The organism is Streptomyces sp. JL2001 (assembly GCF_050917515.1).
Taxonomy (GTDB): Bacteria; Actinomycetota; Actinomycetes; order Streptomycetales; family Streptomycetaceae; genus Streptomyces.
In genome coordinates, this window is record NZ_CP169421.1 from 5,925,064 (window position 1) to 6,035,956 (window position 110,893).

Annotated in this window: 105 protein-coding genes and 1 riboswitch (2 of these 106 running past the window's edge); of the genes, 61 read left to right on the forward strand and 44 right to left on the reverse strand. The window is 73.3% G+C overall.

Going from position 1 to position 110,893, the window contains the following annotated elements:
* Positions 1-1,475: the final stretch of an excinuclease ABC subunit UvrA gene (uvrA, locus tag ACE1OA_RS26425; RefSeq protein WP_356608013.1), read on the forward strand. The gene continues 1,534 nt to the left of window position 1, outside the view; only the last 1,475 of its 3,009 coding nucleotides appear in the window; its start codon lies off the left edge, out of view; the stop codon is at positions 1,473-1,475.
* Between the two features lie 83 nt (positions 1,476-1,558).
* Here the strand turns inward: uvrA and ACE1OA_RS26430 are convergent, their stop codons facing one another.
* Complete coding sequence (locus ACE1OA_RS26430) at positions 1,559-2,452, reverse strand: carbohydrate kinase family protein (protein WP_386545872.1); 894 nt, start codon at positions 2,450-2,452, stop codon at positions 1,559-1,561.
* A 115-nt stretch (positions 2,453-2,567) separates the two neighbouring features.
* Between ACE1OA_RS26430 and ACE1OA_RS26435 the strand changes: the two genes are divergently transcribed.
* Positions 2,568-2,993 carry a Rieske (2Fe-2S) protein gene (locus ACE1OA_RS26435; protein WP_356608009.1) on the forward strand — a complete coding sequence of 142 codons (426 nt, stop codon included), beginning with the start codon at positions 2,568-2,570 and terminating at the stop codon, positions 2,991-2,993.
* Positions 2,994-3,005: 12 nt separating this feature from the next.
* Here ACE1OA_RS26435 and ACE1OA_RS26440 read toward each other — a convergent pair whose 3' ends face one another.
* Complete coding sequence (locus tag ACE1OA_RS26440) at positions 3,006-3,935, reverse strand: hypothetical protein (RefSeq protein ID WP_356778788.1); 930 nt, start codon at positions 3,933-3,935, stop codon at positions 3,006-3,008.
* 244 nt (positions 3,936-4,179) lie between these two features.
* On the opposite strand from ACE1OA_RS26440, the gene ACE1OA_RS26445 reads away from it, so the two are divergent.
* Together ACE1OA_RS26445 and ACE1OA_RS26450 are read left to right on the forward strand one after the other, a co-directional pair.
* Positions 4,180-4,767, forward strand: coding sequence for a papain-like cysteine protease family protein (locus tag ACE1OA_RS26445; protein WP_356608005.1), 588 nt, complete (start codon positions 4,180-4,182; stop codon positions 4,765-4,767).
* Between the two features lie 5 nt (positions 4,768-4,772).
* On the forward strand, positions 4,773-5,552 hold the full coding sequence (locus tag ACE1OA_RS26450; protein ID WP_384874633.1) for a hypothetical protein: 780 nt from the start codon (positions 4,773-4,775) through the stop codon (positions 5,550-5,552).
* Positions 5,553-5,851: 299 nt separating this feature from the next.
* Here the strand turns inward: ACE1OA_RS26450 and ACE1OA_RS26455 are convergent, their stop codons facing one another.
* On the reverse strand, positions 5,852-6,640 hold the full coding sequence (locus tag ACE1OA_RS26455; RefSeq protein ID WP_356608002.1) for an SDR family NAD(P)-dependent oxidoreductase: 789 nt from the start codon (positions 6,638-6,640) through the stop codon (positions 5,852-5,854).
* A 58-nt stretch (positions 6,641-6,698) separates the two neighbouring features.
* On the opposite strand from ACE1OA_RS26455, the gene uvrC reads away from it, so the two are divergent.
* The 10 genes from uvrC (at position 6,699) to ACE1OA_RS26505 (ending at position 19,022) form a co-directional block, all read left to right on the forward strand.
* Positions 6,699-8,792, forward strand: a complete 2,094-nt coding sequence (gene uvrC, locus ACE1OA_RS26460; protein ID WP_356608000.1) for an excinuclease ABC subunit UvrC — start codon at positions 6,699-6,701, stop codon at positions 8,790-8,792.
* Positions 8,789-9,772, forward strand: coding sequence for an RNase adapter RapZ (gene rapZ / locus ACE1OA_RS26465; RefSeq protein WP_356607998.1), 984 nt, complete (start codon positions 8,789-8,791; stop codon positions 9,770-9,772). Before uvrC ends, rapZ begins: the two co-directional genes overlap by 4 nt.
* A complete protein-coding gene (locus ACE1OA_RS26470; RefSeq protein WP_147977488.1) occupies positions 9,769-10,791 on the forward strand; it encodes a gluconeogenesis factor YvcK family protein in 1,023 nt (340 codons plus the stop codon). The genes rapZ and ACE1OA_RS26470 overlap by 4 nt, the downstream gene beginning before the upstream one ends.
* Complete coding sequence (gene whiA, locus ACE1OA_RS26475) at positions 10,782-11,771, forward strand: DNA-binding protein WhiA (RefSeq protein ID WP_147977487.1); 990 nt, start codon at positions 10,782-10,784, stop codon at positions 11,769-11,771. The genes ACE1OA_RS26470 and whiA overlap by 10 nt, the downstream gene beginning before the upstream one ends.
* A gap of 195 nt (positions 11,772-11,966) precedes the next feature.
* The gene (locus ACE1OA_RS26480; RefSeq protein WP_432753494.1) at positions 11,967-14,927 is read left to right on the forward strand and encodes a M14 family zinc carboxypeptidase; all 2,961 of its coding nucleotides are present in this window, start codon (positions 11,967-11,969) and stop codon (positions 14,925-14,927) included.
* 199 nt (positions 14,928-15,126) lie between these two features.
* The gene (gene gap, locus ACE1OA_RS26485) at positions 15,127-16,137 is read left to right on the forward strand and encodes a type I glyceraldehyde-3-phosphate dehydrogenase (RefSeq protein WP_147977485.1); all 1,011 of its coding nucleotides are present in this window, start codon (positions 15,127-15,129) and stop codon (positions 16,135-16,137) included.
* Positions 16,138-16,247: 110 nt separating this feature from the next.
* The gene (locus ACE1OA_RS26490) at positions 16,248-17,459 is read left to right on the forward strand and encodes a phosphoglycerate kinase (RefSeq protein WP_356778793.1); all 1,212 of its coding nucleotides are present in this window, start codon (positions 16,248-16,250) and stop codon (positions 17,457-17,459) included.
* A gap of 6 nt (positions 17,460-17,465) precedes the next feature.
* A complete protein-coding gene (gene tpiA, locus ACE1OA_RS26495) occupies positions 17,466-18,242 on the forward strand; it encodes a triose-phosphate isomerase (protein ID WP_356607989.1) in 777 nt (258 codons plus the stop codon).
* A 120-nt stretch (positions 18,243-18,362) separates the two neighbouring features.
* Positions 18,363-18,593, forward strand: a complete 231-nt coding sequence (gene secG, locus ACE1OA_RS26500; RefSeq protein WP_187282733.1) for a preprotein translocase subunit SecG — start codon at positions 18,363-18,365, stop codon at positions 18,591-18,593.
* Between the two features lie 93 nt (positions 18,594-18,686).
* A complete protein-coding gene (locus tag ACE1OA_RS26505; protein ID WP_003957010.1) occupies positions 18,687-19,022 on the forward strand; it encodes an RNA polymerase-binding protein RbpA in 336 nt (111 codons plus the stop codon).
* 82 nt (positions 19,023-19,104) lie between these two features.
* On the opposite strand, the gene ACE1OA_RS26510 is transcribed toward ACE1OA_RS26505, so the two are convergent.
* Positions 19,105-19,953 carry a MurR/RpiR family transcriptional regulator gene (locus ACE1OA_RS26510; RefSeq protein WP_356607987.1) on the reverse strand — a complete coding sequence of 283 codons (849 nt, stop codon included), beginning with the start codon at positions 19,951-19,953 and terminating at the stop codon, positions 19,105-19,107.
* A 73-nt stretch (positions 19,954-20,026) separates the two neighbouring features.
* On the opposite strand from ACE1OA_RS26510, the gene ACE1OA_RS26515 reads away from it, so the two are divergent.
* From ACE1OA_RS26515 to ACE1OA_RS26535, 5 genes are all read left to right on the forward strand, one after another.
* The gene (locus ACE1OA_RS26515) at positions 20,027-20,959 is read left to right on the forward strand and encodes an N-acetylglucosamine kinase (RefSeq protein ID WP_356607985.1); all 933 of its coding nucleotides are present in this window, start codon (positions 20,027-20,029) and stop codon (positions 20,957-20,959) included.
* A 194-nt stretch (positions 20,960-21,153) separates the two neighbouring features.
* Positions 21,154-21,918, forward strand: coding sequence for a sugar isomerase domain-containing protein (locus ACE1OA_RS26520; protein WP_432753495.1), 765 nt, complete (start codon positions 21,154-21,156; stop codon positions 21,916-21,918).
* A 164-nt stretch (positions 21,919-22,082) separates the two neighbouring features.
* Positions 22,083-23,744 carry a glucose-6-phosphate isomerase gene (gene pgi, locus ACE1OA_RS26525; RefSeq protein WP_384875028.1) on the forward strand — a complete coding sequence of 554 codons (1,662 nt, stop codon included), beginning with the start codon at positions 22,083-22,085 and terminating at the stop codon, positions 23,742-23,744.
* Between the two features lie 4 nt (positions 23,745-23,748).
* The gene (locus tag ACE1OA_RS26530) at positions 23,749-24,264 is read left to right on the forward strand and encodes a PH domain-containing protein (protein WP_356607981.1); all 516 of its coding nucleotides are present in this window, start codon (positions 23,749-23,751) and stop codon (positions 24,262-24,264) included.
* Positions 24,261-25,850, forward strand: a complete 1,590-nt coding sequence (locus tag ACE1OA_RS26535; protein ID WP_384875025.1) for a PH domain-containing protein — start codon at positions 24,261-24,263, stop codon at positions 25,848-25,850. The genes ACE1OA_RS26530 and ACE1OA_RS26535 overlap by 4 nt, the downstream gene beginning before the upstream one ends.
* 7 nt (positions 25,851-25,857) lie before the next feature.
* Here the strand turns inward: ACE1OA_RS26535 and pgl are convergent, their stop codons facing one another.
* Genes pgl through tkt form a run of 5 tightly spaced genes read right to left on the reverse strand, consistent with a single transcriptional unit; the run spans position 25,858 to position 32,465 of the window.
* The gene (pgl, locus tag ACE1OA_RS26540) at positions 25,858-26,664 is read right to left on the reverse strand and encodes a 6-phosphogluconolactonase (protein WP_384875022.1); all 807 of its coding nucleotides are present in this window, start codon (positions 26,662-26,664) and stop codon (positions 25,858-25,860) included.
* Positions 26,661-27,689, reverse strand: coding sequence for a glucose-6-phosphate dehydrogenase assembly protein OpcA (gene opcA, locus ACE1OA_RS26545; protein ID WP_356607975.1), 1,029 nt, complete (start codon positions 27,687-27,689; stop codon positions 26,661-26,663). The genes pgl and opcA overlap by 4 nt, the downstream gene beginning before the upstream one ends.
* The gene (gene zwf, locus ACE1OA_RS26550; protein WP_356607973.1) at positions 27,686-29,218 is read right to left on the reverse strand and encodes a glucose-6-phosphate dehydrogenase; all 1,533 of its coding nucleotides are present in this window, start codon (positions 29,216-29,218) and stop codon (positions 27,686-27,688) included. The genes opcA and zwf overlap by 4 nt, the downstream gene beginning before the upstream one ends.
* A gap of 4 nt (positions 29,219-29,222) precedes the next feature.
* Positions 29,223-30,341: a transaldolase gene (gene tal, locus ACE1OA_RS26555; protein WP_386545747.1), complete on the reverse strand. Its 1,119-nt coding sequence runs from the start codon at positions 30,339-30,341 to the stop codon at positions 29,223-29,225.
* 36 nt (positions 30,342-30,377) lie between these two features.
* On the reverse strand, positions 30,378-32,465 hold the full coding sequence (gene tkt, locus ACE1OA_RS26560) for a transketolase (RefSeq protein ID WP_356607969.1): 2,088 nt from the start codon (positions 32,463-32,465) through the stop codon (positions 30,378-30,380).
* A gap of 316 nt (positions 32,466-32,781) precedes the next feature.
* Between tkt and ACE1OA_RS26565 the strand changes: the two genes are divergently transcribed.
* The 3 genes from ACE1OA_RS26565 to ACE1OA_RS26575 all read left to right on the forward strand — a co-directional run bounded on the left by ACE1OA_RS26565 (position 32,782) and on the right by ACE1OA_RS26575 (position 36,659).
* Entirely contained in the window at positions 32,782-33,729 is a 948-nt protein-coding gene (locus ACE1OA_RS26565; protein ID WP_147977471.1) for a heme o synthase, read from the forward strand.
* A gap of 1,447 nt (positions 33,730-35,176) precedes the next feature.
* The gene (locus tag ACE1OA_RS26570; protein ID WP_147977470.1) at positions 35,177-35,497 is read left to right on the forward strand and encodes a hypothetical protein; all 321 of its coding nucleotides are present in this window, start codon (positions 35,177-35,179) and stop codon (positions 35,495-35,497) included.
* Positions 35,498-35,576: 79 nt separating this feature from the next.
* Entirely contained in the window at positions 35,577-36,659 is a 1,083-nt protein-coding gene (locus ACE1OA_RS26575; protein WP_356605698.1) for an amidohydrolase family protein, read from the forward strand.
* Between the two features lie 120 nt (positions 36,660-36,779).
* Here the strand turns inward: ACE1OA_RS26575 and ACE1OA_RS26580 are convergent, their stop codons facing one another.
* The 3 genes from ACE1OA_RS26580 to ACE1OA_RS26590 form a co-directional block, all read right to left on the reverse strand.
* A complete protein-coding gene (locus ACE1OA_RS26580; RefSeq protein ID WP_356605696.1) occupies positions 36,780-37,739 on the reverse strand; it encodes a COX15/CtaA family protein in 960 nt (319 codons plus the stop codon).
* Positions 37,740-37,823: 84 nt separating this feature from the next.
* The gene (locus ACE1OA_RS26585; protein ID WP_432753496.1) at positions 37,824-38,591 is read right to left on the reverse strand and encodes an ABC transporter permease; all 768 of its coding nucleotides are present in this window, start codon (positions 38,589-38,591) and stop codon (positions 37,824-37,826) included.
* A complete protein-coding gene (locus tag ACE1OA_RS26590) occupies positions 38,588-39,514 on the reverse strand; it encodes an ABC transporter ATP-binding protein (protein ID WP_356605692.1) in 927 nt (308 codons plus the stop codon). Before ACE1OA_RS26590 ends, ACE1OA_RS26585 begins: the two co-directional genes overlap by 4 nt.
* A gap of 169 nt (positions 39,515-39,683) precedes the next feature.
* Here ACE1OA_RS26590 and ACE1OA_RS26595 point away from each other — a divergent pair, with 169 nt between their 5' ends.
* The 9 genes from ACE1OA_RS26595 (at position 39,684) to ACE1OA_RS26635 (ending at position 46,768) form a co-directional block, all read left to right on the forward strand.
* On the forward strand, positions 39,684-40,406 hold the full coding sequence (locus ACE1OA_RS26595; protein ID WP_356605690.1) for a helix-turn-helix transcriptional regulator: 723 nt from the start codon (positions 39,684-39,686) through the stop codon (positions 40,404-40,406).
* Positions 40,403-41,818: a Fe-S cluster assembly protein SufB gene (gene sufB / locus ACE1OA_RS26600; protein WP_356605688.1), complete on the forward strand. Its 1,416-nt coding sequence runs from the start codon at positions 40,403-40,405 to the stop codon at positions 41,816-41,818. The genes ACE1OA_RS26595 and sufB overlap by 4 nt, the downstream gene beginning before the upstream one ends.
* A gap of 165 nt (positions 41,819-41,983) precedes the next feature.
* Complete coding sequence (gene sufD / locus ACE1OA_RS26605; protein WP_356605686.1) at positions 41,984-43,165, forward strand: Fe-S cluster assembly protein SufD; 1,182 nt, start codon at positions 41,984-41,986, stop codon at positions 43,163-43,165.
* The gene (locus tag ACE1OA_RS26610; protein WP_356605684.1) at positions 43,165-43,482 is read left to right on the forward strand and encodes a bifunctional 3-phenylpropionate/cinnamic acid dioxygenase ferredoxin subunit; all 318 of its coding nucleotides are present in this window, start codon (positions 43,165-43,167) and stop codon (positions 43,480-43,482) included. Before sufD ends, ACE1OA_RS26610 begins: the two co-directional genes overlap by 1 nt.
* 7 nt (positions 43,483-43,489) lie before the next feature.
* Positions 43,490-44,254 (forward strand): Fe-S cluster assembly ATPase SufC, encoded by a 765-nt coding sequence (gene sufC, locus ACE1OA_RS26615; protein WP_356605682.1) that lies wholly within the window; start codon positions 43,490-43,492, stop codon positions 44,252-44,254.
* A complete protein-coding gene (locus ACE1OA_RS26620; RefSeq protein ID WP_356605680.1) occupies positions 44,251-45,519 on the forward strand; it encodes a cysteine desulfurase in 1,269 nt (422 codons plus the stop codon). The genes sufC and ACE1OA_RS26620 overlap by 4 nt, the downstream gene beginning before the upstream one ends.
* A 9-nt stretch (positions 45,520-45,528) precedes the next feature.
* Positions 45,529-46,002 (forward strand): Fe-S cluster assembly sulfur transfer protein SufU, encoded by a 474-nt coding sequence (sufU, locus tag ACE1OA_RS26625; protein ID WP_356605678.1) that lies wholly within the window; start codon positions 45,529-45,531, stop codon positions 46,000-46,002.
* Positions 45,999-46,337, forward strand: coding sequence for a metal-sulfur cluster assembly factor (locus tag ACE1OA_RS26630; protein WP_356605676.1), 339 nt, complete (start codon positions 45,999-46,001; stop codon positions 46,335-46,337). Before sufU ends, ACE1OA_RS26630 begins: the two co-directional genes overlap by 4 nt.
* Positions 46,338-46,402: 65 nt before the next feature.
* A complete protein-coding gene (locus ACE1OA_RS26635) occupies positions 46,403-46,768 on the forward strand; it encodes a VOC family protein (RefSeq protein WP_356605675.1) in 366 nt (121 codons plus the stop codon).
* On the opposite strand, the gene ACE1OA_RS26640 is transcribed toward ACE1OA_RS26635, so the two are convergent.
* Entirely contained in the window at positions 46,758-47,828 is a 1,071-nt protein-coding gene (locus tag ACE1OA_RS26640) for an oxidoreductase (protein ID WP_356605673.1), read from the reverse strand. The genes ACE1OA_RS26635 and ACE1OA_RS26640 overlap by 11 nt on opposite strands.
* 62 nt (positions 47,829-47,890) lie before the next feature.
* On the opposite strand from ACE1OA_RS26640, the gene ACE1OA_RS26645 reads away from it, so the two are divergent.
* The 3 genes from ACE1OA_RS26645 (at position 47,891) to ACE1OA_RS26655 (ending at position 49,669) form a co-directional block, all read left to right on the forward strand.
* On the forward strand, positions 47,891-48,211 hold the full coding sequence (locus ACE1OA_RS26645) for a DMT family transporter (RefSeq protein ID WP_356605671.1): 321 nt from the start codon (positions 47,891-47,893) through the stop codon (positions 48,209-48,211).
* A 171-nt stretch (positions 48,212-48,382) separates the two neighbouring features.
* Positions 48,383-49,366 carry a 2,3,4,5-tetrahydropyridine-2,6-dicarboxylate N-succinyltransferase gene (dapD, locus tag ACE1OA_RS26650; protein ID WP_147977458.1) on the forward strand — a complete coding sequence of 328 codons (984 nt, stop codon included), beginning with the start codon at positions 48,383-48,385 and terminating at the stop codon, positions 49,364-49,366.
* Positions 49,367-49,450: 84 nt separating this feature from the next.
* On the forward strand, positions 49,451-49,669 hold the full coding sequence (locus ACE1OA_RS26655) for a hypothetical protein (protein WP_386542013.1): 219 nt from the start codon (positions 49,451-49,453) through the stop codon (positions 49,667-49,669).
* 42 nt (positions 49,670-49,711) lie between these two features.
* Here ACE1OA_RS26655 and dapA read toward each other — a convergent pair whose 3' ends face one another.
* The 3 genes from dapA to ACE1OA_RS26670 form a co-directional block, all read right to left on the reverse strand.
* On the reverse strand, positions 49,712-50,590 hold the full coding sequence (gene dapA / locus ACE1OA_RS26660; protein ID WP_386542011.1) for a 4-hydroxy-tetrahydrodipicolinate synthase: 879 nt from the start codon (positions 50,588-50,590) through the stop codon (positions 49,712-49,714).
* Between the two features lie 107 nt (positions 50,591-50,697).
* Positions 50,698-51,144: a GNAT family N-acetyltransferase gene (locus ACE1OA_RS26665; protein ID WP_356605665.1), complete on the reverse strand. Its 447-nt coding sequence runs from the start codon at positions 51,142-51,144 to the stop codon at positions 50,698-50,700.
* 115 nt (positions 51,145-51,259) lie between these two features.
* The gene (locus ACE1OA_RS26670; protein WP_356605663.1) at positions 51,260-53,107 is read right to left on the reverse strand and encodes an endonuclease/exonuclease/phosphatase family protein; all 1,848 of its coding nucleotides are present in this window, start codon (positions 53,105-53,107) and stop codon (positions 51,260-51,262) included.
* Positions 53,108-53,304: 197 nt separating this feature from the next.
* Here ACE1OA_RS26670 and ACE1OA_RS26675 point away from each other — a divergent pair, with 197 nt between their 5' ends.
* Positions 53,305-54,759 (forward strand): hypothetical protein, encoded by a 1,455-nt coding sequence (locus tag ACE1OA_RS26675; RefSeq protein WP_432753497.1) that lies wholly within the window; start codon positions 53,305-53,307, stop codon positions 54,757-54,759.
* A 146-nt stretch (positions 54,760-54,905) separates the two neighbouring features.
* Here the strand turns inward: ACE1OA_RS26675 and ACE1OA_RS26680 are convergent, their stop codons facing one another.
* Entirely contained in the window at positions 54,906-55,673 is a 768-nt protein-coding gene (locus tag ACE1OA_RS26680; protein WP_356605710.1) for an SDR family NAD(P)-dependent oxidoreductase, read from the reverse strand.
* Positions 55,674-55,761: 88 nt separating this feature from the next.
* Here ACE1OA_RS26680 and ACE1OA_RS26685 point away from each other — a divergent pair, with 88 nt between their 5' ends.
* A complete protein-coding gene (locus ACE1OA_RS26685; protein ID WP_386542004.1) occupies positions 55,762-57,186 on the forward strand; it encodes an alkaline phosphatase PhoX in 1,425 nt (474 codons plus the stop codon).
* Between the two features lie 99 nt (positions 57,187-57,285).
* Here the strand turns inward: ACE1OA_RS26685 and ACE1OA_RS26690 are convergent, their stop codons facing one another.
* Both ACE1OA_RS26690 and ACE1OA_RS26695 read right to left on the reverse strand, forming a co-directional pair.
* Positions 57,286-58,491 (reverse strand): TerD family protein, encoded by a 1,206-nt coding sequence (locus ACE1OA_RS26690; protein ID WP_432753498.1) that lies wholly within the window; start codon positions 58,489-58,491, stop codon positions 57,286-57,288.
* A 36-nt stretch (positions 58,492-58,527) separates the two neighbouring features.
* Entirely contained in the window at positions 58,528-58,758 is a 231-nt protein-coding gene (locus tag ACE1OA_RS26695; RefSeq protein ID WP_356605655.1) for a hypothetical protein, read from the reverse strand.
* Positions 58,759-58,810: 52 nt separating this feature from the next.
* Between ACE1OA_RS26695 and ACE1OA_RS26700 the strand changes: the two genes are divergently transcribed.
* Positions 58,811-59,779 (forward strand): AraC family transcriptional regulator, encoded by a 969-nt coding sequence (locus ACE1OA_RS26700; protein WP_432753499.1) that lies wholly within the window; start codon positions 58,811-58,813, stop codon positions 59,777-59,779.
* Between the two features lie 215 nt (positions 59,780-59,994).
* Here the strand turns inward: ACE1OA_RS26700 and ACE1OA_RS26705 are convergent, their stop codons facing one another.
* Complete coding sequence (locus tag ACE1OA_RS26705) at positions 59,995-60,813, reverse strand: NAD-dependent epimerase/dehydratase family protein (protein ID WP_432753500.1); 819 nt, start codon at positions 60,811-60,813, stop codon at positions 59,995-59,997.
* A gap of 257 nt (positions 60,814-61,070) precedes the next feature.
* On the opposite strand from ACE1OA_RS26705, the gene ACE1OA_RS26710 reads away from it, so the two are divergent.
* Both ACE1OA_RS26710 and ACE1OA_RS26715 read left to right on the forward strand, forming a co-directional pair.
* Positions 61,071-62,000, forward strand: coding sequence for a 5-dehydro-4-deoxyglucarate dehydratase (locus ACE1OA_RS26710; protein ID WP_432753501.1), 930 nt, complete (start codon positions 61,071-61,073; stop codon positions 61,998-62,000).
* A complete protein-coding gene (locus ACE1OA_RS26715) occupies positions 61,997-63,130 on the forward strand; it encodes a hypothetical protein (protein ID WP_432753502.1) in 1,134 nt (377 codons plus the stop codon). The genes ACE1OA_RS26710 and ACE1OA_RS26715 overlap by 4 nt, the downstream gene beginning before the upstream one ends.
* 15 nt (positions 63,131-63,145) lie before the next feature.
* On the opposite strand, the gene ACE1OA_RS26720 is transcribed toward ACE1OA_RS26715, so the two are convergent.
* The gene (locus ACE1OA_RS26720) at positions 63,146-64,360 is read right to left on the reverse strand and encodes an MFS transporter (protein ID WP_386541997.1); all 1,215 of its coding nucleotides are present in this window, start codon (positions 64,358-64,360) and stop codon (positions 63,146-63,148) included.
* Between the two features lie 73 nt (positions 64,361-64,433).
* On the reverse strand, positions 64,434-64,826 hold the full coding sequence (locus ACE1OA_RS26725; RefSeq protein WP_356605708.1) for a hypothetical protein: 393 nt from the start codon (positions 64,824-64,826) through the stop codon (positions 64,434-64,436).
* A 69-nt stretch (positions 64,827-64,895) separates the two neighbouring features.
* Between ACE1OA_RS26725 and ACE1OA_RS26730 the strand changes: the two genes are divergently transcribed.
* A complete protein-coding gene (locus ACE1OA_RS26730) occupies positions 64,896-65,447 on the forward strand; it encodes a GNAT family N-acetyltransferase (RefSeq protein WP_356605643.1) in 552 nt (183 codons plus the stop codon).
* 52 nt (positions 65,448-65,499) lie between these two features.
* Here the strand turns inward: ACE1OA_RS26730 and ACE1OA_RS26735 are convergent, their stop codons facing one another.
* From ACE1OA_RS26735 to ACE1OA_RS26750, 4 genes are all read right to left on the reverse strand, one after another.
* Complete coding sequence (locus ACE1OA_RS26735; RefSeq protein ID WP_361310065.1) at positions 65,500-66,948, reverse strand: peptidoglycan D,D-transpeptidase FtsI family protein; 1,449 nt, start codon at positions 66,946-66,948, stop codon at positions 65,500-65,502.
* Between the two features lie 128 nt (positions 66,949-67,076).
* The gene (locus ACE1OA_RS26740) at positions 67,077-67,724 is read right to left on the reverse strand and encodes a response regulator transcription factor (RefSeq protein WP_356605706.1); all 648 of its coding nucleotides are present in this window, start codon (positions 67,722-67,724) and stop codon (positions 67,077-67,079) included.
* Positions 67,724-68,998: a sensor histidine kinase gene (locus tag ACE1OA_RS26745; protein ID WP_384875682.1), complete on the reverse strand. Its 1,275-nt coding sequence runs from the start codon at positions 68,996-68,998 to the stop codon at positions 67,724-67,726. The genes ACE1OA_RS26740 and ACE1OA_RS26745 overlap by 1 nt, the downstream gene beginning before the upstream one ends.
* Positions 68,995-69,981: a hypothetical protein gene (locus ACE1OA_RS26750; RefSeq protein ID WP_386541992.1), complete on the reverse strand. Its 987-nt coding sequence runs from the start codon at positions 69,979-69,981 to the stop codon at positions 68,995-68,997. Before ACE1OA_RS26750 ends, ACE1OA_RS26745 begins: the two co-directional genes overlap by 4 nt.
* A gap of 164 nt (positions 69,982-70,145) precedes the next feature.
* Here ACE1OA_RS26750 and ACE1OA_RS26755 point away from each other — a divergent pair, with 164 nt between their 5' ends.
* A complete protein-coding gene (locus ACE1OA_RS26755; protein WP_356605635.1) occupies positions 70,146-70,652 on the forward strand; it encodes a cupin domain-containing protein in 507 nt (168 codons plus the stop codon).
* 100 nt (positions 70,653-70,752) lie between these two features.
* Here the strand turns inward: ACE1OA_RS26755 and ACE1OA_RS26760 are convergent, their stop codons facing one another.
* Positions 70,753-71,523, reverse strand: a complete 771-nt coding sequence (locus ACE1OA_RS26760) for an IclR family transcriptional regulator (RefSeq protein WP_432753503.1) — start codon at positions 71,521-71,523, stop codon at positions 70,753-70,755.
* 133 nt (positions 71,524-71,656) lie between these two features.
* Between ACE1OA_RS26760 and ACE1OA_RS26765 the strand changes: the two genes are divergently transcribed.
* The 4 genes from ACE1OA_RS26765 (at position 71,657) to ACE1OA_RS26780 (ending at position 75,969) form a co-directional block, all read left to right on the forward strand.
* Entirely contained in the window at positions 71,657-73,135 is a 1,479-nt protein-coding gene (locus tag ACE1OA_RS26765) for an aldehyde dehydrogenase family protein (protein ID WP_356778997.1), read from the forward strand.
* A gap of 451 nt (positions 73,136-73,586) precedes the next feature.
* Positions 73,587-74,063 (forward strand): GNAT family N-acetyltransferase, encoded by a 477-nt coding sequence (locus ACE1OA_RS26770; protein ID WP_356605627.1) that lies wholly within the window; start codon positions 73,587-73,589, stop codon positions 74,061-74,063.
* A 64-nt stretch (positions 74,064-74,127) separates the two neighbouring features.
* Complete coding sequence (locus ACE1OA_RS26775; RefSeq protein ID WP_384875691.1) at positions 74,128-74,844, forward strand: DsbA family oxidoreductase; 717 nt, start codon at positions 74,128-74,130, stop codon at positions 74,842-74,844.
* Between the two features lie 78 nt (positions 74,845-74,922).
* Positions 74,923-75,969 (forward strand): aminotransferase class V-fold PLP-dependent enzyme, encoded by a 1,047-nt coding sequence (locus ACE1OA_RS26780; protein ID WP_432754099.1) that lies wholly within the window; start codon positions 74,923-74,925, stop codon positions 75,967-75,969.
* A 95-nt stretch (positions 75,970-76,064) separates the two neighbouring features.
* Here the strand turns inward: ACE1OA_RS26780 and ACE1OA_RS26785 are convergent, their stop codons facing one another.
* Positions 76,065-76,616 (reverse strand): MarR family winged helix-turn-helix transcriptional regulator, encoded by a 552-nt coding sequence (locus ACE1OA_RS26785; protein WP_384875694.1) that lies wholly within the window; start codon positions 76,614-76,616, stop codon positions 76,065-76,067.
* A gap of 114 nt (positions 76,617-76,730) precedes the next feature.
* Between ACE1OA_RS26785 and ACE1OA_RS26790 the strand changes: the two genes are divergently transcribed.
* Positions 76,731-77,798, forward strand: a complete 1,068-nt coding sequence (locus ACE1OA_RS26790) for an alkene reductase (RefSeq protein ID WP_356605619.1) — start codon at positions 76,731-76,733, stop codon at positions 77,796-77,798.
* Between the two features lie 215 nt (positions 77,799-78,013).
* Here the strand turns inward: ACE1OA_RS26790 and ACE1OA_RS26795 are convergent, their stop codons facing one another.
* Positions 78,014-79,117 carry a pyridoxal-phosphate-dependent aminotransferase family protein gene (locus ACE1OA_RS26795; RefSeq protein WP_356605702.1) on the reverse strand — a complete coding sequence of 368 codons (1,104 nt, stop codon included), beginning with the start codon at positions 79,115-79,117 and terminating at the stop codon, positions 78,014-78,016.
* A 275-nt stretch (positions 79,118-79,392) separates the two neighbouring features.
* Here ACE1OA_RS26795 and ACE1OA_RS26800 point away from each other — a divergent pair, with 275 nt between their 5' ends.
* Complete coding sequence (locus ACE1OA_RS26800; protein WP_432753504.1) at positions 79,393-80,904, forward strand: esterase; 1,512 nt, start codon at positions 79,393-79,395, stop codon at positions 80,902-80,904.
* Between the two features lie 80 nt (positions 80,905-80,984).
* Positions 80,985-82,070, forward strand: a complete 1,086-nt coding sequence (locus ACE1OA_RS26805; protein WP_386541985.1) for an amidohydrolase family protein — start codon at positions 80,985-80,987, stop codon at positions 82,068-82,070.
* 55 nt (positions 82,071-82,125) lie between these two features.
* Here ACE1OA_RS26805 and ACE1OA_RS26810 read toward each other — a convergent pair whose 3' ends face one another.
* Complete coding sequence (locus ACE1OA_RS26810; RefSeq protein ID WP_356778967.1) at positions 82,126-82,692, reverse strand: GNAT family N-acetyltransferase; 567 nt, start codon at positions 82,690-82,692, stop codon at positions 82,126-82,128.
* Positions 82,679-84,835 (reverse strand): penicillin acylase family protein, encoded by a 2,157-nt coding sequence (locus ACE1OA_RS26815; RefSeq protein ID WP_386541983.1) that lies wholly within the window; start codon positions 84,833-84,835, stop codon positions 82,679-82,681. Before ACE1OA_RS26815 ends, ACE1OA_RS26810 begins: the two co-directional genes overlap by 14 nt.
* Positions 84,836-84,925: 90 nt before the next feature.
* Between ACE1OA_RS26815 and ACE1OA_RS26820 the strand changes: the two genes are divergently transcribed.
* Positions 84,926-85,645, forward strand: a complete 720-nt coding sequence (locus ACE1OA_RS26820) for a siderophore-interacting protein (protein ID WP_356605609.1) — start codon at positions 84,926-84,928, stop codon at positions 85,643-85,645.
* Positions 85,646-85,972: 327 nt separating this feature from the next.
* Positions 85,973-86,944 carry an SCO1860 family LAETG-anchored protein gene (locus ACE1OA_RS26825; RefSeq protein WP_356605607.1) on the forward strand — a complete coding sequence of 324 codons (972 nt, stop codon included), beginning with the start codon at positions 85,973-85,975 and terminating at the stop codon, positions 86,942-86,944.
* Positions 86,945-87,210: 266 nt separating this feature from the next.
* On the opposite strand, the gene cobC is transcribed toward ACE1OA_RS26825, so the two are convergent.
* Positions 87,211-88,839 (reverse strand): Rv2231c family pyridoxal phosphate-dependent protein CobC, encoded by a 1,629-nt coding sequence (gene cobC, locus ACE1OA_RS26830; RefSeq protein WP_432753505.1) that lies wholly within the window; start codon positions 88,837-88,839, stop codon positions 87,211-87,213.
* Positions 88,836-90,086 carry a bifunctional cobalt-precorrin-7 (C(5))-methyltransferase/cobalt-precorrin-6B (C(15))-methyltransferase gene (locus ACE1OA_RS26835; RefSeq protein WP_356605603.1) on the reverse strand — a complete coding sequence of 417 codons (1,251 nt, stop codon included), beginning with the start codon at positions 90,084-90,086 and terminating at the stop codon, positions 88,836-88,838. Before ACE1OA_RS26835 ends, cobC begins: the two co-directional genes overlap by 4 nt.
* A 68-nt stretch (positions 90,087-90,154) precedes the next feature.
* Here ACE1OA_RS26835 and ACE1OA_RS26840 point away from each other — a divergent pair, with 68 nt between their 5' ends.
* Entirely contained in the window at positions 90,155-90,880 is a 726-nt protein-coding gene (locus tag ACE1OA_RS26840; protein ID WP_356778962.1) for a ZIP family metal transporter, read from the forward strand.
* A 2-nt stretch (positions 90,881-90,882) separates the two neighbouring features.
* Here ACE1OA_RS26840 and ACE1OA_RS26845 read toward each other — a convergent pair whose 3' ends face one another.
* From ACE1OA_RS26845 to ACE1OA_RS26875, 7 genes are all read right to left on the reverse strand, one after another.
* Positions 90,883-92,271 carry a cobyrinate a,c-diamide synthase gene (locus ACE1OA_RS26845; RefSeq protein WP_356605599.1) on the reverse strand — a complete coding sequence of 463 codons (1,389 nt, stop codon included), beginning with the start codon at positions 92,269-92,271 and terminating at the stop codon, positions 90,883-90,885.
* Positions 92,265-92,873, reverse strand: coding sequence for a cob(I)yrinic acid a,c-diamide adenosyltransferase (cobO, locus tag ACE1OA_RS26850; RefSeq protein WP_356605597.1), 609 nt, complete (start codon positions 92,871-92,873; stop codon positions 92,265-92,267). Before cobO ends, ACE1OA_RS26845 begins: the two co-directional genes overlap by 7 nt.
* Positions 92,873-94,906: a putative cobaltochelatase gene (locus ACE1OA_RS26855; RefSeq protein ID WP_432753506.1), complete on the reverse strand. Its 2,034-nt coding sequence runs from the start codon at positions 94,904-94,906 to the stop codon at positions 92,873-92,875. The genes cobO and ACE1OA_RS26855 overlap by 1 nt, the downstream gene beginning before the upstream one ends.
* Before the next feature lie 142 nt (positions 94,907-95,048).
* A complete protein-coding gene (locus tag ACE1OA_RS26860; protein WP_356778959.1) occupies positions 95,049-96,554 on the reverse strand; it encodes a cobyric acid synthase in 1,506 nt (501 codons plus the stop codon).
* Positions 96,551-97,513, reverse strand: coding sequence for a cobalamin biosynthesis protein (locus tag ACE1OA_RS26865; protein WP_356605591.1), 963 nt, complete (start codon positions 97,511-97,513; stop codon positions 96,551-96,553). The genes ACE1OA_RS26860 and ACE1OA_RS26865 overlap by 4 nt, the downstream gene beginning before the upstream one ends.
* Positions 97,514-97,546: 33 nt before the next feature.
* Positions 97,547-97,680: riboswitch (cobalamin riboswitch) on the reverse strand.
* Between the two features lie 121 nt (positions 97,681-97,801).
* A complete protein-coding gene (locus ACE1OA_RS26870) occupies positions 97,802-98,023 on the reverse strand; it encodes a hypothetical protein (RefSeq protein ID WP_260228563.1) in 222 nt (73 codons plus the stop codon).
* 21 nt (positions 98,024-98,044) lie between these two features.
* Positions 98,045-99,310, reverse strand: a complete 1,266-nt coding sequence (locus ACE1OA_RS26875) for an inorganic phosphate transporter (protein WP_356605588.1) — start codon at positions 99,308-99,310, stop codon at positions 98,045-98,047.
* 405 nt (positions 99,311-99,715) lie between these two features.
* On the opposite strand from ACE1OA_RS26875, the gene ACE1OA_RS26880 reads away from it, so the two are divergent.
* Positions 99,716-100,843, forward strand: a complete 1,128-nt coding sequence (locus ACE1OA_RS26880) for an alpha/beta hydrolase (protein WP_356605586.1) — start codon at positions 99,716-99,718, stop codon at positions 100,841-100,843.
* 180 nt (positions 100,844-101,023) lie between these two features.
* Positions 101,024-102,433 carry a hypothetical protein gene (locus ACE1OA_RS26885; protein WP_384871674.1) on the forward strand — a complete coding sequence of 470 codons (1,410 nt, stop codon included), beginning with the start codon at positions 101,024-101,026 and terminating at the stop codon, positions 102,431-102,433.
* Positions 102,434-102,481: 48 nt separating this feature from the next.
* On the opposite strand, the gene ACE1OA_RS26890 is transcribed toward ACE1OA_RS26885, so the two are convergent.
* On the reverse strand, positions 102,482-102,886 hold the full coding sequence (locus ACE1OA_RS26890) for a VOC family protein (protein WP_432753507.1): 405 nt from the start codon (positions 102,884-102,886) through the stop codon (positions 102,482-102,484).
* A 66-nt stretch (positions 102,887-102,952) separates the two neighbouring features.
* Positions 102,953-103,843 (reverse strand): KPN_02809 family neutral zinc metallopeptidase, encoded by an 891-nt coding sequence (gene ypfJ / locus ACE1OA_RS26895; protein WP_432753508.1) that lies wholly within the window; start codon positions 103,841-103,843, stop codon positions 102,953-102,955.
* A gap of 254 nt (positions 103,844-104,097) precedes the next feature.
* Between ypfJ and ACE1OA_RS26900 the strand changes: the two genes are divergently transcribed.
* The 3 genes from ACE1OA_RS26900 to ACE1OA_RS26910 all read left to right on the forward strand — a co-directional run bounded on the left by ACE1OA_RS26900 (position 104,098) and on the right by ACE1OA_RS26910 (position 107,267).
* On the forward strand, positions 104,098-105,696 hold the full coding sequence (locus ACE1OA_RS26900; RefSeq protein ID WP_356605578.1) for an ABC-F family ATP-binding cassette domain-containing protein: 1,599 nt from the start codon (positions 104,098-104,100) through the stop codon (positions 105,694-105,696).
* 401 nt (positions 105,697-106,097) lie between these two features.
* Positions 106,098-106,319 carry a helix-turn-helix domain-containing protein gene (locus ACE1OA_RS26905; RefSeq protein ID WP_005477683.1) on the forward strand — a complete coding sequence of 74 codons (222 nt, stop codon included), beginning with the start codon at positions 106,098-106,100 and terminating at the stop codon, positions 106,317-106,319.
* 150 nt (positions 106,320-106,469) lie between these two features.
* Positions 106,470-107,267, forward strand: a complete 798-nt coding sequence (locus ACE1OA_RS26910; protein WP_356605575.1) for an enoyl-CoA hydratase/isomerase family protein — start codon at positions 106,470-106,472, stop codon at positions 107,265-107,267.
* Positions 107,268-107,282: 15 nt separating this feature from the next.
* On the opposite strand, the gene ACE1OA_RS26915 is transcribed toward ACE1OA_RS26910, so the two are convergent.
* The gene (locus tag ACE1OA_RS26915; RefSeq protein ID WP_356605573.1) at positions 107,283-107,990 is read right to left on the reverse strand and encodes a hypothetical protein; all 708 of its coding nucleotides are present in this window, start codon (positions 107,988-107,990) and stop codon (positions 107,283-107,285) included.
* Between the two features lie 112 nt (positions 107,991-108,102).
* Here ACE1OA_RS26915 and ACE1OA_RS26920 point away from each other — a divergent pair, with 112 nt between their 5' ends.
* Genes ACE1OA_RS26920 through amaP form a run of 5 tightly spaced genes read left to right on the forward strand, consistent with a single transcriptional unit; the run spans position 108,103 to position 110,326 of the window.
* Positions 108,103-108,552, forward strand: a complete 450-nt coding sequence (locus tag ACE1OA_RS26920; RefSeq protein ID WP_356778953.1) for an Asp23/Gls24 family envelope stress response protein — start codon at positions 108,103-108,105, stop codon at positions 108,550-108,552.
* A gap of 29 nt (positions 108,553-108,581) precedes the next feature.
* On the forward strand, positions 108,582-108,773 hold the full coding sequence (locus ACE1OA_RS26925; RefSeq protein WP_147977412.1) for a hypothetical protein: 192 nt from the start codon (positions 108,582-108,584) through the stop codon (positions 108,771-108,773).
* 6 nt (positions 108,774-108,779) lie between these two features.
* Positions 108,780-109,130: an Asp23/Gls24 family envelope stress response protein gene (locus ACE1OA_RS26930; protein WP_356605569.1), complete on the forward strand. Its 351-nt coding sequence runs from the start codon at positions 108,780-108,782 to the stop codon at positions 109,128-109,130.
* Positions 109,127-109,735 (forward strand): DUF6286 domain-containing protein, encoded by a 609-nt coding sequence (locus tag ACE1OA_RS26935; protein ID WP_432753509.1) that lies wholly within the window; start codon positions 109,127-109,129, stop codon positions 109,733-109,735. Before ACE1OA_RS26930 ends, ACE1OA_RS26935 begins: the two co-directional genes overlap by 4 nt.
* A gap of 3 nt (positions 109,736-109,738) precedes the next feature.
* Positions 109,739-110,326, forward strand: a complete 588-nt coding sequence (gene amaP, locus ACE1OA_RS26940) for an alkaline shock response membrane anchor protein AmaP (RefSeq protein ID WP_432753510.1) — start codon at positions 109,739-109,741, stop codon at positions 110,324-110,326.
* A gap of 64 nt (positions 110,327-110,390) precedes the next feature.
* Here the strand turns inward: amaP and ACE1OA_RS26945 are convergent, their stop codons facing one another.
* Positions 110,391-110,893, reverse strand: partial view of an SDR family oxidoreductase gene (locus tag ACE1OA_RS26945; RefSeq protein WP_356605563.1) — the 3' portion only. The gene runs 253 nt beyond the window's last position; 503 of the gene's 756 nt are visible here — the last part of the coding sequence; the start codon falls outside the window, past its right edge; the stop codon is at positions 110,391-110,393.

Here is a 110,893-nt window from a genome sequence, read left to right on the forward strand (position 1 = left end):
TCGGCGTGCTCTACGTGCTCGACGAGCCGTCCATCGGCCTGCACCAGCGGGACAACCACCGGCTCATCGAGACGCTGGTCCGGCTGCGCGACATGGGCAACACGCTCATCGTCGTCGAGCACGACGAGGACACCATCAAGGTCGCCGACTGGGTCGTCGACATCGGCCCCGGCGCCGGCGAGCACGGCGGCAAGGTCGTCCACTCCGGGCCCCTGGCCGAACTCCTCGCCAACGACGAGTCGATGACCGGGCAGTACCTCTCCGGCCGCCGGGCCATCGGGACGCCGGACATCCGCCGCCCCGTGGACCCCTCGCGCCGGCTCACCGTGCACGGCGCCCGCGAGAACAACCTGCAGGACATCGACGTCTCCTTCCCGCTGGGCGTGCTGACCGCCGTCACCGGAGTCTCCGGCTCCGGCAAGTCGACCCTGGTCAACGACATCCTCTACACCCATCTGGCGCGCGAGCTGAACGGCGCCAAGTCGGTGCCCGGACGGCACACCCGCGTGGACGGCGACGACCTCGTCGACAAGGTCGTCCACGTCGACCAGTCGCCCATCGGCCGCACCCCGCGGTCCAACCCGGCGACGTACACCGGCGTCTTCGACCACGTGCGCAAGCTCTTCGCCGAGACGATGGAGGCCAAGGTCCGCGGCTACCTGCCGGGCCGGTTCTCCTTCAACGTCAAGGGCGGCCGCTGCGAGAACTGCTCCGGCGACGGCACGATCAAGATCGAGATGAACTTCCTGCCGGACGTCTACGTCCCGTGCGAGGTCTGCCACGGCGACCGGTACAACCGGGAGACCCTGGAGGTCCACTACAAGGGCAAGTCCATCGCCGAGGTCCTCGACATGCCGATCGAGGAGGCCCTGGACTTCTTCGAGGCCGTCCCGACCATCGCCCGCCACCTGCGCACGCTCAACGAGGTGGGGCTCGGATACGTCCGTCTCGGGCAGTCCGCGCCGACGCTCTCCGGCGGCGAGGCGCAGCGCGTGAAGCTCGCCTCCGAGCTCCAGAAGCGGTCGACGGGCCGCACGGTCTACGTCCTGGACGAGCCGACCACCGGTCTGCACTTCGAGGACATCTCCAAGCTGATCAAGGTCCTGTCCGGGCTGGTCGACAAGGGCAACTCGGTGATCGTCATCGAGCACAACCTCGATGTCATCAAGACCGCCGACTGGGTCGTCGACATGGGTCCCGAGGGCGGCAGCGGCGGCGGTCTGGTGATCGCCGAGGGCACCCCGGAGGAGGTCGCGTCCGTGCCGGCGAGCCACACCGGCAAGTTCCTCCGCGAGATCCTCGGCGCGGACCGCGTCAGCGACGCCACGGTCCCGGCCGCGCGCGGCGCGTCCAGGACAGCGAAGAAGGCACCCGCCAAGAAGGCGACCGCACGCAAGACGGCGGCCGGGGCCGCCGCGCCGGCGAAGAAGGCCGCCGCCAAGAAGACGGCCACGAGCCGGGCACGCAAGGCCTGACCGAAGGCCCGGTGGACCGGGTGACCGCACGGACGGCGGCTTCCCTCGTACGGGGGAGGCCGCCGTCCGTGCGCCGGTGGTCGTCAGAGCGGGGCCAGCTCGTCCGGGTACGGGGGTTCCGCGCCCGCCCGCGAGCAGGTCACGGCCGCCGCCCCCGCCGCGTACGTCAGGAGCTCGCGCCAGTCCTCGACGCCCAGGGACTCCACGGAACGGTCCGCCAGGCCGTGCAGCAGCGCCGCGTTCACCGTGTCGCCCGCGCCGATGGTGTCGACGACCTCCACGGCGACGGCCGGGACGGAGACCTCGCCGGCCGCCGTGAACGCCGTCAGACCCGCCGCGCCCCGGGTCAGGACCACGGCGGCGGGCCCGCGCCCCCGCCACCCGGCCGGTGAGCCGCCCAGCCAGGCGGCGTCCTCCTCGGAGAGCTTCAGCAGCGTGACGTACGGCAGCCAGGCCGCGAACCGCTCGCGGTAGGCGTCCGGGTCGGCGATGAGCCCCGGCCGGATGTTCGGATCGAGCAGCACCGTCGCACCGCCCTCCGACTCGCGCCGCAGCAGCGCCTCGTACGCGCTCGCCCCCGGCTCCAGGACCAGCGAGCAGGTGCCGAAGGCCAGGGCGCGCACGCCGTCCGGAAGACGATCCGGCAGGGCGAAGAGGCGGTCCGCCGTCCCCTCGACGTAGAAGCCGTAACGCGCCGAACCGTCCGGCGCGACGGAGGCCACGGCCAGCGTCGTCGGCTCCGGTCCCCGCTGGACCAGCCCCTCGGCGACTCCCGCCGCCCGCAGGCCGCCGAGCAGCGCGTCCCCGAAGGCGTCCGTGGAGACCCGGGAGCAGAAGGCGACGTCCGAGCCGAGCCGCCCCAGCGCCACGGCCGTGTTGTACGGGCCGCCCCCGGGTCTCGGCACCAAGGGGGACAAGGGGCCGGGCGCCCCGTCCGGAACCAGGTCGATCAGGGACTCACCGGCGACGACGATCACGCCGTGAACGTAACCCATGTCCCACCGGCCACGACAGCCCCGTGGAGGGCCAGCCGAACCGCGCCGGTATCGTCGGTTCCGTCACCCCCTGCCCCGATCCCACCGTGGAGCGCTCATGTCCGGCCAGTCCAGCCGCCGCACCGTACTGAAGGGCGCCGCGCTCGCCGGTGCCGCCGGGCTGGGAGTCGCCGCCTGCTCCACCGAGTCGAAGCTGGGCCACGCCCAGGTCCCGACCCCGACCGCACCGGTCACCCTCGGCGCGCCCGACGAGGTGCCGGTCGGCGGCGCCAAGCTCTACCGCGAGCAGCGGGTCCTGGTGAGCTGCCCGGCGAAGGGGCAGTACAAGGCGTTCAGCGCCCAGTGCACCCACGCGGGCTGCGTCCTCGACAAGATCGAGGACAACGAGGGCAACTGCCCCTGCCACGGCAGCCGCTTCGACGTCACCACCGGCAAGGCGATCCAGGGCCCGGCGACCGTCCCGCTGCCCGCGGTCCCGGTCCGCGTCGAGGACGGCAAGCTGGTCGCCGGCCCGGAGGCGTAGCTCCGGGCAGGCTCAGACCCAGTCCCAGTCGATCCCCAGGATCCCCGGCCGTACCCCCTGCTCCACGAGATGCACCGTGCGGTGCCGCCCGCTCAGCGTCAGCTCGGCGCGGCCGGTGCGCGGCGCCCCGGCAGACGCCTGGGAGAAGCGCCGGCACCGCACCGGCAGCGCCGCCTCGTCGAAGCGGACCTGGAGCGCGTACTGCCCGCCCGCGTAGCGGAAGCCGCGCACGTACTCCCCGCTCGGGCCGGCCGTGCCGTCCTCGAAGCCGTAGCCGAAGAGATACGTCTCCCCGGCCCGCAGCCGCGCGTCGAAGAGCAGCTCCGCGATCAGCACGCCGGTGTCCGCGTGCCAGCGCACCCGCCCGGGCCGGCAGTTCTCCGCCGCCCGCACCTCCACCCGGGACGGGTCGCACCCCGGATCCCCGTGGTGGATGGCCAGATAGCGGTCGACCCCGTCCCGGTGCGCCCGCACCACGTGCTGCGAGTCGCGCCCGACCAGCTCCCGCCCCGCCCCGATCCGTACGCGTTCGTGGTGCCCCACCGTGTGCAGGCCGCCGTCCACCGGCGACTCCAGCTCCGCGAACAGCTCCTCGACCACGCCCGAGGCCTCCACCAGGGAGCGGTACGGGCGACTCGCGGGCCGGTCCACCTCGCCGCGTCCGCCGGCGTCCTCGTTCAGCAGCCGGATCAGCGAGTTCACCGGCAGCTGGAGCACCTCCTCCAGGGCGCGGACGGCCTTCATCGACTCCGGCCGCTGGGGCCGCCGGGCACCCTGCTGCCAGTAACTGAGGCTGGTCACCCCGACCTTGACGCCCCGGTGCGCGAGGTGGTGCTGCACCCGCTGGAGCGGCAGGCCGCGCACCGCGAAGGCCGTGCGCAGCGCCAGGTGGAACGGTCCGGTGTGCAGCAGCTGCACCAGATCGGCCTCGGTGTGCCCCACGGGGACTCCTCAGTGAACGTTCACGCGCCAAGGGCGGGCCACCGCACCGCCGGTGACGGGGCCGCTGGTGGCATGCGGGCACGCGTTCACACACGAGTCACACCGTTCACAGGCCGCCGTCACCCCGCATTGAAGCGTGTTGACCCGTTTCCGACAACGCTCGATGCTCCTCAGCAGCGTCCGGACGCGCTCCTCCACCCCCCACACCCCCACATCCCCACCCCCCCGCCTCGGGAGGAACGCGATGCGCAGCAGAAATCCGTCCCTCGCGGCACTCGCCGCCGCCCTCTTCTTCCTCGTCCCCACCACCCCGGCCGCCGCCGCCCCGGCGAACGGCGACGCCTCCGCCCTCGCCTCCAAGCGCCTGAACATCACCATGCAGGCCCAGCAGAAGACGAACTGGTGCTGGGCCGCCGCCGGCAACACCATCGCCACCTGGTTCGGCCGCACCTACACCCAGAACCAGTTCTGCAACGCCGCCTTCAACCGTCAGCAGGGATACGACTGCCCCAACAACCAGGCCACGCTCGGGAACGTGCAGACCGGTCTGAGCTGGGCCGGCATCAACCCGGGCTCGTACGTCAACGGCTGGCTGCGCTACGCGACCGTGCAGAGCGAGATCAACGCCGACCGCCCGATCGAGACCCGGATCCAGTGGTCGAGCGGCGGTGGCCACATGCACGTGGTCTACGGCTACGACGACGCCTCCGGCTGGGTCTACTGGGGCGATCCCTGGCCCTCCAGCGACCGCTACAACTGGGCCTCGCACGCCTGGTACGTGAACAACGGCTCCTTCTCCTGGACCCACTCGCTCTACCGGATAGGGGCGTGACGACGATGACGTACGGACGTGCCGCGGCGGCCGGGCTGCTGTCCGCCGCCTGCCTCGTCGCCCTGGGAGCGGTGCCGGCCGCCGCCGAGCCCGGCGTCCCGGTCCCGCCGGCCGCCGGCCCCGACCAGGCCGCCTCGGCCCCGGCGACCCTGGACACGCTCTCCCGGTTCTTCGCCCGGGACGGCGCCCGGGCCCGCTCGGCCGCCCGGCCGCGGATCGAGGGCGCGGCGGTGCCGGTGCGCGTGCTCTCCCCGGACTTCGTCGCGGGGAAGGCGGGCGCCCCGGTGGCCCGGGTCGAGTTCCACGCCAGCAAGGCGGTGGCCCCGGACGGCCGGACGGCCTCGCTGTGGACCGTGCGGGGGCCGGACGGCGCCTGGCAGGTGGTGAACATCGCCACCGGGGACGACGAGACCCGCTACACCGCCCAGGGGGCGCGGGCCATGCCCGGCGGGATCGTCTTCCGGGAACCGCAGATCGACGCCTGGTACGTCCAGAGGGGAGCGAAGGTGCTGCCCCTCGACGAGGACGCCCTGCGGGCGGTCGGCCGGAACGGCACGAGCCTGGCCGCCTACCGGGCCCGGGTCGCGGCGGCCTACGGCGACAAGCTGCCCGGCTCGGCCTACGCGGGGAAGGGCGCGGCCGGCGGCTACGGCACCCCCTCCCCTGCCCCCGCCGAGGAGCCGCTGCTCACGACGGCCTCCGCGACGGCGGGCGCGGGCGCGGTCCTGGCGCTGTCCCTGCTGGCGGCGGCCGCCCGCCGTCGCCGCCGGGAGACCGCCGGCTGACCGCGCCGGCCCCGCGCGGCGGTCCCGAAGCCGCCGGGACCGCCGCGCGGAGCCCCACCCCCGGGACGACCCCGGTCGTCCCGGGGCCCGGTTCCCCGGTCCCCGTCCCGGCGGTCCCGGCCGGGACGGGGACCGGGAACACGGCTCCGCCGGACGCGCCGGCTCCGGCGGAGCCGTGTCATCCGCGTGCGCCCGTGCACCGGGCCGGACGGGTCTCCGCGCCGTCCCGCGCACTCCTCTCGGGGGCCGCGCGTCGCTGCGTGCCCGCATCCGCCCCTGTCACCGGCCCCGCGGGGCCGTCACCGGGCCAGGTAGCCGCCGTCCACCGGCAGGACCGCGCCCGTGACGAACGAGGCCTCGGGCGAGGCGAGGAAGAGGATCGCCGCCGCCACCTCCGCCGGCTCGCCGAGCCGGGCCATCGGGTGCATGCGCAGGACCTCCTCCAGATACGCGGCGCCGCCCGGCTCGTCCCGTACCGCCGCGACCCGCTCCGTCGCGATCGTGCCCGGCGCCACCGCGTTCACCCGGATCCCCCGCGACGCCCATTCCACCGCCAGGTGCTTGGTCAGACCGCTGGCCACGAACTTCGCCGGGCCGTAGACAGCCTGCCGCGCCTGCCCCGCCTCGCCCGAGACCGACGACGTGCACACGATCGCCCCGCCCCCCTGCGCGGCCATCGCTTCGACCGCGTACTTGCAGGTGAGGAACATGCCCCTGCCGTCGACCGCCATCACCCGGTCCCAGTCGTCCGCGGTCGCCTCCGTGACGTCCATCAGCGGGATCACCCCCGCGTTCGCCACCAGGACGTCGATCCGCCCGAAGCGCTCCACGGCCGTGGAGATCATCCGCCGCGCGTCCTCGTCCCGCGAGACGTCCCCGGTCACCGTCACCAGACCGTCCGGCCCGCCCGCCCCGGTCGCCGCGGCCTCCTCGCCGAGGTCCGCGAGCCGGCCCGCGTCCACGTCCGCGGCGACGACCCGCGCCCCCTCCCGGAGGAACCGCAGCGCCGTCGCGCGCCCGATCCCGCTCGCCGCGCCCGTGATCACACACACCTGGTCCGTCAGCCGTCCCGGCATCCTGTCCGTCATGCTCCGCCAACGAGCGTGCCCGCCCTGAGTGTCGGTTCCCGCCAGTAGGGTGGGGAGCATGGCCGACCCCTCCAGCTACCGCCCCAAGCCGGGACAGATCCCCGACTCGCCCGGGGTCTACAAATTCCGCGACGAGCACCGCCGGGTGATCTACGTCGGGAAGGCGAAGTCCCTGCGGCAGCGGCTGGCCAACTACTTCCAGCCGCTCGCGAGCCTGCACCCGCGCACGGCCACCATGGTGACCACCGCCGCCTCGGTGGAGTGGACGGTCGTCTCGACCGAGGTCGAGGCGCTGCAGCTGGAGTACTCCTGGATCAAGGAGTTCGACCCCCGGTTCAACGTCAAGTACCGGGACGACAAGAGCTACCCGTACCTCGCGGTGACCCTGAACGAGGAGTTCCCGCGGGTCCAGGTCATGCGGGGCCACAAGAAGAAGGGCGTGCGCTACTTCGGGCCGTACGCGCACGCCTGGGCGATCCGCGAGACCGTCGACCTGATGCTCCGCGTCTTCCCCGTCCGCACCTGCTCCGCCGGTGTCTTCCGCAACGCCGCCTCCGCCGGCCGGCCCTGCCTCCTCGGCTACATCGGCAAGTGCTCCGCCCCCTGCGTCGGCCGCACGACGCCCGAGGAGCACCGCGAACTGGCCGAGGAGTTCTGCGACTTCATGGCCGGCCGCACCGGCACCTACATCCGCCGTCTGGAGAAGCAGATGATGGCGGCGGCCGAGGAGATGGAGTACGAGCGGGCGGGGCGCCTGCGGGACGACATAGGGGCCCTGCGCCGGGCGATGGAGAAGAACGCCGTCGTCCTCGCCGACGCCACCGACGCCGACCTGATCGCGCTCGCCGAGGACGAGCTGGAGGCCGCCGTCCAGATCTTCCACGTACGCGGCGGACGCGTGCGCGGACAGCGCGGCTGGGTCACCGACAAGGTCGAGGCCGTGTCCACGGCCGGGCTCGTCGAGCACGCCCTCCAGCAGCTGTACGGGGAGGAGAGCGGCGACGCGGTCCCCAAGGAGGTTCTCGTCCCGACCCTGCCCGAGGACGCGGAGGCCGTCACCCTGTGGCTCGCCGGCCGCAGGGGGTCCGGGGTCTCGCTGCGCGTCCCGCAGCGCGGCGACAAGAAGGACCTCATGGAGACCGTCGCGCGCAACGCCCAGCAGGCCCTCGTGCTGCACAAGACCAAGCGGGCCAGCGACCTCACCACCCGCTCGCGGGCCCTGGAGGAGATCGCCGAGGCGCTGGACCTGGACTCCGCGCCGCTGCGGATCGAGTGCTTCGACATCTCGCACCTCCAGGGCGACGACGTCGTGGCCTCCATGGTCGTCTTCGAGGACGGCCTGCCCCGCAAGAGCGAGTACCGCCGCTTCCAGATCAAGGGCTTCGAGGGGCAGGACGACGTCCGCTCGATGCACGAGGTGATCAGCCGCCGCTTCAAGCGCTACCTCGCCGAGAAGGAGAGGACGGGGGAGTGGGGACCCGAGGGGGTCACCGAGGACGAGAGCGCCGCTCCCGGCGGTGCGGACGCCACGGTCCCGGCCGGGGCCGGCGAGGCCACGGCCGCCGGCGGACCGCACCGGACGAACGGCACCGACCTCGGCGCCACGGGCGAGGTCCCCGCCGACGACGGCCGCCCCAAGCGCTTCGCCTACCCGCCCCAGCTCGTCGTCGTCGACGGCGGGCAGCCCCAGGTCGCGGCGGCCCGGCGCGCCCTCGACGAGCTCGGCATCGACGACATCGCCGTCTGCGGGCTCGCCAAGCGCCTGGAGGAGGTCTGGCTGCCGGGCGACGACGACCCGGTGGTCCTGCCCCGCTCCAGCGAGGGCCTGTACCTCCTTCAGCGGGTACGTGACACGGCTCACGACTTCGCCATCCGCTACCAGCGCTCGAAGCGGAACAAGCGCGTCAGGACCAGCCCCCTGGACGCCGTCCCCGGCCTCGGAGACACCCGCAAACAGGCGTTGATCAAGCATTTCGGCTCGGTGAAGCGGCTGCGACAGGCGACAATCGAGCAGATCTGCGAGGTCCCCGGCATGGGCCGCAAGACGGCCGAGGCCGTGGCGGTGGCCCTCGCGCAGGCGGCCCCGGCCGCACCTGCCGTGAATACGGCAACAGGAGAGATCATTGAAGACGACGGGGGCACGACCGCATGACCACGCACGACCGGCACGATGAACACGACGCGCACGACGAGCACGACACGCACGACCGAGAAGACGGAGCAGGACACGTGAGTACGAGCACGAAGGAGGCCGGCGAGACCGCCGACGCGGCCATCCCCGAGCTGGTCATCATCTCCGGCATGTCCGGCGCCGGCCGGTCCACCGCGGCCAAGTGCCTGGAGGACCTCGGCTGGTTCGTCGTCGACAACCTGCCGCCCGCGCTGATCCCCACCATGGTGGAGCTCGGCGCACGCTCCCAGGGCAACGTCGCCCGGATCGCCGTCGTCGTGGACGTCCGCGGCCGGCAGTTCTTCGACGCCCTGCGGGAATCCCTCGCCGCCCTCGACGCCCAGCAGGTCACCCGCCGGATCGTCTTCCTGGAGTCCTCCGACGAGGCCCTGGTCCGGCGCTTCGAGTCGGTCCGCAGGCCCCACCCCCTCCAGGGCGACGGCCGGATCACCGACGGCATCGCCGCCGAGCGGGACCTGCTGCGCGAGCTGCGCGGCGACGCCGACCTGGTCATCGACACCTCCAGCCTCAACGTCCACGAACTGCGCGCCAAGATGGACGCCCAGTTCGCCGGCGACGAGGAGCCGGAGCTGCGGGCCACGGTCATGTCGTTCGGATTCAAGTACGGGCTGCCCGTCGACGCCGACCTCGTCGTCGACATGCGCTTCCTCCCCAACCCGCACTGGGTCCCCGAGCTGCGGCCGTTCACCGGCCTCAACGAGGAGGTGTCGGCCTACGTCTTCAACCAGCCGGGCGCCAAGGAGTTCCTCGACCGCTACACCGAGCTCCTCCAGCTGATCGCCGCCGGCTACCGCCGCGAGGGCAAGCGGTACGTGACGATCGCCGTCGGCTGCACGGGCGGCAAGCACCGCTCCGTCGCCACGTCCGAGAAGCTCGCCGCCCGCCTCGCCGCGGAAGGGGTCGAGACCGTCGTCGTCCACCGGGACATGGGGCGCGAGTGAAGCCCTACCGCCGGCGTACGTCCACCCTTTCGGTGCGTACGCTCCGCAGGCGCGGCGCCCAGCCCAAGGTCGTCGCCCTCGGCGGGGGCATGGGCCTGTCGGCCTCCCTCGCCGCCCTGCGCCGGATCACCGGTGACCTCACCGCCGTGGTCACCGTCGCCGACGACGGCGGCTCCAGCGGCCGGCTCCGCGAGGAGCTGGGCGTGCTGCCGCCCGGCGACCTGCGCAAGGCGCTCGCGGCGCTGTGCGGCGACGACGACTGGGGCCAGACCTGGGCCCGGGTCATCCAGCACCGCTTCCAGTCCAAGGGCGACCTGCACGAGCACGCGGTCGGCAACCTGCTGATCGTCGCCCTGTGGGAGCAGCTGGGCGACCACGTCCAGGCCCTGGACCTGGTCGGCAAGCTGCTCGGCGCGCACGGCCGGGTGCTGCCCATGTCCGCCGTCCCGCTGGAGCTCCAGGCCCTGGTCAGGGGGCACGATCCGGCGCGCCCGGACGACGTGGACACGGTGCGCGGCCAGGCGACCGTGGCGCTCACGCCCGGCGAGGTGCAGTCGGTCCACCTCGTCCCGAACGACCCGCCCGCCGTGCCCGAGGCGGTCGCCGCGGTCCTCGACGCGGACTGGGTGGTCCTGGGGCCGGGCTCCTGGTTCTCGTCGGTGATTCCGCACCTGCTCGTCCCCGAACTGCTCGACGCCCTGACGGAGACCAAGGCCCGCCGGGTGCTCTCGCTCAACCTCGCGCCGCAGCCGGGAGAAACCGAGGGGTTCTCTCCGCAGCGTCATTTGGAGGTTTTGGGACGACACGCCCCTAAACTCGCGTTGGACGTGGTGCTGGCCGACGAGGCCGCCGTGCCCGACCGCGAATCCCTCGCCGACGCCGCCAAGCGGTTCGGTGCCGCGGTCGAGCTGGCGCCGGTCGCCCGCGCCGACGGGCTCCCGAAGCACGATCCGGAGCTGTTGGCCGCCGCGTACGACCGTATTTTTCGGATGCATGGAAGGATCGGCCCATGGCGATGACGGCAGCGGTGAAGGACGAGATCTCCCGGCTTCCCGTCACCCGGACCTGCTGCAGGAAGGCAGAGGTCTCGTCGATCCTGCGGTTCGCGGGCGGGCTGCACCTGGTGAGCGGCCGGATCGTGATCGAGGCGGAGCTGGACACCGCGATGGCGGCCCGCCGCCTCAAGCGCGACATCCTGGAGATCTTCGGGCACAGCTCGGAGCTGATCGTGATGGCCCCCGGCGGGCTGCGGCGCGGCTCCCGGTTCGTCGTCCGCGTGGTGGCGGGCGGCGACCAGCTGGCCCGGCAGACCGGTCTCGTCGACGGCCGCGGCCGGCCGATCCGGGGGCTGCCCCCGCAGGTCGTCTCCGGTGCCACCTGCGACGCCGAGGCGGCGTGGCGCGGTGCCTTCCTCGCCCACGGCTCGCTGACGGAGCCGGGACGCTCGTCCTCCCTGGAGGTCACCTGCCCCGGTCCGGAGGCCGCGCTGGCCCTGGTCGGTGCCGCGCGCCGGCTGAGCATCGCCGCGAAGGCCCGTGAGGTGCGCGGTGTGGACCGGGTCGTCGTCCGGGACGGGGACGCGATCGGCGCCCTGCTGACCCGGCTCGGCGCCCACGAGTCGGTGCTGGCCTGGGAGGAGCGGCGGATGCGCCGCGAGGTCCGCGCCACCGCCAACCGCCTGGCCAACTTCGACGACGCCAACCTGCGCCGCTCGGCCCGCGCGGCCGTCGCCGCCGGAGCGCGGGTACAGCGCGCGCTTGAGATCCTGGCGGACGAGGTGCCCGAGCACCTCGCCGCCGCGGGCCGGCTGCGGATGGAGCACAAGCAGGCCTCCCTGGAGGAGCTGGGCGCGCTCGCCGACCCGCCGCTGACCAAGGACGCGGTCGCGGGCCGGATCCGCCGCCTGCTCGCCATGGCCGACAAGCGGGCCCAGGACCTGGGCATCCCCGGGACCGAGTCCAACCTCAGCGAGGAGCTCGACGACAGCCTCGTCGGCTAGGTCTTTCCGCCCGCCCGCCCGCCCCTTCCGGCCGGGACATCGGACAACTCGCCCCTGCCGGTGCCTTTCTGAGGCACCGGCAGCGGCTTTTCGCCGCCTTCGCGCGACGCGCCGTACGCGCTCTTGACATGGCCATGGGCTCCCAAGAGCCTGTCGTCTGTTCATTTTCGTGGCAGACGACAGCAAGGGGGGCTTATGAGACGCAGAGCGGGATCGATCCTCGCCGCGGCTTCACTGCTGATGGCCGGACTGGCGATGGCACCCGTCGCCGGGGCGGAACCGAACGACCTCTCCCACGGCGCCGACGGCGAAGCCCTCTCCGTGTGGCGGGCCGAGATCCGCAAGGAGCAGGTGCCGCTGCTCCTCGAAGCGGGCACCGACGCCCACGAGCTGACCGAGCAGGTGCCGGAGAAGGGCTCCGCCACGCTGGAGCTGCAGCTCACCGAACGCCAGGCCGGACAGCTGCGGGCCAAGGGTGTCGAACTCGCCGAGCACACCCTCTCCGCCCGGGCCGAGCGGCGGGTGGCCGCCGCGGGCGACGGCGTCTTCCGCCCGTACGGAGGCGAGAACGGCCTCAAGCGGGAGATCCTGGCCACCGCCCAGGACCATCCGGACCTCACCAAGGTCGTCTCCATCGGCAAGACGGTCAAGGGCCAGGACATCCTCGCCCTCAAGGTCAGCCGGGGCGCCAGGAAGACCAAGGACGGATCCCGTCCCGCCACGCTCTACATGTCCAACCAGCACGCCCGTGAGTGGATCACCCCCGAGATGACCCGGCGGCTGATGCACCACTACCTCGACGGCTACGGCAAGGACGCCCGGGTCACCAGGATCGTCGACACCACCGAGCTGTGGTTCGTCCTCTCCGCCAACCCGGACGGCTACGACTACACCCACGCCGACCCCGCGAACCGCCAGTGGCGCAAGAACCTGCGCGACAACGACGGCGACGGCCGCTTCGGGTCCGGCGACGGCGTCGACCTCAACCGCAACTTCGCCTACAAGTGGGGCTACGACAACGAGGGTTCGTCGCCCGATCCGGCCGACGAGACCTTCCGCGGTACCGGCCCGATGTCCGAGCCCGAGACGAAGGCGCTCGACGCGTTCCAGAAGCGCATCGGCTTCCGGTACGGGATCAACTACCACTCGGCCGCCCAGCTCCTGCTCTACGGCGTGGGCTGGCAGGTCGCCACCGACACCCCCGACGACATCGCCCTCAAGGCGCTCGCCGGCACCCCGCAGAAGTCGGCCGTCCCCGGCTACCGGCCGCAGGTCTCCTCCGAGCTCTACACCACCAACGGCGAGGCCGACGGACACGCGGCCAACGTCAACGGGATGCAGATGTTCACCCCGGAGATGTCGACCTGCGCCACCGCGGCGCGCGTCGACCCGAACGACGCCTGGGAGGCGGCCGACTGCGCCTCCGTCTTCACCTTCCCGGACGACGAGAAGCTGATCCAGGCGGAGTTCGCCAAGAACGTGCCCTTCGCGCTGGCCGTCGCCGAGACCGCCGCCCGTCCGGACCGGCCCGTCTCCGTCACCGGCCTCGACGCCCCCGACTTCACCCCGAACACCTTCGCCACCTCCTACGCCCGCGGCGGCGACCAGGAGGTCTCCGTCACCGCCCGCCGGTCCCTGAAGGGCAAGCAGCTCAGGTACCGCGTCAACGGCGGCCGCACGCACACCGAGGGACTGCGGGCGTGGAAGGGCGGCGAGACCTACGGCGGCGAGGACAACCTCTACTTCGACCAGTACCGGGCCGAGGTCGAGGGCGCCGCACCCGGCGACACCGTCGAGGTCTGGTTCACGGCCCGCACCCAGGACGGGAAGGCGACCACGTCCACCCCGTTCACGTACAAGGTGGCCGAGCGCCCCCGCGGGGACGTCCTCGTCCTCGCCGAGGAGGGCGGCACGGCCGCCGCGCGGCACACCGCCGCCTACGTGAAGGCGCTCGCCGACAACGGCCACCGCGCCGCCGTCTGGGACGTCGCCACCCAGGGCGCGCCCCACCCGCTCGGCGTGCTGAGCCACTTCCGCACGGTCGTCTGGTACACCGGCGCCGAGCAGCCGTCCGGACCGAGCATGCTCGCCGTGCGCGACTACCTCAACGAGGGCGGCAAGCTGATCGACGCGGGCGAGAAGTCCGGCGGGTTCGTCGACATCGGCCGCGCCGAGTCCAACGACTTCGCCCAGTACTACCTCGGCGCCTACCACCGCGCCGGGCTGCAGAGCCCGCCCGCCTTCGCCGGATCCGGCGGATTCGGGGGGACCCGGGCGACGCTCGGCGCCGCCGCGGACAACCCGCTGGACGACGCCGGGGCGTACACCGTCACCTCGGACACGCTGAAGCCGGCGCAGTTCCCGCAGTTCCGCAGCTCCTCCGCGGGCGACTACCCGGGCATCCGCACCCCCTTCGAGCCCTACGAGGGCGGATACTTCGCCGCCGCGCGCCACTCCGACGACACCTGGACCCGGCTCAGCCGGACCGTCGACCTCGCCGGCGTCACGGCCGCCGCCGCGCCGACCATGCGGTTCCAGGTCAGCTACGACACCGAGAGGGGCTACGACAACCTCGTCGTCGAGGCGCACACCGTGGGCCAGGACGACTGGACGACGCTGCCCGACGCCAACGGCGGCACGTCCGACGCCGCCCCGGCCGACTGCGGCGAGGGCTACTACGTGGCCGGCCACCCCTTCCTCGGGCACTACCTGACCGTGGGCGAGGACGGCTGCACCACCACCGGCACCACCGGTTCCTGGCACGCCTTCACCGGCCCGTCCAACGGCTGGCGGCAGGCGTCGGTCGACCTGAGCGCCTACGCGGGCAAGCAGGTCGAGCTCTCGATCTCCTACATCTCCGACCCGGGAACGGGCGAGATGGGCGCCTTCGTCGACGACACCGCGCTCTTCGTCGGCGGCACGCCGAGCGGCGGCGAGGGGTTCGAGACGGCGCTGGGCGCCTGGTCCGTGGCGGGCCCGCCGGCCGGCAGCCCCGGGAACGGCAGCGACTGGGCGCGCTCGGCAGGGCTCTTCCACTCCCAGGCGGCCGTCACCACGCGTGACACCGTGCTCCTCGGCTTCGGTCTGGAGCACGTGGGGAGCGCGGCGGAGCGCAAAAAGATCATCGGAAAGGCGCTCGGGTCCCTGCGCCGCTGACCGGGATACATCGGGTCATACGACCCCGGGCAGCCCGTACCCGTGAGTAGGTGCGGGCCGCCGCCGTTCCCTTATGAGCGGCGGTGCGCTCAATGTCACCCCCCGCCTTTCGGGGGGGTAGGGTCGTAAGCGGTCGGGGACATCCCAAATAGAACTCGCCGGCGTCGAAAACCGGCGTACCAACGAGGAGATCGGTTTCGTGACGATCCGCGTAGGCATCAACGGCTTTGGCCGCATCGGTCGTAACTACTTCCGCGCGCTGCTGGAGCAGGGTGCTGACATCGAGATCGTGGCTGTCAACGATCTGGGTGACACCGCGACCACCGCGCATCTGCTGAAGTACGACACCATCCTGGGCCGCCTCAAGGCAGAGGTCACCCACACCGCCGACACCATCACGGTCGACGGCCACACCATCAAGGTGCTCTCCGAGCGCAACCCGGCCGACATCCCCTGGGGTGAGCTGGGCGTCGACATCGTCATCGAGTCGACCGGCATCTTCACCAAGAAGGCCGACGCCGAGAAGCACATCGCCGGCGGCGCGAAGAAGGTCCTCATCTCGGCTCCGGCCAAGGACGAGGACATCACGATCGTCATGGGCGTCAACCAGGACAAGTACGACCCGGCGCAGCACCACGTCATCTCCAACGCCTCCTGCACCACCAACTGCGTGGCGCCGATGGCCAAGGTCCTGGACGAGAACTTCGGCATCGTCAAGGGCCTGATGACGACGGTCCACGCGTACACCAACGACCAGCGCATCCTGGACTTCCCGCACTCCGACCTGCGCCGCGCCCGCGCCGCCGCGGAGAACATCATCCCGACCACGACCGGTGCCGCGAAGGCCACCGCCCTGGTCCTCCCGCAGCTCAAGGGCAAGCTGGACGGCATCGCCATGCGCGTCCCGGTCCCCACCGGCTCCGCCACCGACCTGGTCGTGACCCTCCAGCGCGAGGTCACCAAGGACGAGGTCAACGCCGCATTCAAGAAGGCCGCCGACGACGGCGACCTCAAGGGCATCCTGTACTACACCGAGGACCAGATCGTGTCCTCGGACATCGTCAGCGACCCGGCCTCCTGCACCTTCGACTCCTCCCTGACCATGGTCCAGGAGGGCAACACGGTGAAGATCCTCGGCTGGTACGACAACGAGTGGGGCTACTCCAACCGCCTCGTCGACCTCACCGTCTTTGTCGGCGGCCAGCTCTGATCCCCAGGGCAGCCACCCCTTGATGTGAGCGCAGGGCTCGGACAGCGTAACGTCGCGCTGTGCGAGCCCTGTGTCGTGTGCTCCACCGCGTTCCAAGGAGTCAGTACAAGATGAAGACGATCGACGAGCTTCTCGCCGAAGGCGTCGCCGGCAAGCGGGTATTCGTCCGCGCCGACCTCAACGTGCCGCTCGACGGCACCACCATCACCGACGACGGCCGCATCCGCGCCGTCCTCCCCACGATCAAGGCGCTCGCCGGTGCCGGCGCCCGCGTCGTGGTGGCCTCGCACCTCGGCCGGCCCAAGGGCGCCCCGGACCCGGCGTTCTCGCTCGCCCCGGCCGCCGCCCGTCTGGGTGAACTCCTCGGTGCCGACGTCGCGTTCGCGACCGACACGGTCGGCGAGTCCGCCACCGCCACCGTCGGGGGCCTCGCCGACGGCGGGGTCGCCGTGCTGGAGAACCTCCGGTTCAACGCCGGCGAGACCTCCAAGGACGACGCCGAGCGCGGCGCGTTCGCCGACCGGCTGGCCGCCCTCGCCGACGTCTACGTCGGTGACGGCTTCGGCGCCGTCCACCGCAAGCACGCCTCGGTCTTCGACCTCCCGGCCCGCCTGCCGCACGCCGCGGGCTACCTGATCGCCACCGAGGTCGGTGTCCTGAAGAAGCTCACCTCCGAGGTCCAGCGGCCGTACGTGGTCGTCCTCGGCGGCGCCAAGGTCTCCGACAAGCTCGCCGTCATCGACGAGCTGCTCGGCAAGGCCGACCGCCTGCTGATCGGCGGCGGCATGGCGTACACCTTCCTCTACGCCAAGGGCTACGAGGTGGGCATCTCGCTGCTCCAGAAGGACCAGGTCGAGGTCGTCAAGGAGTACATGAAGCGGGCCGAGGACAGCGGCGTCGAGCTCGTGCTCCCGGTCGACGTGCTGGTCTCCACGGAGTTCCCCGACCTGAAGACCAAGGCCCCGGCCGACTTCGAGGTCGTCGACGCCGACAAGATCCCGTCCACGAAGGAGGGCCTCGACATCGGCCCGAGGACGCGTGAGCTCTACGCGTCCAAGATCGCCGACGCCGAGACCGTCTTCTGGAACGGTCCGCTCGGTGTCTTCGAGCACCCCGACTACGCCGGTGGCACCGCCGCCGTCGCCCAGGCCCTCGTCGACAGCAGCGCCTACACCGTCGTCGGCGGTGGCGACAGCGCCGCCGCGGTCCGGATCCTGGGCTTCGACGAGAACGCCTTCGGCCACATTTCGACCGGCGGCGGCGCCTCCCTCGAATACCTCGAGGGCAAGACGCTCCCCGGCCTCGCCGCACTGGAGGACTGAGAAAAAGTGAGTTCGCGTACCCCGCTGATGGCGGGCAACTGGAAGATGAACCTCAACCACCTCGAGGCCATCGCACACGTCCAGAAGCTCGCCTTCGCCCTCACCGAGAAGGACTACGACGCCGTCGAGGTCGCGGTCCTGCCGCCCTTCACCGACCTGCGGTCCGTCCAGACCCTGGTCGACGGCGACAAGCTCAAGATCAAGTACGGCGCCCAGGACATCTCGGCGCAGGACTCCGGCGCCTACACCGGTGAGATCTCGGGCCTGATGCTGGCCAAGCTGAAGTGCACCTACGTCGCCGTGGGCCACTCCGAGCGCCGGCAGTACCACGCCGAGTCCGACGAGGTCTGCAACGCCAAGGTCAAGGCCGCGTTCAAGCACGGCCTGACCCCGATCCTGTGTGTCGGCGAGGGCCTGGACGTCCGCAAGGCGGGCGAGCAGGTCCCCCACACGCTGCGCCAGCTCGACGGCGGCCTCAAGGACGTCCCGGCCGAGCAGGCCGAGTCCATCGTGATCGCCTACGAGCCGGTGTGGGCCATCGGCACCGGCGAGGTGGCCACCCCCGAGGACGCGCAGGAGGTCTGCGGCGCGATCCGCGGCCGTCTCGCGGAGCTGTACTCCCAGGAGCTGGCCGACAAGGTCCGCATCCAGTACGGCGGCTCGGTGAAGGCGGGCAACGTCGCCGCGATCATGGCGCAGCCGGACGTCGACGGCGCCCTGGTCGGCGGCGCCGCGCTGGACGCCGAGGAGTTCGTCAAGATCGTCCGCTTCCGCGACCAGTGAGTATGCCGTAGCGACGATCCGTCGTACCCTTGCGGGGGCCGAGCAGGCGTGCAGCGCCTGTCGGCCCCCGTAGTTCGTCTCCGTCCGGGAATTGCCAGGAAGTAGGGTCCAGCCGTGGTTATGGGGTTCTCGATCGCCCTGATCGTCTTCAGCGCGCTGCTGATGCTGCTCGTGCTGATGCACAAGGGGAAGGGCGGCGGCCTCTCCGACATGTTCGGCGGCGGAATGCAGTCGTCCGTCGGTGGTTCCTCGGTCGCCGAGCGCAACCTGGACCGGATCACCGTGGTGGTCGGTCTGCTGTGGTTCGCGTGCATTGTCGTACTCGCCCTGCTGATGAAGGCGAATGCCTGAGGGGCGGACTTTGTAACTCCAATCACTGGACGCGCGTTGGGCCTTACGTAGACTGGGGCATCTTCGAGCACCATCACGCAGGGAGTTACGACCGTGGCAAGTGGCAACGCGATCCGGGGAAGCCGGGTCGGAGCGGGGCCGATGGGGGAGGCCGAGCGGGGCGAGTCGGCACCGCGCCTCCGCATCTCCTTCTGGTGCTCGAACGGGCACGAGACGCAGCCGAGCTTCGCCAGTGACGCGCAGGTCCCGGACACGTGGGACTGCCCGCGCTGCGGCTTCCCGGCAGGTCAGGACCGGGACAACCCGCCGGACCCGCCGCGCACCGAGCCGTACAAGACGCACCTCGCGTACGTGCGTGAGCGGCGCAGCGACGCCGACGGCGAGGCGATCCTCGCCGAGGCGCTCGCCAAACTGCGCGGCGAGATCTGAGCGTGGTGTGACGGTGTGACGAACGGGCCCTGCCCGCGAACTCGGTTCGCGGGCAGGGCCCGTTCGTCTGTTTTCGGCCGAATCAGCGGTGCTTTCCGGCGATATGCGCGGTCAGTGCCAGCGCGGCCGTCGCCCGCGGATAGGTCAGCTGCGCCACGCGCGCATAGAGGCAGTCCAGGATCAGCAGCACCGAGTGGCGCGTCCCGAAGCCGCCGTGCCGGAAGCCCGTCTCGGCCGAGGTCGAGGTGAGGTGGACGTCCGCGGCCCGGGCGACGGGGGAGCGGGGGTCGCCGGTCACCGCGATCGTGGCGGCGCCCCGCTCGGCGGCCAGCCGCAGCGGCCCGAGGACCTCGCGGGTGGCCCCCGAGTGGGAGAGCGCGACGACCGCGTCCGCGGAGGTCAGGAGCGCGGCCGAGGTCTCCGCCGCGTGGACCTCCGTCCAGCTCCGGGCGTCGAGGCCGATGCCGAAGAGCCGGGCCTCGGTCTCCAGGGCCACCACGCCGGAGGCGCCCACGCCGTAGACGTCCGTCCGGCGGGCCTCGGCGACAGTCCGGGCGGCCCGCTCCAGGGCGTCGGGATCCAGCGACTCCGCGGTCCGGCGGAGCGCCAGGAGGTCGGCCCGCACGACGGCGGCGACCACCTGGTCGAGCGGATCGTCCGGCCCGATGTCCGGGCCGAGGGGGCGCTCCTCCCCGCTCCGGTCGTGCTCGCCCTGCTCCTGGGCCAGGGCGAGCAGCAGCCCCTGGTACGAGTCCAGGCCGAGGGTCTGGCAGAAGCGGGTCACGGTGGCCTGCGAGGTCCCCGTGCGCCGGCCCAGCTCGGCCGCGGAGACGCCGGCCACGCGGCGCGGGTCGTCGAGCACCCAGGCGCCGACCTTCCGCAGCGACTCCGACATCCGGGGCAGCTCGGAGCGGATCAGTGCGGTGATCATGGCGGCCTCACTCCGGTCCGGCGCTGTGCGGGGTCTTGTCGCGGCGTGAATCTATCAACCACCATGCGGGCTGATGAACGAATCCGGGATTCAGGCGGAGGCGGGGCTCGTCGTCGGCATCGACGCGGGCGGGACGCGGATCAGGGCCCGGCTCGCCGACGCGGCGACCGGGACGGTGCTCTCGGAGGGTGCGGCGGGCCCCGGCAACGCGCTCAGCGTCGCGCCGGACGCCCTCGTCCGGAACCTGGCCCTGGCCCTGGCCGGCGCCGTCCCCGCGGGGCGGGGCGGCGAGGTCGCGGCCGTGGTGGCCGGATTCGCGGGCGGCGGTCCCGGTGGAGGCCACGAGAACGCGCGGTCGGCCCTGGCCGGCGCGCTGGCCGCGGCCGGGGTGACGCCGTCGCGGATCGCGGTCCAGGGGGACGCGGAGGTCGCCTTCGCCGCGGGGCCCGGAACCCCGTCCGACGGGCTCGTCCTCATCGCCGGGACGGGAGCCGCGGGCGCGCGTGTGGAGCGGCGGCGGGCCGTGCGGGTGGCGGACGGCGACGGCTGGCTGCTCGGTGACGGGGGCAGCGGCTTCTGGCTGGGGCGGGAGGCGCTGGGAGCCGTGCTGCGGTCGCTCGACGGCCGGGGTCCGGACACGGCGCTGGCCGGACCGGTGGGGGAGGTGTGCGGCGGCGCGAGCCGGGAGGCCCTCGTCGGGTACGCGTACGCGGGCCATCCCGTCCGGCTCGCGGCGCTGAGCCCGCTCGTGGTCGAGGCCGCGGACGGCGGGGACGAGGTGGCCCGGACGCTCCTCGACCGCGCCGCGGACGAACTGGCCGCCACCGTGGCGGCGTTGGCGCCCCGTCCGGCCGAGCCCCTGGTGGTCACGGGCGGACTGATCGGTCCGGGCGGACCCCTGCTGGGCCGGCTGACCGCGCGTGTGGCCGTCCGGGGACTCGTCCCCTCCCCGGTGTCCGACGGGGTCGCGGGCGCGGTGTCCCTGGCGCGACTGCTGCTGCGCTGAGCGCCGGGCGCGGTGCGGGCGGGGCCGCGGGTGACCCGCGGCCCACGGCCTTCCCCCCGGTCGCCGCGGATCCGGCTCCGTCCCCGGCCGCGCGGGCTTTTTTGTGGCCCCCTTGACGCGCCACCCGGGCGCTGGTTCATTGATTCAGCCCGCTCGACGCTACTCGGTTCACTGAACCATCGGAGGCTCGTGCCATGACCCAACCCTCCCTCGGCGCCGCCCTGTTCGCCGACCACGCGCGCACCGCCGTCGAGCGGGCCGTCGCCGCCAACAAGGACTCCGTCCTCGCCGTCGCACGCCTCTTCGCGGACTGCGTCGCCGCCGACGGGGTGATCCACGCCTTCGGCACCGGGCACTCCCAGGCCGCCGCCCTGGAGATCGCGGGCCGCGCCGGAGGACTCGTCCCCACCAGCCGGATCGCCCTCGCCGACCTCGTCCTGCGCGGCGGCGAGGACCCGTCCGTCCTGGCAGACCCCCTCCTGGAGCGCTCCCCGGGCCTCGCCGACCGGCTCTACGCCCTGGCCACCCCGCGCCCGCAGGACCTGTTCGTGATCATCTCCAACTCGGGCGTCAACAACTCGGTCGTCGACCTGGCCCTGAAGGTCACCGGCGCCGGCCACCCGCTGGTCGCCCTCACCTCCCTGGAGCACACCCACGCGGTCCCCGCCCTCCACCCGAGCGGCCGGCGGCTCGCCGACCTGGCCGACGCCGTCCTCGACAACTGCGCCCCCACCGGCGACGCCCTGCTGCCGCTCCCCGACGGCGGCGCGCTCTGCGGCATCTCCACCCTCACCTCCTCCCTCCTGGTGCAGGCCGTCGTCGCCGAGGCGGTCGCCCTGCTCCTCGCCGAGGGCCACGAGCCGCCGATCTACGTCTCTGCCAACCTGCCGGGCGGTCACGAGCGCAACGCCGTCCTGGAGGCCCGCTACGCGGGACGGCTGCACCGCGGCGGCCACTGACCCGGCACCACGGCGTCGGTGTCCCGGCGGTGGCACGCGGCGGACTTCGGCCGGAAGTCCGCCGTACGACGGCGTGGGCACGCCGTCGCCGTCGCCTCGTCGGCCGTCCCGATCAATTAGGTTGGACGGGCAGCGGGGCAGCAGAGCAAGAGAAGAAGTGGGCGATGTCCGAGATGAAGACCGAAGGCCGTACCAGGCTCAACCAGACGCCGGAGTGGGCCGCCCTCGGCAAGCACCGTGAGCAGCTGGGCGACACCCATCTGCGCGACCTGTTCGCGGCCGACCCCGAGCGCGGGGGCGCGTACACCCTGCGGGTCGGCGACCTGTATCTGGACTACTCGAAGAACCTGGTGACCGACGAGACGCTCGCGCTGCTGCGCGAGTTGGCCGTCGCGACGGGGGTCGCCGAGCTCCGCGACGCGATGTTCCGCGGCGAGAAGATCAACACCACCGAGGACCGTGCCGTCCTGCACACCGCGCTGCGCGCCCCGCGCGGAGCCGTGATCGAGGTCGACGGCGAGAACGTCGTCCCCGGCGTGCACGCCGTACTGGACAAGATGGCCGCGTTCGCCGACAAGGTGCGGGCCGGCGAGTGGACCGGCCACACCGGCCGGCCGATCAGGAACGTCGTCAACATCGGCATCGGCGGCTCCGACCTCGGCCCCGCCATGGCCTACGAGGTCCTGCGCTCCTTCACCCAGCGGAACCTGACCTTCCGTTTCGTCTCGAACGTCGACGGCGCCGACCTCCACGAGGCCGTCCGCGACCTCGACCCGGCCGAGACGCTCTTCATCGTCGCCTCGAAGACCTTCACCACCATCGAGACGATCACCAACGCGACCTCCGCCAGGAACTGGCTGCTCACCGGCCTGCAGGCCGGCCAGGAGGCCGTCGCACGCCACTTCGTGGCCCTGTCGACCAACGCCGAGAAGGTCGAGGACTTCGGCATCGACACGGCCAACATGTTCGAGTTCTGGGACTGGGTCGGCGGACGCTACTCGTACGACTCGGCCATCGGCCTGTCCCTGATGATCGCCATCGGCCCGGACCGCTTCCGCGAGATGCTCGACGGCTTCCACCTCGTCGACGAGCACTTCCGCACCGCCCCCGCCGAGGAGAACGTACCGCTGCTGCTCGGCCTCCTCGGGGTCTGGTACGGCGCCTTCTTCGACGCCCAGTCGCACGCCGTCCTGCCCTACTCGCACTACCTGTCGAAGTTCACCGCGTACCTCCAGCAGCTCGACATGGAGTCCAACGGCAAGTCCGTGGACCGCGACGGCCGGCCGGTCGACTGGCAGACGGGTCCGGTGGTCTGGGGCACCCCCGGCACCAACGGGCAGCACGCGTACTACCAGTTGATCCACCAGGGCACCAAGCTCATCCCGGCCGACTTCATCGGCTTCGCGGAGCCCGTCGCCGACCTGCTGCCGGGTCTCGTCGCCCAGCACGACCTGCTGATGGCCAACTTCTTCGCCCAGACCCAGGCACTGGCCTTCGGCAAGACGCCCGAGGAGGTCAGGGCCGAGGGCGTGCCCGAGGAGCTGGTGCCGCACAAGACCTTCCGGGGCAACCACCCCACGACCACCGTCCTGGCGACGGCGCTCACCCCCTCCGTCCTCGGCCAGCTCATCGCGCTGTACGAGCACAAGGTGTTCGTCCAGGGCGCGGTCTGGAACATCGACTCCTTCGACCAGTGGGGCGTCGAGCTCGGCAAGGTCCTCGCCAAGCGGATCGAGCCGGTGCTGACCGGGGGCGAGGGCGGCGAGCAGCTCGACGGCTCCACCGCCGCGCTCGTCGCCGCCTACCGGTCGCTGCGCGGCCGGTAGTCCGATGACGACGGGGGAGGACGCGGTGCCCGGCGCGATACGGCTGCGGCCGCCACGCAACACCCTGAACCGGCGTGCCGTCACCTGGTGGCGCACCCAGTGGCTCCTGACGACCGCCGCGCCCGTGGCGGTCCTGGTGGCCCTGGCCGCCCTGATCGGGCCCGCCCGGTCCTGGCTCCTGCTCGGGGCCGGGATCCTGGCGGTGCTCGGGCTGGCGGGCACCGCGTTCTTCCCCCGCTGGTGGTTCGCGGTCCACCGCTGGGAGGTCACCGACGACGCCGTCTACGTCCGTACGGGGGCCTTCCGGCAGGAATGGCGGATCGCGCCCATGTCCCGGATCCAGACCGTCGACACCGTGCGCGGGCCGCTGGAGCAGGTGTTCCGGCTCGCCACGGTGACGGTGACCACCGCCTCCGCCAAGGGCGCGCTGCGGATCGAGGGCCTCGACCACGAGCTCGCGGCCGAGCTCGGCGAACGCCTCACCCGGATCACCCGGGACACCCCCGGGGACGCCACGTGACGGCGCTCGACGAGGGCGTCGGCCAGGACACCGAACCGGACGGCGGCGAATGGCGGCGGCTGGACCGCCGCACGGTCCTGGTGACCGCCGCCGTCGTCGCCGGCGTCACCGCCGGCGGCGCGCTGCCCGCCGTACTCGGCCTGGCCGCCTCCATGCCGCTGTGGCAGGCGGTCGGCTGGGTCCTGGCCGGCGGCGCGCTGCTCGTCGCCGGCGGCTCGGCCGCCGACTACGTCCGCTGGCGCCGCACCCGCTACCGCGTCGGCGTCGAGCGCGCCGAACTCCACTCCGGGCTCCTGCTGGTCAAGCGCCGCTCGCTGGCCCGCGAACGCATCCGCAGCGTCGACCTCACCGCCCACCCGCTGCTGCGCGTCCTCGGCCTCGTCCAGGTCCGCATCGGCACCGGGGAGAGCACCACGGGCGGCGATTCCACCCTCGAACTCGACCCGGTCACCCGGGCCGAGGGCGAACGGCTCCGCCGCGAACTCCTCGCCCACACCGTCCGGGCCGCCGCCGACCACCGCCACGACGGCACGCTGGCCACCCTCGACCCGCGCTGGATCCGCTACGCGCCGGTCTCCTTCGTCGCCCCGCTCCTCGGCGTCGCCGCCGCCGGCGCCCTGATGCAGGTCAGCGAGTGGTTCGGCGCCCAGGCCGAGCTCATCGAGTGGATCGGGAGAACCTTCCGGGACACCCCGATCGCCTGGACCCTCGTCGTGCTCGTCCTGCTCGCCACCCTCGCCGGCACGATCGGCGCACTCGGCCTGTGGATCGAGATGTGGTGGAACCACCGGCTGGAGCGCGAGCCGGGAGGCACCCTGCGGGTGCGCCGCGGACTGTTCACCACCCGCTCGATCTCCATCGAGGAGCGGCGCCTGCGCGGCGTCGAACTGGTCGAGCCGCTCGGCGTACGGATGTGCCGCGCCGCACGCGTCGACGCGGTCGCCACCGGCCTCGCCCACGACGACGAGGACCGGCACGCCGAGCACAAGACCCTGCTGCCGCCCGCGCCCCGGGAGGTCGCCGACCGGGTCGCGGCGCAGGTGCTGAAGGAGCCCGACGCCCCCACCGGCCGGCCGCTCACCCCGCACCCCCGGGCCGCCCGCACCCGGCGGCTGCGCCGGGCCCTGTGGGGCGCGCTCGTCCCGGCCGCCGTCCTGGGGTCGCCCGGCGTGCTCGGCGGGCCGGCCGCCGACGTGCTGCCGTACGCCGCCGCGGCCTGGCTGCTCGTGGCGCTCCCGGTGGGCGTGCTGCTCGCGCTCGACGCCTACCGCAGTCTCGGACACGGCATCAGCGGGGCCTACCTGGTGACCCGTTCCGGCGCCCTGCGCCGCGGTACCGTCGCCCTTCAGCGCGGCGGTGTCATCGGCTGGACGGTGCGGCAGACGTACTTCCAGCGACGTGCGGGCCTCCTCACCCTGACCGCCACGACCGCGGCGGGCGACGGGGCCTACGCCGTGATCGACGCCGACGAGAGCGAGGGGCTCGCCTTCGCCGCCGAGGCGGTCCCGGGCCTCCTCGCCCCCTTCCTGGAGCCCGTGCCGACGACGAAGGCCCGGCCCACCGAGGGGTGGACCGGGCCTTCCTGAGTCTCCGTCAGGCCGAGGCCGGCGGGTACAGGTCGCGCGGAAGCTCCGAGGCCGCCGCGGCGTCGAGCAGCCAGAGGGTGCGCGAACGCCCGTAGGCGCCCGCCGCCGGGGTCTGGACCTCGCCCGCCCCGGACAGCGCCATGGCCGCCGCCTTCGCCTTGTCCTCGCCCGCCGCGAGCAGCCAGACCTCCCGCGCGGCGCGGATCGCCGGCAGGGTCAGCGAGACCCGGACCGGTGGCGGCTTCGGGGCGCCCCGCACCCCCACGACCGTCCGCTCGGTCTCGCGCACCGCCGGAAGCTCCGGGAACAGCGAGGCCACATGGGTGTCCGGACCGACGCCCAGCATCAGGACGTCGAAGGCCGGGACGGCGACGGACGCGCCGCCCTCCGCGGGCTGGTAGTGCTCCGGACCCGCCGCCGCGGCCAGTTCGGCCGCGTACGCCTCGGCGGCGGCGTCGACGTCGCCGCCGGACGGACCGTCCGAGGCCGGCATCGCGTGCACCCGGGCCGGATCCAGCGGTACGGCGTCCAGCAGGGCCTCGCGGGCCTGCGTGACGTTCCGGTCGGGATGACCGTCCGGCAGGAACCGCTCGTCGCCCCACCACAGGTCGAGCCGCGACCAGTCGACCGCGTCCCGGGCGGGCGCCGTGCCGAGGGCCGCGAGCAGCCCGTTGCCGTTGCGCCCGCCCGTCAGGACCACGGACGCCGAGCCGCGCGCGGCCTGCGCGTCCACGATCCGGGTGATCAGCCGGGCCGCCGCGGCCTGGGCCATCAGCTCCTTGTCCCGGTGGACCACCAGCTGCGGAGCGCTCACTTGGCCGCCGCCTTCTTGGCCGGCGCCTTCTTCGCCGCGGGGGCCGGAGCCGGATCCGCGGCGGCCTCCGGGTCCTGGGCGGGAGCGGTCTTGCCGGCCACCTCGTCCAGCCGGTCGACCCCGTAGCGCAGCGCCGAGGCGTACGTGTCGTCCGGGTCGAGGCGCCGCAGCTCCTCCGCGATCAGCTCGGCCGTCTCGCGGCGCTTGAGCGCCACGGCGCGGTCCGGCTGCCCCTGGATGGAGAGCGTCGCCAGCGAGCCGTCGGGCCGGTCGAGCACGATCGGCCCGCGGCTGGTCGCCAGCCGTACGGAGGTGAGACCGGGACCCGCCGACGCGGACCGGCGCACCGGGACCTTCAGCCGGTCCGCCAGCCACATGGCCAGCAGTTCGACGCTCGGGTTGTACTCCTCGCCCTCCACCTCGGCCGAGGTGACCTCGCAGGTGACCTGGTCGAGCGCGGCGGCCAGCATGGAACGCCACGGGGTGATCCGGGTCCACGCGAGGTCCGTGTCGCCCGGGGTGTACGTCTCCGCGCGCCCGGTCAGCTCGTGGATCGGCTGCTCGGCCGCGTAGGTGTCGGTGACCCGGCGCTGGGCGAGCGCGCCCAGCGGGTCGTTCGCCGGGTCGGCCGGCGCGTTGACCGCCCACCAGACGACGACGGGCGCGTCCGGCAGCAGCAGCGGCAGGACCACCGACTGGGCGTGGTCGACGACCTCGCCGTACAGCCGCAGGACAACCGTTTCGCCGGTGCTGGCGTCGGCGCCGAGGCGGACCTCGGCGTCGAGTCGTGCCTTGGCCCGGTCGCGCGGCGAGCGCGAGACCCGCTTGATGACCACCAGCGTCCGCGAGGGGTGCTCGCGGGACGCGTCGTTGGCGGCCTTCAACGCGTCGTAGGCGTTCTCCTCGTCGGTGACGATGACGAGGGTGAGCACCATGCCGACAGCCGGCGTGCCGATGGCCCGCCGCCCGAGCACCAGCGCCTTGTTGATCTTGCTGGACGTGGTGTCCGTCAGGTCGGTCTTCATGGCCGCCGCCAGCTCCGTCCGTCTCGTGCGAGCATTTCGTCCGCCTCGACCGGACCCCAGGTCCCGGACTGGTACTGCGCGGGCTTGCCGTGCTTGTCCCAGTACTGCTCGATCGGGTCGAGGATCTTCCAGGACAGCTCGACCTCCTCGAGCCGCGGGAACAGGTTCGAGTCGCCGAGCAGGACGTCGAGGATGAGCCGCTCGTACGCCTCGGGGCTGGACTCCGTGAAGGACTCGCCGTAGGCGAAGTCCATCGACACGTCCCGGACCTCCATCGAGGTGCCCGGCACCTTGGAGCCGAACCGCATGGTCACGCCCTCGTCCGGCTGGACCCGGATGACCAGGGCGTTCTGGCCCAGCTCCTCCGTCGCGGTCTGGTCGAAGGGGGAGTGCGGGGCGCGCTGGAAGACGACCGCGATCTCGGTGACGCGGCGGCCGAGGCGCTTGCCGGTCCGGAGATAGAAGGGGACGCCCGCCCAGCGGCGGTTGTCGATCTCCAGCTTGATCGCCGCGAAGGTGTCGGTCTTCGACTTGGGGTCGATGCCGTCTTCCTGGAGGTAGCCGACGGCCTGCGCGCCGCCCTGCCACCCGGCCGCGTACTGGCCGCGCACCGTGCTGGCGCCCAGGTCCTTCGGCAGCCGCACCGCGCCGAGCACCTTGGTCTTCTCGGCCGCGAGCGCGTCCGGGTCGAAGGCGGCGGGCTCCTCCATCGCGGTCAGCGCGAGGAGCTGGAGCAGGTGGTTCTGGATGACGTCACGGGCGGCGCCGATGCCGTCGTAGTAGCCGGCCCGGCCGCCGATGCCGATGTCCTCGGCCATGGTGATCTGGACGTGGTCGACGTAGGACCGGTTCCAGATCGGCTCGAAGAGGGTGTTGGCGAAGCGGAGCGCCAGGATGTTCTGGACAGTCTCCTTGCCGAGGTAGTGGTCGATCCGGAAGACCTCGTTCGGCGGGAAGACCTCGTGGACGACCTCGTTGAGCTCCTTGGCGGAGGCCAGGTCGTGCCCGAAGGGCTTCTCGATGACCGCGCGGCGCCAGGAGCCGTCCTTCTGGTCGGCCAGACCGTGCTTCTTCAGCTGCTGGACGACCTTGGGGAAGAACTTGGGCGGCACGGACAGGTAGAAGGCGAAGTTGCCTCCGGTGCCCTGCGCCTTGTCCAGCTCCTCGATGGTCGTCTTCAGCTGGTCGAAGGCGTCGTCGTCGTCGAAGTCGCCCTGGACGAAGCGCATCCCCTGGATCAGCTGCTGCCACACCTCCTCGCGGAACGGTGTGCGCGCGTGCTGCTCCACGGCGTCGTGGACCTCCTGCGCGAAGTCCTCGTCCTGCCACTCCCGGCGGGCGAAGCCGATCAGCGAGAAGCCCGGCGGCAGCAGGCCGCGGTTGGCGAGGTCGTAGACGGCGGGCATCAGCTTCTTACGGGACAAATCGCCCGTGACGCCGAAGATCACCAGACCCGACGGCCCCGCGATACGCGGGAGCCGTCGGTCTGCGGCGTCACGGAGCGGGTTGGCTCCGTGGACTGCGCTCAAGGTGTTACGCCTCCGAAGGTGCGAGGCGCTGGAGCTCCGCCTCGGTGGACTTGAGCAGGTCGTTCCAGGACGCCTCGAACTTCTCGACGCCCTCGTCTTCCAGCAGCTGTACCACGTCGTCGTACGGGATGCCGAGCTTCTCGACGGCGTCCAGCTCGGCACGGGACTGCTCGTACGTGCCGCGCACGGTGTCGCCGACGACCTCGCCGTGGTCGGCGGTGGCCTCCATCGTGGCCTCCGGCATGGTGTTCACCGTGCCGGGCGCGACCAGGTCCACCACGTACAGGGTGTCCTTGTACGCGGGGTCCTTGACGCCGGTCGAGGCCCACAGCGGACGCTGCTTGTTGCCCTGGGCCTTGTCCAGCGCGGCCCAGCGCTCGGAGGAGAAGACCTCCTCGTACGCCTGGTAGGCCAGACGGGCGTTGGCGAGCGCCGCCTTGCCCTTGAGGGAGGCCGCCTCGTCCGTGCCGATGGCGTCCAGGCGCTTGTCGATCTCCGAGTCCACCCGGGAGACGAAGAACGACGCCACGGAGTGGATCTTGGAGAGGTCCAGGCCGCGCTCGCGGGCCTTCTCCAGACCGGCCAGGTAGGCGTCCATGACCGCGCGGTAGCGCTCCAGCGAGAAGATCAGCGTCACGTTCACGCTGATGCCGAGGCCGATGACCTCGGTGATCGCCGGCAGACCCGCCTTGGTGGCCGGGATCTTGATGAGCGTGTTCGGGCGGTCCACGAGCCAGGCCAGCTGCTTGGCCTCGGCGATGGTGGCCGTGGTGTGGTGCGCCAGACGGGGGTCGACCTCGATGGACACCCGGCCGTCCTGACCGTCGGTGGCGTCGAAGACCGGCCGCAGGATGTCGGCGGCGTCCCTCACGTCAGCCGTCGTGATCATGCGGATCGCCTCGTCCACGGTCACCTTGCGGGACGCCAGGTCGGCGAGCTGCTGCTCGTACCCGTCGCCCGAGGAGATGGCCTTCTGGAAGATGGACGGGTTCGTGGTGACACCGACCACGTGCTGCTGGTCGATGAGCTCGGCCAGGTTGCCGGACGTGATCCGCTTGCGCGAGAGGTCGTCCAGCCAGATCGCGACGCCTTCGTCGGAGAGGCGCTTGAGTGCGTCTGTCATGAGAGTTGCATCTCCATTAAGTCGTACGTATGGGCGTCAGCGCGCCGCGGCGGTCAGAGATTCCCGGGCCGCGGCGGCGATCGCCTCGGGCGTGAAGCCGAACTCGCGGAACAGGACCTTGGCGTCCGCGGAGGCGCCGAAGTGCTCCAGCGACACGATCCGGCCGGCGTCCCCGACGTACTTGTGCCAGGTCAGACCGATACCGGCCTCGACCGCCACGCGGGCCTTGAGCGACGGCGGCAGCACGGACTCCTTGTAGTCCTGGTCCTGCTCCTCGAACCACTCCACGCACGGCATCGAGACCACCCGGGTCGGGACGCCGGCGGCCTGGAGCTGCTCGCGGGCCTCGACGGCCAGGTGCACCTCGGAGCCGGTGCCGATCAGCACGACCTGCGGCTCGCCGCCCTCGGCGTCGAGCAGGACGTAGCCGCCCTTGGCCGCGTCCTCGTTGGTCTCGTACGTCGGCACGCCCTGACGGGTCAGCGCGAGGCCGTGCGGGGCGCCCTTGCCGAACACGCGGGTGTGCCGCTTCATGATCTCGCGCCAGGCGATCGCGGTCTCGTTGGCGTCCGCCGGGCGCACGACGTTCAGACCCGGGATCGCGCGCAGCGAGGCGAGGTGCTCGACCGGCTGGTGCGTCGGGCCGTCCTCGCCCAGACCGATCGAGTCGTGGGTCCAGACGTAGGTGACCGGCAGGTGCATCAGCGCGGACAGCCGCACCGCGTTGCGCATGTAGTCGGAGAACACCAGGAAGGTGCCGCCGTAGATGCGGGTGTTGCCGTGGAGCGCGATGCCGTTCATCTCGGCGGCCATCGAGTGCTCGCGGATGCCGAAGTGGATGGTGCGGCCGTACGGGTCGGCCTCCGGCAGCGGGTTGCCCTCGGGGAGGAACGAGGACGACTTGTCGATCGTGGTGTTGTTCGAGCCCGCCAGGTCGGCGGAGCCGCCCCAGAGCTCGGGGATGACCGCGCCCAGCGCCTGCAGGACCTTGCCGGACGCGGCGCGGGTGGCGACACCCTGGCCCGCCTGGAAGACCGGGACCTTGGACTCCCAGCCGCCGGGCAGCTCGTTGGCCTGGATCCGGTCGAACTCGGCGGCGCGACCCGGGTTGGCGGTGCGCCACTCGGCCAGGGACTTCTCCCACTCGCCGCGCGCCTCGCGGCCGCGGTCGCCGAGCGCGCGGGTGTGGGCGATGACCTCGTCGGCGACCTCGAAGGCCTGCTCCGGGTCGAAGCCGAGGATCCGCTTGGTGGCCGCGATCTCCTCGTCGCCCAGCGCCGAGCCGTGCGCGGCCTCGGTGTTCTGCGCGTTCGGGGCGGGCCAGGCGATGATCGAGCGCATCGCGATGAAGGACGGGCGCTCCGTCTCGGCCTCGGCCGCCCTGATGGCCGCGTACAGCGCGGCCGGGTCCAGGTCGCCGTTGGCCTGCGGCTCGACCCGCTGGACGTGCCAGCCGTAGGCCTCGTACCGCTTCATCGTGTCCTCGGACACGGCCGTCTCGGTGTCGCCCTCGATCGAGATGTGGTTGTCGTCCCACAGCAGGATCAGGTTGCCCAGCTTCTGGTGGCCGGCCATCGAGGACGCCTCGGCGGAGATGCCCTCCTGCAGACAGCCGTCACCGGCGATCGCGTACACGCGGTGGTCGAACGGGGAGGTGCCGGGGGCGGCCTCCGGGTCGAACAGGCCGCGCTCGAAGCGGGCGGCCATGGCCATGCCCACGGCGTTGGCGACACCCTGGCCCAGCGGGCCGGTCGTCGTCTCCACGCCCGCGGTGTGGCCGTACTCCGGGTGGCCGGGGGTCTTCGAACCCCAGGTGCGGAAGGCCTTGAGGTCGTCCAGCTCAAGACCGAAGCCACCCAGGAACAGCTGGGTGTACAGGGTCAGGGACGAGTGGCCGGCGGACAGCACGAAGCGGTCGCGCCCGACCCATTCCGGCTCGGCCGGGTCGTGGCGCATCACCTTCTGGAAGAGGGTGTACGCGGCGGGCGCGAGGCTCATGGCCGTACCGGGATGGCCGTTGCCGACCTTCTGTACGGCGTCCGCGGCCAGGATGCGGGCGGTGTCTACGGCCCGCTGGTCCAACTCGGTCCACTCGAGGTCTGTGGTGGTCGGCTTAGTGCTCACCCTGGGTCAGGGCTCCTCTCCACATGGTCTACAGGCCGGTGACTGAGGGTGTACCGGCGGTGTCGAGCCTACCCCCGAAGGAACGCCCTCTTTTCGGCTGCAGGCCCCTCAAATGAGCGGACAGGGCCAGAGTGCCGCCGACTCTGCCCGTTCGCCTCCCGAAGGCTTGTCCACGCCTCGGGACAAGCCCCCTCAACACGACCCCACCCCCGCGAAGATCGGTGTCTGGGCAACGTCTAGAGTGGCGTGGTACGCGCAAGTCTTCCCCCCGTCCTCACGGGGAGCTTGCTGGGAAATTTCTCTGTCAGGGGTGTGCGTGACGGCCGTCGAGTCCCGACCCGCAGGGGTCGTCTTGACTCCCAGCCCGGGGGGCCATCGGCCGTTCGGGGCTCGCGTCAAGGCATTCGTGGCGCTGACCAAGCCGCGGATCATCGAACTGCTGCTCATCACCACCGTCCCGGTGATGTTCCTCGCCGAGCAGGGTGTGCCGGACCTGTGGCTGGTGCTCGCCACCTGCTTCGGCGGCTACCTGTCCGCGGGCGGCGCCAACGCGCTGAACATGTACATCGACCGCGACATCGACGCGCTGATGGACCGCACCTCCCAGCGTCCCCTGGTCACCGGTGTCCTCACCCCGCGCGAGGGCCTGGTCTTCGGCCTCACCCTGGCGGTGGTCTCGACCCTCTGGTTCGGCCTGCTCGTCAACTGGCTCTCCGCCGCGCTCTCGCTCGGCGCGCTCCTCTTCTACGTCGTCGTCTACACGATGATCCTCAAGCGGCGCACCACCCAGAACATCGTCTGGGGCGGCATCGCCGGCTGCCTGCCGGTGCTCATCGGCTGGTCCGCGGTCACGAACTCGATGTCCTGGGCCGCCGTCATCCTCTTCCTCGTCATCTTCTTCTGGACGCCGCCGCACTACTGGCCGCTGTCGATGAAGGTCAAGGACGACTACGCGCGCGCCGGTGTCCCCATGCTCCCGGTCCTGGCCTCCAACAAGGTCGTCGCCCGGCAGATCGTGGCGTACAGCTGGGTGATGGTCGCCGTCTCCCTGCTGCTGACCCCGCTCGGCTACACCGGCTGGTTCTACACCGCCGTGGCGCTGCTGACCGGCGGCTGGTGGCTCTGGGAGGCCCACGGCCTGCTGAACCGCGCCAAGGCGGGCGCGACGGGCGCGAAGCTCAAGGAGATGCGCCTCTTCCACTGGTCCATCACCTATGTCTCGCTGCTCTTCGTGGCGGTCGCGGTGGACCCCTTCCTGAGGTAGCGGACGGGCTTGGGGGGCCTGGCGCTTGGGGGGCGCGGGTCCTGGCGCTTGGGGTGGGCCGGTCTTGGGTGGCTTCTGGTGGTTGGCCGCCCTCTCTCCGAGTGTGGCAGCCGGGGCCGTGCCCTCAAGGGCGCTCCTCGTTCCTCGTCGCGTCGCTGCGCGATGGGCTGCGCCCACCCTTGACCGCCCGGCCCCGGCTGCCTTTTCACACTCGGAGGGCGGCCCGGGGAGGGGCCAGGCGGGGGGTTCGGGGTGCCCCGGGCGCCGTAGGCGGCCGACAGCTTTTGGGGTGGCTTCCCGCAGCCATTGAATGGGGCAGCTGGGCTTGGCTTAGCGGATGCCGCTCGTCTGTCGGCTGGGATTCATGCCCCGCTGGTCAATGTCCGGTGGGGGTGAAGCCGAATCCGCAGCCGGCATCGCCAGTTCGGGTCAGGGGCACGGGTCGCGCGGGGGTCGGCGGTCGCACGGATCCCATCCGCCCCAGCAGCCCCATCGCCAGTCCGGGATCGGCTGTTCAATGACGCTACGGCGTACATTAAGCCGCCCGAGAGTCCGATATGCCCGTGAAGTCCCTTATCCCGTCCGAGTTACCGCAGGTAATGTACGCGCTAGCGTCATTCGGGAGTCCCGCTGCCGGCGAAGGATCGACACCGGACTCGATGGCGGCCGGCTTGAGACGTCGATCCTCCAAGGGCTCTCGGATCCGGCTTCACCCACCACCGGAGAGTGACCAGCGGGGCATGAATCTCCGCCAATGGGCGAGGGATTGCCGCTAAGCCGTGCCGGGTCACCCCATTCAATGGCCGCGCTGAACCACCCCCGGAGCCGACGGGGGCCGACGGCGCTGCGCGCCCCGCCGGCCCCCGCCTGGGCCCATCCCCCCGGGCCGCCCTCCGAGTGTGAAAAGGCGGGTGGAGGCGACGGGTCAAGGGTGGGCGCAGCCCATCGCGCAGCGACGCGACGAGGAACGAGGAGCGCCCTTGAGGCGGCGCCGTAACCCGCCACACTCGGAGAGAGGGCGGCCAACCGCCAGAAGCAAACAAGAGCCCCGAGCCCAAGACCCCAGGCCCCGCCCCCAAGGCCGTGTGCCGCGATTGCCGCCTCGCCCCTCGTCGGCCCTTCCCGTCCGTGCCTCGCCCCGTTGCCGCCCGTCCGACCGTCGGCCCTTCCCGTCCGACCGTCGGCCCTTCCCGTCCGACCGTCGCCCCTGCCGGTTCCTCGCCCCTGCCGGTTCCTCGCCCCTGCCGGTTCCTCGCCCCCCCTGCCGGTTCCTCGCCCCCCCTGCCGGTTCCTCACCCCGCTGCCGCCTCGCCCCTCGTCCGCCCTCCCGTCCGTGCCCCGCCCCCGCCGCCCCCCGCCAGGACCCGGGACGGCGGCCGGGGCGCGTGGGGCACCCCACACGCCCCGGCCGTCGCCTGTGGATCTACCGCTGGGTAGCATCCTTTCCATGGCAGACACCAAGCAGGCAGAGCGCAAGGCGGCCAAGCTCGCCCAGCAGATCCAGGCGTTCTCCAAGAAGCACGGCGGCGCCGAGGGGCAGCTCGCCTACATCGGCCAGATGGGCACCCGGATCGTCCTCGTGGGCGAGGACGGCGGCTGGGGCGACCTGGTGGCCCCCTCGTACCCCGTCGCCCAGCAGGCCGCCGAGAAGGCCGGTCTCACGCTGCACGACGAGTTCGACGGCGAGTTCGCCGCCAAGGTCGTCACCGGCCCGTACGAGTGGACCCGGATGGCCGGGATCCAGATCGGCGGCCCGGCCAACCGGTAAGGCCGGTCCCAGGCAACAACCTCGCGCGGGGCTCACCCGTTAGGACGTGTGGAAGCACGTCCACACAGGGAGCCCCCGAATGATCGAGACGCCGAGCCTGGTGGACCAGCACTGCCACGGCGTGCTCCGGACCGAGCTCGGCCTCGGCACCTTCGAGGCCCACCTCGCCCCGGCGGCCGGGCCGCCCGCGCCCGGCACCACCTTCTTCGACACCCAGACCGGCTTCGCCGTGCGCCGCTGGTGCCCGCCGCTGCTCGGCCTGGAGCCGCACTGCCCGCCGGCGCGCTACCTCGCCCGCCGCCGGGAGCTGGGCGTCCTGGAGACCGGGCGGCGCCTGCTGCGCGCCTCGGGCATCTCCACCTACCTGGTGGACACCGGCCTGCCCGGCGATCTGACCGGTCCGGCGGAGATCGCCGCCACGGGCGCGGCCGAGGCCCACGAGATCGTCCGGCTGGAGCCGCTCGCCGAGCAGGTCGCCGACACCTCGGGAACCGTCGAGGGCCTGCTGGCCAACCTCGCCGAGGCCGTCCACGGCGCCGCCGCGACGGCCGTCGCCTTCGGCTCCGACGCGGCGGTGCGCCGGGGCCTCGCGTACGCGAGCGAGCCGCCCGGGCCCGGAGAGGTCCGCGGAGCCGCCGGACGCTGGCTGGCCGGCCGCCCGGCGGGAGGCCGGCTCGACGACCCCGTCCTGCTGCGCCATCTGCTGTGGATCGCCGTGGCCACGGGAAAGCCCCTCCAGCTCCACGCGGGGACGGGGGACCCGGCCGCCCTCGCCGGCTTCGCCGCCCGCACCGCCGGGCTCGGAACGGATCTCGTGCTGCTGCACGGCTACCCCGACCACCGCCACACGGCACGCCTCACCGGCGCCTTCGCGCACGTCCACGCCGACCTCGGCCCGGTGCTCGCCCGCACCGGCGCGCGGGCCGCCGCCGTCCTCGCCGAGATCCTGGAACTGGCGCCCTTCGGCAAGCTGCTCTTCTCCAGCGGGGCACAGGCCCTGCCGGAGCTCCACGTGGTCGCCGCGGGTGTCTTCCGTGCCGCGCTCGACCGGGTGCTGGGCGAGTGGGTCGGCGACGGCGCCTGGTCGCGTACGGACGCCCAGCGCGTCGCCACGATGATCGCCTCGGGCAACGCGCGCCGGGTCTACGGCCTGGCGGGCTGAGCGCCGCGCGCGGCGCCGCCCGGCGTCGCGGCCCGCGCCCGGACACGCGGGCGGCCCCGGCGACGGCATGCGTCGCGGGGGCCGCGTACGGGGTGGGCGACGACGCGCGTCGCGTGCGGCTCAGGCGGAGGCGAGGGCCGCGTCCGGCTGGGCCGGGATGCCGGGCGTGGTCAGCGGGCGCTCCCGCAGGCTCAGCAGGAGCCGCAGGACCGCGATCCACATCAGCGCGGAGCCGAGCATGTGGGCCGCGACCAGGATCTCGGGGACGCCGGTGAAGTACTGGACGTAGCCGATCCCGCCCTGGGCGAGCAGTACGACGATCAGGTCGCGGGCGCGGGCCCGGGTGTCGTCCGGGGCGTCCACCACGCGCAGCACCAGCCACATGGCCAGCGCGAGCGCGCAGACGACCCAGGCGGCGATGGCGTGGACGTGCGCGGCGGCGGTCCAGTCCCACGGCATCCGCGGGACCTCGCTCTTGTCGCCGGCGTGCTTGCCGGAGCCGGTCACGGAGGTGCCGAGCACGATCAGCGCGGCGGAGACCGCGACGATCGCCCAGCCCAGCTTGCGGACCGGCGCGGGGACCCTCGGGCGGGGCGTCGTGTCGCCCTCACGGGTGCGCTGCCAGGTGATCACCGCGACGGTCAGCAGGCCGTTGGCGGCGATGAAGTGGCCGGCGACCGTCCAGGGGTTCAGCCCCATCCAGACCGTGATCCCGCCGATCACGGCGTTGCTCATCACGATCCAGAACTGGGCCCAGCCGAGCCGGGTCAGCCCGCGTCGCCACGGCTCGGTGGACCGGGCGGCCACGATGGCCCAGCCGACGGCCGCCGACAGCACGTAGGTCAGCATCCGGTTGCCGAACTCGACCGCTCCGTGGAAGCCCTGCTCGGGCGTGACGAAGAGGCTGTCGTCGGTGCACTTGGGCCAGGTGTCGCAGCCGAGACCGGATCCGGTCAGCCGGACCGCGCCACCGGTGACGATGATGACGACGCTCATCACGACGGCGGAGAGCGCGGCGCGCCGGAGCGTCCGGGGGGACGGGGTCCAGCGCCTGGCGATGAAGGCGAGGGGGGTCTGCACGGGCCCTATCGTAGGCGGGGGCTTGTGCACGCTTTCACGAGGGGGTGGGTACGGGAAGGAATGTCCCCGAACGTCACCCTCCGACTACTCCCAGCGGAAGAACCGCGCTGCCGCGCCCAGGCCCAGTACCGCCCACACCGCGAGGATCCCGGCCTGTCCCCAGGGCATCGCCGCGCCGTGCTGCAGGACGTCGCGCAGCCCCTCGGAGAGCGCCGAGATCGGCAGCAGCTCCAGGGCGGCCCGGGCCGCGTCGGGGAACCGGTCCAGCGGCACGATCACCCCGCCGCCCACCAGGAGCAGCAGGAACACCAGGTTCGCGGCCGCCAGGGTGGCCTCGGCGCGCAGCGTGCCCGCCATCAGCAGGCCCAGGCCCGAGAAGGCCGCCGTGCCCAGCACCAGCAGCAGGAGGACGGAGAACGGACCGCCCTGCGGCGACCAGCCGAGCGCCAGCGCGATCGCGGTCAGCAGGACGACCTGGAGCACCTCGGTGACCAGGACGGACAGCGTCTTGGAGGTCATCAGCGCCCAGCGCGGCAGCGGGGACGCGCCGAGCAGCTTCAGCACGCCGTAGCGGCGCTCGAAGCCGGTCGCGATGGCCTGGCCGGTGAAGGCGGTGGACATCACGGCGAGCGCGAGGACGCCCGGCGCGAGGAAGTCGACGGCCGCCCCGGCACCCGTGTCGACGACGTCGACGGTGGAGAACAGCACCAGCAGCAGCGAGGGGATGATCACGGTCAGCAGCAGCTGCTCGCCGTTGCGCAGCAGCATCCGCGTCTCGAGCGCCGTCTGGGCCGCGATCATCCGGCCGATGGGCGCGGCCCCGGGCCGGGGGGCGTAGGTTCCCGTGCTCATGACCGCAGCTCCTTGCCCGTCAGCTCCAGAAAGACGTCTTCGAGGGTGTGGCGCTCGACCGAGATGCCGCTGGGCATCACCCCGTGCTGGGCGCACCAGGTCGTGACCGTGGCCAGCAGCTGCGGGTCGACGGCGCCGCTGATGCGGTACGCCCCGGGCGTCAGCTCGGCCGCGGCCGTGCCGTCGGGCAGTGCCTTGAGGAGCGAGCCGAGGTCGAGCCCGGCGCGTCCGGTGAAGCGCAGGGTGTTCTCGGCGCCGCCGCGGCAGAGCTGCTCGGGGCTGCCCTGGGCGGCCACCCTGCCGGCGTCGACGATGGCGACGTCGTCGGCGAGCTCCTCGGCCTCGTCCATGAAGTGGGTCGTGAGGACGACCGTGACGCCGTCGGCGCGCAGTTCGCGGACGAGTTCCCAGGTCGCCCGGCGGGCCTGCGGGTCGAGGCCGGCGGTGGGCTCGTCCAGGAAGACCAGTTCGGGGCGGCCGACGACGGCGATGGCGAGCGCCAGGCGCTGCTGCTGGCCGCCGGAGAGCCGCCGGTAGGTGGTCCGGCCGCAGGAGCCGAGGCCGAGGCGCTCGATCAGGGCGTCCACATCCAGCGGACGGGCGTGGAGCCGGGCCATGTGGCGCAGCATCTCGTCCGCGCGGGCGCCGGAGTAGACGCCGCCGGACTGGAGCATGACCCCGATCCGGGGGCGCAGCTCGGCGGCGTCGGCGACCGGGTCGAGGCCGAGGACGCGGACGGTGCCGGCGTCGGCCTTCCGGTAGCCCTCGCAGGTCTCGATCGTGGTGGTCTTGCCGGCCCCGTTGGGCCCGAGGACGGCGGTCACGGTGCCCGCCCGGACGTCGAGGTCGAGGCCGTCGACGGCGGTCTTGGTTCCGTACCGCTTGACCAGGCCCCGGACCTGGACGACGGACTCGTATCGCATGCCGGAAGTCTAGAGAGGGGTGGCGGGCACTCCGTCCACCGGGCGCCTCATTCGTCCTACGAATGATCGTTTACGCAGGTCAGGTAAGCCTTACCTGAGTGATGTACGGCACCGCCTCCGTCGTGGACGTCGCTTGTCACTCTCCGAGGAATTACGCAACAATGGCGTTGTGAAATACGTCGGCGAGGCCCCAGTGGAGGAACTCGCGACCGGTGCCACGCGCAACCGGGTCGCGCGCTCCATCCTGGACCACGGGCCCTCCACCGTCGCCGATCTGGCCCAGCGGCTCGGCCTCACCCAGGCCGCCGTCCGCCGCCACCTCGACTCGCTGGTCGGGGACAACGTCGTCGAAGCGCGCGAGAAGAGGGTCTACGGCGCCCGGACCCGGGGCCGCCCCGCGAAGGTCTTCGCGCTCACCGACTGCGGCCGGGACGCCTTCGACCAGTCCTACGACACGCTGGCCGTCGAGGCCCTCCGCTGGATCGAGCGGAACGCCGGGGGAGAGGCGGCCGTCGCCGCCTTCGCCCGGGACCGCTTCGAGGCGCAGGCCGAGGCCTACCGCGAGGCCGTCGAGTCGGCGGAGCCCGCCGAGCGCGCCGAGGCTCTGGCCAAGGCCCTGAGTGCGGACGGGTACGCTGCCACTGCGCGGAACGCGCCGGTCGGCGAGCAGCTCTGCCAGCACCACTGCCCGGTCGCCCATGTCGCCGAGCAGTATCCCCAGCTGTGCGAGGCGGAGACGGAGATCTTCTCCCGCCTCCTGGGAACACATGTACAGCGTCTGGCCACCATCGCGCATGGTGACGGCGTCTGCACGACGTTCATCCCGCACGGCGCCCCACAGACCAACCCATCATCAGCATCCGCAAGTACGGCCGGGAGGAACCCCGCATGACCACCGAGATCAGCCACCCCGAGCTCGAGGGCCTGGGTCGGTACGAGTACGGCTGGGCCGACTCGGACGCGGCCGGTGCCGTCGCCAAGCGCGGCCTCTCCGAGGCTGTCGTCCGCGACATCTCCGAGAAGAAGAACGAGCCGGAGTGGATGCTGAAGCTGCGGCTGAAGGGTCTGCGCCTCTTCGACAAGAAGCCCATGCCGAGCTGGGGCTCCGACCTGTCGGGCATCGACTTCGACAACATCAAGTACTTCGTGCGGTCCACCGAGAAGCAGGCGGAGTCCTGGGAGGACCTGCCGGAGGACATCAAGAACACGTACGACAAGCTCGGCATCCCCGAGGCGGAGAAGCAGCGCCTCGTCGCCGGTGTCGCCGCCCAGTACGAGTCCGAGGTCGTCTACCACCAGATCCGCGAGGACCTGGAGGAGCAGGGCGTCGTCTTCGTCGACACCGACACCGCGCTGAAGGAGCACGAGGAACTCTTCAGGGAGTACTTCGGCACGGTCATCCCGGTCGGCGACAACAAGTTCGCCTCGCTGAACACGGCCGTGTGGTCCGGCGGCTCGTTCATCTACGTGCCGAAGGGCGTGCACGTCGAGATCCCACTGCAGGCCTACTTCCGCATCAACACGGAGAACATGGGCCAGTTCGAGCGGACGCTGATCGTCGTCGACGAGGACGCCTACGTCCACTACGTCGAGGGCTGCACCGCCCCGATCTACTCCTCCGACTCGCTGCACTCGGCGGTCGTCGAGATCATCGTGAAGAAGGGCGGCCGCTGCCGCTACACGACGATCCAGAACTGGTCGAACAACGTCTACAACCTGGTCACCAAGCGCGCCGTGGCCTACGAGGGCGCGACCATGGAGTGGGTCGACGGCAACATCGGCTCCAAGGTCACCATGAAGTACCCGGCCGTCTACCTGATGGGCGAGCACGCCAAGGGCGAGACCCTGTCCATCGCCTTCGCGGGCGAGGGCCAGCACCAGGACGCCGGCGCCAAGATGGTCCACATGGCCCCGAACACCTCCTCGAACATCGTCTCCAAGTCGGTGGCGCGAGGCGGCGGCCGCACCTCCTACCGCGGTCTCATCGAGATCGGCGAGGGTGCCCCCGGCGCCAAGTCGAACGTGCTGTGCGACGCGCTGCTCGTCGACACCATCTCCCGCTCGGACACGTACCCCTACGTCGACGTCCGCGAGGACGACGTCTCCATGGGTCACGAGGCCACCGTCTCCAAGGTCTCCGAGGACCAGCTCTTCTACCTGATGAGCCGCGGTCTGACCGAGTTCGAGGCGATGGCGATGATCGTGCGCGGCTTCGTCGAGCCCATCGCCAAGGAGCTGCCGATGGAGTACGCCCTCGAGCTCAACCGGCTGATCGAGCTCCAGATGGAAGGCGCGGTGGGCTGACGCCCCCGCGGACCACACCAAACGACCCGGGCTCAGTCGCTGAGCCCCGCGAGCCCGCCGCACGGCGGCAGGTTCCCGGCCGGCACCTCAGGGTGCCCGGCCGGACCGGCCGCCGGCACCCGGCGGGCGCGTACGACGAGGCAGGAAGAGAGCAAGACGACAGCCATGGCTGAGGCTCAGAACATCCCGGCGGGCTCCACCACCGCCGGCTCGATCGCGGTGGCCGCCGAGTCCACCGTCGCCACGCGCATGAGCGCGCCCCCGTCCTTCGACGTCGCGGACTTCCCCGTCCCGCACGGCCGCGAGGAGGAGTGGCGGTTCACCCCGCTGGAGCGCCTGCGGGGTCTGCACGACGGCACCGCGACCGCGACCGGCGAGGGCGTCAAGGTCGAGATCGAGGCCCCCGAGGGCGTCACCGTGGAGACGGTCGGCCGTGACGACGCGCGCCTGGGCAAGGCCGGCACGCCGGTCGACCGGGTCGCCGCCCAGGCGTTCTCCTCCTTCGAGAAGGCCTCGGTCGTCACCGTCGCCAAGGAGGCCGTCCTCACCGAGCCCATCCGGATCTCCGTGCACGGCCAGGGCGGCACCGCCTTCGGCCACCAGGTGATCGAGCTCGGCGCCTTCGCCGAGGCCGTCGTGGTCATCGACCACACCGGCGACGCGGTGCTCGCCGCCAACGTCGACTACCTCCTCGGCGACGGGGCCAAGCTGACGGTCGTCTCCGTGCAGGACTGGGACGAGAAGGCCGTCCACGTCGCCCAGCAGAACGCGCTGGTCGGCCGGGACGCCTCCTTCAAGTCGGTCGTCGTCACGTTCGGCGGCGACGTCGTCCGCATCCACCCGCGCGTGCAGTACGCCGCCCCCGGCGGCGAGGCCGAGCTCTTCGGTCTGTACTTCACCGACGCCGGCCAGCACCAGGAGCACCGCCTGCTGGTCGACCACAACACTCCGCACTGCAAGTCCAACGTGGCCTACAAGGGCGCGCTGCAGGGCCAGGACGCGCACGCCGTCTGGATCGGTGACGTGCTCATCCAGGCCGCGGCCGAGGGCACCGACACCTACGAGCTGAACCGGAACCTGGTCCTGACGGACGGCGCCCGGGTCGACTCCGTGCCGAACCTGGAGATCGAGACCGGCGAGATCACCGGCGCCGGCCACGCCTCGGCCACCGGCCGCTTCGACGACGAGCAGCTCTTCTACCTGATGGCCCGCGGCATCCCGGAGACCGAGGCCCGCCGCCTCGTCGTCCGCGGCTTCTTCGCCGAGCTGGTCCAGCAGATCGGTCTGCCCGACGTCCAGGAGCGCCTGATCGCGAAGATCGAGGCCGAGCTGGAGGCTTCCGTCTGATGGCCTTCGTCCGAGTCTGCACACTGAGCGAGCTGGAGGCCGACACCCCGAAGCGGGTCGAGGTCGACGGCACGCCGGTGTCGGTCGTGCAGACCGAGGGCGAGGTGTTCGCGATCAACGACATCTGCTCGCACGCGAACGTCTCCCTCTCGGAGGGCGAGGTCGAGGACTGCGCCATCGAGTGCTGGCTGCACGGATCCAGCTTCGACCTCCGCACCGGCAAGCCGTCCGGCCTTCCCGCGACGCGCCCCGTCCCCGTATACCCCGTAAAGATCGAAGGGGACGATGTGCTCGTCTCCGTCACCCAGGAGTCCTGAGTCACCCATGGCAACGCTTGAAATCCACGACCTGCACGTCTCCGTCGAGGCGGAGAACGGCCCCCGCGAGATCCTCAAGGGCGTCGACCTGACCATCAAGCAGGGCGAGACCCACGCCGTCATGGGCCCCAACGGCTCCGGCAAGTCGACCCTGGCGTACTCCCTCGCCGGCCACCCGAAGTACACGATCACCAGCGGCACCGTCACCCTCGACGGTGAGGACGTCCTGGAGATGTCGGTCGACGAGCGCGCCCGCGCCGGTGTCTTCCTGGCCATGCAGTACCCGGTCGAGGTCCCCGGCGTCTCGGTCTCCAACTTCCTGCGCACCTCCGCCACCGCCGTCCGCGGCGAGGCCCCCAAGCTGCGCACCTGGGTGAAGGAGGTGAAGGGGGCCATGGAGCAGCTCCAGATGGACCCCGCCTTCGCCGAGCGCAACGTCAACGAGGGCTTCTCCGGCGGTGAGAAGAAGCGCCACGAGATCCTCCAGCTCGAGCTGCTCAAGCCGAAGATCGCGATCCTCGACGAGACCGACTCCGGCCTGGACGTCGACGCGCTGCGCATCGTCTCCGAGGGCGTCAACCGCGTCCGCGAGACCGGCGAGGTCGGCACGCTGCTGATCACGCACTACACGCGGATCCTCCGCTACATCAAGCCCGACTTCGTGCACGTCTTCGCGAACGGTCGCATCGCCGAGTCCGGCGGCGCCGAGCTCGCCGACCAGCTGGAGAACGAGGGCTACGACAAGTACGTGAAGGGTGGCGCGTCCGCGTGACTTCTGCCCATCAGGGGCTCTCCGGCCTCCTCGACACCGAGGCGATCCGCAAGGACTTCCCGCTCCTGGATCGCGTGGTCCACGACGGCAAGAAGATCGTGTACCTCGACTCCGCGGCGACCTCGCAGAAGCCGCGGCAGGTCCTCGACGCGCTCAACACGTACTACGAGCGCCACAACGCCAACGTCCACCGCGGCGTCTACACGGTCGCCGAGGAGGCGACGGCGCTCTACGAAGGCTCCCGTGACAAGGTCGCGGCCTTCATCAACGCGCCGAGCCGCGACGAGGTGATCTTCACCAAGAACGCCTCCGAGTCGCTCAACCTCGTGGCCAACATGCTCGGATGGGCCGACGAGCCCTACCGCGTGGACCACGAGACCGAGATCGCCATCACGGAGATGGAGCACCACTCCAACATCGTGCCGTGGCAGCTGCTCTCGCAGCGGACCGGCGCGAAGCTGAAGTGGTTCGGCCTCACCGACGACGGCCGTCTCGACCTCTCCAACATCGAAGAGGTCATCACCGAGAAGACCAAGATCGTCTCGTTCACGCTGGTCTCGAACCTCATGGGCACGATCAACCCGGTGGAGACGATCATCCGCCGTGCCCAGGAGGTCGGTGCGCTGGTCTGCATCGACGCCTCGCAGGCGGCCCCGCACATGGTGCTCGACGTGCAGGCGCTGCAGGCCGACTTCGTGGCCTTCACCGGTCACAAGATGTGCGGCCCGACCGGCATCGGCGTGCTGTGGGGACGGCAGGAGCTCCTGGAGGACCTGCCTCCGTTCCTCGGCGGCGGCGAGATGATCGAGACCGTCTCGATGCACTCCTCGACCTACGCGCCGGCCCCGCACAAGTTCGAGGCGGGTACGCCCCCGATCGCCCAGGCCGTCGGCCTCGGCGCGGCCGTGGACTACCTCTCGGCGATCGGCATGGAGAACATCGCGCGCCACGAGCACGCGATCACCGAGTACGCCGTCCGCCGGCTCCAGGAGGTGCCGGACCTGCGGATCATCGGCCCCACCACGGCCGAGGACCGCGGCGCCGCGATCTCCTTCACGCTCGGCGACATCCACCCGCACGACGTGGGCCAGGTCCTCGACGAGGAGGGCATCGCGGTCCGGGTCGGGCACCACTGCGCCCGGCCGGTCTGCCTGCGCTACGGAATTCCTGCGACCACGCGGGCGTCGTTCTATCTGTACTCCACACCGGCCGAGGTCGACGCCCTCGTCGCGGGTCTGGAGCACGTACGGAACTTCTTCGGGTAGGGGTTGGTCGTGAAGCTGGATTCGATGTACCAGGACGTCATCCTGGACCACTACAAGCACCCGCACGGCCGGGGCTTGCGGGACGGCGACGCCGAGGTGCACCACGTCAACCCGACGTGCGGTGACGAGATCACGCTCCGGGTGAAGTACGACGGTTCGCGCATCGAGGACGTCTCGTACGAGGGTCAGGGGTGTTCGATCAGCCAGGCCTCGGCCTCGGTGCTGAACGAGCTGCTCGTCGGCAAGGAGCTGGCCGAGGCGCAGAAGATCCAGGGCACGTTCCTGGAGCTGATGCAGTCCAAGGGCCAGATCGAGCCGGACGACGCGATGGAGGAGGTCCTGGAGGACGCGGTCGCGTTCGCGGGCGTCTCCAAGTACCCCGCCCGGGTCAAGTGCGCGCTGCTCAGCTGGATGGCGTGGAAGGACGCGACGGCGCAGGCGATGGCCGGAGCGGAACAAGAGTCTGCGAGGAAGTCGGCATGACCGAGAACGCTGAGGCCACGATGAAGCCGGCCTCCGAGGAAGAGATCCGCGAGGCGCTGTACGACGTCGTCGACCCCGAGCTGGGCATCGACGTGGTCAACCTCGGCCTGATCTACGGCATCCACATCGACGACTCCAACGTCGTCACGCTGGACATGACCCTGACGTCGGCGGCCTGCCCGCTGACCGACGTGATCGAGGACCAGGCGAAGGCCGCCACCGACGGCCTCGCCAGCGAACTGAAGATCAACTGGGTCTGGATGCCGCCGTGGGGCCCGGACAAGATCACGGACGACGGCCGCGAGCAGCTGCGCGCGCTCGGTTTCAACGTCTGATCCGCACGGTGCCGCGTCCGCGGCTCGCACACGTACGGCCATGCCCGCCAGGCATACTGGCGGGCATGGCCGTTCGCATGTACCACCTCGCCGTCGACGCCCACGACCTTCCCGCTCAGGCCCGCTTCTGGGCCGAGGTGCTGGACTGGAAGGTGCTCTTCGAGGCGGACGACGAGATCGTCATCGGCGCCGACGAGCACGCCTTTCCGGGGATGTGCTTCCTGCCGGTGCGGGAGTCCAAGACCGTCAAGAACCGTCTGCACATCGATCTCTCGCCCGACGACCGGGACGCGGAGGTCGAGCGGATCATCGCGCTCGGGGCCCGGCGGATCGATGTCGGGCAGGGCGAGGACGCGACCTGGGTCGTCCTCGCCGACCCGGAGGGCAACGAGTTCTGCGTGCTGCGGCCGAAGCGGTCGCTCACGGACTGAACGGCGGGGCCCCGGCGGCCTGGACGAGGGCCGGCGCGAGGTTCTCCTTGCGGATGCGCTGGTCGACGTAGACCAGCCCCGCCACCAGCGGCGGCAGCACCGACGAGAGGATCTGCCCGGCGAGCGACCCGATCGCGGCGATCACCAGGCCGGGGCCGAGCAGCGCGAGGACCTCGGTGAAGGACTCCGGGCCCGTGCCGTCGTCGGCGGGGAACGCCGTCGGGATCGAGGCGATCGCGCCGAACACCTGCTGCAGCGCGAAGTTGACGACCGAGGCGATGATCCCCGCCACCAGCAGGGCGCCGAAGATCCGCCACCAGGAACCGGTGACCAGCTGCCACGAGCGGCGCATCGCGGCCATCGCACGCTGGTCCTCGAACACCGCGGCCGCCGGCGCCAGGCTGAGCTTCACCCACAGCCAGGTCGTGAGCGGGGCGAGCGCCAGCAGGGCGAGCAGGGCGAACAGGGGCAGGGCGAAGGAGGCGTCGCCCGACTCCGTCGCCGCGGCGACGAAGGCGAGGACCAGGCCCACCATCGCCAGCGCGAAGAGGGCGAACGGGACCAGCATGAGCAGCATGGTCAGGAAGACGGTCCCCAGAACGGCCGGCATCCGCGACCAGGCCCGGCTCCAGACCCGGCCGAAGGTCGTGGGGCGGCCCAGGACCGCCTCCTGGAGCACGGCCGGGCAGGCCGCGTACACGACGCCGCTCGCCACGACCAGGGCCACCATGGCGAAGAGCCAGACACAGCCGAACGCCACGAGCAGCGGCCGGCCGTCGTCCCAGGACGGGTCCTGTCCGGACGGGAGGTCGATGATCCGGGTCAGGTGGTCGCCGACCGCCGCGTAGGCGATGCCGAGGGCGGCGACGACCAGCACCGTGGCGGCGCCGAAGGCGGCCACCGCGACACCGACCAGGGGCTTCCAGTAGCGGCCGAACGTGGTGAAGGCGCCGGTCAGGATCTCGCCGAAGCGGAGCGGCGCCAGGGGTATCACGCCGGGCTTCGGCGGCGGAGGCGGCGGAGGGTAGCCGTATCCGTACGGCCCCGAGTAGTGCGTCATGCGGGACACGGTAGCGGCAGCCGAGGCGCACGGTCGCACACGAGTTTGGATACCTTCGGTCCATGGGATACGGATTGCTCGCGGGGGCCATCGCGGCCGAGATCGTCGGGACGACGGCGATGAAGTACAGCGAGGGCTTCTCCAGGTTCTGGCCCTCGGCGATCACGGTCGTGGGATACCTGGTGGCCTTCGGCCTGCTGGCCCAAACCCTCAAGACCCTCCAGATCGGCACCGCGTACGCGATCTGGTCGGGCGTGGGCACCGCCGCCGTCGCCGCGATCGGCATCCTCTTCATGAACGAGTCGGTCAGCGCCGCCAAGCTCGCCGGGATCGCCCTGATCGTCGCGGGGGTCGTGGTGCTGAACCTGGGCGGCGCGCACTGACGGCCGGCCCGCCGCCGCGGCACGCCCCCGGACGCCCGGCAGGGGACGTCCGCCGCGTCGTCGGAGAACCCGCCAAGTCCGGCCCCGCGGCCTCGGCCTTTCCGCCAGGAGGCTCGCCCGACACCTGAGACCGGTTGGCCCGGGCAGGGGGCCGACCGTTAGGTTTTCCGCATGACCACTGCTCCTCGCACCACCGGCGCCGTCGCCGCCGGCCTCGCCACCATCGCCGGTGACGGCACCGTTCTCGACACCTGGTTCCCGGCCCCCGAGCTGACCGACGCGCCCGGCCCCGCCGGCACCGAGCGACTCACCCCCGACGCCGCCGTCGACGCCCTCGGCGAGGGCGCCGCCAAGGCCCTCGGGGTGGACGCCCGCCGTGGCGTCGAGGTGGTCGCCGTCCGCACCGTCATCTCCTCGCTCGACGAGAAGCCGCTCGACGCCCACGACGCCTACCTGCGTCTGCACCTGCTCAGCCACCGGCTGGTCAAGCCGCACGGCCAGAGCCTCGACGGCGTGTTCGGCCTCCTCGCCAACGTCGCCTGGACCTCGCTCGGCCCGGTCGCCGTGGACGACGTCGAGAAGGTCCGGCTGAACGCCCGCGCCGAGGGCCTGCACCTCCAGGTGACCTCCATCGACAAGTTCCCGCGGATGACCGACTACGTCGCGCCCGCCGGTGTCCGCATCGCCGACGCCGACCGTGTCCGTCTCGGCGCGCACCTCGCCGCCGGCACCACCGTCATGCACGAGGGCTTCGTCAACTTCAACGCCGGCACCCTGGGCACCTCGATGGTCGAGGGCCGGATCTCCGCCGGCGTCGTCGTCGGCGACGGTTCCGACATCGGCGGCGGCGCCTCCACCATGGGCACCCTGTCCGGCGGCGGCAACGTCGTCATCTCCATCGGTGAGCGCTGCCTGATCGGCGCCGAGGCGGGCGTCGGCATCGCCCTCGGCGACGAGTGCGTCGTCGAGGCCGGCCTGTACGTCACCGCCGGCACCCGCGTCACCATGCCCGACGGCGAGGTCGTCAAGGCCCGTGACCTGTCCGGCGCCTCGAACATCCTCTTCCGCCGCAACTCGGTGACCGGCGCCGTCGAGGCCCGCCCGAACAACGCGGTCTGGGGCGGGCTCAACGAGGTCCTGCACAGCCACAACTGAGCGTGACCGATGTCGGTGACTCCGCGTTAGCAACGCGACGCGGAGTCACGACGTCGCACGAGCGGACGAGGCGAGGAGCCGGACATGAAGACGAGGCCCACCGTGGTCGGAGCGGCCCGTGCGGCCGGGGCCGCCGGAGCGCTGGCCGCGGCGGTCGTGCTGCTGTCGGCGGGAGTCGCCGCGGCGGACGAGACCCACACGAACGCCCACAACGCCCCGAGGGTCTCGCTGGTCTCCACCGGCCAGATCGACGACCCCCTGGAGGACGTCCTGGAGCACGTGGCCGTCCTCGGCGCCACGTGAGGGCCGTCCCGGAGGGCTGTCCTGCCGATCAGGCCGGGCGCCCTACGTCCACGACCGGACCAGCTCCTCGTACGCCGCCCGCAGCCTGTCGACCGTCTCCCGGTCGGCGGGCTGCAGCGGTTCCCGGACGTGGTCGCCGAGCAGCGCCTTCGCCGTCACCGTGCCCGGCAGGCCGGCGGCCATCATCAGCGTGACCAGCGGCAGCGTGCGGGCGTTGAGCCGGGCCGCCTCCGCCGTGTCGCCCTTGTCGAAGGCGTCGAGCACCGCCCGCATCGGGCCCGGCGCCACGTTGGCCACGGTGCTGACGTACCCCGCACCGCCCACCGCGTACAGCGGCAGGTTCAGCTCCTCGCTCCCCGAGTAGTACGCGAGCGGGGTGCTCGCGATGATCCGGGCGGAGGCCGGCAGGTCGTCGGCGCAGTCCTTGACGGCGACGATCCTCGAGTGGCCGGCCAGACGCGTCAGGGTCTCCGGCTCGATGCGGGTGCCGGTGCGGCCCGGGATGTCGTAGAGCATCACCGGCAGGTCCGTCGCGTCCGCCACCCTGAGGAAGTGCGCCTCCACCGCGGCCTGCGGGGGACGGCTGTAGTACGGGGTGACGACCAGCAGTCCGTCCGCGCCCGCCTCCGCGGCCTGCTCGGCCAGCGCGACGGTGTGCCGGGTGTCGGCGGTGCCGACCCCCGCGACGACCGAGGGCCCCGGTCCGACGGCCGCACGGACGGCCCTGACCAGCGCCGCCTTCTCGGCGTCCGTCGTGGTCGGCGACTCGCCCGTCGTGCCGCTGAGGACGAGACCGTCGCAGCCCTCGGAGACGAGACGGACGGCGAGCTCGCGGGCCCGGTCGAGATCGAGCGCGCCGGCGGGGGTGAAAGGCGTGATCATCGCGCACAGCGCGCGGCCGAAGGGGCGTTCAGTGCTCATCCGGGAAGTCTGGGCGGAGCCGCCCGCGAAGGTCCACTTAGATCTGCTTGGGGTGAGACGCCAGCAGCTCTGAAGTGTGCCCGGCGCCGGCCGTCCGCGAGCCCCGCCTACAGGAACAGCTTGAACCCGTCGTGGCTGCGCGCGAAGCCGAGGGAGGCGTAGAAGCGGTGGGCCTCCGTCCGCCGTGTGGAGCTGGTCAGCTGTACGAGCGCGCAGCCGCGGGCGCGGGCCCGCTCCACCGCCCGGCCCATCAGCTCCCGCCCCAGGCCGCCGCCCCGCCGGTCGGCCCTGATCCGGACCGCCTCGAACAGGGCCCGCTCGGCGCCGCCCTTGCCGAGCCCCGGGATGTAGGTGGCCTGCAGGCAGCCCACGACCGTCCCGTCCTCGTCCACGAGCACCAGCACCTCGTTGCGCGGGTCGGCCTCGATGTCGGCGAACGCCCGCTCGTACGCCTCGGTGACGACCATCGAAGCGGGGTCGGAAACCTTCTCCTCGTCGGCCAGCAGGGCGAGGACGGCGGGCAGTTCGGCGCGGGTGGCGGGGCGAAGCGGCATGGCCCGGAGTCTGCCACGACGGCTGCGGGGCCCCGGTGCCGGTCCCGGAGGGCCGGGTCCCCGGACACGCCGCCACCCGTCCGGGCCCGGGCCCGGACGGGTGGCGGGAGGGTGCCTACGGGCGGAAGCGCAGCACCTGCGGGTCGTGGTCGCTGTTCTGGTCCGCGAACTCCGCGTTGATGTGGACGCTGTCGTACTCGAAGTGGTGCACCCCGGGGCTGGTCAGGATCTGGTCGAGAACCTGGCTGTTGCCCTGGTAGACGTACGAGTACCGCTCGCTGCACGGCAGCGACTTCACCGCGGGGAAGAGCGCCCCGCCGTCCGTCAGTGCCTTCGTGGTCCCGGAGAACTCGAAGTCGTTGATGTCGCCGAGGACCAGCACGTCGGCCTGCTTGTCGACCGCGAGGACGTCCTTGACGAACGCGTTGACGGCCTGCGCCTGGAGGAGGCGCTTGGCCTCGGAGGAGCGGACCGGCGGCTGGTGGTGCGAGGTGATGCCCTCGTCGCCGCCCTTGGACCCGAAGTGGTTGGCGATCACGAAGACCGTGCGGCCGCGGAAGGTGAACTCGCCCGCGAGCGGCTTGCGGCTGGCCTCCCAGGCGGTGTTCGCCGGGTCGATCCGGCCGGGCGAGAGGGTCAGCGCGGCGCCGCCCTTCTCGCCGCGGGCCACGGCGGTGGCGGTGGTCGCGTCGCCGCCCGCGCGGTCGGTGAAGGAGACCCGCTCGGGGTTGAAGAGGAAGACCTGACGGATGTTGCCGCCGGGCTCGCCGCCGTCCTTGTTGTTCTCCGGGTCCACCGAACGCCACGCGTACGCCGGTCCGCCGGCCGCCACGATGGCGTCCGTGAACTTCTTCAGCGTCTGCTCGGCCGAGACCGTGCCGTCGTTCTTGGCGCCGTTGTCGTCCTGGATCTCCTCCAGGGCGACGATGTCGGGCGAGGCGAGGTTGTCCACCACGGCCGCGGCCAGGGCGTCGAACTTCTCCTGCGGGTCGGACGGGTCCAGGTTCTCGACGTTGTACGTCGCCACGGCCAGCTCGTTCTTGTGCTGGCGGTCCGTGGTCTCGGGCTCCAGGCCGCGGTCGACGACCTTGCCCAGGGTGCGGGCGGTCAGCGTGTAGCCGCCGAACTGGTTGAAGTCCAGCGGTCCCTCGGTCGTCCCGGCGAGCACGTCGCCGACGTTCGCCTTGGGGAAGGGCTGCTGCGCGACCGGGGTCAGCGACTGGATCTGGAGGCGGCCGCCGTTCTGGGCGTCGTACGCGCCGTAGACCGTGCCGCCGCGGCGGTTGGCGTTCTCCCAGGGCTTCACGGTCACCCAGAGCTCGGAGTACGGGTCGGTGGCACCGACCACCCGCGAGGTCCCCACCCGGACGTTGGTGCCCTCCAGGGACTCGTAGTAGTCCAGGGCGTACGACTCGGGGTCGAGCGTCAGGCCGTTGATGGAACCGCCCGCGGCCGGGTCGCCCTCGGGGGTGTACTCGTCCGGCACGGAGAAGCCGGAGATGGTGACCGGGGCCGGGACCGGGTTGCCGGAGGAGACCACGGTGACGGCCGGCTTCGCGAGCTGGGTGAGGGACTGGTTGCCCGAGCTCAGGCCGCCGGGCACGTACTCCCCGACGGTGCCGTTCACGCTCACCGCGTCGCCGACGGCGACGGTCGGGACGGAGCTGGTGAAGACGAAGAGGCCCTCGCTGGTGGCCGGGTCGTCGTCGGCCTGCGGGTCCTGGATCCAGAAGCCGCGCGAGCCGTAGGTACGGACGCCGGTGACGACGCCCGTGACGCCCGTGACCTGCCGGCCCACGAGGGGCGAGACGCGGGTGGTGCCCTGGATGTCGTGGATGCGGACGCCGGCGGCGGTGGCACTGTCCTCGGCGGCTGCGCCGCCCGCGCCGGCGAGCAGGCCGGCGGCGAGTGCGGCGGACACGACGGCGGCCACGGCCGCCGATCTCGGTATGGAGGAAGGCATCAAGGTTCTCCGGAGGCGCTTGGAGGATCGGTCGATGGAATCTACGCGCGTCAATCTCTTGTGAGAGCGGGGGACTTGTCAAGAGTCGACGGGTGTACGAAGGCTGACGGATCGGTGAACCGCCTGGCCCCGGTCCAAATGCGTCTACGCTGAAAGCCGCCCTGGCCCCACGTACCTTTCCGAGGAGAAGACCCCAGATGGCATCGGATCGCCCCACCCTGCCCCCGGTTCGGCTGCATTCGGACGCGGAGCTGGCGCGGGACGCCCTGGTCACCCCTCTCCTCGCCCGCGCTGTGCGGCTCGCCCGCTGGGCCGGGCCCGAGACCCGGGTCGGCGCGGGCGGCGAACTCGTCGACGAGCAACTGCCCGCGGCCGCGGAGGCGTTGGGCCTCACGGCGGACGAGGACGGCCGGGCCTGTGCGAGCGAGGCCTGGCGCCTCGCGGTCGACACCGGACTCGTGGAGGTCGAGGACGGCGAGGACGGCGAGGACGACGACGAGGCGGGTGCGGTGTCCACGGGCGAGAACCTCGCCCTCGTCACCGGAGGGACGCCGCGCGACATCCTCGGCATCTGGCTGGACGGCCTGGACGCGGTGTTCGCCGACGCCACCGCGCCCGTGCTCGACGACCTGGCGGAGGTCGTCGGCGAGGACGGCCGGATCGACTTCGACCTGCTCGACTGGAACCCGGAGGCGGAGGCGGAGTTCCTGGAGGGGGTGCTCGGCAACCTCTACCTGCTGACCGTCAGCGAGGGCGGGGTGGGCGAGGGCGCCGTACCGCTGCCGGCGCTGGCCGCCTCGATGATCGTCCCGGACGACATGGGAGAGCCGACGGACGACGTCCTGGAGCAGGTCTCGGAGGCGATGATGCGCCTCGACGACCAGTTCCGGCTGCTCGAACCCATCGGCCTGGTCGTGTACCAGCCCGTCGACGAGGCGCTGATGGCGGAGGAGGGCGAGGAGCCCGCGCCGACGGTGGACGACGAGGACGTCACCCGCTACGGCATGGTCCGGCTGACGCCGCTCGGCCTCTACGGCGTGCGGGCCCGGATGCTGGAGGCCGGTGTGGACGCGCCGGCGGTCGGCGACCTGACGGACAAGGGCGCGGACGTCCTGCTCGACGGGCTCGCGTTCTACCCCGAGCCGGCGGCCCGCGCCGAGACCCTGCTCTGGCTGGACGGCCGGGACGCGGTGACCGCGGCCCGCGAACTGCTCGACGCGGCCCGGGGCGCCGACCCCGGCTCGCCGCTGCGGCGGCTGCACTGCCAGCAGGCGCTGGCCCTGGTCGGGCCCGACGCGGAGCCGGCGGTGCGCGAGGTGCTGGACGACGCCCGGCTCGGGGGCCTGGCGAGGGTCTGGCTGGCGGAGCGCGGCGCGGCGGACATCCCGGCGCCCCCGGAGTCGATGATCTTCTGGCTGGCCGTCGACACGATCGCGGCGCAACTCGACGCGGACGGCGACCTGGAGGAGCTCCAGGACCTGATCGAGGGCCTGACGGGCCGGCACAGCGGCTTCTTCGAGGCGGCGTGGCGGGTGGACCACCCGGCGACGGCGGAGGTCCTGGAGGCGATGGGCCGCCTGCACCGCGACAAGCGTGCGGCGAAGGAGGCGCGGAAGGCCGCGTTCAAGGCGCGGTCCCGCTCGGGGGCCTGAGCCGGGCCCCTCCGGGCGGACGGCGCCGTCCCGGGCGGGGATCCTCGGGCGGCCCCGACGGGACGGACCGCCGTCCGCCGCTCGGGTCCGGATCCGCCGCCCGTCGCCGAGCGTCGGATCCGTGGTCCGTCGCCCCGGGGCGGGCCTCAGGTCCGCAGGTGCGAGGCGCCGTTGAGGTCCAGGATCGTGCCGGAGGACCACTCCGCCTCGGGCGAGGCCAGCCAGAGGACCGCCGCGGCGATCTCCTCGGCCGTGCCGACGCGGTGGAACGGGCTCTGGGCGAGGATCCCGGGCCCCTCCGGGCCCGTGAGGCGGTCGGCGACGCGTTCCGTGGCGAAGAAGCCGGGGGCCACCGAGGCGACGCCGATGCCGTACGGGGCCAGTGAGACCGCGAGCGACTGGCCCAGCGCGTGGACGGCGGCCTTCGTCGCGCCGTAGGCCGGGTGGTCGGGCTCGCCCCGGAAGGCGCCGCGGGAGCCGATGTTGACGATCCGTCCGCCCGCGCCCCGGTCGATCATGCGCCGTGCCGCCAGGTGGCTGAGATTCGCCGTGGCCAGCAGGTTCACCGCCACGTGCTGCCGCCAGAGCTCCACCCACTCCTCGTACGGGGTCTCCGGCAGCGGATGGCGGATGTTCACGGCGGCGTTGTTCACCAGCACGTCGATGCCGCCGAGGGCTTCCGCCGCCGCGTCCGCCACGGCGGCGGCGCCCGCCGGATCGGAGAGGTCCCCGCCGGTCAGGACGTGGCCGCTGCCCTCCAGGGAGTCGAGGGTCTCGCGGGCCTCGTCCGCCCGGGAACCGAAGTGGACGGCGACCCGGTCGCCGTTGGCCGCGAACGCCCGGGCCACGGCGCGGCCGAGTCCCCGGGACGCCCCGCTGACGAGGACGCGTCGGCCGGAGTGGGGCAGGTTCATCATGGGTCGCCTCTCTGTTCAACCCCCGTTTATACGCGGGCGGGACCGTGTGCCCCGACACCGGGCGACCCAGGGAGACGAAAACGCCATGCCCCTCAACCGCAGAGAATTCGCCAGGAGGTCCGCCGCCACCGGCGCGGGTCTGGCCCTCACCGGCGCCGTCGGCGCGCTGGCCACCGCCCCCGAGGCGCTCGCCGCCGAGGACGACGACCGGCACGGTCACGGCCGCGGCCACGGGCACCGGCTCGGCTACGGGGAGCTCGTCGACGACCCGCGGGGGATCCTCGCGCTGCCCGCCGGCTTCACCTACCGCGTCATCACCCGCAGCGGTGTCACCACGCTGGAGTCCGGTGAGCCCACCCCGTCCAACCACGACGGGACCGCGACCTTCGAGGGCCGCCGCGGCGTCACCCTGCTCGTCAACAACCACGAGCTCAAGGGCCCCCGCTCCAAGTGGACGTACCCCGTCCCGCTGGCCGAGGGCCTCGTCTACGACCCCGCCGCGGCCGGCGGCTGCACGGTCGTCGAGGTGCACCGTGACGGCAGCGTCGCCGAGTGGGTCGGCATCGCCGGCACCTCCACCAACTGCGCCGGCGGCCGTACGCCGTGGGGCACCTGGCTCACCTGCGAGGAGAACTCCGACCGGGCCGGCCAGAACGGCATGACCAAGGACCACGGCTACGTCTTCGAGGTCGACCCCCACGACCGCGGCGCCAACCGCGACCCGCAGCCGATCAAGGCCTTCGGCCGCTACGACCACGAGGCCGTCGTCATCGACCCCCGGCACGGCCACGCCTACCTCACCGAGGACGCGGCCAAGCCCAACGGCCTCCTCTTCCGCTGGGTCCCGCCGAAGGGCTTCCGCCACGGGCGGGGCCGGCTGGCCACCCTCGCCGACGACGCGGGCGTCCTCCAGGCGCCCCGGTGCTTCGACGCCGCGGGCCGGTTCGTCGACGACCTCTCGCGCGCCACCCGGATCGGCACGGTCTACGGCGTCGACTGGGTGGACGTTCCCGACCGCGACGCCCGCACCGTCGCCGTGCGCGAGCAGTTCGCCGCCGGCGAGGTCACCCGTGCCCGCAAGCTGGAGGGGATGTGGTGGGCCGACGGGGGCGCGTACGTCGTCTCCTCGTACGCCCGTGACGAGAGCCCCGGCACCCCGCACGACGGCCAGGTCTGGTTCTACGACCCGAAGCGCCGCACCCTCACCCTCCAGGTGCTGCTGGGCGTGAACCCCGACCCGTCGCAGGACGGCGCCTTCGACGGCCCGGACAACATCACCGTCTCCCCGTACGGGGGCCTGGTCATCGCCGAGGACGGCGAGGGCGTCTCGCACCTGTTCGGCGCCACCGAACGGGGCCGTACCTACCCGATCGCCCGCAACGACCTGAACGACAGCGAGTTCACCGGCGTCGTCTTCTCGCCCGACGGCGACACGCTCTTCGCCAACATCCAGGACCCGGGGATCATGGTCGCCGTCACCGGCCCCTGGCGCCGCCAGCCCCGCGGCTGACAGCGGACCCGCCGGAGTGCCGTCGGCTCCTCGACGGCCCCGGCGCACGTGAGGGAGCCCGCCGGTCGCACCGGCGGGCTCCTTCGTGCCAGGGGTGCCCTACAGCGCCTGCGCGGCCGGCTTCACCATGCCGCGGACCGTGCGGGACTTCACGAACTCGCCCATCGCCGTCATCTCCCACTCGCCGGAGAACTGCTTGATGAGCTTGGCCATCATGACGCCCGTCTGCGGCTCGGCGGTCGTCAGGTCGAAGCGGACCAGCTCCTCGCCGGTCGCCGCGTCCAGCAGGCGGCAGTAGGCCTTGGCCACCTCGGTGAACTTCTGCCCGGAGAAGGAGTTCACCGTGAAGACCAGGCCGGTGGCGTCCGCCGGGAGCCTGCCGAGGTCGACGACGATCACCTCGTCGTCCCCCGCGCCCTCGCCGGTCAGGTTGTCGCCGGAGTGCTTGACGGAGCCGTTCAGGATGGACAGCTTGCCGAAGTAGCAGCTGTCCAGGTGGTTGCGCTGGGGGCCGTAGGCGATGACCGAGGCGTCCAGGTCGATGTCCTTGCCGCGGTAGGCGGGCTCCCAGCCGAGACCCATCTTGACCTGGGAGAGCAGCGGCCGGCCGCCCTTGACCAGGGAGACCGTCTGGTTCTTCTGGAGGTTGACCCGGCCCTTGTCGAGGTTGATCTTGCCGGTCGCCGGCGGCGCGGCGGGTGCCGCCGGGGGAGCGGCCGGCTGCGAGGGCGTCGTCGCGGCGATCCGGGGGTCCACCGGGGCGGCCGCCGGGGTGGCGGGGGCCGCCGGTGCGGCGGCCGGCTCCTCGTCGACCGAGACGCCGAAGTCGGTGGCGATGCCGGCCAGCCCGTTCGCGTACCCCTGGCCCACCGCGCGGGCCTTCCACGCGCCGTTGCGGAGGTAGATCTCCACGACCACCAGCGCCGTCTCCGTGCCGAGCTGCGGCGGGGTGAAGGTGGCGAGCACGCTGCCGTCGTCGGCACTCCGGATGGTCGCCGTGGGCTCGACGCCCTGGAAGGTCTGGCCCGCGGCGTCGGGGCTGGCCGTGACGACGATCTTCTCGATGCCGGCGGGCAGCGCCCCGGTGTCCACGACGATCGCGTCCGGCGCCGTGCCGCCGCCGGAGCGGTAGGTCACACCGGGGCCGGCCGGCTGGTTGTAGAAGATGAAGTCGTCGTCGGAGCGCACCTTGCCGTCGGCGTTGAGCAGCAGGCCCGAGACGTCGACCCGCACCGGGGCGGCGACGTCCACCGCCACGCGCGCGACGGAGAGAGGGATGTTCGAGCCGGGGGTCATAGCGGTCATGCCAGGGGTAACGAGCGAGGCGGCTTTGCCGTTCCCTTACCTTCGGCCACCCTGGTGACGCGGGTGGTTGCGGGCCGTGCGTTCGTTGCCGAACCTGTACGAGCCGGTCCAGCGGGCCATCACCAGCTGGGCGTCCCCCGACGTCACCTCCGCCAGGAACTTCTCCGCACGGCTGCCGCGCAGGGTGCCCGCGGCGCGTCCCTGGTGGGTGAGGACGACGGTGCCGTCCGCGCGTCGTTCGTAGCTGAATCCATGAGGGCGGGGCATGGCGACATCCTCGCGGTCGGGGAGGGGCCCGTCATGTGAATATTCTTCGGGTGTGGGTGGGAGCAGCTTCCGTACGCGGGACGTCGATGAGGCGCGGCTTGAGATAGACGCGCGGTACTACGCGAACTTCATGGACGTCATCGACCGGCGGGAACGTCCCTTCGCCGCCCGGTTCGACACCTTCGCGCTCGGGCCGCTGGTCATCGGCGACCTGTCGTGCGGTGCCGACGTGCGGATGCGTTTCGGCGAGCTGGGCGCGTTCCATGTGAACGCGCCGATGAGCGGCACCATGGAGCTGCGGCAGGGTGGCGGGTCGCCGATGCTGGCGACGGCGGCCGAGGCCCTGCTGCTCGACCCCTTCGGCGACACCTTCCTGGACCGCTGGAGCGGGGACTGCCGGGCCCTCTCCGTCAAGATCGACGCGGCGGCCCTGCGCGACCAGCTCACCCGGTTGATCGGACGCCCGCCCCGCGGCCGGCTCGGCTTCGAGCCGCGCCTGGACATCTCCCGCGGGCCGGGGCTCGCCTGGGTGCGGCTGGCCCGGCGGGTGGCGGAGGAGGCGCTCGCGGGGGACAGCCTGGCCCACCACGAGCTGGTCGCCCGCCCGCTCCAGGAGGCGCTGCTCAACGGGCTGCTGCTGGCCGCAGAGCACCCCTGGCGCGAGGAGCTCGCGCACCCCGGGGAGCCGCTGCGTCCGGCGCCCGTCAAGCGCGCGATGGACGCCGTACGGGCCCGGCCGGAGCACCCCTTCACCACCACCGAGCTCGCCGCGCTGGCCAAGGTCAGCGTGCGACGGCTCCAGGAGTCGTTCCGCGAGTACGTGGGGATGGCGCCGATGGCGTTCGTGCGGGAGGTCCGCCTCGACCGGGTCCACGAGGATCTGCGGGCCGCGGAGCCCGGCGAGCTCGGGGTGAGCGAGGTGGCCTGGCGCTGGGGTTTCACCCACCAGGGCCGGTTCGCCGCGCAGTACCGGGCGCGGTTCGGCGAGTCGCCCTCGCAGACGCTGCGCCGGCCGGGCTGAGCGTCCCCCGGACCCGTCCGGTACGGGGACGGCGGTGTCCGGTCCTGTCGCGTTATCCGGACAGCCGCCGCGTTCGGCGGATCGCGGTGCCGTCCCGGCCCGGCCTACTGTTCGGGTGTCGCGTGTGCCAGCGCATGCCGTGACCCGGGCCCCGGCCGGCGCTCCCCCGCATCAGTCCGGCCGGGCCCGCGCATCCCCCTTCGCCGGGGGCGGCGTCAGTGCGGCCAGCGCGGCGGCGAGGTGCAGAAGTGGCCGCCCAGGTGCGCGTTCGCCGGGTCGTCGTCGGCCGGCTCCCCCTGTGCGGCGAGAAGCTTCTCCGCGTACGGCTCCGAGTCGTCCCGCGGCTCGTAGCCCAGGGCCCGGGCCGAGGAGAGGTCCCACCAGAGCCGGGTGTTGGCCGAGGAGCCGTAGACGACGGTGTGGCCCACGCCCCGCGCGGTGAGGCCGGCGTGCAGCAGCCGGGCGCAGTCGGCCGGGCTCAGCCACACGGACAGCATCCGGACCGAGGTCGGCTCGGGGAAGCAGGAGCCGATCCGCACGGAGACCGTCTCCAGTCCGTGCTTGTCCCAGTAGAACTGCGCCATGTCCTCGCCGAAGCACTTCGAGAGGCCGTAGAAGGTGTCCGGCCGGTGCGGGGCGTCGACGGGGATCACCGGGTCGCCCGCGCGGGGGCGCGGGGTGAAGCCGACGGCGTGGTTGCTGGAGGCGAAGACGATCCGCCCCACCCCTTCCTCGCGGGCCGCCTCGTACAGGTGGTGCAGGCCCGTGACGTTGGCGGCCATCACCTTCTCGAAGGTGGACTCCAGGGAGATCCCGGCGAGATGGACGACGGCGTCGACGCCGCGGACGGCCTCCCGCAGCGCCTCCCGGTCGGCGAGGTCGGCGACGATCGCGTCCGGTGCGCCGTCGACGGGGACGACGTCGAGGAGCCGCAGGCGGTAGCCGTACGCGGGCAGCAGCTCCCGCATCAGGGTGCCGACGCCGCCGGCGGCGCCGGTGAGCAGGACGGTGCGGGGCGAGGGCGCCGGCGGCACTGAAGCCTCGGAAGCCGCCGAATCCGCAGAATCCGCAGAATCCGCAAGAGACATGGACAGGATCTCCGTCCGTAGATCGGGTTCACAAACGTGGACACGCTAGGGAGTGGCGTGGAGGCCGTCAAGAGTGCGTGGTGGAGGGTGGTTTGCGCCTTGACCGGCGCTTCACGGCTGTTCTAGCGTGAAGATGTTCAAGAATATAGACGGCAATCAGAATTGTGCACGCTGCTGCACGACGGACTTCCCTGGGAGCGCCCGTGACCTCAGCCTCGCTCGCCGACCGGCTCGACGGCCTGCTGTTCTTCCCCGTCACCGCCTTCGGCCCGGACGGCGCCGTCGACCTCGACACCTTCCGCGCCCACGTGCGCGACGGCATCGACGCGGGCGCCGCCGCCGTGTTCGCCTGCTGCGGCACCGGTGAGTTCCACGCACTCACCCCCGAGGAGTTCCACGCCTGCGTCCGAGCCGCCGTCGAGGAGGCCGCCGGCCGCGTGCCCGTGGTGGCCGGCGCCGGATACGGCACCGCGCTCGCCGTCCACTACGCGAGGCTCGCCGAGGACGCCGGCGCCGACGGCCTCCTCGCCATGCCCCCCTACCTCGTCGTCGCCGACCAGGCGGGGCTGCTGCGCCACTACACCGAACTCGCCGCCGCGACCGCCCTCGACGTCATCGTCTACCAGCGCGACAACGCCGTCCTCACCCCCGAGACCGTCGTCGCCCTGGCCCGCGTGGACGGCGTCATCGGCCTGAAGGACGGACTCGGCGACCTCGACCTCATGCAGCGGATCGTCAGCGCGGTCCGCGCCGAGGGCCTCGACCTGCTCTACTTCAACGGCCTGCCCACCGCCGAACTCACCGGGCTCGCCTACCGGGGCATCGGCGTCACCCTCTACTCCTCCGCCGTCTTCTGCTTCGCCCCCGACATCGCCCTCGCCTTCCACGCCGCCCTCGCCTCCGGCGACGACGCGTCCGTGAACCTGCTCATCGACGGCTTCTACCGCCCGCTGGTCGAACTGCGCGCGCAGGGCCGGGGATACGCCGTCTCGCTCGTCAAGGCGGCCGTGCGCAGCGCGGGCCGGGACGTCGGCGAGGTCCGCCCGCCGCTGAGCGAACCCGCGCCCGAGCACCTGAAGGAACTCCTCGCGATCATCGAGCGTGGCCGCGCGCTCCTGGCGGCCGGCGCATGAGGGCCGGGACCTTCGTCTACCCCTGGGACGTCGTGGGCGACCCGGCGGCGTCCGGGCTGCTCGCCGGCCTCGGCGTCGAGACCGTCACCCTGGCGTCCGCGTACCACTCCACGCGCGCCCTGACCCCCCGGCACCCCGCGCACCGGATCGTCACCGCCGAGCACGCCGCGGTGCTCTACCCGCCGGACCCGGACCGCTGGTCCGGCCACACCCTGCGGCCCTACCCGGCGGGGGAGTGGGCGCCGGGCGACAGCTACGGCGAGGCCGCGCGGGCCCTCGCCGACGCGGGCCTTGAGGTGCACAGCTGGGTCGTCCTCGCCCACAACTCCCGGCTCGGCGGCGAGCACCCGGCGACCTCCGTCGTCAACGCCTACGGCGACCGCTACCCCTGGGCGCCCTGCATCGCCCGGCCCGCCGTCCGTGCCCATCTGGTGGAGCTCGCGGCCGAGGCGGCGGTCCGGCCCGGAGCGGCCGGCACCGAGCTGGAGTCCTGCGGCTGGTACGGCCTGGCCCACCTCCACGCGCACGACAAGACGGCGGGCGTGCCGCTGGGGGACCGGGAGCAGTACCTGATGTCCCTGTGCTTCTGCCCGTCCTGCCGCGAGGGGTACGCGACCGAGGGCGCCGACCCCGACGAGCTGGCGGCTGCGGTACGCGGCGCACTGGCGCCGGTCTGGTCCGGGAGCGGGCCCGCGCGGCCCCTCGGCCGCTTCGAGGACGCCGTCCTGTCCTGGCGCACCCGGACCGCGCGGAGCCTCCAGGAGGACGCCGTGCGGGCCGTCCGGGCGGCCGCCCCGCCGGGCTTCCGCGTCCTGCTCCACGCCGATCCGGACCCCGCGCGCTGCGGCGCCAACGCGGGCGTGGACCCGGCGCACGTCCTCGGGTTGGCGGACGGCGTCGTCACGCCGGCCGGCTCCGTGGCCCCCTTCGCGGCGCACGCGCGGGCCGGGACCGTCCTGGCCGCCAACCTCCCGGTGGTCACGGGCATGGGCGGCTCCCCGCGGACCCTGGCCGACGACGCGAAGCGGGCGGCCGAGGCCGGCGCGGGCGAACTCCGGCTCTACCACGCGGGTCTGGCCTCGGACGCCGACCTGACGGCGGTCCGGGAGGCCCTGCGGACGCTGAGCTGACCCGCCCGCCCCGGCTCAGCGCGCGGTCCGTGGCTCCGGCGCGGTCCGCGGCTTCCGGCCTGAGCGGGAGCCGGCCCGCAGCGGCGCCGCCAGCGCGCCCGCCCCGGCCAGCCCCGCCGCGCCCACCACCGGCAGCAGGACGCGGACGTCGAGGACGGCGACGAGGCCCGCGCCGAGCGCCAGGGCGAGCGCGTTCGGGACGAAGAGCAGCGTGTGGGCGGTGGCCGCCACGCGGCCGACCGCCTCCGTCGGGGCCTCCCGCTGGACGGCCGTCATGGCGGCGATCAGAACCGCGGGCAGACCGAGGCCGATCGCCGCACCGGCCCCCAGCGCCGCCGCGTCGTACGGCAGGGCACGGGCGCCCACGGCGAGGGCGAAGAGCCCGAGCCCCGCCGCGGCGAACAGCCGCTCCGGCACCCGGCGCAGCACGGGTCCCGCCACGAGTCCGGCGAGGACCGAACCCGTCCCCTGCACCGCGTACAGCACGCCCGCGTAGGCCGGGGCGTGGCCGAGTCCCCGGTCCACCACCGCGTAGACCGCGGCGCCGTTCAGACCCGCCAGCAGCATCGTGAAGGAGCCGCCGAGGACCAGCGGCCGCAGCGTCGCCGAGGACCGGATCGCCCGCAGGCCCTCGGCCGTGTCCCGCAGCCAGTGGGCCGCCTCCCGGCGCCGCGGCCGCTCCTCCCGCACCCGCAGCAGCGCGAACGCCCCCGCCGCCAGGGCGAACGTCGCCGCGTCGAGCAGTGCCACCGGCCCGCCGCCGTACCGCGCGAAGAGACCGGCCGCCACGAGCGGGGCGATCAGCTTCATGCCCTCGCCCACCGTCGTCCGCAGCCCGTTGAACTCCCCGAGCAGCCGCCGGTCGAGCACGCTCGCGGCCAGCGCGACCTCCGCCGCCTCGTGCACGACGCCCTGGACCCCGTACAGCACCAGCACCGCGAACAGCAGCCAGATCCGGTCCGCGGAGTCCACCCGGAGCAGCACCGGCAGCAGCGCCGCCATCGCCAGGTCCGCGCCCACCATGAGCGGACGCCGCCGCACCCGGTCCGCGAGTGCGCCGAGCAGCGGGCCGCACAGGGCCGGCGCCCACAGGGCGAAGGCGGCCAGGGCCGCCAGGGCGTCCGAGCCGGTCAGGGACTTGACCCAGATCCCCGAGACCAGCCACAACGCGGTGGACCCGAAGCCCGACACCAGGACACCTGCCAGATAGAGGCCCGCGGTTCGTCTCATGCCGCTCAGCGTGGCGTCTGAGGTGGGCCCCGCGGATCGGTCATCCGCCCTATGCCGCGCGCGGGGGCGGGGGTCACGCCACGGCGTTCCTCCGGGCCGCCCGGCCCTCGTGACGCAGCGCCGCGCCCGTCACCACCGCGCCCACGCCCTCCCACAGGCCCACGCCGAGGAACCCGGCGGGGGCGCGGCCCGTGACGACCGCGAGGGTGAACACGGCGCAGGTCAGCAGCCGGAAGGGCACCGTCCAGCGGAAGAACGCCTTCCAGTCGGCCAGGGCGGCCAGCACGTAGTAGACGCCCATGTTGAGCGCGGCCATGGAGGAGGCGGTCAGGAAGACCAGGGTGTGGTCGCCGTCGGCCCGGGCGGCGTCGGGCACCGGATCGAAGCCCATCGCCGACAGCAGGAGGTCCGGGGCGACCAGCCCGGCCACCCCCATGGCCGCGGCGAGCAGCCCGAACACCGCCATGGTCCAGCCGGAGAGGGAACGGGGCAGCCGCACGGCGGTCCTCCACGAGATCGAATCTATGCTCGGATCATGAGTGACCTTGCATACCGGATCGCGGGGCCTTCCGACCAATCCGCCCTCGCCGGGCTGGACGACTCCTTCACGACGGACTACGTCTACGAAGTCGCCGCGGGCGACATCGGGTTCGGGCTGCGGCTCGTCCCCGTCGACCCGCCGCTGGTCAAGGTCTTCCCCGACGACGGCGACGCGGGGGCGGTCGCGACCGGGCCGGACGAGGCCGGTGTGCACGAGATCGTCGCGGTGGACTCCGACGGCTCGCTCCGCGGTTACGTCGCGGTCGCCCACGAGCGGTGGAACCGGCGCCTGGTCGTCCGGCAGATCACGGTCGACTCCGCCCACCGCGGCCGCGGCATCGGGGGCGAGCTGATGCGCCGGGCGCTGGCCCACGGGCGGGCGGTGGGCGCCCGTACCGCATGGCTGGAGGTCACCAGCGTCAACGTGCCGGCGGTACGGGCCTACCGGCGCATGGGCTTCCGGCTCTGCGGCCTGGACACCACCCTCTACACCGGCACCGCGGCCGAGGGCGAGACCGCCCTCTTCATGGCCAGGCCCCTCGACTGAGCCGGGGCCGGGACCACCCGGGCACCGAGCCCGGGTGGTCCCGGCCCCGGTGTCACCTCAGCGCCGCCTTCATCATCTTCTGGGCCACGGGGGCCGCCAGACCGTTGCCGCTGACCTCCGAGCGGGCCGCGCCCGAGTCCTCGATCAGGACGGCGACCGCGACCTCCTTCCCGGTGTCCGCGTCCTTGGCGTAGGACGTGAACCAGGCGTACGGCGTCTTGCTGTTGTTCTCGCCGTGCTGGGCCGTTCCGGTCTTGCCGCCGACCTCGGCACCGCCGATCGCCGCGTTGGTGCCGGTGCCCTGCTCGACCACCGTCACCATCGCGCTGCGCAGCTGCCGCGCCGTCTCGGACGAGACGATCCGCCGGGTGTCCCCGTCGTCGAAGGTCCGGAGGGCGTCCCCGTCCGAGTCGACCACCTTCGCGACCATGTGCGGGGACGCGAGGAGCCCGTCGTTCGCGATCGCCGCGGACACCATCGCCATCTGCAGCGGGGTGGCCGTCACGTCGAACTGGCCGATACCGCTCAGCGCCGTCTGCGCCTTGTCCATGCCCGACGGGTACACGCTCGGGTAGGCGCGGACCGGCACGTCGCGCTCGGTGTCGCCGAAGCCGAACTTCTCCGCCATGGCCTTCACCTTGTCCTGGCCGAGGTCGACGGCCAGCTTGGCGAAGACGTTGTTGCAGGAGTAGCGCAGCGCGGTGCGCAGGCTGGCGTCCTCGCAGGGCGCCGAGGCGTTCTCGTTCTTCAGCACGGTCCGGGTGTTCGGCAGCGTGTACGGGTTCGGGCTGTCGGTCGGCGTGTCCACCGAGGCGTACCGGCCGTCCTCGAGCGCCGCCGCCGCGACGACCAGCTTGAAGGTCGAGCCCGGCGGCAGCGGCTGCCGCAGCGCCCGGTTGACCAGCGGCTTGTCCTCGTCGGTGGTCAGGTCCCGCCATGCGGAGCCGTCCGTGAGCCCGGCGATCTTCGAGGGGTCGTACGAGGGCGTGGACACCATGCCGAGGATCCGGCCCGTCTTCGGGTCGATGGCGACGGCCGCGCCCTTCTTGTCGCCGAGCGCCCGGTAGCCGGCCTTCTGCACGTCCGGGTCGATGGTGGTGAGCACGTCGCCGGGCTCCTGCTGCTTGCCGGTGAGGGCGTCCAGCGGGTTCTTCAGGCGGGTGTCGGTGCCGTCCAGGACGTCGGAGTAGATGCCCTCCAGCTGCGTGGCGCCGTAGGCCTGGGAGCTGTAGCCGGTGACCGCGGCGTAGAGCTCGCCGTCGGTGTAGCTGCGCTTGTAGGCGAGATCGCCACCCACCGTCCTCTTCGAACCCGTGACCGGTTCCCCGGCCACGACGATGTTCCCGAGCGGCTGCGCGTACTGCGCCATGATCTTCCGTCGGTTGGTCTTGTCGTCCGCGAGCGCCTTGCCTTCGTACGCCTGCACCCAGGTCGCCCGCCCCAGCAGGGCGAGAACCAGGAGCAGCGAGAAGACCGCGGCGCGCCTGATCGTCTTGTTCATCCCGTGGAGGGACGAACGGAACGGGGGCGGTCGTTCCGGATGTGTCCGGTTTCTCAGGGAACCTTCATCCGCGCGGCGGGAGGTGAGAGCGCGGTCACACCCCCCCCGTCGGCGGGACGCGGGGCCGCTCAGCCGGGCGTGACGAAGCCCGACTCGTACGCCGCGACCACCGCCTGGGTGCGGTCCCGCGTACCGGTCTTCGACAGGACCGCCGCCACGTGGGTCTTGGCCGTCGCCGGGCCCACCCCGATGCGGCCGGCTATCTCCGCGTTGGTCAGCCCCGTCGCCATCAGGCGCAGGACCTCGGCCTCCCGCTCGGTCAGCCGGGTCACCCACGGCGGTGCCTGCGCCGGCCCCCGGCGGGCGTGCTCGGCCGCCAGGGCCCGCACCGCGGCCGGGTAGAGCAGCGAGTCGCTGCGGGCCACCAGCCGGACCGCGCCCACCAGCTCGTCGGCGGCGACCCGCTTCAGCAGGAAGCCGGCCGCGCCGGCCCGGAGCGCGTCGTACACGTAGGAGTCGTTCTCGAAGGTGGTGACCACCACGATCCGCGGCGGCTCGGCCATGCCCGCGAGGATCTGCCCGGTCGCCCGGATCCCGTCGACCAGCGGCATCCGCACGTCCATCAGCACCACGTCCGGCCGCAGCTCGCGCACCACCGACACCGCCTCCGCGCCGGTCGAGGCCTCGCCGACGACCTCCAGGTCCGGCTCGGCGTCCAGGATGACCCGCAGGGCGGTGCGCACCATCCGTTCGTCGTCGGCCAGGACGATCCGGATCACCGGGCGCCCCCCTTCCGGGCCGGGCCGCCCGCCACGGGCAGCCGGACGGCGAGCCGCCAGACGTCCTCGGCGGGGCCGGCCTGGACCGTGCCGCCCAGCAGTCGCGCGCGTTCGCCCATGCCGAGCAGACCCCGGCCTCCGTCCGGCCGTGCCACCGGCGCGCCGCCGGTCAGCGGGTTCTCCATCGTGATCTCCAGTTCCTCTGCGTGCAGCGCGAGCCGTGCGGTGACGCGGGCCCCGCCCGCGTACCGTGCCGCGTTCGTCAGTCCTTCCTGGACGATCCGGTACGCCTCCCGGGACACCGCCTCCGGTACCCGCTCCAGGTCTCCCGTGACCGTGAGCGCCACCCGCGGTCCCGCGCCCCGCACCAGGGCGTCCAGGGCGCCGAGCCCCGGCCCCGCGAGCTCCGCCTCGTCGTCTCCCCGGCGCAGCAGGCCGAGGACCGAGTCCAGCTCGCCGACCGTGCGCCGGGTCGTCTCCTCGATCGCGGCGAGCGCCTCCCGGACGAACTCCCGGTCGCGCGCCGAGCCGCTGTCCAGGACCCTGCGGGCGGCGCTCGCCTGGAGGGTGACGGCGCTCAGCGCGTGGCCCACCGAGTCGTGCAGTTCGCGGGCGAGCCGGTTGCGTACGGCCAGTTCGGCGGCGCGCCGCTCGGCCGCCAGGAGCCGGTCCGCCGGACTCGGCCCGAGCAGCCGCTGGGCCCGGCCGGCCAGGAAGGCGCCCGTCGCCGCCGCCACGGCCGCGAGTCCCAGCAGCATGAGCAGTCCGGCCGGAAGGCAGGCCCATCGCACCCACGTCCGGTCCAGGGCCCAGAACTCGGCCGCGGCCGAGGCCCGCAGTCCGGCCCAGAAGGGCAGGAGCAGCAGCGAGACCGCGAAAGGCGGGACCGCCAGGGTCGCCCCGCTGACCAGTGCCCCGGCCCCCAGGTGCAGGACGAACCAGCCCGCCGTCCTGGCGCGGTCGGACCGGCCGCGGGCCGGCCCCTCGGCGAAGCGGTCCGCCGCGACCCCGCACAGCGCCCGTGCCGCCGCCACCGACATCGGCCGGGTGAGCGGGAAGAGCGAGACGACCGCGGCGAGCGGCAGCCCGACGGCGTACGCGGCGAACTGCGTGCCCAGGTCGCCCCCGAACGCCGACCGCCCGTCGTCGAACGGCGCCACGACCACCGTGCCGACCAGCCAGAACGGCATGAACAGGGCGCCGCCCAGGATGAGATGGACCCAGCGCAGTCTGGCCCGCTGTCCCAGCAGCAGGACGCCCGCCCGTCTCACGCGCCCGCGTCCCGGCGCCGCAGGAAGACGGCCGTGACACCGGCCGCCAGCACCCCCGTGATCATCTCGCCAGCGTAGGTCAGCCGTGCGAGGTCGGTGAGGGTTCTGGCCGGATCGCCGTCCGGCAGGGCCGCCACCAGGCTCATGTACGCGCCCCAGCAGCCGACCGCGCCCGAGCCGACCCAGGCGACGGCGAGGACGGAGCGGACCGGCAGCGCACGGCCGCAGCGGAAGGCGAGCAGCAGGACGCCGGTGACGGCGGCGCCGATCAGGAGCAGTTGCATCCACTGGAGGACGTGGAAGTCGGCCGAGCGGTCGGCGATCTGCCCGGCCGTCAGGCCCCGGTCCGCGCCGAGGGCCCAGGCCGGCCGGACGGCGGCGGGGGCGAGGGCCAGCAGCGCGGCGACGACCGCCGTGGCGCGCGCCCCGGTGCCGAGGAGGCGGGCGGGGACGTCGCCGACCGTGCCGTGCCAGAGGTGACCCCAGCGGTCCCGGGTGTAGAGCACGAAGAGCGTGCCCAGGGTGAGGCCCTGGACGATGAAGCCCCCGTAGACGACGCCGAACACCCACGCGTCGAGGAACGGCTCGCCCCCGGCCGTCGGTTCGCTCGGCCCGGTGAACAGGGCGGTCGCGAGCTGGGCCGGGAAGCCGATCATGATCGGGGCCAGCAGCCCGGTCGCGGCCCACATCGGGAACGCCAGCAGCCAGGGCCGGACGCGCAGCCCCCACGGCTGCGTGAGCAGCAGCGCGAGGACCACGACCAGGGCGTCGGCGACCACGGAGACCGAGTTGGCGACGATCAGCAGGGTCCGGTGCTCCAGGAGCGGGCTGCCGGCCGGGATGCCGAGGTCGCTGCCGGCCACCCAGGCGACCTTGAGGCCGATGTAGGGCAGGCAGGCGATCTCGGTGAGGGTGCGCAGCACCCGCCGGGTGCGGCCGGCGGGCGGAGGTGTCGGCGCGGGGCGTGTCAGGGTCCGTGTCATGGCCCCACGCTTTCGCCCGGGAGGCCCGCCGCACGTCCCTCCGGACGGCGGACCGTCTCCGCCGGGCGGGGGAGGAGGCCTGCTCCACGGAGGAGAATTGACCCATGATTTCGCTCGTGAAATGCACCTGACTGCCGGTCATCCGGGAACCTAGAGTGATCTTCATGAACGAGATCACCACGCCGAAGACCTTCGCCCCGCTCCTCACCCGCGCCGCCGACGCCGAGACCACCGCAGACCCCAGCAGCGTGATGACCCTCCTCGCCGACTCGGACACCACCGGCGGGCTGCTGACCAGCTACCGGTCGTCCTTCGCGAAGGGCGCGGTCGGCGCCCCGGCGCACTTCCACACCAAGGCGTCGGAGATGTTCTTCGTGCTCGGCGGCTCCCTCCAGGTGCTGGTCGGCGAGGAGCTCACGGTGCTGGAGGAGGGCGACTTCCTGCTCGTCCCGCCGCACACCCCGCACGCCTTCGCCGCGGCCCCGGGCGCCGAGGCCGACGTGCTCTTCGTCTTCACGCCGGGCATGGCGCGCTTCGACTACCTGCGGCTGCTCGGCCGGGTGATGCGGGGCGAGGCGAGCTTCGCGGAGATCAAGGAGTCGTCCGAGCGCTTCGACAACCACTACGTCGACAGCCCGGTCTGGCAGCAGGTGCTCGCCGAGCGGGGCTGAACCGTACCCGGCCGGCGGCGGCCCCCCGCCGCAGAACCTCGAAGGGCGGCGGTCGCCGTGCGCCGCAAGCCGGGCGGGGCCTGACGCCAGGCCCCGGGCCTCAGAGTCTGCGGGTCGCCAGGGTCAGCCGGTCGCGCGCGTCGAACAGTGCGTCCTTGATCATCTGCTCGTGCCCGGGGGTGAGCCGGGCCACCGGCACCGAGCAGCTGATCGCGTCGCGGGCCGGGGTCCGGTAGGGGATCGCGATGCCGAAGCAGCGGAGCCCGAGGGTGTTCTCCTCGCGGTCCACGGCGTAGCCCTGCTCGCGGATCGCGTGCAGCTCCTCGATGAGGTTCTCGCGGTCCGTGATCGTGTGCTCGGTCAGCGCCGGCAGCGTCTCCGGGAGCAGCTTGCGGACCTGCTCGTCGCTGTGGGTGGCGAGCAGCGCCTTGCCCAGCGAGGTCGAGTGGGCCGGCAGGCGGCGGCCGACCCGGGTGAACGGCCGCAGATAGTGCTGGGACTGACGGGTCGCCAGGTAGACCACGTTGGTGCCGTCGAGCCGCGCCAGGTGGATCGTCTCCGTGGTGTCGTCGGAGAGCCGGTCGAGCGTGGGCCGGGCGGCGGCCACCACCTCGTCGCCGTCGATGTACGAGGTGCCGACCAGCAGGGCGCGGACGCCGATGCCGTACCGGGTGCCCGTCGCGTCGGTCTCCACCCAGCCGAGCTCCACCAGGGTGCGCAGCAGCATGTAGAGGCTGGACTTGGGGTAGCCGACGGCCTCCTGGACGGCGGCGAGCGAGTGCATGCCGGGGCGTCCGGCGAAGTACTCCAGCAGTTCCACCGTGCGCACAGCGGACTTGACCTGCGCTCCACCCGAGTCGGCAGTCGACATCGCCCTCGCCCCTCTTGCCGCCGCCTCTTGTGGAGACGGCGCGCCCGTCAATAGAGTCCTGTTCACCTACAGGAACAATGTTCAGAATAGCGAACATGGCGTGAAGAGGGGCGTGGCGGTGGCAGCTGAACCAGTGTGGAGTGTGGACCCCCGGACGGGGAAGCCGCGGGAGCAGGTTGCGGTGGAGGCCACAGCCGAGGAGATCGACCAGGCCGTACGGGCCGCGCACGCCACCCGTGACGCGCTCTCGGACCGCACGGCGCGGGCCGCCCTGCTCCGCACCGCGGCCGACCTGCTCGACGAGGCCGCCGCGCACGTCATCGAGGCCGCCGACGCCGAGACCGCGCTCGGCCCGGTCCGGCTCACCGGCGAACTCGCCCGCACCACCGCACAGTTGCGGTCGTTCGCCGACGTCGTCGACGAAGGCGCCTTCCTCGACGTGCGGATCGACCTGCCCGACCCGACGACCACGCCGCCCACCCCGGACCTGCGTCGCTGGAAGATCCCGCTCGGCGTCGTCGCCGTCTACGCGGCCAGCAACTTCCCGCTCGCCTTCTCCGTCCCCGGCGGCGACACCGCCAGCGCGCTCGCCGCCGGCTGCCCGGTCGTGGTCAAGGCCCATCCGGACCACCCGGCCACCTCCGAGCTCTGCGCCTCGCTGCTGCGCCGGGCCGCGGCGAAGGCGGGCCTCCCCGAGGACGTGGTCGTCCTGGTCCACGGATTCGACGCGGGCGTCGCGCTGGTCCGTCACCCGCTGGTCGCCGCCGCCGGCTTCACCGGGTCGGTGCGCGGCGGGCGCGCGCTCTTCGACGCGGCGGCCGCCCGCCCGGCCCCGATCCCCTTCCACGGCGAACTCGGCTCGCTCAACCCGGTCGTGATCACCGACGCCGCCGCCGCGGAGCGGGCCGCCGAGATCGGCGCCGGCCTCGCCGGCTCGATGACCCTGGGCGAGGGGCAGTTCTGCACCAAGCCCGGCTTCGTCCTCGCGCCGGGCGGAGAGGCGGGCGACCGCTTCGTGGACGCCCTGACCGCCGCCGTCAGCCAGACCGAGCCCGGTGTCATGCTCGACCACCGGATGCGGGCCGCCTTCGTCTCGGGCGTCACGGAGCGCGCCGCCCTGCCCGGTGTGTCCGCGCCGGTCACCCCCGGGTCCGGCGGCGAGCACACCGTCAGCGCCGGCTTCCTGACCGTCGACGCCGCGACCCTGCTGAAGGGCGGGTACGAACTCCTCCTGGAGGAGTGCTTCGGGCCGGTGACGGTGGTCGTGCGCTACGGCTCCCGGGACGAGATCAGCCGGCTCCTCGCCCTGCTCCCCGGCAACCTCACCGCCACCCTCCACCTCGCCGACGAGGACCCGCAGGCCCCCGGGATCCTGGCCGAGCTCACCCCGCTGGCGGGCCGCGTGCTCGTCAACGGCTGGCCGACGGGCGTGGCCGTGGCGGGCGCCCAGCACCACGGCGGCCCCTACCCGGCCACCACGTCCACGTCCACCTCGGTCGGCGCCACCGCGATCGAGCGCTGGCTGCGCCCGGTCACGTACCAGTCGACCCCCGGCCGGCTCCTGCCGCCGGAGCTGCAGGACGGCAACCCGCTGGGGCTGCCGAGGCGCTGAACCCGACCCCGTAGTTCGCCTTCGCCAAGGCCTTCAAGCGGGAGTACGGGATGGCCCCGGGGCGGTACCGGCGGGAAGCGGGCTGAGGGGGCCGGGGGGACCGGCGCGCGACGGCGAACGGCGTGGCGTCCGCCCACTCCCGGCAGGCGCGGCCCGCGGGCACCTCGGCCTCCATGGCCTCGGACGGTCTCGAAGGGTTCGCCCGCGCCGGCACGTCGACGGCGACGTGCCGGCCACCGTGCCACCCGCCCGGCAGACCCGCGGCCCCGATCCCGGCCCGATCCGACGCGTCGTCTCCGCGAGCCGCCCGGCTCCTGGTCGGGCCTTCGGGCGGAACACCGGGCGGGACCTGCCGCACCGGTCGGGCACGGCGTGGTCCGTGCCACCTGTCGAGGCGGGTTCCCTCCATCCGGACGCAACCGCGGACGCGGCGCTCCGCGTCCCTCGTTCCATGATCAGAACAGCGAACGCCGACGACCTCGACGCCATCGCCGCCCTGCACCTCGCGGCCCGGGCCACCTACTACCGCGGCCACATACCCGACGTCGAGTTCGAGGGCCCCGAGGAGCTGTCCCGTACGCGGGCCGCCTGGACCCGGGCCGTGGAGGGCGGCGCCGTGCTGTGCGCCGAGCGTGACGGCGAGCTCGCGGGCATCGCCGCCTCCCGCGTGGTCGACGGGATCATGACGCTCACCCAGCTCCACGTCCGGCCGGACCGCTGGCGCCTCGGGGTCGGCGGCGAGCTGCACGCCGCCTGTCTCGACGCCTGGCGGGCCGCGGGCGTGACCACGGCCCGCCTGGAGGTCTTCGAGAAGAACGAGCGGGCCCGGGCCTTCTACGCCGCGCACGGCTGGGTCCCCGACCCCGACCACCCCCGCGACGGCTCCCACCTCGTGCTTCGCCTCACAGTGACGTCCCCGGCGGAATGAATCCGGCGTCCGGGGGTGTTCCCGACCACGGACCCACCCCCGAGACCGGAGAGAAGCCGAGAACATGCGCGTCGAGATCTGGAGCGACATCGCCTGCCCGTGGTGCTACATCGGGAAGGCGCGCTTCGAGAAGGGGCTCGCGGCCTTCGGTCACCGCGACGAGATCGAGGTCGTCCACCGCTCCTTCGAGCTCGACCCGAACCGCGCCAAGGGCGACACCGCCCCGGTGATCGAGATGCTGGCCCGCAAGTACGGCCGCACCGTGGACGAGGCCCGTTCCATGGAGGCCCACGTCGCCTCCAACGCGCACTCCGAGGGACTGGGTTACCGCACCGAGGGCCGCGACCACGGCAACACCTTCGACATCCACCGGCTGCTCCACCTGGCGAAGGAGCGCGGCCGGCAGGACCAGCTCCTCGACCTCGCCTACCGGGCCAACTTCGCCGAGGAGCGCTCCGTCTTCGACGCGGAGACGCTCGTGACGCTGGCCGTGGAGGCGGGCCTGGACGAGACCGAGGTCCGGACGGTGCTCGCCGACGAGACGGCGTACGCCGACGCCGTCCGCGCCGACGAGCGCGAGGCGGCCGAGCTGGGCGCGAACGGCGTGCCGTTCTTCGTCCTGGACCGCCGCTACGGGATCTCCGGCGGCCAGCCCGCCGAGGTCTTCACACAGGCACTGGAGCAGGCCTGGGCGAGCCGGGCCCTCCAGCCGGTCGCCGTGGCCGCGGCCACGGACGGCGGCGCGGGCGCCTGCGACGTGGACGGCACCTGCGACGTATAAGCCCTGCTTGGGGATTCCCCTTGATCATATGCAATTGACGTATGGTCGGGGGGAACCCAACCTGGGGACATGGATGTCATGGACCCCCTCGGCGGAGCCGAGTTCGCGCCCCGGTACACCTACCTGAACACCTCCACCTGCGGGTTGCTGCCCCGCCGGACCATCGAGGCGATCACGCTCCTCGCCGAGGAGACGGCGGACGGGCGGCCGGACGGCGCCGGCAGCTTCGACATCGTGGCCGAGGCCCGCGCGATGTACGCCCGGCTCGTCGACGTCCACCCGGACCGCGTCGCCGTCGGCAGCTCGGTCTCCGTCCACGTCGGCATGATCGCCCAGTCGATGCCGGCGGGATCCGAGATCCTCTTCCCCGAGGGCGACTTCAGCTCGGTCATCACCCCGTTCACCGTCCGCGGCGACCTCAAGACGCGCTTCGTCCCGCTCGAACTCCTCGCCGAGTCCGTCCGGCCCGAGACCGCGCTCGTCGCCTTCTCCGGCGTCCAGTCGGCGGACGGCCGGACCGCGGACTTCGCGGCGGTACGCGCCGCGGCGGCGGCACACGGGGCCCGGACGCTCCTGGACGCCACGCAGTCGGCCGGCTGGCTGCCGCTGCGGGCGGGGGAGTGGGACTACACGGTGGCCGGCGGTTACAAGTACCTGCTCTGCCCGCGCGGCGCCTCCTTCCTCACCGTCACGGAGGAGGCGCAGGACTCGCTGCTGCCGATCCACGCGGGCTGGGTCACGGGCGAGGAGCTGTGGGTCAACAGCTACGGCCCGGTGCGTGAACTGGCCCGTTCCGCACGGCGGTTCGACGAGCCGCCGGCCTTCCTCTCGTACCACGGCGCCGCCCGCTCGCTGGCCCTCCTGGAGGAGGTCGGCATCGAGCGGATCGAGGCGCACAACAAGGCCCTCGCGGCGCGTTTCCGGGAGGGGCTCACCGCGCTGGGGTACGCGCCGGTGCCGGACGTCTCGGGCATCGTCGGTGTCCCCGGCCTCGGCGAGCGCCAGGCCGACCTGCGTGAGTCCGGCATCCTGCTCTCGGCCCGCGCGGGCAACCTGCGCGCGTCCTTCCACCTGTACAACTCCGCCGCGGACGTGGACCACGCGCTGGCCGTCCTGGGCGGCTGACCGCCTTCCGCCGCGTCCGGCCCCGGAGTCCGGGGGCTTCGGGGCAGGACACGGCGGATGTCCGGAGCCGGACGCGGCGGATCACCGGGATCGGTTCAGCCCGGGGTGTCGGTCCGGCCCGGGCCGGCGGGGCGGGTCGCCCCGAGCTCGGGGCAGTCGGCCATCTCGACGCACAGGTTCCGTTCGACCTTGGCCAGCAGACGGGCCAGTTCACCGCGCTCGTCCGGCGTGAGGCCGGCCAGCGTGTACCCCTCCAGGCCCGTCCAGACGTCCGCCACGTCCGCGCGGAGCCCGCGCGCCTCCTCCGTGGCCTCGACCAGGACCGCGCGCCGGTCGGCGGGGTCCGGGCTGCGTCGCACATGGCCGCTCTGCTCCAGGCGCTGGAGCATTTTCGTGACCGTCGAGGGGTCCAGCCCCATCGCCTTGATCAGCTCCGACTGCCGGACCGGTCCGCAGTCCCACAGGCACATCATCAGGAACTCCTGACCCGGGAAGAGCCCCACGTCCTTCAGCAGCCGGCCCGCCGCGATCCGGTGCAGCCGGGCGACCCGGGACAGCCCGTGGCTCACCGGCCCGCCCTGTGCGGCGGAGGGCAGCGGCCCGGTACAGACGGGCTCGGACGGGGGTGCGGTGGTGCTCTCGGACATCGCTCTGCTCCTCGCGGGGGTGATGTCCCCAGATTACCTTGGCCGGCCAAATAATGCGTTACAGTGGCGACGGGCCACATATTTGGCCGACCACATAAATTTCGGAGGACAGCCATGACCACCGCTTTCGACCCGATCGACCTGGCCGGCGCGCGGCTCTCCAACCGCATCGCCATGGCCCCGATGACCCGCAGCCGCGCCGACGTCCAGGGGCGCACGCCGACTCCGCTCGTGGCCGAGTACTACGCCCAGCGGGCCACGGCCGGCCTGATCATCACCGAAGGCACCCAGCCCACCGCCGTCGGCCAGGGCTACCCCGGCACCCCCGGGCTGCACAGCGCCGAGCAGACCGCCGCCTGGCGCGAGGTCACCGACGCCGTCCACGCGCGCGGCGGCACGATCTTCGTCCAGCTGATGCACACAGGCCGGATCGGCCACCCCGACCTCCTCGACGGCGACCTCCACCCGGTCGGCCCGTCCGCCGTCGCCGCCGCCGGCCAGGTCTTCACCTTCGAGGGGCCCAAGGACTTCGTCACTCCCCGCGAGCTGACCGGCGACGAGGTACGGGCCACCGTCGCCGAGTTCGCCGCCGCGGCGCGCAACGCCGTGGACGCCGGCTTCGACGGCGTCGAGATCCACGGCGCGAACGGCTACCTGGTCCACCAGTTCCTCGCCACCGGCTCCAATCGGCGCACCGACGAGTGGGGCGGCTCCGTGGAGAACCGGATCCGCTTCGCCGTCGAGGTCGTCCGCGCCGTCGCCGCCGAGATCGGCCCCGAGCGCACCGCCCTGCGGATCTCCCCGGCCAACCCCTACAACGACATCGCCGAGACCGGCTCCGAGGAGACCTACACGGCCCTCGTCGCGGCGATCGAGCCGCTCGGCCTCGCGTACCTGCACGTGCTGGAGGCCACGCCGGCCGTCCGTGAACTGACCCTCGCCCTGCGCAAGCAGTTCACCGGCACCTTCGTCCTCAACCCGGCGACGGAGGGCCCGACCGCCGCCTCCTCGCTGGCCCTGATCGAGGACGGGACCGCCGACATCGTCGCGTACGGCACCCTCTTCATCGCCAACCCGGACCTGCCCGCCCGGCTGCGCGCCGACGGCCCGTACAACACCCCGGACCGCGCCTCCTTCTACGGCGGCGACCACCGCGGATACACCGACTACCCCGCGCTGTGACCGCATCTCCGGCCGCCGGCGACCGCCGGCGGTGAGGGGAGGCGGCCCACCGCGGACTCCAGGCCCGCGCGGCCCAGGCGGCGACGGCCCAGGACCTCGGCCGTTCCGGACCGGGCACAGGACCCACTGACGCCGTCGCCGTCGCCGTCGCGCCCCGGCCCGGGCCGGCCCGTCGGCGTCGCGCCCCGGCCCGACTCGCGGGCAGCAGACGTTCCCTAGCGGCCCCAGGTCTCCGTGACCGCGCGCCGCGCGGCTTCGAGGTCCACCGTCCGGCCCGTCTCGCCGAGCGCCGCGCCCAGCGCCGCCAGCGAGGACTGCACCGCGCCCGGCGTGGCGTCCACCCCGTAGTGGTTGACCCGGATCATCTCCTTCGCCAGCGCGCCGCCGCCCGCGATCAGCGGTAGCGACGGGTCGGCCGCCAGGGCCCGCGCGACCAGCTCGGAGGCGTCCACACCCGCCGGGGAGCGCAGCGTCGTCGCGACCGGGGCCGCGTCCCGCGCCTCGTGCACGTACGGCTCCAGACCACCGCCCAGCGCCAGGACGCCCGCCCGGGTCGCGGCCGCCGCGGAGGCGTGACGGGCCATCAGCGCGTCCAGACCCTCCGCCTCGATCCGCTCCACGCACGCCTCCAGGGCCAGCATCTCCAGCTGCGCCGGCGCGTGCAGCAGCGCCTTGCGCCCGCCGTCGATCCAGCGCTCCTTCCAGTCCAGCAGCGAGAGGTACGAACGGCGCGGCGCGGCCGGGTTGGCGGCGAACCGCTCCCAGGCCCGCGCGCTGACCGACACCGCCGAGACGCCGGCCGGTCCGCCCATCGCCTTCTGGGCGCCGATGATGCACATGTCCACGCCCCACGCGTCCGGCAGCACCGGCTCGGCGCCGATCGACGCCACCGCGTCGAGGTAGAACAGCGCGCCGTGCGCCCGCACGACCTCGCCGATCTCCGCCACCGGGTTGGTGTTGCCGGTCGCCGCCTCCGCGTGGACGAGCGACACGAAGTCGATCGCCGGGTGCTCGGCCAGGGCCCGTTCCACCTGAGCGGCCGTCACCGCGGTGTGGAAGGGCACCTCCAGGTCCACCACCGTCGCGCCGCAGTCCCGCAGCCAGTTGCCGAAGGTCTGCCCGTACGGGCCGGTGACGATGTTCAGCGCGGTCGAGCCCGGCCGCGCCCCGCTGCGGATGCACCCCTCCAGGGGCAGCAGCGCCTCGCCCTGCGTGATCACCACGTCCTGCTCGGTGCTGAGCAGCGCGGCCACCCGGCGCTCGATCGACGCGAACTGCCCGGCGGTCAGCGGGGCCAGGTCCAGGAGCGGGTGTGTCACGGTCACGGCGGTGCCTTCTTCGACTCGGTTCTGTGCGGGTGGAGCTCCGGTTCAGGGTACCGAGACGGCCTCCGCGGCCCGTGCAGGTGCCCGACCCGCCATCCGCGCCCCGACGACCCCCTCGGGGACCCGTACGGCACTCACCGACCGGAGTCCGGCCGCCCGTACAACCCTCGTGGCCCCGGCGGTGTCGAACCCTGTGCCGGAGACGGGACGGGCCCGTCCGGCCACACCCCCGATGCAGCCCGGATCGTTCCGATTCCAGGAGCCGCTCCATGCGCAAGCACCGTTCCGCCGCCCTCGCCGCGGCCACCCTTCTCCTCGTCACGGGCGCGGGGCTCGTGGCGGCACCCGCCGCCCACGCCGGAGTCCCCGGCGGGACCCGCGCGGACGACCGCAACACCGACTTCAACGGCGACGGCCGTGACGACGTCCTCGTCGGCGCCCCGGGCGCGAGCGTCGGCGGCAGGCGGGGCGCCGGCCTCGTCACCGTCCAGTACGGCACGGCCCGCGGCCTGGACACCGCCCGCGCCACCGTCCTCAGCCAGGACACCGGCGGGGTGCCCGGCACGGCCGAGGCCGGCGACGGCTTCGGGACCGCCGTCGCCACCGGGGACCTCGACGGCGACGGCTACGACGACGCCGTGGTCGGCGCTCCCGGCGAGGACATCGGCCGCACCGCGGACGCGGGTGGCGCCGTCGTCCTGTGGGGCAGCCGGTACGGCCTGCGGGGCAGCGGGAGCCAGTGGCTCGGCAGCCTGCTCGGGACCACCGCCGGGGCGCGCTTCGGCTCGGCCTTCGCCGCCGGCCGTTTCACCGCGGAGACCACCGGCGACCAGCTCATCGCCCTCGACCGCGGCCGGGTCGAGTGGCACGTCTTCGAGTCCGCCCCCGCGCCGGAGGCGACGCGCGGGCACGACACCCGCGCCGTGCCGCGCCCCCGGGCCGGTGCCAGGGCGGACGAGCCCCTGCGCGACATCATCGCCCGGTCCGTCACCACCGGTGACTACGACCGCAACGGCTTCGCCGACGTGGTGATCAGCGGAGTGAGCACCGGCGCCGAGCCCGGCCACGGCTGGTCCTGGTACCTCGCGGGCGGCAGCGACGCCCTCGTCTTCGAACGCTCCCTGCGCGGCGGGCCGGTCGCCGCCTCCGGCGACCTCGACGGCGACGGCTACGACGACCTGGTCACCGGTGAGCCGCACAGCCCCGACGACGGTGGCGAGAGCACGACCGGCGGCATGGTCGGCGTCTACCGCGGCGGCCCGCAGGGACCGGAAGGGGCCACGGGCGTCGGCACCCCGCCCGAGTGGTGGACCCAGAACACCACCGGCGTCCCCGGCACCTCCGAGCGCGGTGACGGCTGGGGCGCCGACCTCTCCGTCGGCGACACGGACGGTGACGGGTACGCGGATCTCGCGATCGGCGCACCCGGCGAGGACATCGGAACGGCCGCCGACGCGGGCATGATCACGGTGCTGCGCGGCTCGCCCCGGGGGCCGACGGCCGCCCGCGCCGAGTCCTGGACGCAGAGCACGACCTCCGTACCGGGCGTGATCGAGAAGGGCGACGCCTTCGGCGGCCAGGTCCGCTTCGTCGACCCGGACGCCGACGGCCGCTTCGAGCTGCTCGTCTCGGCACCGGGCGAGGACACCGCGGACGGCTGCGTCTGGCTGTTCCCGGCCCCGTCGGGCGGGGTGACGCCCGTGGGCTCGCGGACGTTCTCGGCCGCGACGTTCGGGGCACCCGCCGCGGACGCCCGCTTCGGGGCGGTGATCGACGACTAGGTCCTGTCCGCCCGCCCGGCCCAGTCGCCCGCCCGACGGCCGGGGGCCGGCCGGGCGGCCGTCCCTCGTACAGTGCAGACATGAGCGATCGCGTGGTGCTGCATGTGAAGGGGCGGGTGCTCGTCGGCCCGGAGGACGTACGGGACGAACTGTGGTGCGTCGACGGGCGGATCACCTTCACCCGGCCGTCGGGCGAGGCCCTGGAGGTGCGGGGCTGGGTCCTGCCCGGCCTGGTCGACGCGCACTGCCACGTCGGCCTCGACGGGCACGGCCCAGTCGACGACGCCACGAGCGAGAAGCAGGCGCTGACCGACCGCGACGCGGGCACGCTGCTCATCCGCGACGCCGGCTCGCCCTCGGACACCCGCTGGATCGACGACCGCGAGGACCTGCCGAAGATCATCCGTGCCGGCCGCCACATCGCCCGGACCCGCCGCTACATCCGCAACTACGCCCACGAGATCGAGCCGCCGCAGCTGGTGGAGTACGTGGGCCGGGAGGCGCGGCGGGGCGACGGCTGGGTCAAGCTCGTCGGCGACTGGATCGACCGGGACGCGGGGGACCTGACCGCCTGCTGGCCGCGGGCGGAGGTCGAGGCGGCGATCGCGGAGGCCCACCGGCTCGGGGCGCGGGTCACCGCGCACTGCTTCGCCGAGGACTCGCTGCGGGACCTCGTGGAGGCCGGGATCGACTGCATCGAGCACGCCACCGGACTGACCGAGGACACGATCCCGCTCTTCGCCGAGCGGGGCGTCGCCATCGTGCCGACGCTCGTGAACATCGCGACCTTCCCGCGGCTCGCGGACGGTGGCGAGAGCAAGTTCCCGCGCTGGTCGGCGCACATGCGGCGGCTGTACGAGCGCCGCTACGACACCGTCCGGTCCGCCTACGACGCGGGCGTCCCGGTCTTCGTCGGCACCGACGCGGGCGGCTCCCTCGCCCACGGCCTGGTCGCTTCGGAGGTCGAGGAGCTGGTCAAGGCGGGCATCCCGCCGCTCGAGGCCCTCTCGGCGACGACCTGGGGAGCGCGCTCCTGGCTGGGCCGGCCCGCCCTGGAGGAGGGGGCCCCGGCGGACCTCGTCGTCTACGACGAGGACCCGCGCGCGGACGTCCGCGCTCTCGCGGCGCCGCGGCGGGTCGTCGTCGACGGACGGGTGATCGGCTGATCCGCCGCCCGATCGGCTGGGGCCCGGGCGTCACAGGGGTCCCGCGGACGGCGTGTCAGCGGGTCAGGAACGCCAGACGGGCCTTCTTCTCCGGGATGAAGACCTCCGGGAGGTCCACCTCAGGCAGGACGACCTCCGGGCCCAGGGCGAAGCCGGCGCGCACCAGCCGGGCGATCGCCTTCTCGTTGTCGGCGTCCGGCTCGGCGACGACGCGGGTGCGGCCGGCCAGCGCGAATGCGGTCAGCGCCGTGAGCAGGCCGCCGGAGAAGCCGGGCTCGGGGCGGGCGGTCGGCGCGAGGAAGAGGTGCACCCCGATGTCGCCGGGCTGCACGTCGTAGCACTCGCCGACGCGGTCGGCGGCGGGGTCGTAGGTCTGGAAGATCGCCACGGGCTCGCCGTCGCGACGGGCCAGGTAGCCGTGGTGCGTGCTGAGCGAGTCGAGGTGCGCGTAGATGTCCCGCACCTGCTCGACGGTGGTGCCTCCCATGCCCCAGAACCGGGCCCGCTCCTCGTTGACCCAGCCGTGGATGAGGGCGGCGTCGGCGTCGGGGTCGATGCGGTCGATGCGAACGGTGCCGAACCCCTCGACGGTCTGCAGGTGCGCGGGCTCAGTGGTCGTCATGGGGGAGCTCCTTGGAGAGGTGGTTCCAGTCGGTGGTGACGGGGGCGAGGCCCCCGCGCAGCCAGAGCGGCAGCTGGTCACGGTGGTGCGGGTCGCCGGCGACGCCCGAGGCCCCGAACGGCACGACCCAGAGGCTGGCGTCGCGGTCGGCGAGGTCCCACACGTACCGGGCGGCCGAGCTGCGGGCGCTGCGGTCGGTGTAGCCGGGGACGCTGGACGTGGACAGCACGCAGTCGTGGTCCCCGGCGAGACCGGGCCACTGCGCGTCGTCGGCGTCCGCCAGCGCCTGCCAGGGGGCCAGCCGGTGCGTCGCGCCCCAGGCCAGCGGCTCGGGCCCGGCGGCGACCTCCTCGAGCGCCTCGCGGACGATCCGCGCGACGTCGGCCGCCGGTACGGGGCCGGTGACGAGCAGCGTCTCCAGGGCGTAGGCCACCCGCGGTCCGAGCGCGAGCCAGGGCTGGAAGACGTCGGGGTACGGCGTGCGTTCGCGGAGCGGCGCGAACGTGGCGTGCCCGGCGAGCCGGCGCACCACGGCGCCGCGGACGGCGGCGTACAGCCCGGCGTCGGTGCTGTCGGCCTCCATCCGCCGGTCCCAGGCGAGGAGACGTTCCCGCACCCGCGCGGCGGCGGGGGAGAGGGCGGCGTCCGCGTCGTGCGGCGGCGCCGGGTCCGTCGCCCGTACGGCGGCCAGGAGGCGCGCGGCGGAGGGGTTGTCGGTGTCCGTGTGGACCGAGGCCATCGCCTCGGGGGTCCAGGCGGTCGACGCGGCGAGCAGGGTGTCGATCCGGGCCGCCCGGTGGGCCGGCGCGAACTCCACGCCGAGCGGGGCCGCGAGACCCCGGGCGTTGGCCATGACCGCGTGGCCGTCGACGTCGGCCCGCGGCAGCGGAGCGGGGGCGTCCCGCCAGGCGTGGCGCGCTTCCCAGGCGGGCACCACCCGCAGGGAGTTGACCCGGTCGCGGACGGGCACCCGCCCGGCGACCCGGTGCAGCAGGCCGCCGTCGACGTCGGCGGCCTGGACGACGTTGACCGGCTCGATCCATCCGTCGACGGCGCGGTCCACGTCCGCGACGGTGCGGGCGGCGAGCAGTTCGCCCAGCACGCCGAAGCCCAGCTCGCCGGTCACCCGGGGCAGGTACCGCAGGCTGACGGCCTCCCAGGCCGCCGCGGTGTCCTGGCCGGACGCGGCGGCCTGTCCGGAACCGGCGTGCGCGTCGGCCTCCGCCGTCGCCGGCAGCGGTCCGGTGATCAGCGGCCCGCGGTCCGTCTCGACGACCTCGACCTCGACCGGATCGGCGTCCGCGACGTCGATCGTCTCCGTGTGGACGGCCGCCGGACGCCAGCCGTCGGGGCCGAGGGCCTGCACGTCCCCGGCCGGGCCACGGCGCAGCCGTTCCCGGTACAGGTCCTGGTAGTCCGCCATGGCGTTGGTGATCGCCCAGGCCACGTGTCCGGTGTGGCCGAAGTGCGGCAGTCCGGGGACGCCCGGGACCGCGAGGCCCACCACGTCGTACGCGGGGCAGGCGAGCCGGATCTGCTGGTAGACGCCGGGCGCCTCGATGAAGCGGTGCGGGTCGCCGGCCACGATCGCGGCGCCGCTCGCGGTCCGTCCGCCGGACACGACCCAGCCGTTGGAGCCCGCCGTGCCCGGCCCGTCGGTGGCGAACAGCTCGGTCCATTCCTCGCCGAGCCGCGTGGCGACCTCCTCGCGCCAGAGCTTGGTCGGGAAGCCGGCGAACAGGATGTGGGTGGTCAGCCAGACCGCCAGCGGCGTCCACGGCTCCCACCGGCCGGCGACGAGTCCGGTCGCGGCGAACTCCGGTGCCCGTCGGGCCCCTTCCGGCAGGCCGTCGTTGACCCCGGCCACGTACGCGCGCACCCAGGAGGCCGTCTCGGCGTCGAGCCGGTCGAAGCAGCGGCGGGCGGTGTCGGCGAGCCGCGCCCGCCGTGCGAAGGTGTCCCAGGCGATCTCGCCGGCTCCGAGGAACGCCGCCGTCGTGCCCTGCGCCCGGTGGCGTTCGACCTCCAGTTGCCAGGCCCGGTCCGTGGCGGTCACGCGCCCCTGCGCGAAGGCGAGTTCGCGCGGACCGGCGGCCCGCAGATGCGGAATCCCCCAGGCGTCCCGGAAGACCTCGAATGTCACTCTGTTCCCGATCTCTCTTAGGTTAGGCTGCCCTAACTTATGTGACGACCGTCCGGGAAGCAATCCCGGGCCCAAGGGGAGGAGAGCGCGATGGGGCACGGCTGGGAGGGGGTGGTCCTCAAGCTGATGCGCGGCAAGGACTTCACGTTCACGGTGACCGGGGCCGAGCAGGTCACCGAGCACTACCGCCGCGTGCACGTCACGGACGGCGGGCTGCTCGCCGCCGCGGGAGTCCACCCGACGATGTGGGTCCGGATCTGGTTCGAGGGCGGCGGCAAGCCGCACCAGCGCGCCTACACCCTGGTCGACCCGGACCCGGAGGCCGGCACCTTCAGCCTGGAGTTCGCCCTGCACGACGGGCTCGCCAGCCACTGGGCCCGCACCTGCAAGCCCGGCGACACCGTGGCCGCCACCCTCCAGGGAACCGGCTTCACCGTCCCCGAGCCGCGCCCCGAGCGCCTGTTCGTGATCGGTGACGCCGCCTCCCTGCCGGCGGTCAACTCGCTGCTCGACGCGATGCCCGGGGTGCCGGCCACCCTGTGGTTCGAGACCGTGCACGACTCCGACGAGCGACTGCCGGTACGGCTCGACCCGGACCGGCACGACCTGCGACGCGTCCCGCGCGCGGACGGTGGCGCCGCCCTCGTCGAGCGCGTGAAGGCCGAGCTTCCGGACCTGGCCGGCGAGGACCCGTACGTCTGGGTCGCCTGCGACACGGCCACGACCCGCACCCTCGGCTCGTACCTGCGCAAGGACCTGTCGCTGCCCAAGGAGCGGGTGCACGCCCTCGGCTACTGGCGCGCTTCCTGAGCAGGGCCTTCCCGCCGGTCGACCCGAAGCCGCCACCTGCGGCGTCGGGTTGACTTTCCGTTACCCGGAGCGGGTGCACGTCGTTGAATCTTTTCCGCGCGCGCCCGCACGGCATGCGACGCGCGGGACTCGCGGGAACGGGTGTGCCGAAAGAATCGAATATGGACACGGAAACCCCCCTTTGGAGTGAACTCACGTCAGGTGTCTGCCGGTTCACTCTCCGTGCGTAAAGATTCCGGTGTCCCAGTCGCCGGCGCCGCACGGACCGCGTGTCCCCGCGGTGTGCGGCCGGCGACGCCTTTCGTCCTCCGTGGGGGTTCCGCCACCGTGAACAGCAACACCTTCCGTCTGCCCGTACGCCGTACCGCCGCTGCCGCGACCGTCGCCGCGCTGGCCGTCGGCCCCGTGGTCCTGGCGGCCCCCGCGGCGCACGCCACGGGCGGCGAAGGGCGTGCCACCGCCGTCGTCCTGCGGACCGGCCTCGACGTCTCGCTGCTCGACAAGACCGTGGACGTGCCGCTGCGCACCTCCCTCAACGAGGTCAAGGCGCCCGAGACGGAGAACAGGACGGCCCTCACGGTGAAGGTGAAGGGGGCCGAGAAGGGCCGGCCCATCGACATCCTGCGGGCCGATGTCGCCACCTCCAGGGCGACGGTGGACGAGAAGAAGGCCGAGGGGTACGTGAACCTGGTCAAGGCCCGGGTGCACGTGCCGGGTCTGCCCCTGCTGTCCCTGATCGAGATCGAGAAGGTCACCGCCAAGGCGCTGTGCGAGACGGGCGGGCGTCCGGTGGCCGAGGCCAACGTCCTCGGGCACGTGACCGTCTTCGGCAAGAAGACGACCCTGTCGACGGGCGGGCAGACCAAGGTCGTCGTGCCACGCGTCGGCAAGGTGACCCTCGACCTGTCCCGTACCTCGACGACCTCGCGCACGGCCGCCGCCACCGCCCTGGAGCTCAAGGTGGAGGTCAACCCGCTGGACCTGGGAGTGGCCGAGGTCAAGGGCGTGGTGACGCTGGCCGAGGCGACCTGCAGGACGCCGAAGGGGACGCGTCCCGCCGAGGAGCCGACGCGGCAGCCCACCGAGCGGCCGACCGAGCGGCCCACCGGACAGCCGTCCGCCGAGCCGACCGGCGGGAGCGGTGTGACGACCCAGAACGGCGGCTCGAACCCGACCGGCCAGAACCTCGCCGAGACCGGCGGCGGTTCCATGACCCCGTACCTGGCGGGCGGCGCCGTCGTACTGCTCGCCGCGGGTGGCGGAGCGCTCGTCCTGGCCCGCGGCCGCGCCCGCGGCTGACGGCCCCGGGCCACGAGGCCCCAGGGGGGGCGGAGGGACAGGGGGAACGGGGGAGTGGGAGCCGGGACCGAGGGGGGGCCGAGAGGCCCAAGGTCCCGGCCGACACGAGCTGGGGCGCGCGGATCGGTGCCGGGGAGCGCCGGGGGGTCCGTGCCGCCCGCCACGGACCGAGGCGTGTCGGGCCCGTGGCACACCACGGGGAGGGCGAGGCCGACGGCACCGCCCTCCCCGCGGCGCACCGGGGGCCGGTGTCCGCCCCGCCGCCGTCAGCCCGCGATGAGCAGCGCCTGGTCCAGGGCCTGCAGGAAACGGTTCGTCGTCACCCGGTCCCGCACCGCGAGCCGCAGCCAGTTCCGGTCGAGGCCCGGGAAGGTGTCGCCGCGGCGCGCCGCGAAGCCCAGCGCCCGCAACCGCTCGCGCACCACGTCCGCCCGGTCGATCCGCACCAGCACGAACGGGCCCTCCGCGGCGGCCACCGCCCGTACCTCGTCGAACTCCGCCAGTCCGGCGAGCAGATGGGCCCGTTCGACCCCGACCCGGTACGCCGCGAGCTCCGCCTCCGCGAGCGCCGCCCGGGACATGCACGCCTCCGCGGCGACCAGCGCCGGCGTGGACACCGGCCACAGCGGCTGGGCCCGCTCCAGCGAGGCGATCGTCTCCGGGTCCGCGAGGACGTAGCCGATCCGCAGCCCCGCGAGCCCCCAGGTCTTCGTCAGGCTCCGCAGCACCACCAGACCCGGCACGTCCGTCCGCCCGGCCAGCGATTCGCGCTCGCCCGGTACCGCGTCCATGAACGCCTCGTCCACCACCAGCGTCCGTCCCGGCCGCGCCAGCGACACGATCGTCTCCGCCGGGTGCAGCACGGACGTCGGGTTCGTCGGGTTCCCGATCACCACCAGATCCGCGTCCTCGGGAACCAGCCCCGGATCCAGCCGGAAGCCGTCCTCGGCGCGCAGCAGCACCCGCCCCACCTCGTGCCCGGCGTCGCGCAGCGCCGCCTCGGGCTCGGTGAACTGCGGGTGCACCACCACCGGGTGCCGGGCGGGCAGCGCGCGGGCGAGGAGCACGAACGCCTCCGCCGCGCCCGCCGTGAGCAGCACCCGCCGGGCCGGGAGGTCGTGCCGTTCGGCGACCGCAGCCCGGGCGGAGCGGCCGTCCGGATAGGCGGCGAGCCCTGTCAGCGAGTCCGCGATCCGCTCCCGCAGCCAGTCCGGGGGAGTGTTCGTCCGGACGTTCACCGCGAGGTCGATCAGCTTCTCGTCCCGTACCTCCGCGTCACCGTGGTGCCGCAGATCGTGGGCGTCTCTGTGCGCGTGCGTATCCATGGCCGCCGTCGGGTGGGTGGGGATGGTGGGGGGTGAGCGGAGTTCGGGCGCCGGGCTGGGTGGGGGTGGGTCGAACGCCGCCTGACCACCGGTGTACCCGTGTCCCGAGGGCAACAACCGTACGGGGAGAGCCTGTTCGTTCGGACGAAGCGGTACGGAACGGGCGAGGGCGCACGTAGCGCGCCGCGATCTCCGCTTCGGCACGACCAGTTCGGCGCCGCCCCCGGCCTCGCCGGCCGCCAGCAGCGCCGCCGCCTCCGCCACCGAACCGGTCCCCGTCGCCGCCAGCGGCACCGCGGACGGATGCGGCACCGGGACACCCGCCAGCACCTCGGACGGGTACGCCCGCACGGGCACCCCGAGCCGTTCCGCCGTGCCCGTGATCCCCGGTTCGGCCGCGCGCGCCGCCACCGTCGCCAGCACTCGCACGGCCGAGACCGGCAGCCCTGCCTCCCGCAGCGCCGACTCCAGCAGACCCGTCACCTCGTCCGCGCCGACCCCGGACCGCGCGCCGACCCCGGCCACCAGCCCGCCGGCCGGCCACGCCTCCGCCGCCCCGCCCGCGGTCACCGGGTGCCCCAGACCAGGAACACCGGCGCCGACGGGGCCAGCGACGAGGACCCGTCGGGCAGCGGCAGCAGCCGCTGCGACTGCAGCAGGACACCGTCGACCGCGAACCCGCAGGCCGCCAGCGCCGCACGGACCGGAGCCACCTCCTCCAGCGCGCTCGGGGCGACCACGACCGCGCGGCGCGCGCGCCGCGCCGCCGCCAGCACGACCGCCCGCAGATCCCGGCCGCCGCCCCCGACGAACACCCCGTCCGGATCGGAGAGATGCGACAGGACCGTGGGCGCCGCCCCGTGCACCACCCGCAGCTCGGCACCCTGCGCGGCCGCGTGCCCGCGGATCCGCTCGACGCCGCCCGCGGTGCGCTCCACCGCGACCGCCGCCGCGCCCAGCCGGACGCACTCCACCGCCACCGAACCGCAGCCCGAACCGATGTCCCAGACCAGGTCCCCGGCACGCGGCCCGAGCCGGGCCAGCACCAGCGCCCGCGCCTCGTACGGCAGCGGCGGCACGGGCGCGGCGACGGTCGCGTCCGGCCCCTCCGCGACCGACGCCGCTCCCGACGACCGTGCGAGAGCCGCCCCCGCGCCCGCCCCGAACTCCGCGTCCGGCAGCGCCCAGCCGCCCGGCCCGGTGAGCGGACCGGTCACGGCGGGAGCCGGTCGCTCCGCCCGGGTCTCGTCCAGGCACAGGACCAGGTTCACGCCCTCCCAGACGCGGCACATCGCCTCGTGCGGGGCGACCCGTTCCACGCGCTCACGGAACGGGTCGCCGAGCGCCGAGAACACCACCAGCGTCCGCGACTCGACCCGGTGCACCAGCTCGGCGCCCAGCTCCGCCGGACCCACGCCGGGACCCGGCAGCACGGCCACCTTGGGATGCGCCCGGCACACGTTCACCGCACGGTCCAGCGCCGCCCCGGCCACACCCGCGGCGGCTCCGTCCACGACCACGGCGTCGTCCCACGACCGCCGCAGCCGGGCGAAGGCGAGACCCACCGCGCCGGGGCCCGGCCGCACGTCGAGCGCCTCGGCCCCGAAGCGCGCGGCCAGCGCCCGCACCACCCCGAAGAATCCGGGGTCCCCGAGCGCGCGCACCACCACCCGCGTCCCGCCCTCGGACACGTGCTTGCCGATGAGGTCGAGATCCCCCTGCGTCAACACGTCGCCCCGGACGTCCACCACCCACGCGGTCCCGCCGGCCGGGGAGCCCGCGTCCGCGCCCGCACCGGACCCGATCACCGTGATCATGCGGCCGGCCTCTCCGCGCCCCGCGCGGTGATGTGCGCGGGGCCCCGCCGATCGGATAGCAAGGGCGCATGGCCGTACTCGTCGCGCTCGGCGCGTTCCTCATGACGCTGTTCGGCGGCTGGACGGCGCAGCGCGTCACCGACCGGCGCCACCTGGTCCTCGGCCTCGCGGGCGGGCTCATGCTCGGCGTGGTCGGTCTCGACCTCCTGCCGGAGGCCATGGAGGCCGCGGGGCACCGGGTGTTCGGCGTCCCGCAGGCGCTGCTGCTCTTCGTCGGCGGCTTCCTCCTCGCCCACGTGGTCGAGCGGCTGCTGGCCGTCCGCCGGGCCGCGCACGGCGTCGGGGCCGACGAGCGGGTCCCGCAGGTCGGCCTCACCGCGGCGGCGGCCATGATCCTGCACAGCCTCATGGACGGCATCGCGCTCGGCGCCGCCTTCCAGGTCGGCGGAGGCATGGGCGCCACCGTGGCCCTCGCCGTCATCACCCACGACTTCGCCGACGGCTTCAACACGTACACGATCACCAGCCTGTACGGGAACGCCCGGCGCAGGGCGGTCGCGATGCTGGTCGCGGACGCGCTCGCGCCGATCCTCGGCGCCGCGTCCACCCTGTTGTTCACCCTGCCGGAGGAACTGCTCGGCAGCTATCTCGGGTTCTTCGGCGGCGCCCTGCTCTACCTCGCCGCCGCCGAGATCCTCCCCGAGGCCCACCACGAACACCCCGCCCGTTCCACCCTGCTGTGCACGGTGTCGGGCGTGGGATTCATCTGGCTGGTGGTGGGCCTGTCCGGCTGACGTCACGTACCCGACTCCGCGCCGTGGCCGGGCCCGCAGTGCGCGACGAACCGCGCTGCGGCCTCCGGCGCCCCCGCCCAGTGGGTGTGCACGTAGCTCGCGTGCACCCCGTCCTGGACGAAGCCCTCGACCCGGCGCTCGGGCTGCCGCAGCCCCCAGGCCGCCCGCGCGCCGGCGGCCGGCTCGATCACGGTCCGGTGGAACTCGTGGCCCCGCATCCGGGCGCCGGCGGCGGCGAGCGGACTGTCGCTCACGGCCACGGCGTCCCGGTACCCGAGGGTGAGCCGCTCGGACATCCGCGCGTCGGCGTCCAGGACCCCGCACATGGGCGTCCCGTCGAGGGACCGCGCCAGGTAGAGCAGCCCCGCGCACTCCGCGGCGACCGGGGCGCCGGAGCGCGCCAGTTCGGCCACGGCCTTGCGCAGCGGCTCGTTGGCGGACAGCTCCGGTCCGTACATCTCCGGGAAGCCGCCGCCTATGACGAGCCCGGACGTCCCCTCGGGCAGGCTCTCGTCCCGCAGCGGGTCGAAGGTGACGACCTCGGCGCCGGCTGCCGTCAGCAGCTCGGCGTGCTCGGCGTACGAGAAGGTGAACGCGGCCCCGCCGGCGACGGCCACGACCGGCCGCCGCGGCCGCTGGGCCGCCCGGCTCGGAACCCCGGCCCACGGACCGTTCGGGTCCCACGCCTCGGTGCGGAGGTCGGGGGCGCTGCGCGCGAGCGCCAGCAGCCCGTCCAGGTCGCAGCCCGCGCGCACCTGTTCCGCCTGCGCCGCCACCGCCTCCACGGCGGCCGCCTGCCGCTCCGCGACGGGCACCAGGCCCAGGTGCCGCGACGGCGTCGCGACCGCCGGAGCCCGGCGCAGGACGCCGAGCACCGGCACGCCCGACTCCCCGAGGGCCTCGCGCAGCAGGTGCTCGTGCCGGTCGGTGGCGACCTTGTTGAGGATCACCCCGCCGATCCGCACCTCCGGGTCCCAGGACGCGAAGCCGTGCACCAGAGCGGCCACCGACCGGGACTGGGACGAGGCGTCCACGACCAGCACCACGGGAGCCTTCAGCAGCTTCGAGACCTGCGCGGTCGAGGCCAGTTCGCCCTGGTCGGCGGCGCCGTCGTACAGCCCCATGACCCCTTCGACGACCGCCAGGTCGCAGCCGCGCGACCCGTGCGCGAAGAGCGGCGCGACCAGGCCCGTACCGCACATGTACGCGTCGAGGTTGCGGCCCGGTCGGCCGGTGGCCAGGGCGTGGTAGCCCGGATCGATGTAGTCCGGGCCCACCTTGTGCGGGGACACCGCCAGACCACGCCCGGCGAACGCGGCCATCAGGCCGGTCGCGACCGTGGTCTTGCCCGCGCCGGAGGACGGCGCGGCGATGACGAGACGTGCTACCACTCGATGCCCCGCTGGCCCTTCTGACCCGCGTCCATCGGGTGCTTCACCTTCGACATGTCGGTGACGAGGTCCGCGAAGTCCAGCAGCTCCTGGGGCGCGTTGCGGCCGGTGATCACCACGTGCTGCTGCCCCGGCCGGTCGCGCAGCACCTCGACCACCTCGGCGGTGTCGATCCAGCCCCAGTGCAGCAGATAGGCGAACTCGTCGAGGACGTAGAACTTGTACGCCTCGGCGGCCAGGTCCCGCTTGACCTGCTCCCAGCCCTCGCGAGCCTTGTCCTCGTGCGACTGCTCGCCCTCGGCGACCTCGCGCTGGATCCAGGACCAGCCCTCGCCCATCTTGTTCCAGGTGACGGGGCCGCCCTTGCCCGTCTCGCCGAGCGCCTTGAGGGCGTTCTCCTCGCCGACCCGCCACTTGGCGGACTTGACGAACTGGAACACCCCGACCGGCCAGCCCTGGTTCCAGGCGCGCAGCGCCATGCCGAAGGCGGCGGTCGACTTCCCCTTGCCGACGCCGGTGTGCACCATCACCAGCGCACGGTTGCGGCGCTGGCGGGTGGTCAGACCGTCGTCGGGAACGACGGTCGGCTGTCCCTGTGGCATTAAGCGGCCCTCCTGGTCGCGTGTCCGGCTTGTACGTCCCTGACGAGTCCGGCGATCGAGTCGGCGCGCAGCTCGTCCAGGGTCACTGCGGTGCCGCCCAGTTCACGGGCGAGATCCCCGGCGAGCCCGAGGCGCACCGGCCCCGTCTCGCAGTCCACGACGACGGCCGCCGTGCCCTCCGCGGCGTGCAGCCGCGCGGCCCGGGCGGCCAGCGCGACCGGGTCCTTGCCGCCGGTCGCCCGGCCGTCGGTGACGACGACGAGCAGGGGCCGGCGCGAGGGGTCGCGCAGCCGCTCGACGCGCAGCACGTCGTGCGCCTTGAGGAGCCCGGCCGACAGCGGCGTACGGCCGCCGGTCGGGAGCTGTTCGAGGCGGGCGGCCGCCGCGTCCACCGACGACGTCGGCGGCAGCGCCACCTCGGCGTCCCGGCCGCGGAAGGTGATCAGACCGACCTTGTCGCGCCGCTGGTAGGCGTCCAGGAGCAGGGAGAGCACGGCCCCCTTGACGGCGCTCATCCGCTGCCGTGCCGCCATCGAACCGGACGCGTCCACGGCGAACAGCACCAGGTTGCCCTCGCGGCCCTCGCGGGTCGCCTGCCGCAGGTCGTCCCGGCGGACGACCAGCCCGGCACCGGTACGCCCGCGGGCCTTCTGGTGCGGCGCGGCGGCCTGCACGGTCGCCGACAGGTGCAGCTTCGTCAACGTGCCCCGGGGGCGCACGGCGCCGGTCGTCCTGCCGTGCTCGGTACGGGCGCGGGAGCGGCGCCCGGCCGCACCCTCGCCGAGCCCGGGCACGCTGAGCATCTTCGTCCGGAAGGGCTCGGCCGCCTTGACGGCGGCCCGCTCGCCCGCGCCGGACCCGCCCGGCGCGGGAGCGGACGCCGGACCCTCGTCCGACCCGGTGCTCTCCGGGGCCGCCTCCGGCCCCTCGCCTTGCGGCGGTACGCCCCCGCCCCCGCCTCCGCCGGGGCCGCCGTCGCCCGGGCCCGGATCCGGGTCGTCGTCGTCCGTGTCCGTGTCCGTGTCCCGGAACCGGTCCAGCGTCTCGTCGAGCTTGTCCTCGTCGAGGCCGGGCGCGTCGAAGGGATTGCGCCGCCTGCGGTGCGGGAGCGCGAGCAGGGCCGCCTGCCGCACGTCCTCGGCGGTGACGTCCGTCCGTCCGTCCCACGCGGCCAGCGCCGTGGCGGTGCGGGCCATCACGATGTCCGCGCGCATGCCGTCGACCTCGAACGCGGCGCAGGTCGCGGCGATCCGGAGCAGTGCGGTGTCGCCGAGGACCACGGCCGGCAGCAGCGCCCGGGCCGCGACGATCCGGTCCCGCAGCGCGCGCTCCTCGTCGGCCCAGCGCGTCGCGAAGGCGGCCGGATCGTCGTCGTACGCCAGTCGGCGCCGCACGACCTCGACCCGCTGCTCGGGCTCGCGGGACGCGGCGACCTCGACGGTCAGCCCGAAACGGTCCAGCAACTGCGGCCGCAGCTCGCCCTCTTCGGGGTTCATGGTCCCGACCAGCAGGAAGCGGGCCGCGTGCCGCACCGAGACTCCCTCGCGCTCGACGTACGAGGAGCCCATGGCGGCGGCGTCGAGCAGCAGGTCGATCAGGTGGTCGTGGAGGAGGTTGACCTCGTCCACGTAGAGGATCCCACGGTGCGCGTCGGCGAGGAGCCCGGGCTCGAACGCCTTCACGCCCTCGGCCAGGGCCCGTTCGATGTCGAGGGCGCCGACCAGCCGGTCCTCGGAGGCGCCGACCGGCAGTTCCACCATGCGCGCGGCGCGGGCGGCGGCCGCGGCGGCCTCGTGCGGCCCGTCCGGGCAGGCCGGATCGGGCGTGGCCGGGTCGCAGCTGAACCGGCAGCCCGCCACCACCGGAACCTCCGGAAGCAGGTCCGCGAGCGCGCGGACGGCCGTGCTCTTGGCGGTGCCCTTCTCGCCGCGGACGAGGACACCGCCCACCGCCGGGCTGACGGCGTTCAGCAGCAGCGCCAGCCGCAGGTCGTCCATGCCGACGACGGCGGTGAACGGGTACCGGGTGCTCATCGGTCGATCCTTCCTTCGGGTTCGCTGTGGGTGTCCCGGGGCGCACGCGCCTCGCGCGCGAGCGGGCGGCGCGTGCCGACGGGGGTGCGCGCGTGGGCGCCGGCGGATGCGCGGATGGTGCCGGTCCGGGTGCCGGCGGCGCTCACGGGGCGCCCGGCGGGATGAACGGCAGCCCGGCCGGCGGACCGCTCTCGATCAGCCGCAGCAGCGCGTCCGTGTCCGCGTGCTCCTCGATCAGGTCGCCCAGCCGGTCCAGCTGCTCCTCGCGCAGCGCGCCGAACGACGTGTCGGGCGCCGGGACGAACCGCCGCCCGGCCGCCGCCGCCACCTCGCGCAGGAACGCCCGGCGGAAGCCGTCGCTCTCCAGCGAGCCGTGCCAGTGCGTCCCCCAGACGGCGCCGACCCGGCAGCCGTCCAGGAACGGCTCCCCGCCCAGCACCTCGGCGACGCCGTGGTGGATCTCGTAGCCCTCCACGCGCTCGCCGAGCGCCTCGCCGACCGGCCGGGCCAGCGTCTTGTCGACCGCGAACCGGACCCGGACCGGCAGCAGCCCGAGCCCGTCCACGGCCCCGGCCTTGGACTCGACCTCGTCCTCGATCCGGATCCCGAGCGCCTGGAAACCACCGCAGACGCCGAGGACCGGGCGGCCCTCCGCGGCCCGGCGCGCGAGCGCGTCGGCGAGGCCGCGCTCGCGGAGCCAGGCGAGTGCCTTCACCGTCCCTCGGGTGCCCGGCACGATCACCAGGTCCGCGTCGACGAGCTCCTCGGCGCGGTCCACGAAGCGCACCACCACGCCCGGCTCGGCCGCCAGCGCGTCCACGTCCGTGAAGTTGGACATCAGCGGCACCGCGCAGACCGCGACCCGCAGGACGTCCTCGCCGACCGGCGGCGCCACGACCGACTCGCGGACCGCGCCGCGCATCGAGACCCGCAGTCCGTCCTCCTCGTCGATGCCGAGGCCGTGGGCGTACGGCAGGACGCCGAAGGTCCGCCGGCCGGTCAGCCCGTGCAGCATGTCGAGCCCGGGCTCCAGCAGCGTCACGTCGCCGCGGAACTTGTTCACCAGATAGCCCGCGATCAGCTCCTGGTCCTCCGGCGCGAGCAGGGCCGTCGTCCCGAAGAACTGGGCGAACACCCCGCCCCGGTCGATGTCGCCGACCACGAGCACCGGCAGCCGTGCGGCCCGCGCGATGCCCATGTTCACGATGTCCGTGCGCCGCAGGTTGATCTCGGCCGGACTGCCCGCCCCCTCGCAGATCACGGCGTCATACGTGCCCCGCAACTCCTCCAGGCACGCCATGACCGGCTCGAAGAGCTCCCGCTGCCGGCCTCCGTGGTAGCCGCGCGCGCTCAGCTCGCCCACCGGCCGGCCCATCAGCACGACCTGGCTGGAGCGGTCGCTGCCCGGCTTCAGCAGCACCGGGTTCATCAGCGCGGTCGGCTCCACCCGGGCCGCCTGCGCCTGCATGGCCTGGGCCCGGCCGATCTCCGCGCCCTCGCGGGTCACGAAGGAGTTCAGGGACATGTTCTGGCCCTTGAACGGGGCCACCTTCACCCCCTGGCGGACCAGCCAGCGGCAGATGCCGGCCGTGACGACGCTCTTCCCCGCGTCGGACGTGGTCCCGGCGACCAGCAGTCCGCCCCTCATATCCGCCTCCGCTTGATCGCACCCATGATCAGCCGGCCGCCCACACAGGCCGCCAGCGTCAGTCCCGTCACGCGCCGCGACAGCCGCACGGCCCGCTCGATGTCCGCGACCTCCACGTCCCGTCCCGCCCCGTTCAGCACCGGCCGGTGCTCTACCCGCCCGCCGTACGAGAGCGTCCCGCCGAGCCGTACGCCGAGGGCGCCGGCGAACGAGGCCTCCACCGGGCCCGCGTTGGGGCTCGGGTGCCGGCCGGCGTCGGCCTTCCAGGCGCGGGCGGCGCCCCGCGGGTCGCCGCCGGCCACCGTGGCGAGCACGGCGGTCAGCCGGGCGCCCGGCCAGCCCGCCAGGTCGTCGAGCCGGGCCGAGGCCCAGCCGAAGCGCCGGTGGCGCGGGGACTTGTGGCCGACCATCGCGTCGAGCGTGTTCACCGCACGGAAGCCGATCAGCCCCGGCACCCCGGCGACGGCGCCCCAGACGAGCGCCCCCACGACCGCGTCGGAGGTGTTCTCGGCGACCGACTCGACGACGGCGCGGGCCATCGCGGGGCCGTCGAGGGACTGCGGGTCGCGCCCGCACAGATGGGGCAGCCGCTCGCGGGCCACGTCCAGGTCCCCGGCGGCGAGCGCCCCGCCGACGGCACGGGCCTCCCGGCCCAGGGTGGTGCCGCCGACGACGGCCCACACGGCGGCGGCGGTCAGGGCGACGGAGGCGGCTCGCCGGTCCCGTACGGCCCGTGCGGCCAGCGCGCCGGCCGCGGTCGCGCCACCGGCGCAGACGGCGGTGTGCAGGGCGCCCCACCCGCGGTGGTCGTGCCAGAGAAGCCGTTCGACGGCGCCCGCGGCCCGTCCGAACGCGGCGACCGGATGGCCGCGGCGGGGGTCGCCGACGAGCAGGTCCGCCGCCAGACCGGCGGCGGCGCCGTACGCGAATACACCTGTGGCTGCACTGCGGCCGGGCATGGCGCTGTGTCCTCACTCAGGGTCCGCGCCCTGGCTCGACGTGACCGGCGGGGAGAGTTCCTGACTCCCGGGGAGGCTCTCCCCGGTCACAGTGGCGGGACCGCGCCGGAATCGCACCGGGCTTCCTCTTCTGCCGCCGTAATGGCCCCGGAAGTCCACCACGCTGTGCGAACACCCGTCAACTCACCCTTGACCTGCGGCGGGACAGTGTGCGAAGCCCCACAGCACGACGGCCGGGCGGGCCGCACCCGAGGGTGCGGCCCGCCCGGCCGGTGGGGTCGTCCCGCGTCAGACGACGATCAGATAGATCCCGTACGCGACGGCCGCCGCGCACAGGGCGAAGCAGGCGTACGCGCCGGTACGCGCGAGGGTGGCGGAGCCTCCCTGGGCCGCGGCCTGCTCCTGCTTGGAGAGGCCGACGATGCCGAGGGTGAACAGGCCCACGAGGGCGACGGTCGCCACGAGGCTGACTCCGAAGACGGAGCCGAGAGCTGCCCAGTCGATCTTCATGCGTGCGTGTCCCTTGGTTCCTTAGACCGCCGCGGCCGGGGCCGCGGGGGCTGCCGGGTCCGTGGGGGCCGGCGAGGGGATGGTGGTCTTCAGGTCCTCGTCCGCGACGGCGGCGACGGTCCCGGCGGGCGGCGGGCTGACCGCCGCGATCGCGGTGGTCACGACGCCCGCGGGCTCGGCGTCGAGGTCGTCCGCGGTGACGTTGTGGTGGTCGACCGGCTTGCGGCGCGACAGGGCCCAGATGACACCGGAACCGGCGACCAGCAGGACCGCGACGGCGACGATGCCCCAGGTGCCCTGCTTGGTGAGGAACTCGGCGCCGGCGCCGACCAGACCCGCGGCGGGCAGGGTCAGACCCCAGGCGACGAACATCCGGGTCGCGGTCGACCAGCGGACGACGCCGCCCTTGCGGCCGAGGCCCGCGCCCATCACGGCGCCGGAGCAGGACTGGGTGGTGGAGAGGGAGAAGCCGAGGTGCGAGGAGGCCAGGATGACCGTGGCCGCGCTCGTCTGGGCCGCGAAGCCCTGCGGCGGGCGCAGGTCGGTCAGGCCCTTGCCCATCGTGCGGATGATGCGCCAGCCGCCGAGGTAGGTGCCCATCGCGATGGCCAGACCGGCGGAGACGATGACCCACATCGGAGGGTTGGAGCCGGGGGCGAGGACGCCACCGGTGACCAGGGCGAGGGTGATGACACCCATCGTCTTCTGGGCGTCGTTGGTGCCGTGGGCGAGGGAGACCAGACCGGCGGAGGCGATCTGTCCGGCCCGGTAGCCCTTGGCCGTGGACTTCTCGTCCGTCTTGGCGCCGATCCGGTAGGTGAGCCGGGTGGCCACCGTCGCGGCGAGGCCGGCGACGATCGGCGCGGCGATCGCGGGGAGCAGGACCTTGGTGACGATGGTGCCGCCGTTGACCGCCGACCAGCCGGCGGACATGACCGCCGCACCGATGAGGCCGCCGAAGAGGGCGTGGGAGGAGCTCGACGGGAGCCCGAGCAGCCAGGTCAGCAGATTCCAGAGGATGGCGCCGACGAGCGCCGCGAAGATCACTTCGGTACGAATGCCCTGTTCGTTGATGATCCCGCCGGAGATCGTCTTGGCGACCTCCACGGAGAGGAACGCACCGACCAGGTTGAGCGCGGCGGACATGGCCACCGCCGTCTTGGGCTTGAGGGCACCGGTCGAGATGGTCGTCGCCATCGCGTTGGCGGTGTCGTGGAAACCGTTCGTGAAATCGAACACGAGAGCTGTCACGACCACAATGGCGAGCAGCAGCGTGATGTGTTCCATTTACCCAGGCAATCGTTTGACGTCAGTGGCTCGACGAACGTAAGCAACCTGGGTGAACGGAAGGTGAACTGGGCCGGGCGGTGTGGTGTCCCGAATCGGGGTCCGGTCATTCCGCTTAGCGCTCCGGGCGTCGATCCGTCCACGATGTGGTCCCCGTGCAACCCCGGGTAAGCCGTGCCGTAGCGGGGCAGAACCGACTTCTGTTGACTGCCGCCCCGCCAGTCCCTCTCGTCCCACGGGCAAGATCACCCGGCCGGGGGACCCCCGTGGGGTGACCCACGTCACTCCGTCGAGTGCGCGGAGGTGGCGCGGGGGAGACGCCGGGGGCCACCGGGGCGACCGGCGGACCGCCCGAAGGGCCGCGGTCCGGTGGCACCCCGTCCGCACCCTGCCGACACTGGGAACGTGCGCCCGGCTACAGCGACGGCAGCGGCCGTCACCACTCTGATCGGTGTCGGCGCGGCCGTGATCGCGGCCGGCCGGTACGCCAGCGACGTCGCCCTCCGGGCGCCGTCCGGACGACCGCTGCCCGGCGACCCACGGCTCACCGTGCACGCCACGGAAACGGGCCGGGTCACCCTCACCCGGAGCCTCGCCTCCCTGCGACCCGGCACCTACGGCCTGGACGGCCCCGACGTGCACGCGGTCGTCGGACCCGTCCTGGACCGGGTCCCGCACGCCGCCGACACCGTCGTCCGCCGTCTCGAACGGGTCGAGTACGGCACCCTCGAACCGGGCACCCGCGTCCGCCTCACCCCCGTGCTGCACACCGGCACCCCGCTGTCGGCCCTCGGCGTCGAGTACGAGGACGTCGAGATCCCCGGCGAACTCGGCCCCCTGCCCGGCTGGCTCGTCCCCGGCCCCCGGCCCACCTGGGTCGTCGCGCTGCACGGCATCGGCACCACCCGGCTGCAGCCCGTCAACCTCGTCCCCTTCCTCAGCCGCCGCCAGATCCCCGTCCTCATCCCCGCCTACCGCGGCGACGAGGGCGCGCCGCCGTCCCCGGACGGCCTGAGCCACCTCGGCGAGTCCGAGTGGCGCGACGCCGACGCCGCCGTCCGCTACGCCGTGCGCCGAGGGGCCCGGCACGTCGTCCTGTACGGCTGGGGGACCGGCGCGACCATGGCCCTGCACGTCGCGGCCGACTCCGGTGTCCGGGACGCGGTCCGCGGTCTCGTCCTGGACTCCCCGGTGCTCGACCGGGAGGCCACCCTGCGCGCCCTCGTCGCGGCCCGCCACGTCCCGGCCCCGCTGCTGCCGCTGGCCGTCCGCGCCGCGACGACCCGGGCCGCGCTGGACGGCGCCCGGCTCCAGGACGCCGCCGATCCGGCCGCCCTGCGGATCCCGACCCTGGTCTTCCACGGCCCGGACGACACGCTCGCGCCCTGGGAGCCGTCCCTCCGGCTGGCCGCCCGCCGCCCGGAACTCGTCACCCTGCAGACGGTCCGGCGGGCCCCGCACGCCTCGATGTGGAACGCCGACCCGGTCCGCTACGAGGAAGCGCTGCGCCGCTTCCTGACCCCTCTGCTGTAGGCGCCCCCGCGGGTGCCCCGGTACGCCGCGCCGGCCCGCCGCACGCTCCCGTCCCGGGCGGTTCGTCCGCCCTCCTTCCGGAGGCGGTCCCGGGCCCGGTTCCGGGCCGTTCCCGGCGTCTGTCGACGGCGATCCGGATTCCGATTGGGCTTTCGGGCCGTCAGCGGGAAGACTGCCCCCGTGACGTCTCGACAGCCTGATGAGCATTTGGCGCGCAACTCCAGACTCCGACTCGTCCGTCCGCGGGCACTCGCGACCGCCCGACGGGCCGTGACGACCCGTCGTACGCGGCCGGCGCCGCGTCCGCCGGAGGGCACTCCGCCCCGCGCGGAACTGGCCCGCCAGGCACGGATCGTCCTGGCCGACGCCGTACGGATCGCCCGCTGGGCCGCCGTCGACCGCGCGGCCGAGCTCGGTCCCTCGGCCGCTCCCGACGCGGCCTCCGCCCAGGAACGGGCCGCCGCGGCGCTGAACCTGACCCCCGGCCAGATCCGGGCCGGCTGGGACCGGGCGCGCCTCGCCGGACTCGTCGAGATCCACGGCGACACCGCCCGCCCGGGCTGGCGCCTGCACGCCTGGGACCGTGACGACTCCGCGGTCCTGCGCGGCTGGGTCGCCCTCTTCGACGCCTGGTCCCTGGTCCACCCGGCCCCCGAGGGCGTGGCGCCCGGCGCCGTCGCCGAGGTCGTCGAGGCCCTTCCCCAGGTGCTCTCGCTCCTCCAGCTGTCCGCCGGCCCCGTCGTGGTCCCGTCGCTCCTCGACCTGCTCCGTCAGCGGGTCGAGGAACTGCGCGAGGAGCGCTGCGAGGTACCCGACCCGCAGGCCGAGCCGGAGGCCGCCGCCGGCTCCCCCGCGGCGGCGGACACGGACGGGCTCTCCGCGCTGCTCGACTGGGCCCTGGAGGGTCTCGCGGCCGTCGGCGCCCTCACGCTCGGCCCGGGCCAGGCCACCCTGACCCCGCTCGGCAACTGGGCGGTGTGGGTCAAGCTGGAGCAGATCTGCGTGGCGGCCCAGAGTCCGGCGGGGAACATCGAGCAGTCCGCCCAGGACATGCTCCGCGGCTGCGCCCGGCTCACCCCCGGCCCGGCCCGCGACGAGTACCGCGCCTGGCTCGCCGCCCGCACCCTGTCCAGCGCGGTCACCGAACTGCTGGCGGTCGCCCGGGGCGAGGACGCTCTGCTGCGCGGCCTCGCGTTCGAGGCCCTGCGGGTCGTCGGCGCCCCCGCCGAGGCCGAGGTCCGGGCCGCCGCCCAGGAGGCCCCGCTCCGCCCGTACGCCCTGCTCTGGCTCGCCGAGTACGACGGCGCCGACCCCGACGACGCGCAGGAGGTGCTCACCCGCGAGGAGGCGACCTGGCTCTGGGTCGACACCGCCGCGGCCGTCGCCGACCACGGCGAGAGCGCGCTGCTCGTCCGTCACCTCGACTCCGCGGTCCAGGGGACCGTCCCGGCCCTGCTCGACGAGGTCAGGGCCGTCGGGCACCCCCGCACGGTCCAGGTCCTCGTCGCGCTGGCCGCCGCGCACCCCGACCCGGCCCTCGCCAAGGCCGTGCGCCGGGCGGCCTTCCAGGTCCACACCGGGGGCTCCTGAGCCGGCTCCGGGCCACCGGCCCGGGGCATCGCGCCGGCCGGGCCGCGCCTACTGGTCGGCGGCCCCCGGCGCGTACGTCCCGAAGGACCAGACGTTGCCCTCGGCGTCGCGGGCCATGTAGTCCCGCGAGCCGTAGTCCTGGTCGGTGGGCGGCATCAGGATCTCGACGCCGTGCTCCACGGCCCGGGCGTGGTGCGCGTCCACGTCGTCCACGCGGACGTACACCCCGACCGGGCCCCCGCCGGTCATCAGCTTGTCGAACTCGCTGCCGGTGCCCTTGCTGCCCAGCATCACCATGCCGTTGCCGTGCGAGAGCTCGGCGTGCGCGACCTTGCCGTCCTCGTCCTCGTACACCGCCGTCTCGGTGAAGCCGAACGCCTCGGTGAGCAGTTTGATCGCGGCCTTCGCGTCCTCGTAGGTGAGGGTCGGACAGATGTCGGGTGACTGGCCCATCGCGCTCGCTCCTTCTCGCTCGGTCGGATGTGACGCGGGTCTCAGTCTCGCAGTCGCCGCCGACAATCAGCGGAAGGTGTCGCACCGGGCCATGTCGCCGGTCCTGAAGCCCGTGGAGAACCACTGCCGCCGCTGCGCCGCCGAGCCGTGCGTCCAGTTCTCCGGCGTCACCCGGCCCTGGAACCTCTCCTGGATCCGGTCGTCGCCCACCGCGGCCGCCGCGTCCAGGCCGTCCCGGATGTCCGCCTCCGTCAGCCGCGTGATCAGCGGCCGTCCCGTCCGCTCGTCCGGCGTGGACGTGGCGTGGCGGGCCCACACGCCCGCGTAGCAGTCCGCCTGGAGCTCGACCCGCACGGCGTTGGACGCGGCACCGGTGCGCCCGTCCTGGGCGCGGGCGAGCGTGCCCATCTGGTTCTGGACGTGGTGGCCGTACTCGTGCGCCACGACGTAGGCCTGCGCGAAGGGGCCCCCGGTCGAGCCGAACGTGGTCCGCAGCTCGTCGAAGAAGCCCAGGTCCAGGTAGACCTGGCGGTCGCCGGGGCAGTAGAAGGGCCCGACCGCCGAGGTGGCCGAGCCGCAGGCCGTCCCGACCCGGTCGGTGAACATCACCGTGCGCGCGTCCCCGTAGCGGCCGCCCCGCCGGGCGTACTCCGCCCGCCAGAAGTCCTGCAGGCTGTTGACCACCGCCACGATCCGGCAGTCCTCGCGGGCGTTCGCGTCGGCGCCGGTCCGGCAGGTCCGCTGCACCTGGGCCGCGGACGAGGCGGTCACGGCCGGATCCTCGTCGCCGGACGACAGGCCCAGCTGCTCGGGACCCACGCCGAAGAGAACACCCAGGATCAGGGCGATGAGGCCGACGACGCCGCCGCCGACGGTGGCCCTGCCGCCCGGGATGCGGCTCCCGCGGACGTCGCGCACCTCCGAGGTGTCCAGGTCGGCGTCGTCGTCGAACTGCATGGGCCACCGCCCTCCGCGTCGTGCCGCGGCAGGGGCCGCCGCCTCCCGGCGAGTATCGATCACTCCGCCAGCAGTCGCCCCTTTTGTCGGACAGGAGGCGGAAGGAGAGCTATGTCACCCCGCGGCAGCATGTCCGAAAAGCAGTTGCAAGCGCCCGTTAGACTGGCCGTATGGCCATTCTCCTTGCGCACGCGTAGAGGCGTCGAAACCCGCCAGAGCCCTTCCGCCGTCCACCCCCGCACTGGAGTCTGTCCGTGATCACCGCTTCCGGCATCGAGCTGCGCGCCGGCGCCCGCATCCTCATCGAGTCCGCTTCCTTCCGCATCGCCAAGGGCGATCGCATCGGCCTGGTCGGCCGCAACGGAGCGGGCAAGACCACCCTCACCAAGTGCCTCGCCGGCGAGGGTCAACCCGCCGGCGGCACCATCGCCCGCTCCGGCGAGGTCGGCTACCTCCCGCAGGACCCGCGCACCGGCGACCTCGACGTCCTGGCCCGCGACCGCATCCTGTCCGCCCGCGGCCTGGACGTGCTGATCCGCAAGATGCGGATGAACGAGGAGCGCATCGCCAACGGCTCGGGCGCCACCCGTGACAAGGCGATGAAGCAGTACGAGCGCCAGGAGACCGAGTTCCTCACCAAGGGCGGGTACGCCGCCGAGGCCGAGGCCTCCACCATCGCGGCGGCCCTCGGGCTGCCCGACCGGGTGCTCGGCCAGCCGCTGCACACCCTCTCCGGTGGTCAGCGCCGCCGCGTGGAGCTCGCCCGGATCCTCTTCTCGGACGCCGACACCCTGCTCCTCGACGAGCCCACCAACCACCTCGACGCCGACTCCATCGTCTGGCTGCGCGACTACCTCAAGACCTACCGCGGCGGCTTCATCGTCATCTCCCACGACGTCGACCTGGTCGAGACCGTCGTGAACAAGGTCTTCTACCTGGACGCCAACCGCTCGACGATCGACGTCTACAACATGGGCTGGAAGCTCTACCAGCAGCAGCGCGAGGCCGACGAGAAGCGCCGCAAGCGCGAGCGCCAGAACGCCGAGAAGAAGGCCGCGGCCCTCAACTCGCAGGCCGACAAGATGCGCGCCAAGGCCACCAAGACCGTCGCCGCGCAGAACATGGCCAAGCGCGCCGAGCGGCTGCTGTCGGGTCTGGAGGCGGTCCGCGTCTCCGACAAGGTCGCCAAGCTGCGCTTCCCGGAGCCCGCCCCGTGCGGCAAGACCCCGCTCACGGCCGAGGGTCTGTCCAAGTCGTACGGCTCCCTCGAAATCTTCACCGATGTGAACCTGGCCATCGACAAGGGTTCGCGCGTCGTCATCCTCGGCCTCAACGGCGCGGGCAAGACCACGCTGCTGCGCCTGCTCGCGGGCGCCGAGTCGGCGGACACCGGCGAGGTCACGCCGGGCCACGGTCTCAAGCTCGGCTACTACGCCCAGGAGCACGAGACCCTCGACCCGGAGCGCACGGTCCTGGAGAACATGCGCTCCTCCGCGCCCGACCTCGACCTCGTCGAGGTGCGCAAGACGCTCGGCTCCTTCCTGTTCTCCGGTGACGACGTCGACAAGCCCGCCGGGGTGCTCTCCGGCGGCGAGAAGACCCGTCTGGCGCTGGCCACCCTCGTCGTCTCGTCCGCGAACGTGCTGCTCCTGGACGAGCCGACCAACAACCTGGACCCGGCCAGCCGTGAGGAGATCCTCGGCGCGCTGCGCACCTACAAGGGCGCGGTCGTGCTGGTCACCCACGACGAGGGCGCCGTCGACGCCCTGGAGCCGGAGCGGATCATCCTGCTGCCGGACGGCGTCGAGGACCTGTGGGGGCCGGACTACAAGGACCTCGTGGCCCTGGCCTGACCAGCGGGCGAGGCGGGCGGGCCCGGTGGCCGGACGACGGGCACGGAGTCCGCACCGGCCGGCCGGCCCGGCTTCTGATCATCCCCGTATGGATCATTCGGCTCATGGGTGATCCTTCATCTGAGTGAGTGCGTCTCATACCCCCAGCGCGGCACCCTGCGGAATCCTTCCGTCAGGGGCCGCGCCGTCCTCGTACGGGCAGGACGGCGCTGACCTGGCACTTCCCTTTCGCGGCGGCTTTCCGGCAGGTCCGGCACTCACCGGAATGAGGCATTCCGGTCGTGGCGGCACCTTGCCCGGGAGGGAACCCGGCGGCACGGACCTTGTCGAATGGGTGGCCAGGACGTCCGGAAGGGGTGATCATGAGAAGTCCAGAGCGCACTTCCCATGAGGAGGCACGGGTGGCCGAGACTCTGAAGAAGGGCAGCCGGGTGACCGGCGCCGCGCGCGACAAGCTCGCGGCAGACCTGAAGAAGAAGTACGACTCCGGTGCGAGCATCCGGGCGCTGGCCGAGGAAACCGGCCGCTCCTACGGATTCGTCCATCGGATGCTCAGTGAATCCGGAGTCACGCTGCGTGGACGCGGCGGAGCGACACGAGGCAAGAAGACGGCCTCGGCCTGACTCGGGGCGCGGTTCGTCGGGTCCACCGGTTCTTGGGGTGGCCACCCGGTCGGCCGAGCGGTCGACCGGGTGGTTACTGTGCAGTCACTTAGTGGCCGACGAGGTCACTGAGCGATCGACGCAGTGCTGCACCGGAACCGGAGGCGCCCCATGACTTCGCTCGACTCTGTGCTCGTGTTCGACAAGGACGGTGTACGGCTCACCGTCGAGGACGCCGTTGCCACGGTGACCCTGACCAATCCGGCGAAGCGCAACGCCCAGTCTCCCGCTCTGTGGCGGGCGTTGGTGGAAGCCGGCCGGTCGTTGCCGGGCAGCGTGCGGGTGGTGGTCCTGCGCGGTGAGGGCCAGTCCTTCTCCGCGGGTCTCGACCGGCAGGCGTTCACGCCCGAGGGCTTCGACGGGGAGCCGTCCTTCCTCGATCTGGCGCGCGGGTCCGACGAGGACCTCGACGCGGTCATCGCCGAGTACCAGGAGGCGTTCACCTGGTGGCGCCGCAGCGACATCGTGTCGATCGCGGCCGTCCAGGGGCACGCCATCGGCGCCGGGTTCCAGCTCGCCCTCGCCTGCGACCTGCGGGTCGTCGCCGAGGACGTGCAGTTCGCCATGCGCGAGACCAGCCTGGGCCTCGTCCCGGACCTCACCGGCACGCACCCGCTCGTCTCGCTCGTCGGCTACGCCCGCGCGCTCGAGATCTGCGCCACGGGCCGCTTCGTCCACGCCGACGAGGCCGAGCGCATCGGCCTCGCCAACATCGCCGTGCCCGCCGCCGAACTCGACGCGGCCGTACGGGACCTGAGCGCCGCCCTGCTGGGTGCCCCGCGCGACGCCGTGATCGAGACCAAGGCGCTGCTCCAGGGCGTATCCGGCCGCTCCTACGAGGAGCAGCGCGTCGCCGAGCGGGCCGCGCAGGCCCGCCGTCTCCGCGACCTGGCGGGCCTCGGCGACTGACGCCCGGCAACGCCGTCAGCGCAGATCCGACACCAGTACCGTGACCGCGGTCCCCTCCGGGGCGACCGCGGTCACGGTGGCGCGCACGGCTCTGGCCACGTCCAGCGGGCGGCGGCCCGCGGTCACCGCCACCTCCACCCGCAGCCGCCCCGGCGCGCGGTCGACCGGCGGGCCCACGACGTCCGTCAACGCCGCCACCCCCGCCACGGCCCGGACCACCGTCGACAGCGGGTCCGTCACGCCGGGCGAGGTGGGCCCGGTCGGGGCGGGTGGCTCCGGAGCGGCGGGGGCCGTCACCCCGTCGTCCAGCAGGTCCGTCACCCGGAGATCGACCCGAACGGCCCTGAGCCCCAACTCCGTCCCCGCCGCGGCGAACAGAGCGGCGCGCAGCTCGTCCGACACCACCGGCAGCGGCCGGTCGCCCGCCGCCGCGAAGTCCGCCGCGATCCGCAGCGGCCCCGGCGCCAGGCCGCCCGGCGGCACGGGCAGCGGCGCCTCCGTCGCCGGCTCCCCCTCCGACTCCCCGTCCCCCTCCGGGAGTCCCACCCGCAGCGGCCCCGGCACCACCCCGGGCACTTGTCCGGCGGCCCGCAGCAGCACGGCCCGCGCCGCGCTCTCGGCCAGCCACGCGCCGTCCGCCGGGTCACCCAGCGGCAGGAGCAGGCCCGGCCTCAGCCGCCCGCGCACCGTCGCAGCCCGTCCCGCTTCCGCACTCGTCGTCATCGCCCCAGACTGCCGCATCCCCGGGGCGCGATCGAGGAAGCGCACTTAATGTGGGCAAAGGGTCCGAATGCGACCCGCGTTTCCCACGCCTTCTCGGAAGGGGCGAACGGCGATGAGCGAGAGCACGCAGTCCGACGGACCGTCCGTGACCAAGCGGGGCGGCGGCGCCCCCGCCGGCCGCGGCCGTACCACGATCGCCGACGGCGTCGTCGAGAAGATCGCCGGCATGGCCGCGCGCGACGTCGCCGGCGTCCATGCCATGGGCAGCGGGTTCTCCCGCACGCTCGGCGCCGTGCGCGACCGGGTGCCGGGCGGCGGTGCCAAGTCCAGTGCCACCCGGGGTGTGAAGGCCGAGGTCGGCGAGGTGCAGACGGCTCTCGACCTGGAGATCGTCGTCGAGTACGGAGTCTCGATCGCCGGTGTGGCCGGGGAGGTCCGCGAGGACGTCGTCGCGGCCGTGGAGCGGATGACCGGTCTGGAGGTCGTCGAGGTCAACATCGCCGTGAGCGACGTGAAGCTGCCCGACGAAGAGGACGAAGAGCCGGAGCAGCGGCTCCAGTAGCCGCGGCGGCCGGGCGGAAGGGAATCGGCATGAGTATGGCTCTGGTCGGCCTGGTGGCCGGCATGGCCCTCGGATTCGCCGGATACTTCGGCGGGTTCGGGGCGTTCGTCCTGGTTGCGGCCCTGGGCGCGATCGGGTTCGTCGTCGGGCGCTTCCTCGAAGGAGACCTCGAACCCGGCGACTTCTTCCGGGGCCGCGAACGCGGCGACCGGCGGCGGTGACCGGAGGTGACAGCCGGTCCGGTCGGAGCCGCCGGCCGCGGGGCGACCACCATCGCCGACAAGGTGGTCGCGAAGATCGCCGCGCAGGCGGCACGGGAGGCGCTCGTCTCGGTGCCCGCGGAAGGGTCGGCGCCGCACGCCTCGGTCGTCGTGCACCGTGACTCGGCCCGGGTCTCGGTGAGCCTGGAACTCGACTACCCGGCCGACCTGGGCAGCCAGTGCGGCGCGGTCCGCAGCCGGGTGATGCGACGGGTCAAGGAACTGGTCGGACTGGAGGTGCCGGAGGTGTCCGTCCACGTGGAGCGACTGCACTCGGCGCGCACGGCACGCGGGTCCGCGCGGGGGAGGCTGCGATGAGCACCGAACCCGAGACCGCGTCGCCGCCCGCACCGGTGCCGGCGGACCGGCCGGACGCGGCGCCGGCCCGCCGGTTCTGGGCCGTACGGCGCGTCCCGGCCGCCCTGGTCGCGCTCGTCCTGCTCGGCGGCACCGGCCTGCTCCTCTACGACATCGCCGCGGTACGCGCCGACCGCACGGCCATGCAGTGGCGGCGCGACCTCGCCGACGAACTGGCCACCCGGCCCCTCGACAACACCTGGGTGCAGGCCGGCGCGGCCGTCGCCGCGGCGCTCGGCCTCTGGCTCCTCGTCCTGGCCCTCACGCCCGGCCTGCGGGCCGTCCTGCCGATGCGGCGCCGGCACGCCGACGTTCGGGCCGGGCTCGACCGCGACGCCGCGGCCCTGATCCTGCGGGACCGCGCCATGGAGGTCTCGGGCGTGCAGTCCGTCGTGGTCCGGGCGGGGCGGCGCAAGGTGAAGGTGCGGGCCGTCTCGCACTTCCGCGAACTGGACGTCGTCCGGGCCGACCTGGACGCCGTCACGGCCGCCGCCATCGATGAGCTGGGGCTCGCCCGCCCGCCCGCGCCGGCCGTCCGGGTGGCGCGCCCGCCGAAGAAGGGATGAGGGATGACGGTCGTCCTCCGGCGCGTCAACCGGATCCTGCTCGCTCTCGTGGGCCTCCTGCTCCTCGTCGTCGGCGGGGCGGTGCTCGCGGCCGGCCTCGACCTGTCCGTTCCGTCCTGGTGGCCGTGGTCGGGCCCGTCCGACGTCCTGCTGAGCCGGGCCGACCGGCAGCGGTGGCGCGACGAGGGCTGGTGGTGGCCGGTGGTCATCGCCGCGCTCGGCATCCTCGTCCTGCTGTTCCTGTGGTGGCTGCTGGCGCAGTTCCGCCGTGCCCGGCTGCGTGAGGTCGTGATCGACACCGGCGACGGGGACGCCGCCGTGATCAGGGGCCGGGCCCTGACGAGCGTCCTGGTCGCGGACGTCGCGGCGCAGCACGGCGTGGCCGACGCCCGCGTCGCCCTGACGGGCCGTCGCACCGCGCCCCGTGCCCGCGTCGCCCTGCGCCTGGAGCCGCAGGCCGCACCGGGGGAGACCCTGCACGCCCTCACCCACGAGGCCCTCGCGAACGCACGCACCTCGACGGGCCTCGCGTCCCTGCCGGCGGAGGCCCGCCTCCGCGCGGTCAGGCACCGCGCGAGCCGGGTGACCTGACCCGGTCGGCCCGCCGGGCCCCGGGTCCCGGGCCTCGCGCCCGGAGCCCGGCTCCGCGCTCGGGTCAGAAGCCGTGCCGGGCGCCGCCGTCCACCGGCAGCATGACCCCGGTGAGGTACGAGGCCGCGGGCGACAGCAGGAAGGCGGCGGTGTTGCCGAACTCCTCCGGCGTGCCGTAGCGGCGCAGCGGGATGCGGGACTCGTTGGCCGCGCGGGCCGCGTCCGCGTCGCCCGACAGGGCGTCCAGGGAGCGCACCCGGTCGGTGTCGATCCGGCTCGGCAGCAGGCCGACGACCCGGATGCCCCGGGGGCCCAGGTCGGCGGCGAGCGACTTGGCGAAGCCGGCGAGCCCGGGACGCAGACCGTTCGAGATCGTCAGGCCCTGGATCGGTTCGTGGACCGAGCCCGACAGGACGAAGCCGATGACGCCACCCTCGGTCAGCGTGTCGGCGGCGGCCCGGGCCATCCGCACCGCGCCCAGGAAGACCGTGTCGAAGGCCGAGGCCCACTGCTCGTCGGTGTTGTCCGCGCCGAAGCCCGGCGCAGGCCCGCCCACGCTGATGAGGA

What these genes read in the sequence shown, in the direction of transcription:
- ACE1OA_RS26890 (WP_432753507.1), bottom strand. Translation starts at nt 102,886, where the DNA reads ATGGGCCAGTCACCCGACATCTGTCCGACCCTCACCTACGAGGACGCG.
- ACE1OA_RS26780 (WP_432754099.1), top strand. Translation starts at nt 74,923, where the DNA reads ATGGACCCCCTCGGCGGAGCCGAGTTCGCGCCCCGGTACACCTACCTG.
- ACE1OA_RS26645 (WP_356605671.1), top strand. Translation starts at nt 47,891, where the DNA reads ATGGGATACGGATTGCTCGCGGGGGCCATCGCGGCCGAGATCGTCGGG.
- ACE1OA_RS26715 (WP_432753502.1), top strand. Translation starts at nt 61,997, where the DNA reads ATGAGGGCCGGGACCTTCGTCTACCCCTGGGACGTCGTGGGCGACCCG.
- ACE1OA_RS26670 (WP_356605663.1), bottom strand. Translation starts at nt 53,107, where the DNA reads ATGCCTTCCTCCATACCGAGATCGGCGGCCGTGGCCGCCGTCGTGTCC.
- ACE1OA_RS26690 (WP_432753498.1), bottom strand. Translation starts at nt 58,491, where the DNA reads ATGACCGCTATGACCCCCGGCTCGAACATCCCTCTCTCCGTCGCGCGC.
- ACE1OA_RS26770 (WP_356605627.1), top strand. Translation starts at nt 73,587, where the DNA reads ATGATCAGAACAGCGAACGCCGACGACCTCGACGCCATCGCCGCCCTG.
- amaP (WP_432753510.1), top strand. Translation starts at nt 109,739, where the DNA reads ATGACGGTCGTCCTCCGGCGCGTCAACCGGATCCTGCTCGCTCTCGTG.
- uvrC (WP_356608000.1), top strand. Translation starts at nt 6,699, where the DNA reads ATGGCCGACCCCTCCAGCTACCGCCCCAAGCCGGGACAGATCCCCGAC.
- ACE1OA_RS26810 (WP_356778967.1), bottom strand. Translation starts at nt 82,692, where the DNA reads ATGACGACCACTGAGCCCGCGCACCTGCAGACCGTCGAGGGGTTCGGC.
- ypfJ (WP_432753508.1), bottom strand. Translation starts at nt 103,843, where the DNA reads ATGCAGTTCGACGACGACGCCGACCTGGACACCTCGGAGGTGCGCGAC.
- ACE1OA_RS26855 (WP_432753506.1), bottom strand. Translation starts at nt 94,906, where the DNA reads ATGAGCACCCGGTACCCGTTCACCGCCGTCGTCGGCATGGACGACCTG.
- ACE1OA_RS26665 (WP_356605665.1), bottom strand. Translation starts at nt 51,144, where the DNA reads ATGCCGCTTCGCCCCGCCACCCGCGCCGAACTGCCCGCCGTCCTCGCC.
- ACE1OA_RS26515 (WP_356607985.1), top strand. Translation starts at nt 20,027, where the DNA reads ATGAACGAATCCGGGATTCAGGCGGAGGCGGGGCTCGTCGTCGGCATC.
- cobO (WP_356605597.1), bottom strand. Translation starts at nt 92,873, where the DNA reads ATGCCACAGGGACAGCCGACCGTCGTTCCCGACGACGGTCTGACCACC.
- ACE1OA_RS26635 (WP_356605675.1), top strand. Translation starts at nt 46,403, where the DNA reads ATGGCCGTTCGCATGTACCACCTCGCCGTCGACGCCCACGACCTTCCC.
- ACE1OA_RS26755 (WP_356605635.1), top strand. Translation starts at nt 70,146, where the DNA reads ATGAACGAGATCACCACGCCGAAGACCTTCGCCCCGCTCCTCACCCGC.
- ACE1OA_RS26785 (WP_384875694.1), bottom strand. Translation starts at nt 76,616, where the DNA reads ATGTCCGAGAGCACCACCGCACCCCCGTCCGAGCCCGTCTGTACCGGG.
- ACE1OA_RS26910 (WP_356605575.1), top strand. Translation starts at nt 106,470, where the DNA reads ATGACTTCGCTCGACTCTGTGCTCGTGTTCGACAAGGACGGTGTACGG.
- ACE1OA_RS26870 (WP_260228563.1), bottom strand. Translation starts at nt 98,023, where the DNA reads ATGAAGATCGACTGGGCAGCTCTCGGCTCCGTCTTCGGAGTCAGCCTC.
- ACE1OA_RS26760 (WP_432753503.1), bottom strand. Translation starts at nt 71,523, where the DNA reads ATGTCGACTGCCGACTCGGGTGGAGCGCAGGTCAAGTCCGCTGTGCGC.
- ACE1OA_RS26655 (WP_386542013.1), top strand. Translation starts at nt 49,451, where the DNA reads ATGAAGACGAGGCCCACCGTGGTCGGAGCGGCCCGTGCGGCCGGGGCC.
- sufC (WP_356605682.1), top strand. Translation starts at nt 43,490, where the DNA reads ATGGCAACGCTTGAAATCCACGACCTGCACGTCTCCGTCGAGGCGGAG.
- ACE1OA_RS26450 (WP_384874633.1), top strand. Translation starts at nt 4,773, where the DNA reads ATGACGTACGGACGTGCCGCGGCGGCCGGGCTGCTGTCCGCCGCCTGC.
- ACE1OA_RS26520 (WP_432753495.1), top strand. Translation starts at nt 21,154, where the DNA reads ATGACCCAACCCTCCCTCGGCGCCGCCCTGTTCGCCGACCACGCGCGC.
- ACE1OA_RS26675 (WP_432753497.1), top strand. Translation starts at nt 53,305, where the DNA reads ATGGCATCGGATCGCCCCACCCTGCCCCCGGTTCGGCTGCATTCGGAC.
- ACE1OA_RS26490 (WP_356778793.1), top strand. Translation starts at nt 16,248, where the DNA reads ATGAAGACGATCGACGAGCTTCTCGCCGAAGGCGTCGCCGGCAAGCGG.
- ACE1OA_RS26915 (WP_356605573.1), bottom strand. Translation starts at nt 107,990, where the DNA reads ATGACGACGAGTGCGGAAGCGGGACGGGCTGCGACGGTGCGCGGGCGG.
- ACE1OA_RS26800 (WP_432753504.1), top strand. Translation starts at nt 79,393, where the DNA reads ATGCGCAAGCACCGTTCCGCCGCCCTCGCCGCGGCCACCCTTCTCCTC.
- ACE1OA_RS26790 (WP_356605619.1), top strand. Translation starts at nt 76,731, where the DNA reads ATGACCACCGCTTTCGACCCGATCGACCTGGCCGGCGCGCGGCTCTCC.
- sufD (WP_356605686.1), top strand. Translation starts at nt 41,984, where the DNA reads ATGGCTGAGGCTCAGAACATCCCGGCGGGCTCCACCACCGCCGGCTCG.
- ACE1OA_RS26575 (WP_356605698.1), top strand. Translation starts at nt 35,577, where the DNA reads ATGATCGAGACGCCGAGCCTGGTGGACCAGCACTGCCACGGCGTGCTC.
- opcA (WP_356607975.1), bottom strand. Translation starts at nt 27,689, where the DNA reads ATGAAGACCGACCTGACGGACACCACGTCCAGCAAGATCAACAAGGCG.
- ACE1OA_RS26725 (WP_356605708.1), bottom strand. Translation starts at nt 64,826, where the DNA reads ATGGCGGTGTTCGGGCTGCTCGCCGCGGCCATGGGGGTGGCCGGGCTG.
- ACE1OA_RS26570 (WP_147977470.1), top strand. Translation starts at nt 35,177, where the DNA reads ATGGCAGACACCAAGCAGGCAGAGCGCAAGGCGGCCAAGCTCGCCCAG.
- rapZ (WP_356607998.1), top strand. Translation starts at nt 8,789, where the DNA reads ATGACCACGCACGACCGGCACGATGAACACGACGCGCACGACGAGCAC.
- whiA (WP_147977487.1), top strand. Translation starts at nt 10,782, where the DNA reads ATGGCGATGACGGCAGCGGTGAAGGACGAGATCTCCCGGCTTCCCGTC.
- ACE1OA_RS26685 (WP_386542004.1), top strand. Translation starts at nt 55,762, where the DNA reads ATGCCCCTCAACCGCAGAGAATTCGCCAGGAGGTCCGCCGCCACCGGC.
- pgi (WP_384875028.1), top strand. Translation starts at nt 22,083, where the DNA reads ATGTCCGAGATGAAGACCGAAGGCCGTACCAGGCTCAACCAGACGCCG.
- ACE1OA_RS26920 (WP_356778953.1), top strand. Translation starts at nt 108,103, where the DNA reads ATGAGCGAGAGCACGCAGTCCGACGGACCGTCCGTGACCAAGCGGGGC.
- ACE1OA_RS26730 (WP_356605643.1), top strand. Translation starts at nt 64,896, where the DNA reads ATGAGTGACCTTGCATACCGGATCGCGGGGCCTTCCGACCAATCCGCC.
- ACE1OA_RS26530 (WP_356607981.1), top strand. Translation starts at nt 23,749, where the DNA reads ATGACGACGGGGGAGGACGCGGTGCCCGGCGCGATACGGCTGCGGCCG.
- ACE1OA_RS26585 (WP_432753496.1), bottom strand. Translation starts at nt 38,591, where the DNA reads ATGAGCACGGGAACCTACGCCCCCCGGCCCGGGGCCGCGCCCATCGGC.
- ACE1OA_RS26695 (WP_356605655.1), bottom strand. Translation starts at nt 58,758, where the DNA reads ATGCCCCGCCCTCATGGATTCAGCTACGAACGACGCGCGGACGGCACC.
- sufB (WP_356605688.1), top strand. Translation starts at nt 40,403, where the DNA reads ATGACCACCGAGATCAGCCACCCCGAGCTCGAGGGCCTGGGTCGGTAC.
- dapA (WP_386542011.1), bottom strand. Translation starts at nt 50,590, where the DNA reads ATGAGCACTGAACGCCCCTTCGGCCGCGCGCTGTGCGCGATGATCACG.
- ACE1OA_RS26640 (WP_356605673.1), bottom strand. Translation starts at nt 47,828, where the DNA reads ATGACGCACTACTCGGGGCCGTACGGATACGGCTACCCTCCGCCGCCT.
- ACE1OA_RS26630 (WP_356605676.1), top strand. Translation starts at nt 45,999, where the DNA reads ATGACCGAGAACGCTGAGGCCACGATGAAGCCGGCCTCCGAGGAAGAG.
- ACE1OA_RS26455 (WP_356608002.1), bottom strand. Translation starts at nt 6,640, where the DNA reads ATGACGGACAGGATGCCGGGACGGCTGACGGACCAGGTGTGTGTGATC.
- ACE1OA_RS26875 (WP_356605588.1), bottom strand. Translation starts at nt 99,310, where the DNA reads ATGGAACACATCACGCTGCTGCTCGCCATTGTGGTCGTGACAGCTCTC.
- secG (WP_187282733.1), top strand. Translation starts at nt 18,363, where the DNA reads ATGGGGTTCTCGATCGCCCTGATCGTCTTCAGCGCGCTGCTGATGCTG.
- ACE1OA_RS26435 (WP_356608009.1), top strand. Translation starts at nt 2,568, where the DNA reads ATGTCCGGCCAGTCCAGCCGCCGCACCGTACTGAAGGGCGCCGCGCTC.
- ACE1OA_RS26925 (WP_147977412.1), top strand. Translation starts at nt 108,582, where the DNA reads ATGAGTATGGCTCTGGTCGGCCTGGTGGCCGGCATGGCCCTCGGATTC.
- ACE1OA_RS26935 (WP_432753509.1), top strand. Translation starts at nt 109,127, where the DNA reads ATGAGCACCGAACCCGAGACCGCGTCGCCGCCCGCACCGGTGCCGGCG.
- ACE1OA_RS26820 (WP_356605609.1), top strand. Translation starts at nt 84,926, where the DNA reads ATGGGGCACGGCTGGGAGGGGGTGGTCCTCAAGCTGATGCGCGGCAAG.
- ACE1OA_RS26835 (WP_356605603.1), bottom strand. Translation starts at nt 90,086, where the DNA reads ATGATCACGGTGATCGGGTCCGGTGCGGGCGCGGACGCGGGCTCCCCG.
- ACE1OA_RS26750 (WP_386541992.1), bottom strand. Translation starts at nt 69,981, where the DNA reads ATGACACGGACCCTGACACGCCCCGCGCCGACACCTCCGCCCGCCGGC.
- ACE1OA_RS26680 (WP_356605710.1), bottom strand. Translation starts at nt 55,673, where the DNA reads ATGAACCTGCCCCACTCCGGCCGACGCGTCCTCGTCAGCGGGGCGTCC.
- ACE1OA_RS26735 (WP_361310065.1), bottom strand. Translation starts at nt 66,948, where the DNA reads ATGAACAAGACGATCAGGCGCGCCGCGGTCTTCTCGCTGCTCCTGGTT.
- ACE1OA_RS26720 (WP_386541997.1), bottom strand. Translation starts at nt 64,360, where the DNA reads ATGAGACGAACCGCGGGCCTCTATCTGGCAGGTGTCCTGGTGTCGGGC.
- ACE1OA_RS26510 (WP_356607987.1), bottom strand. Translation starts at nt 19,953, where the DNA reads ATGATCACCGCACTGATCCGCTCCGAGCTGCCCCGGATGTCGGAGTCG.
- ACE1OA_RS26610 (WP_356605684.1), top strand. Translation starts at nt 43,165, where the DNA reads ATGGCCTTCGTCCGAGTCTGCACACTGAGCGAGCTGGAGGCCGACACC.
- ACE1OA_RS26860 (WP_356778959.1), bottom strand. Translation starts at nt 96,554, where the DNA reads ATGAGGGGCGGACTGCTGGTCGCCGGGACCACGTCCGACGCGGGGAAG.
- ACE1OA_RS26590 (WP_356605692.1), bottom strand. Translation starts at nt 39,514, where the DNA reads ATGCGATACGAGTCCGTCGTCCAGGTCCGGGGCCTGGTCAAGCGGTAC.
- ACE1OA_RS26840 (WP_356778962.1), top strand. Translation starts at nt 90,155, where the DNA reads ATGGCCGTACTCGTCGCGCTCGGCGCGTTCCTCATGACGCTGTTCGGC.
- tal (WP_386545747.1), bottom strand. Translation starts at nt 30,341, where the DNA reads ATGACAGACGCACTCAAGCGCCTCTCCGACGAAGGCGTCGCGATCTGG.
- ACE1OA_RS26805 (WP_386541985.1), top strand. Translation starts at nt 80,985, where the DNA reads ATGAGCGATCGCGTGGTGCTGCATGTGAAGGGGCGGGTGCTCGTCGGC.
- ACE1OA_RS26775 (WP_384875691.1), top strand. Translation starts at nt 74,128, where the DNA reads ATGCGCGTCGAGATCTGGAGCGACATCGCCTGCCCGTGGTGCTACATC.
- ACE1OA_RS26445 (WP_356608005.1), top strand. Translation starts at nt 4,180, where the DNA reads ATGCGCAGCAGAAATCCGTCCCTCGCGGCACTCGCCGCCGCCCTCTTC.
- ACE1OA_RS26480 (WP_432753494.1), top strand. Translation starts at nt 11,967, where the DNA reads ATGAGACGCAGAGCGGGATCGATCCTCGCCGCGGCTTCACTGCTGATG.
- ACE1OA_RS26865 (WP_356605591.1), bottom strand. Translation starts at nt 97,513, where the DNA reads ATGCCCGGCCGCAGTGCAGCCACAGGTGTATTCGCGTACGGCGCCGCC.
- dapD (WP_147977458.1), top strand. Translation starts at nt 48,383, where the DNA reads ATGACCACTGCTCCTCGCACCACCGGCGCCGTCGCCGCCGGCCTCGCC.